Below are 114123 nucleotides of genomic sequence, written 5' to 3' on the forward strand. Positions count from 1 at the left end.
AACGCCTTGCTCGATGCGCTGGACCTGGGCGAACTGGCCTGAAGGCCGAACTTTCCCGACCAAGGAACTGGCCTGAGGCCACGCGCGTTGCTGTCCTGTCCCTGGATTGTCGCCCCCCTTTACAATGAAGGGCGCATTAAGGTTTAATGCGCCCGGAAACATTGGATTGGCACGAAGGTTGCGACAGCCTGCTGGGATCGCAAGCCGCCCCGGGGATGCCAGCCCCGGGGGTGGAGACCACCCGCGAAAGGGGACAAGGACAGGACATGCTCCGCAAGATCGGCCGCCTCTTCATGATCAAGAACCGCTTCGAGGCGTTTGCGGTGATCTATGCCCTGGCGCTGGGCGCCGTGGAGCGCGGACAGGCCTATCTCACGCGGTTTCCCGGCTTTGGTGGCAAGCTGCTGTTCCTGGCGACGACCTGCGCGGTGTTCATGGCAGGGGCCAAGATCCTGGATTGCTTGCGTTTCGAGCAGGAACGCGCCGCGCGCAACGCGGTGGAGGCAGAACCGCCGGCCTGACCGGCACTGCTGCCCCCGCGCGCGTTGCCGCGGGCCTCAAGCGGCGCGGGGCACGGGCACCATCGAACGGCGATCGCCGTCGCAATTTCCCGGCGGATCGAGATCGAGCGCGTAGCCGAGCGTGGGCGCCACGCCTTCACGCGCGGGGCTGGCACCCGGGCGGATTTCCCCGGTGGACCGAAAGCCGAGCTTGGCCAGGACGCGACCCGATGCCGGATTGTCGAGGAAATGGCGCGCAGCCACGCGACGATGGCCGAGCGTGGCGGCAAGGGCCAACACGGCGCGCGCCGCTTCGGTTGCAAACCCCCGGCCCCAATGCGCCCGCGCGATCCAATAGCCCAGCCGGGGTGGTCCGTTGGGGTCATGATCGTCGGGCATCAGGCCGACGCAGCCGATCAGCTGCGCACCTTCCGCACCGGGCAAAGTGACGAAGAAATGCGGGTACAGCCCGCTCTGCGCCCGTGCGGCATAGGCACGGGCATCATCGGGATGATAGGGCCATGGCACGCGCACCAGATGGCGCACGACGGCTTCGTCGTCGATCAGGCCAAACAGTTCGGCCCAGTCTTCCGGCCAGCCGGGCCGCAGGAACAGCCGCTCGCTGCGAATGAACATCGGTAGTCTCCAGTCAACCGCTCCCTTTCGCCGGATGCTTATGCACTTTCCGGTGACAAGGATATTGCGTGGTGCGCCAAGTGCTTCGGTTTTCGAGGCAAATGGCGCGGTTGCGGATGAGGGAGACAAAGAAAAAGGGAGATGGGGCAGGCCCCTCTCCCTCGTTCAGCCGGCGCGAAACCGGCGGGGCCATCCCAACAGGATGGCCCTTGGCATGACCATCCGATTACTCGGCAGCTTGCGCCATCAGGTCCACCGACACGTACTTGCGGCCAAGCTTGCCGGCGTGGAAACGCACGCGGCCGTTAGCAAGCGCAAACAGCGTGTGGTCCTTGCCCAGGCCAACGTTGGCGCCGGGGTACACGCGGGTGCCGCGCTGGCGGATGATGATGTTGCCGCCGACCACTTCCTGGCCGCCGAACTTCTTCACGCCAAGGCGCTTGGACTGCGAGTCGCGACCGTTGCGCGACGAACCGCCTGCTTTCTTATGTGCCATCTCTGCTTACTCCGAACTGGCGCTCAGGCGACCGACACGATGCGCAGCAGGGTCATCTGCTGGCGGTGGCCGTTCTTGCGGCGATAGTTGTGACGGCGGCGCTTCTTGAACACCACGACCTTTTCCGACTTGGCCTGGGCGATGATTTCCGCCGAGACGGTAATGGCCGAAGCATCGGCCAGTTCGCCATCCTTGCCAGCCAGCAGGACGTCACCGAGGGTGATGGTTTCACCGGCTTCACCAGCCAGCTTTTCCACCGCGATCTTGTCTCCGGCGGCCACCCGATACTGCTTGCCGCCCGTGCGCACAATTGCGAACATGGTTCTGCTATCCGTTTCAAATGCCTGGCCCACCAAGCACCCCGATCGGCCAATTCCGAATCGCGGACAGCGGGCAATGTGCCGGTTCCCCGCAATGATGCGAAGCCCGGAAAGAGCGGCGCGGATAGTCCAACCGTGCCAGCATGTCAACGCCACAGCGCCGGGAAATCCGCAATGACGCCCTGCCGGCACTGGCGAATACCGGTGACCATGCTATGGCACCGCCATGGCCTGCCTGTCCAATCGCTTCACCACCCTGCAACGGCTTTGCATGTTCGGGGCGATCGCTGCCCCGGCGCTGTTGCTGGGCGCCTGCTCACCCGATCGGGGGCGCTTTCCCTCGCTGGCGATTCGCCCGGCGGAACGGGCCTTTGGCCAGGCCCAGGTCGCCCCTGCCAATCCGGCCCCGGCCAACCCGGCACCGCTTCCTACCGATGCCAGCCTGCCCCAGCGCCTGGCGGCCATCGAAGGGCGCGCACGCGAGGCCGACAGCCGCTTTGCCGCCCTGGTGCCCGAGGCCACGCGCGCCGTTGCCCGCGCGCAGGGCACGGCAAGCAGCGGCGAAACCTGGAACCTGGCGCAAGTGGCGCTGGCACGGCTCGAATCGGCGCGCAGTGAAACCGCCATCGCGCTGGCCGATCTGGACCAGATGGCCACCAAGGCCGAAATTACCGCGGTGGACCAGCCCGGCCCCGATGTCGCGACGATTGTCGCCGCGCGCGATGCGGTGGCGGCACGGGTGGCGCAGCAGGATGCCGTGCTGACCCGCATCAAGGGTTGAATCACCAGCGGGCGCGGTCGGCAAAGTCCTCGTCGCGCGGTTCGATCCAGCGCCATCCGGCTGCGGTCTTTTCCCGCTTCCAGAACCAGCTGTCGCTTTTGAGGTGATCCATCACGAAATCGGTGGCGGCAAAGGCATCACGGCGATGCCGTGCGGCGGCGGCGACCATCACGATCGGATCACTGGGTGCCATCACCCCGTGGCGGTGGATCACCAGCAGCCCCTCAAGATGCCATCGTGCCAGCGCGGTTTCGGCCAGCGCTTCCATGCCAGGCAAGGTCAGCGGCGCATAATGGCGCAGTTCCAGCGCTTCCACGCCTTCACCGCCGCGTACTTGGCCCAGAAAGCTGACGACCCCGCCCGCGCTGCCAAACCGCCCGGTAAAGGCGGAAAGCAGCGCGGCGGGGTCGAATGCCGCATCGGTCAGACGAACGTCTGCCGTCATGCCATCAGCCGACGAACGCGCGTTCGATAACGAAGTCGCCAGGCTTGGCATTGGAGCCTTCGACAAAGCCCAGGCCTTCGAGCAGGCCGGCGAAATCCTTGATCATTTCCATCGAGCCGCACAGCATGACACGGTCGGTGGCCGGATCGAGCTTCGCGTCGCCCGGAATGCCCTCGAACAGCGCGCCGCTTTCGATCAGCTTGTCGATGCGCACGTTGTTCTTGAACGGCTCACGCGTGACGGTGGGCACATAGTGCAACTGCTGCGCAGCCTGCTCGCCCACCAGCGGATCCTCGGCAAAGCCGCTCGACAGTTCCTCGTGGAACGCCAGTTCGCTGACCTTGCGCACCGAATGCACCACGATCACCTGCTCGTAGTATTCATAGACATCGGGATCGCGCGCCAGCGACAGGAACGGCGCAAGGCCGGTGCCGGTGGACAGCATGAACAGCCGCTTGCCCGGCAGCAGCGCATCGGTAACGAGCGTGCCGGTGGGCTTCTTGCCGAGGTAGATCTGGTCGCCGGGCTGGATCTTCTGGAGGCGCGAGGTCAGCGGGCCATCGGGCACCTTGATCGAGAGGAATTCCAGTTCCTCGGCCCAGGCCGGGCTCGCCACCGAATAGGCGCGCAGCAGCGGGCGGCCATTGTCACCCTGCAGGCCGATCATCACGAATTCGCCCGAGCGGAAGCGGAACGAAGCCGGCGGGTGATGGTGAAGCTGAACAGGCGCTCGTCCCAGTGCCGGACGGTGAGCACGGTTTCCACCGTGGCTGCGGCCGTGGGTTCAAGCGTGGCGACTTCCACCTGGGGCTGAGACATCGAAAGGGCTTTCCTTGGCATGCGGCCGGCAATCCGTCGCGGATCGTGGGCTTAAGGGGCCGGGCAAGCTGGCCCGGCAAGCGCCGCCCCCATACGGATTGGGCGCGGCGCTGTCAAAAACTGGCCCTGCGAAAATAGCTTTCAGGGCCTAAAGCGGGCGGCATGTCACTCGCCGCCGTTCGCCAGGCTCAGCGCAAACGGGCGTGGGGATACGCCGTGAAGTCCGTTCGGGCTGGGCGTGGTCGAGCGGCCAAGCGCTACCCTAGCCGCCGCTTACCGGCGGCAGGAATGCCAGTTCGTCGCCCTCGCCCAGGACCATGGCTTCGCTTTCGCCCACCAGTCTGCCGTTGAGCGCCCAGCGCACGCGCTCACCCAGCAAATCCAGCGCCAGGGCCGAATCGAGCCTGGCGAGAATATCCGCCAGGGGCCCGGCGGGCACAGCCATTTCCGCGCAGCCCGCGCGATCTTCCAGGCGGCCGAGGAATACCAGCTTGGCCATCGCGCTCAGCCGCCGGTCATCGACATATGGCGCGATACCGCCGGCGCTGCCCCGGCACGGTCGATGACGAAGCTGTGGGCTTCCTGCTTTTCCCCCATGGCGCGGGCAAAGGCATCGGCCAGCGCGGCATCGGGATCTTGCGAACGCAAGGCCGCGCGCAGATCGACGCGCCCTTCCCCGCCCAGGCACATGTAAAGCTGGCCCGTGGCAGTAACGCGCACGCGGTTGCACGTGGCGCAGAAATTGCCGGTCAGCGGGGTGATGAAGCCCAGCCGTCCGCCGGTTTCGGCAATGTCGACATAGCGCGCCGGGCCGCCGCTGCTGTGCCCGTTGGGCACCAGCGTCCAGCGCTGCTCCAGATCGCGGCGCACGGCGTCGAGCGGCAGGTAATGATCGATGCGATCCTCGCCCACATCGCCCAGCGGCATGACCTCGATCAGCGTGACATCGTGCCCCTGCCCGTGGGCCCAGGCGACCAGATCGGGCAGTTCATCCTCGTTCACGCCCTTGAGCGCGACGGCATTGAGCTTGACTTTGAGGCCCGCTGCACGCGCGGCCGCCAGCCCTTCGAGCACCTGGGGCAGGCTGTCGCGCCGGGCCAGCGCGGCAAAGCGCGCGCGGTCGAGCGTATCGAGCGAGACGTTGATGCGCCGCACGCCCGCCGCCGCCAGATCGTCGGCGAATTCGGCAAGGCGCGTGCCGTTGGTGGTAAGCGTGAGTTCCTGAAGGCCGCCCTCGCCCAGGTGCCGGCCGAGCGCGCGGACCAGGTCCACCATGTCGCGCCGCACCAGGGCTCCCCACCGGTCAGGCGCAGCTTGGTCACTCCGCGCGCGATGAAGTGCAGGCTGAGCCGATAGAGTTCCTCCAGGCTCAGCACTTCCGCCCGCGGCAGGAAGGTCATGCGCTCAGGCATGCAATAAGTGCAGCGCAAGTCGCAACGGTCGGTCACCGACAGGCGAAGGTAGGTTATGGCCCGCGCGAAGCGGTCAACCAGGGGCGCGGGCGCGTTCATCTTTCCAGATATACGAAGTCACGGGGGTAGGATTCAAGGCTCGCGCCGGCATCCACGAAAAGAGTTTGTCCCGTGACGGCGCGGGCCGTCGCCAGATAGTGCACCGCATCGGCAATTTCGTCGGCGCCGGGCAGCCTTTTCAGGGGCATGATCTCTTCCAGCCGCTGCCACTGCGCCGCGTCATAGTCCTGCGTCGGCAGGATCAGGCCAGGCGCCACGCCGTTGACCCGGATGCCCGGCGCAAGGGCGCGCGCCAGCGTGCGCACCGCCGCATGCAGGGCCTGTTTCGACAGGGTGTAGCTCAACTGGTCGGGCACCGGGTTCTGCACCCGCTGATCGAGAATGTTGACGACCGCGCCCTCGCGCGGCGTCCCAGGTCCGTCCCCGAGCGCCTGGGCAAAGGCGCGGGTCAGCAGCAACGGGGCGAAGAGATTGACGCCAAAGTGCTGGTCGAGCGCTTCGGGCACGAGCGACGCGATCGTGTCGTCCTGGAACAGCGACGCGCAATTGACCAGCAGGCAAGGCGCGCGCCCGGCCCGCGCGATCACGTCAGCCAGCATCACGGCCGGAAAGGCACTGTCGCCCAAGTCTCCGGCCACCGGATAGACCGCGGCGCCCAGCCACTGCAATTGCGCAGTGAATTCGGGATCGAACGTGGCAACGTGGTGCGCGTGCAGCGCCAGGTCCCACCCTTCGCTGGCCAGCTTGCGGGCGATCGCGGCCCCGATTCGGCGCCACCCCCCGGTGACGAGAGCGAGCGGGCGCGCCTCGCTCGTGTCCCCGCTCATCCGCGCCGTGCGCGGGTGAGCGTCATGCCGATGTCTTCGCCAGCCTGGCTGATCGCCAGCTTCACGATCTTCACTTCCACTTGCTTCACGCGCGCATCCTGAACGAACAAGGTTTCACAGATATGGTCTGCAACCGATTCGATCAGTTGGAAATGCACATCTTTGGGCAAACCGTCGCTGGCGGCGTGCTTGAGGTCCATGTAGTTCTTGCTGGCGTTGAGCGGACAATCGGCCGTGTAGCGATCCTGCGGGTTGAGCCAAGCCCGGATGGAAATCCGCAAGGGCTGCGGACGGCCGGTCTCCTCCGAATAGATCCCAGTCAGGACATCGGTTTCGACATTGGCGACTTCGAGGATCAGGCTGTCAGACACGCGCGCGCCCTTGGCACTTGGCGGCGCGAATGTCCAGCATCAGCCGCGCTTATTGGGTATTCCGCCAGCGCGCGAAGATCGCCGTGGGCAGCACGCGCCCGCCCGGCCCTTCCTCGGCCCCCTCTTCGGCAATGCCCAGGTCGCCGTGCTCGATCGTGCCAGGCAGGTGCGCCAGCGCCTCGGCGAGCAGGCCGCCGATCGCCAGGCTCGACATGCGCACGGCATAGACCGTGAGGAACAGGAAGCGGCTGTTTTCATCCAGCAGCTTGGCGCAATCGGCGATCAGGCCGGGCAGGCTTTCTTCCAGCCGCCACACTTCCCCTTCCGGGCCGCGCCCGAACTTGGGGGGATCGAGGATGATCCCGTCATAGCGCCTGCCACGGCGCACTTCGCGTGCGGTGAACTTCGCCGCGTCGTCCACGATCCAGCGCACCGGCCGCGTGTCCATGCCCGAAAGCGCGGCGTTGGCACGGGCCTGCGCGACCGACTTCTTGGATGCGTCGACATGGGTAACCGGCCCGAAGCGCGACAGCGCCAAAGTGCCCACGCCCGTATAGCCGAACAGGTTGAGCGTGGCAGCATCGCTGCGGCCATCAAGCTGCGTGCCCATCCAGTCCCACACCGGGGCCATGTCGGGAAAAAAGCCGAGATGGCGAAACGGCGTGCACGAGGCGGTAAAGCGCACCTCGTTCCAGGCCAGCGGCCAGCCTTCGCGCGAAACCGGCCGGTCGAACTGCCAGCGGCCGCCGCCGTCCTCGTCGGAGCCGGGCACGAATTCGCCATCGGCCTGCCAGTCGGCCAGCGCGGGCGCCCACATGGCCTGCGGCTCCGGACGAATGAAGCGATGCGGGCCATAGCGCTCCAGCTTGCGCCCATGGCCCGAATCGATGAGGGCGAAATCCCCCCAGGGCGATCCCACCATCAGTTGCGGCTGGAGCGTGAGAGCCGCCATCAGCCGTTCTTCTGGCCGGTCTTGAGCCCCGTCTTGGGCGTCGCGCGCGCAGCGACATAGGCGGAAACCGCCTCATAAGTGCCGGGCAGGTGGTCGCAACGCTCCTCGCGGTCGAACAGGTCGCCCACCCGCGCGGGCAACGGCGGGCGCACACCGGTGGCGCGTTCCACCGCATCGACGAACTTGGCCGGATGGGCCGTGGCCAGCGTCACCACGGGTACGTCGGCGGGCAGATCGTCGGCCACGCGCGCGGCATGCAGGCCGATCGCGGTGTGCGGATCGAGCACTTCGCCGGCCGCTTCATAGGCCCAGCGCATCGTCTGGGCCATTTGCGCCGGATCGCAACGCGCGCTGGAAAACAGCGAACCGATCGCCTCGCGCTGGGCATTGGTGAGTTGCAGCGCCTTGGTCGCATCGAACTGTTGCATCTGCGCGGCGAGCACGCCGGCATCGCGGCCGCAGGCGTCGAACAGCAGGCGCTCGAAGTTGGAAGAGACCTGGATGTCCATCGACGGCGCGGCCGTGGGCGTCACGGTGCTGGCCGAATAGTCCCCTGCCGAGAGCGCGCGGTGCAAAATGTCGTTGATGTTGGTGGCCACGATCAGCCGCTCTACCGGCAGGCCCATGCGCGCGGCGACATAGCCGGCGAACACGTCGCCGAAATTGCCGGTGGGCACCGAAAACGCCACCTTGCGGTGCGGGGCGCCCAGTTGCAGCGCGGCGGCAAAGTAATAGACCACCTGCGACATGAGCCGCGCCCAGTTGATCGAATTGACCGCGGCAATGCCGAACGTGCCGGTCATCGCGGCATCGTTGAACATGCGCTTCACCATCGCCTGCGCGTCGTCGAAACTGCCGTCGATGGCGATGTTGTAGACGTTGGGCGCGATCACCGTGGTCATCTGGCGGCGCTGCACATCCGAAACGCGGCCTTCGGGGTGGAGCATGAAGATATCCACCTTGGCGCGGCCGGCCACGGCATCGATCGCGGCAGAGCCGGTATCGCCCGAGGTGGCGCCCACGATGGTCAGGTGATCCTCGCGCCGGCCCAGGAATTCCTCGAACAGCAGGCCCAGCATCTGCAAGGCCACGTCCTTGAACGCCAGGGTGGGGCCATGGAACAGTTCGAGCACCCAGTGGCGTTCGTCCAGCTGCTTGAGCGGGGTGACGCCGGCATGGGCAAAGCGGCCATAGGCGGTGGCCGTCAATTCGCGCAGCCGCTCGGGCGAAAGGCTGTCACCCACGAAAGGCGCCATGATCCGCGCGGCCAGCTCGGCATAGGGCAACCCAGCCATGGCGGCGATTTCTTCGTGACTGAACTGCGGCCAGGCTTCGGGAACGTAGAGGCCACCATCGGACGCAAGGCCCGCCAGCGTGACGCCTTCGAAATCGAGCGAGGCGGCCTGCCCCCGCGTGCTGACATACTTCATCGCCAATCCCCGTGTGCCGCGCGCTGCGTGCCCGCCGCCAGTGTTGGTGGGGCGCCTAGCCTTCCGGGGCGGATGTGACAACCACTCGCGAAGCTTTCACCGGTCCGTCTTTCGCGCGCCGGCGCAGGGCGAGCGGATAGATCACCAGGGCCACGGCGGCGAACAGGAACCATTGCACCGCATAGGCCAGGTGGTTGTTGGGAATGTCAGACGGGTCGGGCTGGGCGTTGGCATCGAGCCCGGCCAGCGGCGGATCGGCGATCAGGCGGGTGATCTTGTGGAACGGCGCGATTCGGCCCGTCACGCGGCCGCCGCCCCATTCCGGCGGGTGCGGATCGCGCGACCAGCCAAGCTGGACCAGCGCCGGCGTGCCATCGGCCGTTTCACAATGCGCGATATGGACATAGCCGCTGTCCCCGCCCGCGTTGCGGCCGGCCACCGAATCCCACAAGCCCGGCTGCACCCGGCAATCGAACCTGGCCCGGCGATAGAGCACCGCGCTGCCATCCCCCGACACCGGAAACGCCACCGGCGCGGGATTCACGAGCGCGGCGGCATAGCGAGCCAGCAGGTGTTCCTTCTGCGCCTTGCGCTGCAATTGCCAGAAACCCAGGCCGATCATCGTGGCAACCGCCAGCAGCACGACGATCGTGGGCAGTACGGGAAGCCGGAACGGCGCGGGCCGGCCGGGCATCAGCGCTGCCCCCGCGGGGCCACGCGCGCCGCCAGCACGGCCGCCCGCGTGGCACGCACGGCAAGGCCCACCAGCAGGGCGCTGGCCGGCCCCCACACCACGGGATAGACCCACAGCGGCAAGCGCCAGATATCGTCCACGCGCAGTGCGGAAAAAACCAGCAGCGCCAAAAGCGGAATGACCACCGGATAGAGCGCGCGGCCGCTGGCCTCGTGCACGGCCAGCGCCTCGCCGCAGGTGCGGCAATGATCGGCGAGCTTGGGGGGCTCCCACACGCGGCCGGCCCAGACCATGCCTGGCGTGCCGCAAGCCGGGCATGTCCCCGCGCGCGCCACCTGCCACCAGCCGGGCCCGTTTGCCGGCCCGCTACCGCTGCTATCGTTCATGGCCGCCGGGATAGCGCCGTGGCGCGGCGGGGTCCAGCGGGCAAAGGCTCAGGCCGCCAGCGGCAGGCGCAGCGTCGCGGTAAGGCCGGTGATGCGGCCAGCCTCCCAGCGATTGGCAAGAACCAGCGAGCCGCCGTGCTGGTCGGCAATCGCACGCGCCAGGGTGAGGCCCAGGCCGGTGCCGCCGGTGGCCGTGTTGCGCGAGGCTTCCAGCCGGGTGAACGGCTCCATCATGCGCAGGATATCGCCTTCGGGAATACCAGGGCCATCATCCTCGATGCGCAGCACCGCCTCGGCCCCTTCGCGCGCCAGCGAGACGCGCGCGCGCTGGCCATAGCGCAGGGCGTTGGACACCAGGTTGCGCATCGCACGGCGCAACCAGGTGGCGCGCAGCGGCAAGACGATGCGCACGGTGTCTTCCAACGTCACGTCCTCGCCCATGTCCTCGTATTCGCCCATCACATCGGCGACGAGGGCGGAAAGCTCGGTGGTTTCAAGCGGGTCGGACGGGCGCCCGACGCGAGCGAGCGAGAGAATGTCGTCGAGCGAACGATTGATGTCCTCGATCGTGGCGGCCATGCGCGCCCGTTCGGTATCATCCTCCACCGCCTCGATCCGCACGCGCAGCGCGGCGAGCGGGGTCTTGAGATCGTGGCCGATCGCGCCCAGCATCACGTCCTTTTCATCGAGCAGGGCAATGATGCGCCCTTCCATGGCGTTGTGCGCCACGATCAGGCGGCGGATGTCATCCGGTCCCTCGGGTTCCAGCTGGCCATCGGCACTGCGTTCGCGGGCAAAGGCTTCTACCCGGCCGGTCAAGGCCTTCAGGGGACGGGCGATGCGCCGCAGGATCAGCGCGACCGCCCCTACCAGCACGAGATAGAGCAGCACCGTCTGCATCAGCAACGACAGGATCACCTGGCGTTCGTTGGCCGGGGCCAGGATGCGCGCGGTCAACCACGTGCCGTCGGGCCGCTGGATCGAGGCGATGATCAGGCGCGCATCGGGGTGATGGTCGCCATAGCTTTCCAGCCGCTTGCTGACATTGCCGAACCACGGCCCGACGATGGCATCGGTGCGGGGATCGCGCTCCACCACCAGCACCTGGCGATGGACAAGCCCCTGGGTGTCGAGCACGTCGTGCAGCGCACCGGCCACGTCGTCGCGCTGCCGGTCCCCAGCCTGTGCGGGAGACTGCGCATCCACCCGCACGCGCAGGGGGCGCGGCAGGCGCCAGATGTCATCGGGCGGTGGCGGACCATGCGGCCGGCCGTCCGGGCCATGGCTGTCGCGAGGGGGCTGGCCGATCAGGCGGAAAGCCGCCTCGTTGACCGTCAACTGCACGCGCCGCTCGTTCTGCTCGCGCCAGATCAGCCCGGCCGAAAGCCCCTGCGCCACCAGCAGCGCCAGGGCGATGGCCAGCAGCATCTGCCCTTGCAAGCTGCGTGGAGTGCGCGAAAGCGTCCAGGCCGGCAAACGCCTCATCAATCGCGGCCCGCCACCTTGCGCACTTCGGCCGCAAGCATGTAGCCACCGCCCCAGACCGTCTGGATCAGTTGCGGATTGCGGCTGTCTTCCTCGATCTTGCGACGCAGGCGGCTGATCTGGTTGTCCACCGCGCGATCGAACAAGTGCGCTTCGCGGCCCTGGACCATATCGAGCAGGCGATCGCGATCGAGCACCTGGCGCGGATGATCGAGAAAGGCCATGAGCAGGCGGAACTCGGCCGAGGAAATCGCCACGACCGCGCCCTCGCGGTCGGTCAGCCGGCGCTTGAGCGGATCGAGCGTCCAGCCTTCGAATTCATAGACCAGGGCTTCGGGCGCCTCGGTCGCCACGCGCGCGCTGCGCCGCAGGACCGACCGGATGCGCGCCACCAGTTCGCGCGGGTCGAACGGCTTGACCACGTAATCGTCGCCGCCAATTTCCAGGCCGACGATGCGATCGGTGGATTCGCCCTTGGCAGTGATGAAGATCACCGGCAGCGCGCGGCTTTCCGCCAGATGGCGGCACAGCGACAGGCCATCTTCGCCCGGCATCATGATGTCGAGCAGAACGAGGTCGAACGTATCGGCTGCGATGCGCGCGCGCGCTTCCACCGCATTGCCGGCCTGGGTCACGGCAAAGCCCTGGCGGACCAGATAGTCCGCCAGCACTTCGCGCAAGGCCGCTTCGTCATCGACCAGCAGGATGCTGGTTGCCGCTGCTTCACTCATGCCCGAATGGCCCGATGGTCAGTTGCCAGCCGGTGGCGGGGGCGGCGGCATGTCGTCGCCGTCACCCGGAGGGGGCGGCGGGCCATCCATGCGTTCGCCATCGCGGCCGCGCGGGCCGCCCTTGTGGGCCCCGTGCGGTCCGCCGTTGCGGCCGAACGCGGCGCGGATTTCATCGCGGGTAAGCTTGCCATCATGGTTGGTGTCGGCCTTGTCGAATTGAGACTTGACCGCCGCATCATACGCAGCGCGGGTGACGGCGCCATCCTTGTCGCGCAACGCATCGTGCAAAACCGGGCCCAACAAGCCCATTCCTGCGGGCCGCGGCGGCATGCCAGGGCGGCCATCGCGCGAGCCCGGCCCGTCGCTGCCGGGCGGCGGTGGGGGCGGCATGGCGCCATCGGGCCCCGCATGCGGGCCGTGGCCCGGCTTCATGGCGCGATGGTGGGCGAGGAATTCGTCGCGGCTGATCACGCCATCATGGTTGGCATCGATGGCATCGAACCGCTCGATCAGGCGCGCATCGCGATCTGCCTGGTCAATCTTGCCATCCTTGTTCACGTCCATCCGCTGCCACAGGGCGTCGGCCTGGGCCTTGGCATCAGCCCAGGTGATCGTGCCATCGCCATTGGGACCGCCGGCAAAGCGGGCCGGATCGGCAGCAGGGCCGGCCGGGGCGGCGGCGCAAAGCACACCGGCACCCGCCACGGCGACAACCGCCGCAGACAGACCGAGCACGAGTTTCTTCATTTCGGCAAGCTCCCGAAGAATTCAGGCCGTTCGCCATCGAGGGCGCGACGGCAGGCGTAAGGGGGGATGAGGAAGCTGCGGCGCCGCCTTGCCGAAAGAGGCTAGGGACTAAGGGGGGAGGGACACCCCTTCCGGCCGTGGGGACTGAGGTGGCGGGCACCGCAGCTTCCATGTCCCAATATATAGTCGGCGGATGTCGCGCGATTATGTCGGCGCAGGGGGTATTTTGTCGCCAATTGTCGCATGGTGTTGCTGGCGCCCCGGGCAGCGGAACGCCCCATCATTTTATATATAAATCAAATCTTTAAAATTATAAAAGCGGCGATATCCGGCCGGTGATGCGGGGTCGCCGGCTGCATTTCCCAGGCTTGGGTGCAATTCGGCTGAAACATGGCCGATACATTCGCGACAGGCCGGGATCGGCCCGGCCTGCGCCCGAACGCTTCGTATGCCCCGCTTATTCCGTGCCCATCACGAAGGCGTTGAGCTTGTTGCCATCGGGATCGCGGAAATAGGCGGCATAGAAACCGCCTTCGCCGCGTGGGCCGGGGGCGCCTTCGCACACGCCACCATTGGCCAAGGCCAAGGCATGCAACCGATCGACCTGCCCGGGGTCCTTGGCCTCGAACGCGACCATCACGCCATTGCCCACGGTGGCAGGCTGGCCGTCGAACGGCGTCATCAGCGCCACGCCGGCCGCGCCGCCCGCCGTCCCCCAGGCAATCGCCCCCGGCCATTCGTACATGCGCCCCGTGCCCAGTTCGGCCGACAGCGCATCATAGAACGGCGCGGCGCGCGCCAGGTCGTTGGTGCCCAGAGTCACATACCCGATCATCGTCGTTCTCCCTGCCGCGACTCGCGACAAAGAGAACGTATCATGAACGATGCGCCCATCAAACTCAGATCGCGGCGCAGGCTCCATCCAGCCATGCCAGGTCTGCCCCATCGAGCAGCGGCGCCAGCAAGGCGTGGGTGCGGGCGTGGTAATCGTTCCACCAGGCGCGTTCGGCCGGCGTCAACAGCGCCACATCGACCAGCGCCCGGTCGATCGGTACGAACGTCAGCGTTTCGAACCCGCAGAACGCGCCTTCGGCCCCGGCGATGTCGCGCGTTTCCACCAGCACGAGATTCTCGATGCGGATGCCGTACTCGCCGGCCTTGTAATAGCCCGGCTCGTTGGACAGGATCATGCCCGGCAGCAGCCCCTGCCCGGTGCCGGCCTGGGCGCCGGTGGCCTTGGCAATGCGCTGCGGCCCTTCGTGCACCGCCAGGAAGCTGCCCACGCCATGGCCGGTGCCATGGGCATAGTCGAGGCCGGCCGCCCACAGGAACTGGCGCGCAAAGCTGTCGAGCGCGCCGCCCGGCGTGCCCAGCGGAAACACCGCCTGGTCGATGGCGATATGGCCCTTGAGCACGCGGGTGAAGCGATCCTTCACTTCGGCCGGCGCCTCGCCCGGGCCGATCCACACCGTGCGGGTGATGTCGGTGGTGCCATCCAGGTATTGCCCACCCGAATCGACCAGATAGACGCTGCCGGGTGCGATGGCGCGGTTGGACTGCTCATCGACATGGTAATGCGGGATCGCCGCGTTCGGCCCGGCGCCGGAAATGGTGTCGAACGACAGGTCCTTGAGCAGGCCGGTCTTCTCGCGCTCGGCCATCAGGCGCGCGGCGGCGGAAAGCTCGGTTTCGGTGCCCTGGGGCGCGGCCTGCGACAGCCAGTGGAGAAAGCGGCTGACGGCGGCGCCATCGCGCGCCTGCGCAGCGCGGTGGCCGGCCTGCTCCACCGGGTTCTTGCACGCCTTGGGCAGCACGGTGGGATCGGTCAGCGTCAGCACGCGCGCGCCTGCCCCTTCCAGCGCGTGGAACACGGCCGCCACCGCGCGTTCGGGATCGACCGCCACGGTCTTGCCGGCCAATGCCTGGAGCGCGGGCACGAAGGCGGCGCGATCCTGCACGCGCACGGCATTTCCCAGGTGCGCGACCAGATCGGCATTGACCTTGTCCGGGTCTATGAACAGGTCGACCGTGCCATCGGCGTGGGCCACCACGAACGAGAGCGCCACCGGCGTGCGATCGACATCGGCGCCGCGCATGTTGAGCAGCCAGGCCACCCCATCGAGCGCGGTTACCACCGCCGCATCGGCGCCTTGGTCCGCCAGCCATTGTGCCAGGACAGCCCGCTTTTCCGCCACGCTTTGTCCGGCATATTGGTCGGCATGCGGCACTGCCAGGGCGGGCGAAGGCGCCGGCTGGTCTTCCCACACGGCGTCGATGGGATTGCTCTCCACCGCCACCAGCGTGGCGCCCTTGGCGGCCAGCGCCTTGGCCACGCCATCGGCCCAGGGCTTGGCATGCAGCCAGGCATCATAGCCGATCCTGGCGCCCGCGGGCGCATTCTGCCCCAGCCAAGCGGCTGGGCTGGTCTGCGGCACGGACTGGTATTCATAGAGCCGCCCATCGATCTGCTCGCGCACCTGGATGGTATAGCGCCCGTCGACGAAGATCGCGGCCCCAGGCCCGTTCACAGCGTCCTTGAGCACCACAGCCGTGCCGGCCGATCCGCCAAAGCCGGTCAGCCAGGCCAGCCGCTGCGCATAGCCACCGACATACTCGCTCATGTGCTCGTCGGAGATCGGGATGACAAAGCCATCCAGCCCCCGGCGCCCCAGTTCGGCGCGCAGCGCTTCCAGGCGGGCTTCGTGGGTTTGCATCAACATGGCAGAACGTCCTTGAGCGGTAATGGCGGGTAACTGGTTCACGTTGTAACCAACCGAGGCGGTAGACGCCAGAGGCGCGCCTTGCAGGCCGGGCACAGGCACCATAGATGGCGGTGATGAACACTGCCGCCAAGCCCCCCGTCGCCGCGAAAAAGCCCCAGAGCTTCACCCACCACGGCGTGACTGTCACCGACGATTACGCCTGGCTGCGCGATCCCGGCTATCCCGAGGTCAAGGACCCGGAAATCCTCGCCCACCTGGAAGCGGAAAACGCCTGGTTCCAGGCACATATGGCGCCGCGCCAGCCGCTGATCGACACGCTGTTTGCCGAAATGCGCGGGCGCATCAAGGAGGCCGACAAGTCCGTGCCGCAAAAGGACGGGGACTGGCTCTACTGGATCGAATACGAGGAAGGCGCCGAATACAAGAAGTGGTGGCGCCGCCCGGTCGATGCCGCCGCCGACGGCAGTGCGGACGAGCTGATTCTCGATGAAGTGGCGCTGGCGCAGGGCCACGACTATTTCCGCCTGGGGGCGATTTCGGTGTCGAACGACGGGCGCCTCCTCGCCTGGTCGGTGGACGACAACGGCTCGGAACGCTTTACCGCGCGGATCAAGGTGATCGCCAGCGGCGAAGTGCTGCCCGACGAAATCTCCGGCACCAATTCCGGCCTGATCTGGGTGAAGGGCGACACCGGCCTGGTCTACAGCTTGGCCAACGAGAACTGGCGGACGGACAACGTGCGGCTGCACTGGCTGGGCCAGCCGCTGGATGCCGACGTTGAACTCTATCACGAGGACGACGAAGGCTTCCGCGCCGGCGCGGCGCTTTCGGCCAACGAGAAATGGCTGCTGCTTTCCACCGGCGACCATGAAACCAGCGAAGTGCGCCTCGTTCCCGCCGACGATCCGCTCGCCGCACCGATCCTGGTGCGACCGCGCGAAAAGGGCGTGGAATACGATGTGGACGTGCGCGACGACACGCTGTTCATCCACGCCAACGACACCCACGAGAATTTCCGCCTCGCCACTGCGCCGCTCGCCGATCCCGCGCAGTGGACCACGCTGATTGCCGGCAGCGACGAATTCTACCTCACCGGCTTCGAGCTGTTCCGCGATTTCTATGTGGTCGAAGGCCGCGTGCGCGGGCTCGATCGCATCGAGGTACGCTATTACGACGATCCCGCGCGGATCGAGCCGATCGCCTTTCCCGAAGCGAGCTATGAAGCGAGCCTGGGCGACAATCCCGAATGGGCGACGCAGACTCTGCGGGTCGGCTACGAATCGATGGTCAGCCCTTCGTCGGTCTATGACTATGATGTGCCCACCCGCACGCTCACGCGGCTCAAGGTCCAGGAAATCCCCTCGGGCTACGACGCCAGCCTCTATGAAACCGCGCGGCTCGACATTCCGGCCCGCGATGGCACGCTGGTGCCGGTCTCGGTGGTGTGGCGCAAGGATCGCGCGGCCGGTGGCCCGCTCCATCTCTATGGCTATGGCGCCTATGGCATTGCCATCGGGCCGGGCTTTTCCACCACGCGGCTTTCGCTGCTCGATCGCGGCATGGCCTATGCCATTGCCCATATCCGCGGCGGGGACGATCTCGGGCGCGGCTGGTACAAGGCCGGCAAGCTGGAGGCACGCACCAACACGTTCAACGACTTCGTGGATGTGGCGCGCGGGCTGATCGGCCATGGTTTCACCACGGCGGGCAAGATTTCCGCTTCGGGCGGCTCGGCCGGGGGCGAGCTGATGGGCGCGGTGATCAACCAGGCACCCGAACTGTTCGGCGCCGTTGTGGCCGATGTGCCGTTCGTCGACGTGCTGGCCACCATGCTCGACGAGAGCCTGCCGTTGACGCCGGGCGAATGGCCCGAGTGGGGCAACCCGCTGGAAGATGAAGCCGCCTTCCACCTGATCCGCTCCTATTCACCCTATGACCAGGTCAAGGCCCAGGCCTACCCGCCGCTGATGGTCACCGCCGGCCTGAACGATCCGCGCGTAACCTATTGGGAGCCGGCCAAGTGGGTGGCGCGCCTGCGCGAATTCAAGACCGACACCAATCCGTTGATCTTCAAGACCAACATGGGCGCAGGGCACGGCGGCAAGTCAGGCCGCTTTGAAAGCCTCAAGGAAGCGGCCGAGGAATTCGCGTTCCTGCTGACCGAGCTGGGCATCGACGGCTGAGCGGCAGAAGGGGGCAAAGCCCCCTTCCCCATCGCGCGCCGGCCCAAACAAAAACCCCCGCTGTCGCCAGCGGAGGTTTTTCATGTCGTCGGGTTGGAAAGCCTCAGGCGGCTTGTTCCTTGCCCTTGTGGACCTGAACCGGTTCCTTGCGGCCATCGACCACGTCCTTGTCCACCACCACTTCGGTCACGCCGTCGAGCGTGGGGAGATCGAACATCGTGTCGAGCAGCAGGCCTTCGACGATCGAGCGCAGGCCACGCGCGCCGGTCTTGCGTTCGATGGCCTTCTTGGCGATCGCTTCCAGCGCGTCGTCGGTGAAGGTCAGCGTGACGTCTTCCAGCTCGAACAGCTTGGCATATTGCTTGACCAGCGCGTTCTTGGGTTCGCGCAGGATCTGCACCAGGGCCGGCACGTCAAGATCGTTGAGCGTGGCGATCACCGGCAGACGGCCGATGAATTCGGGGATCAGGCCGAACTTCTGGAGATCTTCCGGCTCTGCCTTCTGGAGCAGTTCGCCCACGCGGCGCTTGTCAGGATCGGCCACATGCGCGCCGAACCCGATCGAACGCTTCTGCAGGCGATCGGCGATGATCTTTTCCAGGCCGGCAAAGGCGCCGCCGCAGATGAACAGGATGTTGGTCGTGTCCACCTGCAGGAATTCCTGCTGCGGGTGCTTGCGCCCGCCCTGCGGCGGAACCGAGGCAGTGGTGCCTTCCATCAGCTTGAGCAGCGCCTGCTGCACGCCTTCGCCCGAAACGTCGCGCGTGATCGACGGGTTCTCGGCCTTGCGGCTGATCTTGTCGATTTCGTCGATGTAGACGATGCCATGCTGCGCCTTTTCGACGTTGTAGTCGCTGGCCTGGAGCAGCTTGAGGATGATGTTCTCCACGTCCTCGCCCACGTAACCGGCTTCGGTCAGCGTGGTGGCGTCGGCCATGGTGAAGGGCACGTCGAACGTCTTGGCGAGCGTCTGCGCCAGCAGCGTCTTGCCCGAGCCGGTGGGGCCGACAAGCAGGATGTTGGACTTCGACAGTTCGATGTCGCCGCCCTTGCCGCTGTGCTTGAGGCGCTTGTAGTGATTGTGCACCGCCACCGAGAGCACGCGCTTGGCACGGTCCTGGCCGATCACATAATCGTTGAGCGTCTCGAAGATGTCGCGCGGGGCAGGCACCCCGCCGTCCTTCTTGCCGGCGATGCCCTGCTTGGTCTCTTCCCGGATGATGTCGTTGCACAGCTCGACACACTCATCGCAGATGAAGACCGTGGGCCCCGCAATGAGCTTGCGCACCTCATGCTGCGATTTGCCGCAGAAGCTGCAGTAGAGCGTGCTTTTAGAGTCCGATCCGGAAAGCTTTGTCATTCTTCAATCCCAGGCGCCCCTCCACGAGGGGCGGGCCCGGCCATCCTACTACCGCAAGGGTATTAATCAACCGGACACGAAACGAGGTGATGATTCCTGCCACGCGGCTCCTTTCGCAAGGCTTAAGGAGCCGGGACAGAAGGCAAAATCAGGCCGAAGGTGCGCCCCCGCTGCCGCTTTCGAAGCCAACCTGTTCAGATTGGGGACGCGATTCGAACACCTTGTCGACCAGGCCGAAGGCCAGGGCTTCGTCGGCTTCGAGGAAGGTATCGCGGTCCATCGCCTTTTCGACCTCTTCCAGGCTCTTGCCCGTGTACTTCACGTAGAGGTCGTTCATGCGCTTCTTGATGCGCAGGATTTCGCGGGCCTGGATCTCGATATCCGAAGCCATGCCCTGCGCCCCGCCCGAAGGCTGGTGGATCATGATGCGCGCGTGAGGCAGCGCGATACGCATGCCCGGCTCACCAGCGGCGAGCAGGAAGCTGCCCATCGAGCAGGCCTGGCCGATGCACACGGTCGACACGCGCGGGCGGATGTACTGCATGGTGTCGTGGATCGCCATGCCGGCCGTCACCACGCCACCAGGCGAGTTGATGTACATCGAAATGTCCTTCGAGGGGTTTTCCGACTCGAGGAACAGGAGCTGGGCCACGATCAGCGACGCCATGTGGTCTTCGACCTGGCCGGTCACGAAGACGATGCGTTCGCGCAGCAGGCGGCTGAAAATGTCGAAGCTGCGTTCGCCACGGCTGGTCTGCTCGACGACGACCGGGACGAGCGCGCCGGTCACCGGATCAGCGTGGAACTTTCCTTGGGCAGAGCGGCTGCCGAACACGTCGAGCATGGGAATCCTCATCTGGTTACGATGGCCTATGTCGCGTGCCAGCAAAGGATGTTCAAGGGCATTAACCGCGAATGCGCGGGAATGCGTGGATAGTGGAGCAGTTTCTCGCCGCTTTTGGCCGCTGCTTCAGGCCTTCACCCGCTCGCGCAGCGCTTCCAGCGCGGCCAGTTGCGCTTCCATCGCGCGCAACCGGGCCTCGGCGCGGGCAACCCGTTCGCGCAGTTCGCGGCTGCGCTTGCGGCCGGGCAGCAGGCTGGCGAGCAGGCGCCCGGCATCGCCGAGGCTGGCCGCCAGCGCATCGAGCAGCCCCTGGCGCGGCATGGCCGGGGCGCGATGCCGCGGCAACGGACTGCGATCATCGGGCCCCACCCATTGCACGCTGGGCGGCGGCGCGGCGGGCGCAGATGCCGCAGCCATCCCGCTTGCCGGCACCGTTGCCCTTTGCCGCGCCACCGCCGGCGAGGTGCGCTGGCGGCCCGGAGGCGGGGCAGATTCGGCTGCGGCGGGGGCGGCCGCGCGCGCGGCGGCAACGGCCCGGCGGGCCAGTTCCGCCTCGATCATCGCGCGGCGTTGCGCCTTGCGGGCGGTGCGGGTGCCGGGGCGCGGCGGCAGATCGCGGTGCGGGGTCTTGCGCTGGGGGGCCTGGCGGCGGGGATCGCGGCCTGGCGCCTCGCGATCGGGTTGGCCTTGCGGATTGGTTGCCGGCACGCGCGGCATGATGAACGGCGCGCGCAAGGGTGGCGTCGCCGGCAAAGGCGCGGGGATCATGCCTGCCGGCCACGCCGCAGTGGTGATGATGGCGCCCCGATGGGGCGGCAGGATCAGATCGGCGGGAAATGCCGGCGCGGCCGGCTGCCCCAGCAGGAACGGCGGCTTGGCCCCTCCCTTGCTCGCTGGCTTGACATGGGCCTGCACCGTTGCGGTGACCAGCGCCTTGCCCCCGGCATGGCCACCCGCCTTTTCAGCGGCGGCGGCCCGCGGCGCGGGCTTGCCGGCGGATGGAACCGGCGGCTTGGCCGGCGTGGCATTTCCTGGGCGAGCGCCCTTGCGATTGCGCACCGTATGCATCGGCAGGTCCCCCCTTCCGGGTTCCGTTCCTGCCGATTCTCTCATGCCGAGAATCAACGCGCCAATCCGTATGATAGCTAAGGAATAACGCGTAAACGACGAGGGGCGCCACCGTTGCCGGCAGCGCCCCACATTGTCTCGATCAGGCCCTATGGGCGCTGGATCAGGCCTCTTCGCCTTCGGCAGGCGCCTTCTTGGCGGCCTTCTTCTTGGCGGGCTTGGCTTCGCCTTCGGCCACTTCAGCTTCTGCTTCGCCTTCGGCAGCAGCCTTCTTCTTGGCCGGGGCCTTCTTGGCGGGCTTGGCTTCTTCGGTTTCGCCAGCGGTTTCGGCTTCGGCGTCGGCCTTCTTGGCGGCCTTCTTCTTGGCCGGCTTGGCTTCGGCCGGAGCAGCGGTCACGCCTTCCTCGGCTTCGATCGCGGCCTGGAGTTCGTCGCGGGTCACTTCGCGCTCGGTCACTTCGGCCTTGTCGAACAGGAAGTCGACAACCTTGTCTTCATAGAGCGGCGCGCGCAGCTGGGCCGCGGCGAGCGGCTCGGAGCGGACGTAGTCCACAAAGCGCTGACGGTCCTGTTCGCGGTACTGCTGGGCCGCCTGGCGGATCAGCATTTCCATTTCCTGGGCGGTCACCACCACGCCGTTGGCCTGGCCGATTTCCGACAGGAGCAGGCCAAGGCGCACGCGGCGCTCGGCGATCTTGCGGTAATCGTCCTTTTCGGCTTCGATTTCCTTGAGCGCTTCCTCGGGGTTTTCCTCGTTCTGCGCTTCCTGGGTCAGCTGCTGCCAGATCTGCTCGAATTCGGCGTCCACCATCGAGGGCGGCACGGCGAAGTCATGGCCGGCGGCCAGCTGGTCGAGCAGGGCGCGCTTCATCTGGGTGCGGGTGAGGCCGGCGGTTTCCTGTTCGAGCTGGCCCTTGAGCAGGCCGCGCAGCTGTTCCAGGCTTTCCAGGCCGAGCGCCTTGGCGAATTCGTCGTCAGCCACGAACTCGCCCGGGTTCTTCACCGCCTTGACCTTGATGTCGAAGGTGGTTTCCTTGCCCGCCAGGTTGGCGGCCGGATAATCTTCCGGGAACGTCACGGTGATGACCTTTTCGTCACCAGCCTTGGCGCCGACGAGCTGTTCTTCGAAACCGGGGATGAAGCGGCCGGCGCCGATTTCCAGCGCCTGGTCTTCCGCCGCGCCGCCTTCGAACGGTTCGCCGTCAAGCTTGCCGAGGAAGTCGATGATCAGCTGGTCGCCGTCCTTGGCTTCCGCCCCTTCTTCGGCGTCCGAAAACTTCTTCTGGCCAGCAGCGATGCGGTTCACCGCTTCGTCCACCTGGTCTTCGGTCACGGGCACGACCAGCTTGTCGAGCTTGAGGCCATCGAGCGCGGGCGCTTCGACCTTGGGCAGCACTTCCAGGCTGACGGTCAGTTCGGCGTCCTTGCCTTCTTCATAGCCTTCGCCCAGGGCCACGTCGGGCTGCATCGCAGGGCGCAGCTGGTGGTCGGCCACCAGCTTGTCCATGGCTTCGCGAATCGTGGTCTGCAGCGCTTCCTGGTGCAGGGCCGGGCCGTGCATCTTCTTGACCAGGTTGGCGGGCACCTTGCCGGGACGGAAGCCGGGCATGCGCACCTGCGGGGCGATCTTCTTGATTTCACCTTCCACGCGCGCGGCGATGTCTGCCGCCGGGATGGTCACGGCATAGGCGCGCTTCAGGCCCTCGTTGCTGGTTTCGACGATCTGCATCCTGATCCAACTTTCTTGACTGACGCCGCGACAAGGCGCCTGAAAAATCCGTGCACAGCCGGCGGGGGATGATCCCTGGTGCGGGCGAAGGGACTCGAACCCCCACATCTTGCGATACTGGAACCTAAATCCAGCGCGTCTACCAGTTCCGCCACGCCCGCATCCGGCAAAAAGCGAGCGGTGCCCCTATCCCAGCGCGCTCAAAAGCACAAGCCCGGCGCGAAAACGGAGGGAACAAGCCCCCTCGCGCAGCGGTTGATAGGAAAAGCCCGCCCGCCACGGGCCGGCCGCAAGGAGCCTGACGTCATGGCCAGCACGCCCCCGCCCGATCGTATCGACCCGCAATCGCCGCCCGATGTTCCCCCCGCGATCACGCCCGACGAAACGCCGCTCGAAGAACCGCAGGAAACCCCGCCGGTCAGCCCCGACCGGATCGACCCCGTCACCCCCGACGAGGTCCCGGCACCGGATTGATCAGAACAGCTTGCCGACCACGCCCAACCACGAAGCCTGGGCGACGAGGCCCTGGGCCGGGCGCGCCGCGACCGGTCCGAGGCTGCCACATTCCAGGCAATAGACCTGCGCCCCGACAGCACTGTTGAGGCGTGCCAGATCCGACAGGACCCGCCAGCCCAGCGCCTGCTGGCGCAACGCCAGCATCCCCGTCACATCCCCGGCTGCGCGCGATTCGGTGCTGCTGTCGTCATTCATCAGGTCGGCCAGCAATCCCTGCCAGCTTCCCGGGTTGGCCCCGAGGAATTCGGCGTGCCAGCTATCTGCCTTGGCGGCCTTTGCCGCCCAGGCCACGGCATCTTCGAGTTCGCCGAACTGGTCGACCAGGCCAAGCTGGCGCGCGGTGCCGCCATCCCACACCCGCCCTTGCGCGATCTTGTCGATATCCTGCGGGCTCTTGTGCCGGGCATCGGCGACCAGGCGCAGGAAGCGGGCGTAATAGCTTTCAACCGAGGCCTGCGAGAGCGCTTCGAATTCGGGGCTGAGGCCGCCGACGATATCGGGCTGGCCCGAAAGCGGCGTGGTTCGCACGCCGTCGGCCGTCACGCCATAATTGGCGAGGGTGTCTTCAAAGCTCGGGATCACGGCAAAGACCCCGATCGAACCCGTGATCGTGGCCGGCTCGGCAAAGACACGCTGCGCCGGGGTAGAGACCCAATAGCCGCCGCTTGCGGCAAGATTGGCCATCGAAACCGCCACCGGCAGGCCCTTGGCGCGGGCGCGCGCGATCGCGGCGCGAATGCGCTCGGCCGCCGTAACCGATCCACCCGGTGAATCGACCCGCACCACCAGCGCGGCATAATTGCCACTGGTCACCGCTTGGTCGATCAGATCGGCAATGCGCGTGCCGCCTGCCGTGCCCGGCCCCGCCTCGCCGTCGACGATCGTGCCAGCCACGGTGACGACGGCAATCGCCTTGCCGGTCTTGGGCGCGGGCTTGTCGGCCAGGTATTGCGCCAGGGTGGTGCCCTTGTAGCCGCCGTCGCCGGCGGACAGGTCGTGTCCGACCAGATCGCCCACGCGCTTGCCGAAGGCCACCTTGTCGCCCACCTTGTCGACCAGGCCCGCCTTGACCGCGGCCTGGGCCATGTCGCCACCGCTTTGCGCCAGCCACTGCGCCGGATTGCGGGTGACCAGGTCGATATCGGCGCGGGGCCGCGCCTTCTTCACGTCGGCCTTCCATGCGTTCCACAGCGCGCCATAGATCGCCGTCAGGTTTTCCTTCGCCTCGGGCGAAGCATCGCTGCGGGCATAGGGTTCGACTGCGGACTTGTAGGTGCCAACCTTGAAGATATGCGCCTTGATCTTCAGCTTATCCATCAAGGCCTTGTAATAGAGCTGCGATCCGCCCGGCCCGGTCACCACCGCGCCGCCGATCGGATCCACCCAGGCTTCGCTGGAATGGGCGGCCAGTTGCACGGCATCGTCGGTATAGAGCAGCGCGCGAACCAGCACCGGCTTGTGCGCGGCACGCACCTTGTCCATCGCCGCGCCGATGCGGCTGATGTGCACCTGGCGGCCGCCGGTAAACGCCTCCAGATCGAGCACCACGGCCTTGATGCGCGTATCGTCGGCCGCAGCCTCGATTGCGCGGGCCACGTCGCGGGCCTGGAATTCCTTTTCGGGCGCTTCTCCCGACAGCAGGATCTGCGCCGGCTGCAAGCTGCTGCGTTCTTCCACCACGCTGCCATTGAGCGTGATCGTCAAGGCGCCGTCATGCACCTGGCCTGGCACGGGCCGGATGGTGAGCGCAGCATAGAGCACCCAGAAGAACAGCAGGAGGAACAGGAGGACGAGGCCATCCTTGATCGCGACGAGGACTTTCCAGACCGAGCGGGCAAATTTCATGGGGGATATCTAACCACCTGCTTATCGCTGCGCCAGTCGAAAGGCTTGCCCGTTGGCCCGCGCAAGTCTAGGGCGTGGTCTTCGATGCATCCATCGAGCCAATCCCCCTCGTCAGCCAGCCCAGCACGCAGCTATCCTGCGGGCGGCCTTGCCTTTCCTCACCGCGACCTGACCGGAATCGGCCAGCTTGCCCGGCACGAGATTCTCTATCTGCTGGACGAGGCAGAGCAGTGGGTGGAACTCAATCGCCAGCCGCAAAAGCGCGCCGACCTGCTTTCGGGCCTGACCATCATCAATGCCTTTTTCGAGAACAGCACGCGCACGCTGCTGTCGTTCGAAATCGCCGGCAAGCGGCTGGGCGCCGACGTGGTCAACATGCATGCCGCCACCTCCAGCGTGAAGAAGGGCGAAACGCTGATCGACACGGCGATGACGCTCAACGCCATGCGGGCCGATGCCATCGTCATCCGCCATGCCAGTTCAGGCGCGGTGCGGCTGATTGCCGAAAAGGTCGATTGCCCGGTGCTCAATGCCGGGGACGGGCAGCACGAACACCCGACCCAGGCCCTGCTTGATGCCTTGACCATCCGCCATGCCCTGGGCCTGCCCAAGGGCAGCGATCTCAATGGCCTGCGCGTGACGATCTGCGGCGACATCCTGCACAGCCGCGTGGCGCGCTCCAACATCCTGTCGCTGACCGCGCTGGGCTGCGAAGTCGGCGTCTGCGCCCCGCCCGCGCTGATGCCGGCGGAAATCGAAGTGATGGGCGTCAAGGTCTTCCACGATTTCGATGCCGCGCTCAAAGGCGCGCAAGTGGTGATGATGCTGCGCCTGCAGATGGAGCGCATGCAGGGCCAGTTCATCCCGTCCCCGCGCGAATATCGCCATCTCTATGGCCTCTCGCTCGATCGCCTGGCCAAGGCCGATCCTGCTGCGCTGGTCATGCATCCCGGCCCGATGAACCGAGGCATCGAAATCGACAGCCAGGTGGCCGACCATGTCGAACGCAGCCTGATCACCCGGCAGGTGGAAAGCGGCGTTGCCATTCGCATGGCCTGCCTGGAAGTGCTCACCCGCCGTGCCCGCCAGCTTCCCGGCTGGGACCACCTTGGCGGAGAAAACGCATGACGCCCCAACCCCTTGTCATCACCAATGGTCGCCTGGTCCTGCCTTCGGGCGAGCCGGTTGAGACCGATCTGCGCTGCCAGGGCGGCCGCATCGTGGCGATTGGCGCGCAAGCCGCGCCGCAGGACGGCGATGCGGTGTTCGACGCACGCGGCGCGCTGGTTGCGCCCGGCCTGGTGGATCTTGGCGTGTTTGCCATCGACAAGCCGGCTTTCCACTTCGGCGGGATCACCCGCGCCGCGCTGATGCCCGACCAGGGCCCGCCGCTGGATCATCCCGCCCGCGTCCGTTTTGCTGCGCAATCGGGCAAGCCCGATTTCTGGGTGCACCCCCTGGCGGCGGCCACCCGCGCGCTGGAAGGCACCGAACTGGCTGAACTGGCCCTGATGCGCGATGCCGGCGCCCGCGCGGTCAGCACCGGGCGACGCTGGATTGCCGATTCGGGCGTCATGCTGCGCCTGCTCTCCTATTGCGCGATGCTCGACCTTGTCGTCGTCAGCCATGCCGAGGACGCGGGCATCACGGGCCAGGCCGTGGCCACGGCTGGCGAAGTGGCGACGCGGCTGGGCCTGCCCTCTGCCCCGGCCGAGGCGGAAAGCCTCGCCGTGGCACGCGACATTGCCCTTGCTGAAATGACGGGCGCGCGCCTGCACATCCGCCAGGTTACCACGGCCAAGGCGCTCGACCTGGTGCGCGCGGCCAAGCTGCGCGGCGTGCCGGTAACGGCCGGCGTCACCCCGGCGCACTTCATGCTGTCGGACCTCGAACTGGTCGATTTCCGCACGTTCTGCCGCTTTTCACCGCCCTTGCGCGCAGATGCCGATCGCAAGGCGGCGATCGCCGCGATCGCCGATGGCACGATCGACGTGATCGCCTCGGGCCACGATCCGCGCGGCCCGGAAGACAAGCGCCTGCCCTTTGCCGATGCCGAACCGGGCATGGCCGGCGCCGAGACGCTGCTTGCCCTGACCCTGACCCTGGTGCGCGACGAGGTGATCGACCTGGCCCGCGCCTTTGCCCTGCTCGCAGCCAATCCGGCGGCCCTGCTGGGCGTCAACGCCGGCCGCCTGGCCGTGGGGGCAGAGGCGGATATCGCGGTCATCCATCCCACCCGGCCATGGATCGTCAATTCCGACAAGATGGCCGCCAGCGCCGGCAACACTCCGTTCGACCGTCGCCCGGTGGAAGGGCGCGTGCTCGCCCTGTGGAAAGGCGGCGCGCGGATCGATTGATTGCGCCCGCCATCGGGCTGCGCGTCGCGCCGGCTCGTGGTCTGGCGGGTTGATCAGTCCTGCACGTCAGACGGATCGGGCAAGGCCCGGCTGGCCAGCCAGAGGCGCACGGCGCTGGCTAGGCCCGGTGGCGTGGGGCTGGCGATGCGTTCGGCATCGATGCGGGCCACCAGCGCGTTGAGCGGCAGCCCTTCGGCTTTGGCCGCCGCGCGCAGCCAGTCCCAGAACAGCGGTTCGAGGCTGATCGACGTCTTGTGCCCGGCGATTTCGACCGAGCGCTTGACCGGGGGATGATAGGGACTGGTCATCTCGGGTATAAAGGGCGGCAACCGCGCCGCCCTTCATGCCGCTTAGTACATGTGCTGCCCGCCGTTGATCGACATGGTCGATCCGGTGACGAAGCCGCCCTCTTCGGACGTGAGGAACGCCACGCCGCGCGCGATTTCGCTCGCCTGGCCCAGGCGCCCGGTAGGAATGCGCGCCACGATCTTTTCCAGCACCGCCGGCGGCACGGCCGCCACCATGTCGGTGTCGATATAGCCCGGCGCGATGGCGTTGACCGTCACGCCGTACTTTGCGCCTTCCTGGGCGAGGGCCTTGGTAAAGCCGTGGATGCCCGATTTGGCCGCCGCATAGTTGACCTGGCCATATTGCCCGGCCTGGCCGTTGATCGATCCGATGTTGACGATGCGGCCCCAGCCGCGCTCGCGCATACCGGGGAACGTGGCCTTGGCCATGTTGAAGCAACCGCCCAGGTTGATGCGCATGACTTCGTTCCAGTCGTCAAAGCTCATCTTGTGCAGCACGCCGTCACGGGTGATGCCAGCATTGTTGACCACGATGTCGACCGCGCCGACTTCGGCGGCCACGCGCGCGCAGCCCTCCTGGGTCGCTTCGAAATCGCCCACGTCCCAGCGGTAGGCCTTGATTCCGGTTCGCTCCGTAAAGGCCTTGGCCTTTTCCTCGTTGCCCGCATAGTTCGCAACGACGGTGCGCCCCTGCTCTTGCAAGGCAAGGCAGATCGCCTCGCCGATACCCCGCGTCCCGCCCGTTACGATGGCCACTCGCGTCATTCCTGGTACTCCCGTACTCACCAGCTTGGAGAGCGCTAGGCTAGGGTGATGACATGCCCGCGACAAGTCGCGGCAGCACCAAACCGATAAATTTCTTCGACGGATATTGATAAACTTTGCCCGTGCATTGCCCATGCGTTGCCAACCGCCGGCGCAGCATGCGCGCGGGCAGGACGAGGCTGTTTTCCTGCATCAAGACAGAGCCACCAAGGGCCTGCCGGGGCCCGCATCGTGCAACAAAAAGGCCCGCCGAAGCGAGCCTGTTGTTCCACCGAAATGGAGTGGAAAATCAGAAGCGGAACTGGGTTCCGAGATAGACCGCCTGGCTGTCCTGGCGCCCATCGGTGAGCGGACGAAGACGATCGCGATCCGACGAATAGCGGATGCCGGCGGTAACATCGAGATTGCGCGTCAGGCGGTAGCTGCCGCCGAAGTCCACCTGGTAGTCGCCCTGGCTTTCCAGCGTGCGCGGCGCACGGCCCGCGCGCTCCTTCTCGTCCAGCGCAATGCGCGGGGCAATGCGGCTGGTGGAAGCCGAAGCCGCGCTCGCGGAAGGCGAAGCAGCAGCAAAGTGGCTGAGATCGGGCATGTCGATCCGCTGCATGTCGCGGTCGAAACCATTGGACGGGCCAAGGCCGCTGGTGACGGCAAAGCTTTGATAGCCGCGCGCCATGCCCAGGTTGAAGGCATTGGGCACGATGCGCAGCGGCGTGCCGTTGCCGGCCGCGCCACCGATGTTGCCCAGAACGCCGCGCACCGAAATGGCCTGCGCCACGTCGGTATTCACCCGAACCGCTACAGTGATGGCACGGTCGGAACGCGAATCGGAACCGGCCGGGGTGAAGCGGAACAGATGGCTGTTGCTCAGCCCGCGAACAGTGATCGCCGCGGCCAGCTTGGGATCGGCCGAAGCCGGCGTGAACGAACCGATGCCACCGCGCGCCGCCAGGCTCACCTGGGCCAGCGGCTTGAACGAGCCGGTGACCGCGCTACTCACGGTGGGGGCGATGAACAGACCGGCGGCAACGCACGTGGCGGCCAGCAGCGGAGCCTGCAAGGCGCGCGGCAGCGCGGAACGGCGCATGCCGTGCGCGTTCGCTGTTTTGCTGCCCCTGCCGCTCATGTCCTGCCTGCTTCCTGTCGTTATTCGTTGCGAATCACGGTACTTGATCATGCGATCCGTCTTGCGGCCAAAGGGCACGAACATGACATCGGCATGACAACTTCTCCCATCTACTCTCTCACCACGGCGATTTCCAGATTCGAAACGTCCGAACTCGCAAGGATTTCCAATGCTGTGGCCAAGTGGTTACACAAATCGCCACCCTGGCCGCAAACCGCCCGGAAAGCGTGCTTCCCGGGCGCCGTCGCGAAGGGTTTTCCCCGCCCGGTGCGTTCATCGGCCGTTCACCGCTGCAACGGCTTGACCAAGGCCCGCCTTTTGCCTTGTTGCCCGGGCGCATGCTCGCATTGCCACAACAATGCAGATGGCTTGGCAACGCGGCTTGCCGGGCGACGGGCCAGGGTGATAGAGGCGTGCCCATCCAGCCGTGCAGCCGCACGGATTTTTCATTGCTGCGGGGATGACCGCCGCTGCGCCAGACAGGACAGGATTGACGTGACGATCAGCGCCATCGCCCGCCACAACACCACCGCCGCCCAGCCTGCCAAGCAGGCCCCTGCAAAAGCGCGCAGGGATCGATCGGCGGCTGGCCGGCTGATCGGCCGCGCGCTTGCCGCGGGCGTACTGGCCCTGGCGGTTGCCGGCTGCGCCGGCCACGGCGAAAAGAAGCTGTCCAAGCTTTCCAAGCTCCACCCCGACATGGCATCGAGCAAGGTGACCACCATCGGCGTGAACGCCTATCTGTGGCGCGCCAGCCTCGATGCGCTGTCGTTCATGCCCCTGCTGCAGACCGACAGCAACGGCGGCGTGATCGTGACCGACTGGTATGCCAACCCGCGCAATCCGGGCGAGCGGATCAAGGTGACGGTCTCGATCCTCGACCAGGACTTGCGCGCCGACGCCCTGCGCGTGGCGGCCAGCCGCCAGGTGTCGCAGAACGGCAACTGGGTGGATGCCCCGGTCCAGGCGGCCACCGTACAGAAGCTGGAAGACGTGATCCTGACCAAGGCGCGCGACTTGCGCCGCCAGGCCCTCCCCGCCGGCATCAACTGATCGTCTGCGAAAAAGCGGCACGCCTGGAAGCGGCACGCGCTTGCGATAAGGCGTGCCGCTACCTAAAGAGCCGCGCATGACCTCTGCCACGCCTTCTGAACCGACCCGTTTCGATCCCGCATCCGCCGATCTGCGCTGGCAGCAGGCCTGGGACGAGGCGCAATCGTTCCGCGCCGACGATTCGAGCCCCAAGCCCCGCAGCTACGTGCTCGAGATGTTCCCCTATCCTTCGGGGCGCATTCACATCGGCCACGTGCGCAACTACACCATGGGTGACGTGCTGGCGCGCTACAAGCGCATGACCGGCCACGAAGTGCTGCATCCGATGGGCTGGGACGCCTTCGGCATGCCGGCGGAAAATGCCGCCATGGAAAAGGGCGTGCATCCCGGCGGCTGGACGCGCGAGAACATCGCCAACATGAAGGCGCAGTTGAAGCGCCTGGGCTTCGCACTCGACTGGAGCCGCGAGATCGCCACGTGCGAGCCCGAATACTATGGCCACGAACAGGCCCTGTTCCTCGATCTCTATGCCGCGGGCCTGGTCTATCGCAAGGAATCGGCGGTCAACTGGGATCCGGTCGATCACACCGTGCTGGCCAACGAACAGGTGATCGACGGGCGCGGCTGGCGCTCGGGCGCGCTGGTCGAAAAGCGCAAGCTGAACCAGTGGTTCCTCAAGATCACCGACTTTGCCGACGAGCTGCTCGACGGGCTGTCCAGCCTCGACAAGTGGCCGGAGAAGGTGCGGCTGATGCAGGAAAACTGGATCGGCAAGAGCCAGGGCCTGCAATTCGCGTTCGATCTGTCGAACGGCGAAAAGCTGGAGGTCTATACCACCCGCCCCGATACGATCTTTGGCGCCAGCTTCGTGGCCGTGGCCGCCGATCATCCGATCGCGCAGGGCGTGGCTGTGGGCAACCCGGTCGCGCAGGATTTCATCGCGCTGTGCAAGCAGGGCGGCACGACCGCGGCCGAGCTGGAAACCGCCGAGAAGCTGGGCTTCGACACCGGCATCACCGCGCGCCATCCGTTCACCGGCGCGGCGCTGCCTGTGTACATCGCCAATTTCGTGCTGATGGACTATGGCACCGGCGCGATCATGGCCGTGCCCGGCCACGACCAGCGCGACTTCGATTTCGCCACCAAGTATGGCCTGCCGATCCTGCGCGTGGTCGCGTCCGACGCGGCCGATGCCGACAAGCCGTTCGGCACCGAGGCGGAAGCCGGCGATGGCGTGCTGGTCAATTCGCAGTTCCTCGATGGCATGGCCGTGACGGAGGCCAAGCAGGCGGTGATCGATCGCGCGCAAGGCCAAGGTTGGGGCCAGGGCCAAACAGTGTGGCGCCTGCGCGACTGGGGCGTGAGCCGCCAGCGCTATTGGGGCACGCCGATCCCCTTCGTGCACTGCGAAGTGTGCGGCGTGGTGCCGGTGCCCAAGAAGCAGCTGCCCGTCACCCTGCCCAAGGATGTCGACTTCTCGGTGCCGGGCAATCCGCTGGATCGCCATCCCACCTGGAAGCACGTGCCCTGCCCGCAATGCGGCCATGCCGCGCGGCGCGAGACCGACACGCTCGACACTTTCGTCGACAGCTCGTGGTATTTCCTGCGCTTTGCCAGCCAGCCGGCCGACCGGCCGTTCGATCCCGAGGTGATCAAGCAGTGGCTGCCGGTAGAGCAGTACATCGGCGGGATCGAGCATGCGATCCTGCATTTGCTCTATGCCCGGTTCTGGACGCGCGCCCTGGCCCGCATCGGCAAGATCGACGTGGCTGAGCCGTTCGCCAGCCTGTTTACGCAAGGCATGGTCACGCACGAAACCTACAGCCGTGTCGATCCGGCCAATGGCCAGCCGATCTGGTATGCGCCAAGCGATGTCGATCGCGGCGGCGATGGCGCCACGCTTAAGGCCGATGGCCAACCGGTGGAAATCGGCCGCGTGATCAAGATGTCCAAGTCCAAGAAGAACGTGGTGGACCCGGACGACATCGTCGCACGCTATGGCGCCGACGCAATCCGCTGGTTCATGCTGTCCGACAGCCCGCCCGAGCGCGACCTGCCTTGGTCGGAAGCCGGCATCGAAGGCTGCGCGCGCTTTGTCCAGCGGCTGTGGCGCCTGTTCGCCCAGGTCGATGCCGCCGCCACCGGTGAGGACAAGGCGCTCGACCGCAAGGTGCACCAGACCGTGCACGCCGTGGGCCAGGATATCGCCGCGCTGGGCTTCAACAAGGCCGTGGCGCGCATCTATGAACTGACCGGTGCCACCGAAAAGGCCGCGCCTTCGGCGAGCCGCACCCAGGCCATCCGCACCTTGCTTCTACTGGTGGCGCCGATGATGCCGCACCTGGCCGAAGAGGCTTATGCCGCGCAGGGCGCTGGCCTCGTCGCCGATGCCGCCTGGCCGAGCGTCGATCCCGCGCTGCTGGTGGACGACGAAGTGACCGTGGCGGTGCAGGTCAAGGGCAAGCTGCGCGATACGCTCACCGTGGCCAAGGGAACCCCGCGCGAGACCCTCGAAGCCCTTGCGCTGGCTTCGGACAAAGTGCAGCGTGCACTGGACGGGGCAGCTGTGAAGAAGGTGATCGTGGTGCCCGATCGTTTGGTGAACCTTGTTGTCTAAATTGCCCAAATCCGGCCTGTTCGTGGCACTTGCCGCCCCTTCCCTGTTGCTGGCCGGCTGCGGGTTGCAGCCGATGTATGCCGGCGGTGGGTCGGGCGCGGTGGCGCGTTCGGTCGCCAGCGTCGATGTGGCGCCGATCGCCGGCAAGTCGGGCTGGCTGGTGCGCCACGCCCTGTCCGATCGGCTGGGCAGTGGCACGCAGCCACACTACCGGCTCGACGTGCGGTTGGATGAAAAGCTCCAGGGCCTGGGCCAGCTCTCAGACGACACCATCACCCGCGAACGCCGCACCATGCGCGCGCGCTATCAGCTGGTCGATCTTTCCTCCGGCGCAGTGATGCTCGATGCCACCGCCACCGCCGACGCGGGGATGGACGTGGTATCCAGCGAATATGCCGTGATCGCGGCCGAGCAGACGGCGCAGGAAAACCTTTCGCGCGAGATCGCCGACCAGATCGTGACGCGCGTGGCCACCCGCCTGCGCGAATCGACGCAAGGCACGGCGCCCGTGGCAGTGCCGGCGGCCCCCGCTCCTGCTGCCGGGCAATAAGCGCAACTTGTGAAGGCCACGCAGAAAACCTTTGCCGGCATGGCCGCAAGGGCCGCGCAGGACTGTCGTATCTTCTATTTCTGCGGCCCCGATGAAGCCGGCGCGGCCGATGCCGCCGCGCGCATTGCCGCGCTTTTGGGCGAAGCGGAACGCGTGGAACTTTCGGGCGCCGAACTGCGCCGCGATCCCGTCCGCCTGGCCGACGAGGCGCGCTCGGTCTCCCTGTTCGGCGACAAGCGGCAGATCCACGTGCGCACCGCAGGCGACGAGGCATTCGACGCGGTGGAAACGCTGTTGGCCAGCCCGGTGGATGGCTGGCCGGTGCTGATCGTGGCATCGTCGGCCACCGACAAGTCTCGCCTCGCCAAGCTGCTGGGCGATCGGGCCGATGCGCTGGTGGGCATGTTCCACCCGCCCGACCTGCGCTCCGTGGTCGATGCCGTGCGCGACATGGCCGGCGCCGCCGGCCTGCGCATCACCGGTGACCTGGCCGAACGCATTGCCAGGGCGACCGCGCTCGACACGCGAATGGCACGCAGCGAAGTCGAAAAGCTTGCACTCTATCTCGATGCCAGCCAGCAATCGCCGCGCACGGTCGATGCCGCTGCGCTCGATGCCATTGGCGCCTCGACCGAGGATGATGGCATGATGCCGGTGGTCAACGCCGTGCTTTCCGGCGATTCCCGCCGAGTCGGGGCCGAGTTGGCACGCGCGCGCGAAATGGGGATTAACCCGGTCGGTTTGCTGCTGGCATTCGAACGGCGTGTCGCACAATTGGCACAGCTCACCGGACGCATGGGAAGCCGTAGTGATATCAATAGCTTCCTTGAGCAGGAAATGTCTGCTCGGCGCGTCTTCTTTCGGGACAAGCCCGATCTGGCAAATCAGCTCAAACGTTGGCGTGGCCGCCGCCTGGAGCGCCTGCTGGAGCGTCTGATATCGTTGCATCGCAGCCTCTTGGCAGACAGCCGCAATGCCGACCTGGCGCTGTGGCAAGCGCTTGCCGAATTTGCACGTGCCGCTTCACGCTAGATTCGGCGGATTTGCCGCGCGTGGATCGCCCTGCGAAAACATGCTAAGCAGAGATACTTGCCATTACTGCGCAAGCATGTAGATATTGCAGCGCAACAAAGACCTGTTTTGGCGCTTCGGCAGCCGCAGGTCCATCGGGCGGGGCGTGATTCGTCCCTTTTGCGCACCGGTGAACGCGGCCGCTGGCATCGCAACGCCGGCATCGAAGGACAGTGAGAGCGGCAATGACCACGCTAGATCTCCCGGCCCAGACGGCCCAAGCCAAGGCAGGCGAGCAACGCCCGACGGGTGGCGCGCGGCTGAAGCTGCCGCTCGCCTCCTCGCTCGAGCATCGCCGCCTGCAGTGCTATGTGCTGCTCATGGCGGTCGATGTGCTGATGATTACCGCAGCGATGCTGGGCATCAGCCATTTCCAGTTCGGTTCGGTCACGCCGTCGGTGCTGCGCCAACTGGTGCTGCTCCTGCCGTTCTATGTGATCGGCGCGCTCACGTTCAACGCCTACTCGATCACCGCCCTCACCTCGGCCCGGTTCGGCCGCCACAGCGCTTTCTTCTCGCTGCTGGCGGCTTTTTCGATGGTGATCTTCGTCGCCTTCTTCGCCAAGGTTTCCGACCAGATTTCGCGCGCCTCCACCGGGGCAAGCTTCCTGGCCTGTGCACTCCTGCTGACGCTGGCGCGCACGTGGATGCAGCCACTGATCCGCAAACTGTGCGGCCCCACCGCGCAAAACGTGCTGATCCTGGACGACGGCGGTTTGCCGGTGCGCATTCCCCATGCCTGGCACATCGATACGCGCCAGCATCGCCTGGTGCCCAATCGCAACGACCCGCACATGCTCGATCGCCTTGCGATGTTCATGACCAACATGGATCGCGTGCTGGTCAGCTGCCCGCCAGAACGGCACATGGAATGGGCCATGGTCCTCAAGGGCGCCAACATCACCGGCGAACTGATCGACCAGAACGTGGTGGCGATGGGCGTCCTCGGCGCGCGCCGCATCAACGACACCGGTTCGCTGGTGGTTTCGGCCGGACCGCTGGGCATGCGCGGACGCGCCTCGAAGCGCGCGATGGACCTGGCCATTGCCGGCTCGGCAGTGCTGTTCCTTGCGCCCCTGCTGCTGACCGTTGCTGCGCTGGTCTATCTCGAAGATCGCGGCCCGGTCTTCTTCAAGCAGCAGCGCCAGGGCCGCAACAACCGCTTGTTCTGGATCTACAAGTTCCGTTCGATGCGGGTGGCCCAGCTCGATGCTGCCGGCGCGCGCTCGGCCAGCAAGGAAGACGATCGCATTACGCGGATCGGCCGCTTCATCCGCCGCACCAGCATCGACGAGCTGCCGCAGCTGCTCAACGTGCTGCGCGGCGACATGAGCATCGTGGGCCCGCGCCCGCACGCGCTGGGCTCGCTCGCCGGCACCAAGCGCTTCTGGGAAGTCGATCCGCGCTACAACCAGCGCCACTCGCTCAAGCCCGGGCTCACCGGCCTTGCCCAGGTGCGCGGTTTCCGCGGCGCCACCGATACCGAGGCGGATCTGTCCGGCCGGCTCCAGGCAGACCTTGAATATCTCGACGGCTGGACCATCTGGCGCGACGTGCAGATTATGTTCGCCACGTTTACCGTGCTGGTTCACGACCGGGCATTTTAACGCCAGTTTACGACAGGGCCGCTGCCATGCGGCCCTTTGTTGCGTCCAAGCGGATGGCTTGTGCGGCAGGCCGGGCCTCGGCGCCTCATTTTCCATGTTGCATTGCGGCATGACACGCCGCAATCCTTCGCCCCATGGCAAAACACACGCGTCGCACCTTCATTCGGGGCAGTGCCCTCTCCCTGGCCCTGGCCACCCCCGCCGGATCGGCCCTGGCCGCCGTGGTCCAGCCCAAGGGTTTTCGCCTCGGCGTCAACCTGGCCGGCGCGGAATTCAAGGATATCGGCGGGCGATGGAAATGGCCCGCACTCGATAACCTCGCCTATTACCTGGGCAAGGGTTTCAACGTCTATCGCGTGCCGTTCAAATGGCGCCGCTTGCAGCCGCAGCTATCCGGCCCCCTCGATGAAGCCGCCCTTGCCGGGCTGGATCAGATCGTTGCCACCGCCACTGCAGCGGGTGCCGTCGTCCTGCTCGATGCACACGACTATGGCCGCCGTGACAACCAGGTGATCGGCGACGTAGGGTCGAGCGTGACGGCGGAAATATTCGCCGATTTCTGGGGTCGCATGGCGCGGCGCTATAAGAACAACGCGCTGGTCTGGTACAACCTGATGAACGAGCCGCACGACCAATCGGCCGATTCCAACATTCGCGCGCAAAATGCCGCCTGCGCCGCCATTCGCGCCGCCGGGGCTCGCTCGAAAGTGCTGTTTTCCGGCACCGCCTGGACCGGCGCGCACTCCTGGCTGCGAACCGCCAACGCCGCGGCCACGTTGCAGATGGTCGATCCCGGCAACAACTTCGCGTTCGACGCGCACCAGTATCTCGATCGCGGATTTGGCGGCGGCAGCCTCGATGCCATTCCCGGCGTGGGCGCCCGTATACTGCAGGACATCACCGGCTGGGCGCGGCAAAACCGCAAGCAAATCTTCATCGGCGAGTTCGCGTCCGGCCCCACCCCGCCTTCGTTGAAAGAACTCAACGACCTTTTGCAGTTCATGGTTACGCACAAGGACGTCTTCATCGGCGCGACCTATTTCGCCGGCGGCGGCACGTGGGGAAAACGAATGGGTTCGGCCGATCCGGTCGACGGCGTGGACAAGCCGCAGACCCTGCTCATGCAGCGCTATCTCAAGTACTGATTGCGCTGAGAAACAAGCATGCCGGCCAAGCCCGATTGCGGGAATGGCCGGCACGCCTGCATTGGCGGCTGGGGCGCTGTACCTCGCCAATCTGGCCCACCAAGCATACAATATTGTGATTTTACAATATTTTGATCTGGCGAATCGCCGCCAACCTCAAATCCGAATCTGCGCACAAGTCCTTTTGGCACAGATTTGGTGAGATATTGTTGCTGCACCACACACCAAGCCCGTCGCAATCCGCATCAAAATCTTTTCATTCCATGAGATTGTTTGAAATGACACACTGCAAACAACGGCGTTGTCAATTCAGCCGATTTGCAGTAAATAAAACCCTACGATTTATAAAGTGAGGGCAATATGAAACTGCTTGGTATTCTCGGAACGGCAGCACTCGCATCTGTTGCCATCGCTGCCCCTGCACATGCTGCAGCCACCCGCGCCGGCATTGCCGCTCCTGTCCAGGCCGTGCAGGCCAAGATGCTCAAGCGTTCTTCGCAGGCGGTTTCCACGCGCAACAAGAACGTGAGCGAGGAATTGCTCGTGGCCATTCCGGTCGTGGCCACCGGCGTGCTGATCGCCGTGGGCAACAGCAACGACGATTCTCCCGGCGGCTGACCCCTGCCGCAGCGTGCGAGTGCTTCTGGTGCGCTGCGTTGAAGGCCTCAGTTCGTGCCAAACAAGCGGGGTCCGGGCAGTCGCCTTGGGCCCCGTTCGTCGCTCCAGGTTATTTTGCACTGCAAAATGTTCTTGAACGGCAGGGCCAAGTCCTATAAGTATTCTTCTGTAAGCCGATTCTGGAGTTGTGACCATGAACATCATGAAGATCGGCGCCCTCGGCGTCGTTGCCTCCCTGCTGGTTGCAGGGACCGCCCAGGCCGCTGGCACCCGCGCTGGTGTGCCCGTTGCCTCGGTAACCGCAAAGAAGCTGGTGCGTTCGTCCGCTCCGGTCGCCAAGCAGTCCAAGGACGCTGACGGCGTGATCATCGGCGTTGCTGCCGCTGCCGCGTTTGGCGTGGGCGCCTACGAAATCTTCAAGAGCGATTCTTCCGGCAGCTGAGCTGGATCTTGCTCTTGGCAAAAGAAAAGGCCTGCACGCCCCAGCGCGTGCAGGCCTTTTCTTTTGCCTGATGATCCCCGCTAAGCGCACGATTGCGCCGCGGGCAACCCGTCGGTAAAAGACGGGACGACAGCCGGCACAGACCGCCGGCGGCGTGGGGGCGATGCCGCTGTCCATGCCATTTTCCCCTTATCATCGAGCATCATCCCCGTGGAAGAAAGCCCCGCCTCGCAGCCGCAGCGCCGCTCTCGCCGGCGCAGGTCCAGCGCCTCGCCCACGCCACCCAGACCACTGGCCGTTCCCGACAGCACGCAAGGCCAGCGCCGCCGACGCTCGCGCAGCGGCAGCCGTGGCAGCAGCCGCAGCCTGCGCCTGCCCGCTGACATCGCCTTGGCTCCGCCGCAGGTTGGTGTGATCGTCGTGATGGCAGCGCTGGCCGTGGCCCTGGTGCTCGGCGGCGGCGGCACGACCAATCCCGGCACGGAAATGATCCTGCAGCCGCTGGTGGCGCTGATCCTGGCCCTGCCCCTGCTGCATCCTCGCCTGGCGACGGGATTGGGCCCGGTGCCGCGGGCAGCCTGGGTGATTGCGGCGCTGGTCTTGATCGTGCCCGTGCTGCAACTCATTCCGCTGCCCCCTGCGATCTGGCACGCCCTGCCCGATCGGGAAATGGAAGTGGCGTCGCTCGCCCTGATCGGCCAGGCCGATCGGTGGATGCCTTGGTCGATGGCACCGGCGCGCACTTTCATCTCGTTGTTGGCGATGGTGGTGCCCGTGCTGATGCTGCTGGCCGTTTCACGCACCGATCTGATTGGCCGCCTGTGGCTGTGCGCCACGATCGTGGCTGTTGCCGGCGCTTCGGTGATGCTCGGCGCGCTGCAACTGTCGCACGCCGCCGGCCACAACTGGACGCTCTATTCCTATGCCCACTTCGGGGTGATCGTGGGCTTCCAGGCAAACCATAACGCCGAGGCAGACCTTTTGTCGATCGCACTGATGGCGTGTGGCGTGATCGCCACCGCGGTGGTGGGCCTGGTTCCGAACCGATCGCTGTTCTGGGGCGGCGTGGCGTTTACCGGCGCAATCATGTTGGTGGTGGTGTTCCTCACCGGTTCGCGCACCGGCATCGCGCTCCTGCCGATTGCGCTGGCGTTCTGCGCAGCGATGGTCTGGCCCCTGGCGCGCCAGCAGTTTTCCCGCCGTACGCTTTGGCTCGGCGTGGGCGGCGGGGTGGCGGCCGTCGGGCTGCTCCTGGCGGTCGGGTTGCATTCGGTCGATCGCATCATGAACCGCTTTTCCAACCTCAACGATTCGCGCCGTGATATCTGGATCGATACGATCCACGCCCTGGGCCAGGTCTGGCCGGCCGGTGGCGGCGTGGGCAGCTTCCCCCCGATCTTCAACGCGGCTGAACGCCTGGAAGTGGTCCGCAACACCGTGGCCGGCCGTGCGCACAACGACTGGATGGAATGGACGCTGGAAGCGGGCCTGCCAGGCCTGATCGTGCTGGTGGCCGTGCTGGCGATCGTGGGCACCATGGCCTGGCGGCGGCTCGGCTTCGAACTGCGTGAAAAGGGCACGCTGCATTCACGCGCGCAGGCATTGTTTGCCTTGGGCATCATGGCGCAATTGGGCGTCCATGCGCTGGACGACTTCCCCATCCGCGAAATGTCGCTTGCTTCGTTGCTGGCGATGGCGGGAGCCCTGCTGTTCACCCCGCGCGCCATTGCCGCCTTGGCAGACCGCACGCCCGAAACGCCGCCGCTCCCGGCATCCGCCGCGCCGGCAGACAGCGCACCTTTGCCGCAACTGCTGGAAAACGTCTGACCCGCGGCCTGGCGGGCCAGACGGATCAGGGGCGCGGCGGGAAGACCGGCACCAGTTTCCGTCCGGCCAGGATTTGGGCCAGAAACAGCGCGTCACCGGCATAGCGGGGCAACAGGCGGCGCGGTTCGCTCAACATGCGATGGGCCCATTCCAGGCTCAGGGCACGCACCCACGCCGGCGCGCGCGCCTTGAGGCTGGACGAGAAATCCAGAGCGGCGCCAACGCAAAAGATGTGCGCGGCCGGCAGCCCAGCAAAATGGCGGGAAACCCAGATCTCTGACTTGGGCGCGCCAACCCCCATGAACAGGTGCGTGGCATCGAGTGCGGCAATGCGCGCGACGAGGTCGGCGCTATAGGCCGCATCCCGCTCGAACCCATAGGGCGGGCTGTCGTGCCCGATATCGGCAGGGTCGAAACCACGCGCCACCAGCTTGTCGCGCAGGATCTGCGCCGCCTGCGCAGAGCTCGCCACGAAGAACGGGCGATCGATCCCCGGCCGCAGCGCGTCGAGCAGCGCCGGGAACATGTCTGCCCCGGTCACCACCGGCACATCGCGCTTGGCCTGAAGGCGCGCGAGCATGCGGATCGGGCGGCCGTCCACGGTAACCACGGCCGCGCGGGCATAGGCCGCGCGAAAATCGGCATTGCCCTGCAGCTGGCGCAAGTGATTGAGGTTGCACGTGCAATAGAGCTGCGGCGTGGTGGCCGGCAGCAGCGCCCGCGCCACCACATCTTCCAGCGGATGGGAATCAAATTCCAGGCCATAGCGCGCGAACAGATCGCCCTTACCCGTGGTGCCCGCTGCCTCGACCGCCGGCCCCCCGGCCAGGCCCTGCTGATTCGATCCCATGGCGCGCGCCTCAGTCAGAGCCGAAGAGATCGCGGGTGAACACCTTGTCGGCCACATCGGCCAATTGCGGGGACGCGCGGTTGGCCACGATCACGTCGCACTCGCGCTTGAACGTGTCGAGATCGCGGATGACCCTGGACCCGAAGAACTGGTCTTCCTCCAACGCCGGCTCGTAGATCACCACTTCGATGCCCTTGGCCTTGATCCGCTTCATGATCCCCTGGATCGAGGATTGGCGGAAATTGTCCGATCCGGCCTTCATCACCAGGCGGAACACGCCGACCTTGCCGGGGCGCCGCTGGATGATCTGCTCGGCCAGGAAATCCTTGCGGGTGCGGTTGGCATCCACGATCGCGCGGATCAGGTTCTGCGGCACATCGAAATAGTTGGCCAGCAACTGCTTGGTATCCTTGGGCAGGCAATAGCCGCCATAGCCGAAGCTGGGATTGTTGTAGTGCGAGCCGATGCGCGGATCGAGGCCGACGCCGCGGATGATCTGGCGCGTGTCCATGCCGCCGGCGATGGCATAGCTGTCCAGTTCGTTGAAGAAGGCCACCCGCATGGCGAGATAAGTGTTGGCGAAGAGCTTGATCGCCTCGGCCTCGGCCGGGCCGGTGAACAGCACTTCCACGTCCTTTTTCACCGCGCCTTCGCGCAGCAATTCGGCAAAGACGTGGGCCCGTTCGGATTCCTCGCCCACGATGATGCGCGAGGGGTGGAGATTGTCGTAGAGCGCGCGGCCTTCGCGCAGAAACTCGGGGCTGAAGATCACCTGGTCGGTGCCCAGCCGTTGCCGCACGTCGGACACGAAACCCACCGGGATGGTGGACTTGATCACGACCACGGCAGTGGGATTGTGGTCCTTGACCAGCCGGATCACCGCCTCGACCGACGAGGTATCGAACTTGTTGGTTTCGACATCGTAGTTGGTCGGCGTGGCGACGATCACATAGTCTGCCCCTTCGAGCGCGGCCACCGAATCGGTGGTTGCCGAAAGGTCGAGTGGCCGGGTCGCGAGGAAATCCTCCAACTCGGCATCCACGATGGGGGATTGCTGGGCATTCACCTTGGCCACGCGATCGGCCGAGATGTCCACGGCAACGACCTGGTTATGCTGCGCAAGCAGCACGGCATTGGAAAGGCCGACATAGCCAAGCCCGAAAACGGCGATCTTCATTCGTGAATACTCACATCAAGCGTTTTGGCATCAAGCGTTTTGGCATCAAGCGTTGGCGGCGCCGGGCCGGTGCAAGGCGCGGCGATCATTCGCCTCGCTGCGCCTGCCCCCTCGCACGATGATCATGCTGCGCCCGGAAAATTGCTTGTCGTTACCCGATATTCCGCACCCAAGGGCAGGCCGTCAACGCATTTATGCTGCACCTGCACATTTCCCGCCAAAACCGTTCAGGCCGGGGCGGGCAAATGGCGCACCAGATCAAGCGTTGCGGTGTTGAGACCGGCCGCTCGGGCCGCCGTGGCGCTTTCGGTATAGACGCGCAGTTCCGGGGCGTTGCCGCTGGGGCGCAAGTGGATGATATCGCCATCGGCAAACGTCACGCGCAGCCCATCGGTCTTGTCGAAAGCCACCGCCTTGCCCGCCAGCGTGCCGAGCAGGTCGGTCAACCGCCCCAGCACGGCTTCGTCATCGCCCGCTTCCAGCTTGGCGATCAGCGCCTGGCTATGTGCGGTGGGATAGTCCTTGAGGCGGTCGCTATGGGTATAGCGTTCAGGCAACTGCGCCTGGAGTGCCGACAGGGAAAGGCCCTTGGCCCGCGCGTCGGCGAGCACAGCCACCATCGGCAAGACCGCGTCGCGCGTGGGCAGGGCCGCCAGCGTGCGCCCGTTTGCGGTGACCGCGCTGCCCAGCAGGAAGCCGCCGTTGGCTTCATAACCGCAGGCGGCCAGGCCTTGCGCCAGCAATTGGTCCATCGCTTCGATCACGAACGGTGAGCCGATGCGCGTGCGGCGCACTTGGGCAAACCGGCCCGATGCCTCGAGCGCGGTGTTGGAGCTGACCGGCGTGGCAACCGCGGCAAGGTCCAGCGCCTGCGCGCACAGGATACCGAGCACGTCGCCGCGCATCCACGCACCGCTTTCATCGGTCAGCAGCGGCCGATCCGAATCGCCATCGGTGGAAAGGATCGCATCCAGGCCATGTTCGGCTGCCCATTGCTTGCCCAGCGCCACGTCTTCGGGGCGGACCGCTTCGGTATCGACCGGGATGAACTTGTCCGATCGGCCCAGCAAGACCACGTCTGCGCCCAGGCCGGACACGATCTGCGCCACCACATCGCGGCCCACGGCCGAATGCTGATAGACGCCGAGCTTCAACCCCTTGAGCGCCTCGCCCCCGAAAAAGTCGATGTAACGCGCGACATAAGGCGTGGCCGCGTCCACCAGGGCAGGCGCAGTTGCCGCATCGCGGAGCATGCCATCGGCATCGAAGAGATCGGGCAGGTCGACGTGCTGCGCGCGAATCGCGGCTTCGTCGGGCTTGAGCACTTCGCCGTCGGCGCGGTTGAATTTGATGCCGTTGCGATCGTCGGGAATGTGGCTGCCGGTAACCATGAGCGAGGGAATGCCGCGGGCAAAACCGAGTGCCGCCACGGCCGGCGAAGGCACGAAACCGCAATCGACCAATTCCCCGCCCATGTGCGCGATCGCGGCACGGCAGGCCGCCATGATGCGCGGGGTCGAAGGCCGCAGATCACCCGCGATCGCCACGCCGCCACCGGGTGCGAACTGGCCGATCTCGGCCATGTGCTGCAGGAATGCGCAAGTATAAGTGAAGCATACTTGGTCGGTCATCGCCGTCACCAGGCCGCGTGCGCCGCTGGTGCCAAAGGCCACGCCAGAGCGCGCCATAACATCGGTCACCGCCACTGTCTGCGTCATAGATCCTCGCTTTTCCTTAACCATAAGCCGTCTTGCCCCGGCAGGTGGAAACCCCCGCCGCCCGGGCGCTGTGTTAGGCCATAGCGCGTGGTTCGCATATGCAAAATTTACATTGCTGCCACGCGCCGCTGCCCCTTTGGCAGACCAACGGCCCAGCCAGCGAATTGTGCCTTTACAAAACCTATTGCATTGCAACACGCGCATTGTGCATGCACAAGACGCCTGGACCGGCGCAGCGAACAGCGCGCGCCGCGGGGCTGTGTCGAAAGGGTGGACCGACCGTGAAACCGAGCATGATTCTGGTGTGGCACGAAGCCGGCAACAAGCTGTACCATGATCGCTTCCGGGAATTGGGCAAGCTGTTCGATCTCACCGTGTTGGGCCCGCAGGTCTTTGCCGGCAAGGAATACGCCGAGGTGACCGAGCCCGAGTTCACGCTCAAGCTGTTTCCCAGCATCGCGCCCGGCCATTGGCTCACCTATGTCAGCCCGGGCATGCTGTCCTACATCCGGGCCCATCCGCCCCAGGTGCTCTACATCCATGAAGAGCCGCACTCGCTCACGGCGTTCCTGGCTGCCCTGCTCAAGCGCAAGAGCACGTTCGTGCTGGAAAGCAGCGCGATCAACCTTAAAGGCAATTTTTCCGGCGCGAACGTGATGGAGCGCGTGGTTCATGCCCGGGCCGACATCGTGTTTCCCAAGAACACCGAAGTGGCCGGCGTGCTGCGCGCGCGCGGCGCCAAGGCCGAGCGGATCGTGGCACCGCTGGGCAACGGCGTCTCGCTCGAATCGTTCAGCCCCATTCCCAAGGACGAGGCGCGGGCCAAGCTGACCGCGCTGTTCCCCCAGGCCGCTCGTGCGTTCGACGGGCGCGTGCTCGCCGGTTATGCCGGGCGCATCTGGCGGCCCAAGGGGCTGGAATATTTCTCCCGCGCCGCGCACCAGGCCGGCGCCGCCCTGCTCCTTTGCGGGCCGGTGAGCGATCCTGACGTGGCCGAAGCGGTGCAGCAATTCGGCGGTGTGCTGCTCCCGGCGCTCAACAAGGAACAGCTGCCGATCTTCTATTCGGCGCTCGACCTGTTCGTGTTGCCCAGCGTGCCCACGCCCAACTGGCGCGAACAGTTCGGCCGCGTCTGTGCCGAAGCGGTGTTCTGCGGCACGCCCGCGCTCGGCTCCAACGTGGGCGGCATTCCCGGCGTGGTCGGCCCCAACGCAATCTTCGAGCCTGGCGACGAGGCGGGTCTCGCCATCCGCATCGGCGCGTTGCAAGACCCCACCGCGCGGGCGACACTGCTCGCCGCACAGATCGCGCACATCAACGACAACTTTTCGTGGACCTCGATCGCCGCGCGCATCCAGCGGGAGACGGCGCGGTTGTGATCGGCTCGGCGCTTTCCAAGCACGCCTTGGCGTAATAAAAACCGAAACGGTTGTATTTTGTGCGGCGCAGCATAGCAGAGTGCTGGGACCATGACGCCCTGCTATGCCGAGGTGACGATGACGGCCGCCCACCGATACCAGGCCCTGGACAGCTTGCGCGGCATTGCCGCCCTGTCCGTGGCCGTGTTCCACCTGCAAGTGGCCAGCCACATCTACTTTTTTACGCTCACCCGGCATGCCTACATGTTCGTCGATTTCTTCTTCGTGCTGTCGGGCTTCGTCATCTCGCATGCCTATGCCAGCCGGTTGAACACCGCGAGGGACCTCGTGCCTTTCGCGATTCGCCGCTTTGGGCGGATCTATCCGCTGCATTTCGTCATGCTGGCGGTGTTCGTGGCGTTCGAGCTGGCCGTGCTGGTGATTTCCCACCATGCCCCCGGCGCCCTGCCCCGCCCGCCATTTTCCGAAGACCGCACGCCGATGGCCATCCTGGTCAACCTGCTGCTGCTCAATGGGGTGGGCATCTATGAAGGGTCTACCTGGAATGGCCCCTCGTGGAGCATCAGCGCCGAATTCTTCACGTACCTGATATTCGCCATCACTGTCGTCCTTGCGCGACGGCGCTTGCCGCTGGTGGCGCTGGTCTATGTGGTGGCGGCGGGGCTGTCGCTCTATCTGCTGGCGCCCAAGTTCCTGGCAACGAGCAGCCAGTTTGGCCTGGAGCGCTGCGTCTATGGCTTCTTTGCCGGGCACCTGGTGTGGTGCCTGCGCAATCGCCCGCTGCCGATCAAGGGCACCTTGGCCGAAGTCTTGGCCATCGTGCTGGTGCTGGGCTTCGTCTATCTGGCCGAGGTTGGCCCGCTGCAACTGCTGGCACCCGTGGTATTCGGCATCGCCATCCTGGTTTTTTCCCGGCAGGATGGGCACGTGTCCCAGGCGCTATTGCGCCCGTTCCCGCGCAAGCTGGGCGATCTGTCCTATTCGATCTACATGGTCCACTTCTTCGGCGCCTTCCTCACCAACAACGTGCTGCGCGCCGCCGGAAAGCTGCTGCACAAGCCCACGACGCTGCCCGGTACCGACCTGGCGCTGGTGGGCAATGCCTGGGTGATGGATGGGGTGACGCTGGCTTTCCTGGCGGCGGTGGTGCTTGTGGCGACGCAAACCTATCGCTTCATTGAAATGCCCGGCATGAACCAATTCGGCAAATGGGCCAATCGGTTCAAGGTTGGCGGTTCGGACAGATTTCCAGCACGCTCTACCGAAAAAACATTCGTTTCGGACTAATTCGCGCGCTATGCCGGCAATGTTGTCGGGGGCCGATGATGAGGGGGATCACGCCTTGCGCAATTCTGGGATGCATACTGGCGTTGCTGCCAACGCCAACGCCGGCCACGCGCGCCTGCTCTATCTGGATGGCTGGCGCGGCCTGGCCATCCTTCTGGTGCTTATCGGCCATTTCGTTGCGGGCGTTCCCCAACTCGGCGGGTTCGGCGTGGATCTGTTCCTGGTGCTCAGCGGGCGCCTGATGGCGCAGATTCTGATCGACGAACGCTTTCCGCTCAAGGCCTTCTTCCTGCGCCGCTTCTCGCGCATCTATCCGACCCTGCTGGTGTTCTCGTCGCTGATCTTTGCAGTCTCACTGCTGGCGCGGTGGCGGCACATGCACTTCAATTCGCTGGTCTCGCCGCTGGATTACTTCGCCGCGCTGACCATGTGGATGAACTACAAGGTGGCCTTCTTCGGGGAAGCCGGCGCGCTCAACCACATATGGTCGATCAGCGTGGAAGAGCACGCCTATATCTCGCTCGCCGCCCTCGCCGCGCTGCTGTCGCGCAGCCGCAAGGTGGGCCTGCTCGTGGCAGTGCTCGCGGTGCTGGCGCTGATCAACGGCTTTGTCCTCTCCGCCGTGCCCGGCGCCACCGAACACACCGTGTTCTGGCGCAGCGACGTGCGCGTGGCGCCGCTGTTCCTGTCGTTTGCATTGTTCCTGGCGCCAGAGCGCATTCACGCCATGTTGGGCCGGGTCACGCCGGTCCTGCTGCTGGGCGCGGTCGTCGTTCCCTTTTCCGGGCTTTCCGCCGCGTGGCAACTGGTGCTCGACAGCGTGCTGCTGGCCGGTGCTGTCAACGGCCTTGCCCATGCGCCCATGGCGTTGCGGCGCGTGCTGGAAAATCCGGCGATCCGCTATGTCGGCGTCACCAGCTATTCGATCTATCTTTGGCAGCAGCCGTTCTACACCCTGCACGAGCGGGTGACCTCGTTGATCCTGCTCCCGGCGACCTTTGCCGTGGCGCTGATCAGCTTCTACGTGGTTGAACAGCCGGCCCGGCGCGCCATCAATGGCTGGCTGGCGCGCCGGTCGGCCTGATCTCGTTCCGTCCATGGCCTGCGGCGCTTCCGCTGCGGCCATGGGGTCATTCCTTGCCTTATTCGGCATAGCCCTATTCGGCGGGGCCGGCGGCCGTCTCGCGCGCGGGCACGGGAATGCGCACGGGTGACTTGAACAGGTATCGCGCCCCGGCAAAATGCAGCGCCTCGGTGGCAACGATCGACCCCACGAGCGCAAACACGAAGGTGAGGAAGCTGACGGTATCGCCATGGGTGATGTTCAGCTTGCCGGCAAAAATGATCATGCCCACTTTCACGAAGAGCCAGTGGAGCACGTACATTTCGAGCGAGATGTTGCCGGCATAGCGGAAGAACAGCGTGAGCATCGCCGACTTGGCGCAGATCAGCGAGGCCGTGCTGTACAGCCCGATCAGGCCCATCACGCTGATAGGCAAGGTTTCCAACTCGTATTTGGACTTCGTCATGTCCATGAGCAGCAGGACACCTGCAAACGTGGTGCCGATGATCAGCACCTTTTTGAGAACCGAAGCGTTCATCACCACCGATATGATCCGCGCCGGCGCCATCGCGCCAAGCACGAAAAACACCAGCAGATAGAGGAACCGATTATAGTCTGACGTGTCTGCCACTTTGGCGATCACGAATGCCACCAGCGCCGTGCCGAGCAGAAGCGCCTTTTGATTGCTGAACAGCGTCAGGATCAGGAAATAGGCGCACATGTACTGCAGGTACCACAAATGGTTGGTGGGGAAGAACACGCTCTGCCAGAACTCGCCTGGGGTGGAGCCGGTCAGCGGATTGCTTTTCAGCACGCCATAGACGAGCGACCAGATCACCAGTGGGTACAGCAGGCGCTCCTGCTTGTTGGCGATGAACGCGACCTTGGGATATTTTCGCAATCCCACATCGGCCAGCCAGCCCGCCAGGAACACCATCGTCGGCATACGCAGGGGCGCAAGGAACTGCACGAACGTGGAATAGAGGCTCGATACTTCCAGCTTGAAACTGGTAACGCCCTCGCCATCCACGGCCAGCATCCAGCCATGATAGAAAATCACGGCCGTGATGCCGATGCCACGCAGCACGTCGAGCGAAACGTCACGCGCGGTGGAAGAAGATTTCAGCCGAAAGAAATGCGTACTGCGCAGCGCATTGCTCAGCCAGCGCCACAGCGGGCGCGCTTGTCCGATGGATAGTGTCATTGGGAGGATCCGTCCATGGTTGAGGTAGCTGCAATTATACCGAAATGAGTAAATGTTAATAACTAAAGATAATCATCGATAGAAAATTGCAGCCCGTGGGGGATTTAATGCGCGCAGATGCAACCCAAGAGCCGCGCGCACGAACGCCCCTGGTTCATATTCACCCGTATTATAAGGGGAATTTTCAAATATCTGCTTTTCAAAGCACGAATTAATGGCGCCATTAACTTAACGCCGGCCATACGTTTATTTTTGGCACAACATCTCATCGACCACTTTCATGGTCGTTAAGTAAAATTACTTAGAGGATATTAGATAGGCGGCCAGGCGCTTATGCGCGCGAATCAGCCTGGGCAGTAACGGCGTCGGAGCTCCGGCATTCCCTCGGGCACCAAGCGCGCGCGGCGCGCTCTATCCGATAAGCCGATCCGACTGCCTCTATCCATTTGCCTTGGCCCCACAATCGGCAACATGCCGTGCGGGCAACATAGCCTAAGTGCATGGTACATTTGAGATTTTTTTGATTTAAGATCATCGCGAAATTAAATTAAAAATTCCAACAACTTATAGCCCGATGGCAAAATTGATATTGCCGTTATGGTTTAAAATAGCGGCTATATCGTTGAAATACTTTGACACTATCCGTGCCGATTCGCGCTCCACCGGCGCCAGAGCGATGCGGGCGCAGCGGGCACAGGAGAGGCCAAATGCCGTGGCCGCCCTGCCGCATCCGTTGCCCGCGCAGCGCGCCATCAAAACATCGCTGCCACGCTTGCACCGAGCCTGGCGAAAGGCACCGCTGCGTTGCCGCTGGCCATCGAAAACACCACGCGACCTGCGGTCGACCGCCGCAGGCAGGCTGTCCGGCACGCTGCCATCACGGCGCAGCAACGGGGCGCGTAGATGCGCTCGGAAGTTAGCGAGGCTCCGGCATCGGCCCACGGCGGATTGCCGGCCGCCTGGCCTGCACGGCCCGCTTGGGCGCTGCGTGTGGCCACGTTGCCAAGCCCACGAGGAAGCCGGTCAAGCTGGCGGTTTTGATCGAGAACACTGCGCCGCCAAAGATCAGCATCGTGGTGAGGTATACCGCGATCATCACATAAATGGAGGTCGCAGACCCAGGACGACGGGAAAGCATTCCCGAGAAATAGAAGATAGCGGCAAACAAGCCTATGATACCCAGGCAGCTTACCAGATAGAGGATACCACTATCCCCGACACGGTCGGTGTTGACCTTGCCCATCATCAGGTCTGCCACGCTCGAGTCCTTCATGCCGTCGAACGTGAGGCCGATGCGATACAGGGCATCGCCCCCGGCGAGGAACGTTGGCTGAATCCAATAGATTGCCAAAGCCACGCCAAGGATTGCCAGTGGCGCAAGCCAAATGAGAATGGCCGGCAACTGCACGCGATAGATCAAAACCAGGCTGGACAGGACGATGATGCCGGTGGCCGCGCGCGAGTCCGACACCAGCGAGAGAAGCAGGCAGACGCCGATTGCGCCAATGCGCACCCACCACTTCGATTGGTGGATGGCGGCATAGTAGATCGTCATCAGCACCGAGAAATAGCCGAGCGAAAGCGGTTCGAGAAAGGGGCCAGACAAGCGATGGTCTGCCAACGCGAACTTGGAACCACCGCCGCCACGAACGGCGCCAACGTAAAGGCCACCGTCGGGTGCGGAACCCGCGTTCGCGGCAATCCACGCGCGTGTGGCCATGAAAAACCCGCCAGGATTGACCACGCGCGTGAACAGCGAGGGGGCCAGCAGTTCTACCAGCACCACCCCGGTCACTGCCGCCAGCAGCCAATCCATCCATCGCGGCTTGATCGCGCGTGCCGAGCGCCCCAAGGCAATGTAGAGCGGGATAATCAGGCAGTCATACATGGCCTTCATGTTGAAGCCATTGACGGCACTGGCCATCAAGAACAGCAAGACCAGCACGATCAGAAGATATTGCTCTGCCGGGCGAAGCTTGATCGGTTGGCTCAGGATCATGGCGCCACTGCCCAGCGTGACCACGATCTGGATCACCGTCACGAGCTTGTTGTTCATGCCCAAGCCATTGGCATTGGCGATGGCCAACAGCATGTTGAGGAACATCGAAACAACCAGCGCCAGGAAGCAGCGCCAAGCGTGGGAGACCGTTGTCACGGGAGATTCTGCGCCAAGCGCCGCTGCACGGACGCGCTTCGTGCCCCTGACCGGCCGGTTGATCCGTTGTGTGGCGGCGCTGCTCATCGAGAAAGGGTCTTCCGCTGTCGTGAGTGGCGCCTCGGCCGCTCTTGTTGCAGTGCCGACCATACGGGTGCGCCCACAATGAAGGCAACCCCCCTAGCCTTCCGAACAGCCGCATTATGCTGCGTTGGCACGCATATGTTGCGTTGCAACGAAATTGCCGTCAGGAGAATAGGCCTGTTCAGGCGCGGATCCTCGCGCCGCTCTCGATTGCAGCGCTCACGGCGGGGACGACAATGACAATCGCCATAGACCTGGTTCTGGCCACAAGGCCCAACGCATCCACCGGTATCGAACGCTATGCCATCAACCTGTTCCGGGCGATGCGCAGCCAGGCAACCAACGTGGTGGCCTTCGTGGATGATCGATCGACCGTGCTCGATGATCTGCAGGATGGCAGCGTGATCAAGGTGCCGGGCGGCTTTCGCGGCTGGCTCGCCCTGGCGCGTACGGCGGCCTGGCGCCAGGCGCGCCCGCGCGCATTGGTCTGCCCAGCCTTTCCGCCCAGCCCGCTCCTGATCGCGACAACACGCACCCCGGTCTACCGCATCATCCACGATGATTTCCCGTGGACGCGCGGCCAGGCCATGAACTTGCGCGGGCGCATGCTGTTCAAGCACGCCGAAACCCGCATGGCGCCCCGCTATCGCGATATCGTTGCCCCCACCACGCTGATGGCCGAAAGCCTGGCGACGATCCTGCGCCGCCCGGTGGCGACGATCGGCAATGCCCCCGGCATCGATCTCTCCACCGCGCCTGCCGCCGATCGCAGCCAGCCCGGCGTGATCGCCGTTGGCACGATCGAGCCGCGCAAGAACTATGCCGCCGTGGTGGCCATGGCCGATGCCCTGCCTACCCCCTGGGTGGTTCGCGTGGTGGGCCGCAGTGGCTGGGGCCCGGTCGCTGCCGAATGGGAAAGCCAGCTCGCCACCCGCGCCGGCAAGCTGGAATGGCACGGCCATGCCAGCGATACCGCGCTGCTGGCGCTGTACCAGCATGCCACCTGCTTCGTCAGCATGTCGTTGGCCGAAGGGTTCAACATGCCGCTGGTCGAGGCGGGCAGCCTGGGCCTGCCGGCGGTGTGCAGCGACATCGAGATCCACCGCCGTGTGGCGCCGCCCTGGGCGCGCTTCGTGCCGCTGTCGATCGATGCCAACGCCCTGGCGCAGACAGTGGCCGAAGCCGCGGCCACGCCGCCGGCTGCCGATGCGGTGGCGGCCTATCGCCATCAGTTCAGCTGGCATGGAATTGCACAGACCCTGCTGGCGCGGATCGGCTGAAACGAAAAACCCCGCTGCCGGCATGGGCAGCGGGGTTTTTTGCGTTACGCAGGGACCGGAGAGATCAGCGGCCCAGCACGCGGCGGCATGCCGCCGCCAGGCGTGCCCGCGCGGCCTGCGCCTGTTCCTGGATCGATGCCTTCACAATCTCGATCTGGTCGGTTTCGCCCAGCATCTTGGCGGCATAGCGTGCCGCGGCGGGGATCGCCGTCGGGTTCTGGATATGCTCGCGATAGATGTAGAACGGGCTGCCCAAGTATTGGGCGTAAAGGATTTCCTTCTTCTTGTCGCCCAGGGTGTGGCCCACGTGCTGGCTGCCAAAGCCGATGCACACCGCCGGAATGCCCAGGTTCCAGGCATTGACGCAAAGGTGATACGTATCGGTGACCACTGCCTTGCATTCCAGCAGCTTGGCGATGGCATCCTTTGGCAGCGGCGGTTCGCGCGTGGCGGGAAAGCCGAACAGGCGTGCCAGCGGCAATTGGCGCGGCGCCGAACGCAGCCAGGGCACCCACATCGCCTCTGCTCCCATCTGCCGCGCCACGGCCCGGCCCAACGCCAGGGGCTGGGCAATCCATTTCGATCGACCGAAGAACACGCCCAGCTTCTCGCCCGGCTTTTCGGGGAAGCTATCGACCAGCCCGTACTGGAGGAAATCGTCCTTTGACAATTGCAGCGCGCAGTCGCTGCCCAGCGTGGCCTGGTCGCCGCGCAGGGGCGAAGCCTTGACCGAGGAAAGCGCATCGCGGAAATAGATGCCGCCGGCCTTGGTGATCAGGCGGCGCAGCGCCTTGGCATAGCGCGCATCGGCCAGGTCGTTGGCGCCGATGGTGATGATCGTGCCGCCGAACACCACGACTTTGGCCAGCACTTCATCGCTGGCGTCTTCCAGCATCAACGCGCGATAGATCAATTCGCGGGCAGCGTCGCGATCGGGGCTGATCCCGTCACGCACCAGCCAGCCACCAAGGTCTGCTTCCCAATAGCCCTTGGAGTGCAGAAAATCGCCCCAGTAGACGATAAGGTCCGCCTCGCGCACCGCGTCGACATGGTCGCTCAGCTGCTGGTATTCCTGGTGGGTTTCTTCCTTGGAATAGCCCAGCTTGGCCGTGCTGCCGAGGCAGTAGAACGTCACTTCGTCATCGGGAAAGGCCCTGGTGAAATAGGCATAGGCCGACAGATCCACCGTATACATGCCGGTGTTGCGGCTGGGCAGAAAGGCGCAGACGACTGCAATGCGCGCCATGGCGTGGCTCCTTCTTGAGTGCGATGACAAAAAGTGGATACCGGTTTTTGTCAACAAATCGCACGGCAAACAAAACTAGCGCTTCGATTTGACGGCCATCAGGACAGTGCTGATGCGCGCGCGGAAGAACAGGAACGTGATCGCTGCATAAAGCAGCAGCGCCAGGGTGGTGGTGGCCAGCGTGGGCAAGAGCCGCGACAGATCAAGCGAAGCGATCCACGTCAAGGCACCGACCGCGCCCACCACGCCCAGGCCAACCATCGCGGGAAGCGAAGTCACCACATCCTTGGCGATGCGGATATCGGGCGTGACCTTGCGGATAACGAAGATCAGCGCCAGCCCGCCCAGCATGCAACGCAGGCTGAATGCGCCCGCTGCCCAGACGATACCGAAATAGGCACCCGCCGCGATCATCACCACGTTGGCGATGGTCTGGAAAAAGTTGTTCCACAGCGCCAGGCGCGGGCGGCCGGTGGCCACCAGGTAGGTCTGCAACGGCACGATCATCGCCACGAACGGCAGCGAGATCAGCAGCACCGTGATGGTTTCGGCCAGGTGCGGCCATTTGCCCTTGAACACGAGGTCGGCCACGAACGGCCCGGCAAAGGTGGAGGCGACGAACGGCACCGATGCGATCAGGCTGGTAATGCCGCAAGCCTGCCACATCGCCTCGATCGTGCGTTCCCGGTCACCGGCCATGCGCGAGAAGATCGGTAGGAGCGTGTTGTTGACCGGATTGAGGAACAGGCTGGTGGCCAGATCGAGCACGGTGCGCGCCAGGCGGAACACGCCCGTGGCGGTCGGACCGGCGATCATGCCGACGATCACGTCGACCGAGCGGATGTTGATCTGGTTGAGCACCGAGACGCCCAGGACCGCACCCGAAAAGCGGCTGACATCGGCCATGTCACCCAGCCGGGCAACCGCGGTGGGCCGCCAGCGCGCGGCAAACAGGCTGATGACGGTGGAAATGATCGGCGCCAGTGTCACCTGCACCACGATGCTCCATGCGCCAAAGCCATAGACCGCCATCGCGCAGCAAGCCACGCCGGCAATTGCCTGGCCGGCGGTCTTGCGGATTGCCAGCACGCGGTAGTTGAACGTGCGCATCAGCAGGCCTTCGGGCACCACGCCCACCGCCGCAGACAGCGGCGCGGCCACCGTGGGCAGGATCATCAGCCAGATGTTGTCATAGCCAGGCAGGAGGCGAAAGATCAGCGCCAGCGCGGCGATCACCACGCCGGCGGCAATGCCGATCCCGATGAACAGGCCGAACGCGGTATCGAGAAACCGGGCATCCGCCTCTTCGCGTTGCACAATCAACTGGTTGCCAGATTGCAAAGTCGATGCAGCAATGATGGCTGGCGCGGTGGCCATTGCCGCAACGCCAAAATCGTGCGGCCCCAGGAACAGGGCTGCCGTAAGCATGACCACGGTCTGGGTAAAGCGCTCGGCGAGAACCTGGAGCAACGACCAGATTGCGCCTTTCATCGCGAGTTTGGAGTAGCTCATACCGTGTTCAAAACCGTCCCGAAATTGCAGCAAACCATGGTTTACGAAACAGAAACCAGCCTATCCCGCACAATTTGGCGCTTTTTGCCGCATCGCCATGCCGGATCGGGCTACGGCTTGTCCGTCCCTTGTGCACTGCGCAATGGCCGTTCCCCTGGCAAAGGTCTGTCGGGTCAACCTGTTCTTGTCAATGGATCGCCGACTTTGCCAAGCGCTGGTCAGCCATTTTATTTTGCAGCGCGGAAGATTTTACAAGTTCGCGGCATGACCAATTGCCGCAACGCAGCAAATTTCATGTCATGCCCCCTTGGCAAGACCCGGGGGAATCGCGCATGAAGCCAAAGCGGCGCCTGTGCGCGTCGTCGGCCCATCCGGCGCCAAACCACCGCCCGCTTCACCGACGGAAAACGCCATGACCGCTGACGCCCAGACATCTGCCCCCACGCCCACCACGCCATCGATCACGATCATCATCTGCACGGTGGAAAATTCCGGCCGCGAAGAACGCCTGCGCACCGTGCTCGACCATCTGCGCGAACAGTTGCACGTGACGGTGGAGATCATCCTGGTTTGGCAAGGCTGGGACGTGGCCAATGCCCCATCCTTCCCCGGGGTGCGCGTTTTGCCGCTCACCATCTGGAGTTCGTCGCTGGCACGCAACAAGGGTGCGGAACTGGCCAGCCATCCGTTCCTGTGCTTCCTCGATGACGATACCTATCCGGTGGGCGACACGGCGCTGCACGATGCCATTGCCCTGCTCGAGCGCGACAAGCTGGATTTCCTGGCCTGCAACATTCGGTCCGAGGGCGCCGTACAGGCGGCCGACCCCATTGCCGCTGACATCGATTTTTCGCCCAAGACGATCATCGGCAACATGTGGGAGCCAGGCGTGACGATCCGAACCGATGCGTTCCGGGCCACGGGATTCGATCCCACGCTGGGCATCGGCTGCATTCACGGATCGAGCGAGGGTCTCGATTTCGGGCTGCGCCTGCTCGCGGCCGGCTATCGTGGACGCCGCGTGGCCGGGCTACTGGTCGATCATCCACCCCTGCCCGCCAACGATACGATCAAACTGGACCGGTCGTTTTTCTATGCCCTGGGCAATGGCGCCGTGCTGGTCCAGCACAAGCTCTATTCCACTTATGCCTGGCAATTGACCAAGAGCATCGGGCGCTTTTTCGTCTCGCTGTTGAAAGGCGATGCCACGCGGACACGAGCAGCGGCGATCCGTTCGTTCTGCCTGGTGCTGGGGCCGATCGTGCCGCGCGGCACGCCACTGATCGTCCCGCGCCGCAAATAGCCGATAACCGGCTGGCCTGGCTGGCTCAGCCCGTCACGCGCTCCAACCGCACATCGGCGATGTGCACCTGGGTGCCCGGCGCCAGCCAGAATACCAGCGCACGGGCTTGGCAGGCATCGTCCAGCAGGTATTGCGTGGCAACCCGGCCGCCGGCTTGCGGTATCGGCGTCTGGGCGATGCCCTGGTCGAACGTGCAGCCCAGGCCCACTTTCAACGCGCGCAGTTCGGTCGCCGTGGTGCCAGGCATCGCCCACGAGAGGCGATAGCTGCCCGCCGGCAACACCACCACCTGGCGCAGCACCGAAAAGGGGCTGGCCCCGGAAACCCGCAGGTCGAGCTGGTGGGCACCATTGTTGCCAAAGTCGCTGACCAGCAGTTCCACGGTCCCGCTGCTCGGCACCTGCCAGTCGAACACCGAATTGTGCGCCTGTGGATCGGGATTGATGCGCAGGAACTGGCCATCGTGCACCAGAGCGTTGCCCGGTTCGCATTCGCGGCTCCAGATATCCTGCGCCTCGTTGAACAGGCCCACCCGCATCAACCCGGTGGTCAACCCGCTAACCGCCGGGCAGCCCAGGCTGCCGGCGCGCATCTGCCGCACCACGGCATAACGGTTGGCAAAGTCCTGCTGCGCCATGGTGGAGGGCGCGGAGAGGAACATGCGCTGCCACGTAGGCGCCTCGGCCAGCCGGGGCACGATCGCGGCGCGTCCTTCGGGGCTTGCCACCATGTCGTTCAGCATGGTCTGGGTGCGGTCATCGTCCTGCACCTGGCGCAGATAAGCATCCAGGCGCTGGGCGGCGACATCGGCCTGGCCGAGGTCCAGCCCCCGGTTGAACCAATAGATCTGCGTGGGTAGGTCGCGCCAGCCCATGCCGGCGGACAGGCGGAATGCCGCATCGGCATCGTCGGACTGGCCGGCCAGGAAGTGCGCCGCCCCGACCAGGCCCACCACCGAGGCATCGACCGGGTCTGACAGCAAGGCGCGCTGCGCAAGGGGCAGCGCATCCTTGGGCCGGGCTGCCGCGTTGGCATCCCCGGCCAGCGCCCGCGCGCTGAAGGTATCATAGGCCCAACCGGTCGGCGCGCGCACGTTGGGATCGACGATCGAAAGCCGATCCCATCCGCTGAAAGCGGCCACCCCGGCATAGGCGGCCAAGGCAAGCGCCGCAGCATAGCCCGACACCTTGCCAAGCCCCGACACTTTGCCCAACGGCGAGCCCGTCATGGCTTTACCTCAGGCCTCGTTCTCGGGCGTGTAGCGGTAGTAGTTGTAGCCATAGTATTCGGAGTAGCGGTTGCCCGACTTCGACGCGTCGAACATCGTCAGCACCGCCCCCAGGACATTGGGGTGCATCGCACGCAGGCGGCGCAGCGAAGCGCGCAGCGAGCCGCGGCGGCTACGGTCGGACTGGACGACGAGCATCACGCCATCGACAATGGCCGACATCAGCGGCGCGTCGGCCAGGCCCAGCACCGGCGGACTGTCGAGGATGACCACGTCATAGATCTCGTTCAGTTCGCGCAGCAATTGGGTCAGGCGGCCCGAGCTGAGCAGTTCGGTCGGGCTGGGCGGCAGCGGACCCGAAGTGATCACCTGCAGGTTGGGCTCATCCGTTTCACGCACCACGTCGGCCAGCGTATCCTGCGCGGTAAGCAGGCTGGACATGCCGTGTTCGTTGGTCACCCCGATCACCGCATGGAGCGCGGGGCGGCGCATGTCGACGTCGAGCAGCAGCACCTTCTTGCCCAGGCGGGCAAGGCCCGTGGCCACGGCCAGGCTGGTGGTGGACTTGCCTTCCGAAGGCTGCGAGCTGGTGACCAGCAGCGAGCGCGGCAAGCCGGTTGCCGTCGAATAGAGCAGCGAACCACGCAGCGAGTTGTAGCTTTCGCTGACCGCCGACTTCGGATCGGCCAAGGCCGCGGCCGGCGTGGTGTCTTCCGCCTTGGGAATGACGCCAAGCAACGGCATCCCCAGCTTTTCCTCGATGTCTTCCGGCACGCGGACCGCATCGTCGAGCTGGAAGCGGATCAGCACGACCAGCGCCGAGATCGCCAGGGCCGCAAGCAGCGCGATCAACATGTTGTTGACCAGCACCGGCGAACTCGGGATCGACGGCGGCTCGGCCGCATCGATGATCGAGATGTTGCTGGCGCTGATGCCGGCCGCCGCGTTCAGTTCCTTGAAGCGCTGCAGCAGGCCGTCATACAGGCTGCGGTTGGTATCCGCTTCGCGGGCAAGCAGGTTGTATTGAACCGACTTGTCCTGCTCTTCGAGCGAAGTGCCCTTGAGCTGCGAGAGTTGCTGCTTGAGATTGTTCTCGGCTTCGACCGTCGCATCGTACTGTTCCTTGACGGACGTACGGATGCTCTGCGCCACCGAATTGATCTGCTGGTTGATACCAACGATCTGGGCCTTGACCTGCACCACCGACGGAAAATCGTCGAGGTGGCGTGCGCGTTCGCGCTGCAGTTCTGCCTCGGCGCGGGAGCGGTCGGCCAGCAGCGATGTGATCGTGCTGTTGGCCAGCACTTCGGGCGCGCCCAGCAGGTTGCCACCCGACAAGGCCTTCCAGCGCTGCTCGGCGGCCATGCGGTTGACCTGCGCCTGGTTCAACGCGGTGTTGATCTGCAGCAGGCTGGCCGTCGTCACCGAACCGGTGGTCCCGCCGCTGTCGGCGTCGCCGGGCGTGGGCGCGGCATCGCGCGTGCGGATCAGGCCGACCTGGCGGGCATAGGCGTTGAGATCGCGTTCCGACTGCTCGAGCTTGGCCTTGGCTTCGGCGAGCTGGCCCGAGATGAAATCGCGCGCATAGGCCGAGCTGTCATAGCGGCGCTGCAGGTTGGCCTGGATGAATTCGTTGGCCCAGGCATTGGCGATGCGCGCGGAAAGCTGCTGATCGATGCTGGTGAACGTGATCGTTGCCAGGCGCGAAGCCGGCGTCATGTCGGCCAGCTCGTTGTTGTTGAGCAGGTTGAGCGTGTATTCGCGCACCTGCTGCGGGCTGGCCGTGGGCTTGGGCGCGGGCACACCCATGCCGGCATAGAACTGCGGATTGCCGGTCAGGCGCAGGCGCTGGGCCACGCGCTCGGCAATGGCGCGGCTGTTGAGAATGGCGATCTGCGTCTTGAGGAAGCGATCGGTATCCTGCGGCGAGGCAACTTCGCCCTGCGAGGCATCCTGCTGATCGTCACCCAGCACCTGGGCCGACTGGTTGTTGATCTGCACCGTTGCCACTGCGGTGTAGCGCGGTGTCTTGAGCATGGTGAAGACCAGCGCCAGCGCCAGCGAACCTGCAATGATCAAGCCGATGAGCCACAAGTTGGCGCGGATGACGAGCAGGATCTTGCGAACGTCGATCTTGCTGCCCTCGTCGTCGTATTCGGCAAGATCGGCAAAGGCATCCGACATCGCGCGCGGCGCGGCGCTGCCAGCAGGAGCGAAGGAGGGGTTGTTGTGCACGGTACCGCCGATCATTAGAAACGGGTCAGGACGTTGAGGAGCCCGGCCATCGAGATGATGTCGCGGTAGATCGACTTCGACTGCGAGAAGCCGACCACGATCACGTCTCCGGCAAACACCTGCGGATCCGGGTCGATGCCCGCACGAATGCGCTTGATGTCGAACCGCGCCACCATGCGCTGGCCGTTCACGTTGCGGAACAGCATGGTCTCGTCCAGCTTGGCGATGCGCGTCGGGCTCTGCGCCATGGCGATCGCGCCCAGCAGGGTGGTGTTGGGCGTAATGGGATAGGAACCGGCGTGGTTGACCTGGCCTTCCACCGAAACCAGCTTTTCAGCGGCGGTGGTCACGTTCAGCGTCACCTGGGGATCGCGCAGATAGCGTGAGCCCAACCGGTTCTGGATTGCCTTCGTCGCCTCGTCGGGAGACATGCCGGCAACCACCACCGAACCGACCAGCGGCACCTGGATGCGGCCGGCCTCGTCCACGACCAGTTTCGCCGCGCTCAGGTCAGGCTCGCCGAACACCGCGAGCGAAAGCTCGTCGCCCTGGCCGATCTTGTACTGATCGGGCAGCTTGGTTTCCGCCTGGGGCTGTGCCACCTGGTATGCGTCTTGGCCCTGCTTCACGGTGGGGGCAACGGGCGTTGCACAACCCGACACGGCAGCGCTCGCAAGAAGAACCGCAATTCTGGGTGGAAGCTTCACTTGGATACGTGCTCCTGCTTTGGTCATTCGAAGCGATCGTCAGCGATCTGTTGCCGCCATGGAAGACGACAGCACACGCCTTTCTCCCTGCCGAAGAAATCTCCGGAACGGAGCGATGCCAGCTATTGCTGCTTTGCACAATAGCATTCTGCGCAGCTTGTCGTGCTGTGACATGGCGCCCCCCATGATTACCCCGGCGGTGTAACAATGCCATTGCAATGCCAGCAGTTCCAGCCGGCATATGGCAAAGCCCGCCTAAGTGTTTCCCCGCTCATCGCCTTTACGACCCGTTTCGTCGCACAAGTAACGATATACCATTATCTCGCAGTGCAAAATGGATCGCTTCTGCTGCGCGGAATTCCGCACAGTACAAACCAGGCAATCCATCTCGCAGTTGCGTAAGAACCGCCGCGCGGGGACTTGCCCTACACCCCGTGGTAATCGCGATACCAAGCCACGAATCGGCTCACGCCCTCGCGCACCGTGGTGGCTGGCTTGTAGCCCAGGTCCCGCTCCAGATCGGAAACGTCGGCATAAGTATCGGGCACATCGCCAGCCTGCAACGGCAGCAGATTGCGCTGCGCCTTGCGCCCCAGGGCTTCTTCCAGCACTTCGATATAGGCGGTCAGCTTGACCGGCGCGTTGTTGCCGATGTTATAGATCCGATAGGGCGCGTTCGACGTGGCTGGATCGGGCTGGTGTGCATCCCACGCCGGATCGGGCGCCGCCGGACGATCCAGCGCACGGATCACACCGGCCACGATATCATCCACATACGTGAAATCCCGGGTGTGATTCCCGTGGTTGAACACGTTGATCGGCTTGCCTTCCAGGATCGCGCGGGCAAACAGGAACAGCGCCATGTCCGGCCGGCCCCAGGGCCCGTAGACGGTGAAGAAGCGCAGGCCGGTGGTAGGCAGCCGGTAGAGATGGCTATAGCTGTGCGCCATCAATTCGTTCGCCTTCTTGGTGGCGGCATAGAATTGCAGCGGGTGATCCACGCCAACATGCTCGCTGAACGGCATGGCCTTGTTGGCGCCATAGACCGAGCTGGTCGACGCATAGACCAGATGCTCGATTCCCTGATGGCGGCAGGCTTCGAGGATGTTGGTAAAGCCGACGATATTGCTTTCGACGTAAGCGTGCGGATTCTCGATCGAATAACGCACCCCCGCCTGCGCCGCGAGGTTCACCGCGCGGCGCACCTGCCCGTCTTCGAACGCGCGCTCCACCGCCCCGCGATCGGCCAGGTTGGCGCGGAAGAAGCGATACGACGAACCCGTGCGCGCCGCCGTCTCTTCCAGGATTTTCAGCCGGGCTTCCTTGATCGCCGGGTCATAGTAATCGTTGACCACGTCCAGCCCCACGACGGCATCGCCTCGTTCGAGCAAGGTCTTGGCGGTGTGAAAGCCGATGAAGCCGGCATTGCCGGTAACCAGGGTAGCCACGCTGCGTCTCCACTTGCGGCGCACGAGCCTGTCCGCCTTGCCGCTGCCATAACCGGCAGAAGCGAAAAAAGGGTAACGCTTTTGCGCCGTTGGCTGGGTCGCGACCTAAACGCTCAGGTGCTCTTCTTCGCCACGTTGAACGTGCCGGTGACGCGGCCGCTCGGCGCGGTGGTGGTGCCGGTCCCACCCGGTGCCGGCGCGCTGCTGCGTCCGTCCACGCTGGAAAGGCCGGTGTTGAGATCGATCACCAGGCGCCCGCCGTTGAGCGTGTCCTTGCCGCGCCGCAGCGCGACATTGCCCACCATCGTGATGATCCGGCGCGGAATGTCATAGACCGCGCTGTTGCCGCTGGCGCGCTGGTCGCCACGCGTGACCACCACGCCACCGGCCGCATCGATGCGCTGCACCTGAACGGCATTGGTGTCGGTATAGGCCAGCGTGGTGCGCGCCGCCTGAAGCCGCAGGTCTTCCTGCGTGATATCGACATTGCCGGTCAGCACGACGCGCTTTTGCCGATCCTGCAATTCCATGCGGTCTGCGCCAAAATTCACCGGTGCGTTGGAATTGTGCTTGGCAAAGGTCTGGGCATCGAGATGAACCGCGCCCGCCACGATCGCGGCCGACAGGGCAAAGCCCGCAGCCAGCGAGCGCAGCGCCAGAACGCGCGTGGAAACGCGGGGCGAGGAAGGGAGCGGGTCGGTCATCTGCTTTGTCCTCATCGAATCGCGCGTCATGGCTTGCCCGGTGTCAGGGCTTGGCTGGAAGGGGCAACTTGCCTTGGTCCATCCGCATGCGTGCATGCCCTTCCAGCGTTACCACCCGATCGTCAAGGTTGGCCGTGATGCGATCGGCCGAAAACGTGCCGGTCGGCAGGCGCCCTTCGACGTGCCCATCGCTGACCATGCGCCGCTTGTTCAGGTCGATCGAAGCGCCGTCGGTGATCATGCGATAGCCATCGGAACTTTCGAAATTGACCACGCCGGGCACAGTGATGAACTGCTTGCCAAAGTCATAGGCGCCCTGCTGCGTGGTGAGAATGGCTGGGCCATCCTTGAGCATCACCCGCGCGGTCACATCCTTGAGCTGCACCACATCCTGCGCCGCCGAATGCTGCACGGCGGTGCCGGCGGTCACCGAAAAGGTCCGCCCCTTGTTGTCCGCGCCGCGATACATCGCGCTGACCACGCGCAGGCGATCGGCCACGACTGCCACCTTGGTGCGGTCAAGCAGGAAGCTGATTTCCCCACGCGGGGCGAGCGGGCTGAGCACCATGACCGCCAGCATCGCCCCGATCAGGCCCGGCAACACAACCGCCAGCGTGCGCACGACACGATCGTGCCGGCCGCCGGGAGCGGCCTTGTGCTGGCGGCGATTGCGCATGCGATCGGCCTGGACTGTCATGGCGTCACAACGTTCATGGGCGTTACAGCGATCATCAGGGCGGGTTGATTACTCGTGGCTGAAGATATCCCGGTCGGCCCACCCGGCAATGTCGAGCAGGGCCCGCGTCGGCAGGAAGTCGAAACAGGCCTGGGCGATATCGGAACGCTTTTCGCGTGCGAGACGTTCCACCAGGATGGAATGGGCCCCATGCAGATAGCGCACGTCGGATGCGGCATATTCGAGTTGCGCATCGCTCAACACCGCGCCACCCCAGTCGCTAGACTGCTGCTGCTTGGAGATTTCCTTGCCCAGCAATTCGCGCACGAGGTCCTTCAGGCCATGCCGGTCGGTGTAAGTACGCACCAGTTTGGATGCGATCTTGGTGCAGAAAACCGGCGTTGCCATGACACCAAGGTAATGATGAATGGCCGCCAGATCGAACCGTGCGAAATGATAGAGCTTGAGCCGGGCGGGGTCGGCCAGGACGGCGCGCAGATTGGGCGCGGCATAGTCGCTGCCCACCTTGAAACGAACGAGGTGCTCATCGCCCTGCCCGTCGGAAATCTGCACCACGCAAAGCCGGTCGCGCGGCGTGATCAGCCCCATCGTCTCGGTGTCGACGGCAACGATGCCCGGCGCCAGCAAATCGGCGGAAGGCAGGTCTTCTTCATGCAGGTAAACGGCCATGCCCGCGTGCTTAGGCCCGTTCGGCGCAAGCGGCAACCCCAAGGCCCGGCCGATCCCACCACCCGCACGCACCTGCAACCCGGCCAAGCGTTTCTGCGCGGCGCACAATCGCCATGCCGTGGTGCAGCGTATTGGCGGTTGCCGCCCTTGGCGGCGTACACTAGGAATAGGGGGCGGTGCCGTGCCACCCTGCCGGAAGGCGCGGTCGATCCACCGCCCCATGCATTTTGGCAGAAAGAGGCATGTTACTGTAAGAAGGCCAGAAAATGGTACCTGGGACCACGCAATCAGGAACGTCTACTACGATGATCACACCGGTTATTCTGTGCGGCGGCAGCGGCACCCGTCTGTGGCCGCGTTCGCGCAAGATCAAGCCCAAGCCGTTCCTTCCGCTGGTTGGCGACACCACGCTGTTCGAAGCCACCGTGCTGCGGTGCAGCACTGAAGCAGGTTTTTCGCCGCCGGTGGTCGTGACCGGGGCGCATCACCTCGATCACGTGGTCGAACAGTTGCCCGATCCGGCCAGCAGCCAGATCATCGTGGAGCCCGAGGGCAAGAACACGGCTGCGGCCATCGCCCTGGCTGCGCTGCGCCTGCCCGAAGACGCCATCATGCTGGTGTGCCCCAGCGACCATCACATCGGCGATTGCGATGCCTTCCAGGCCGCGGCCACCGCCGCCGCCGCGCTGGCCGCCGATGACTGGCTGGTGTCTTTCGGCATTGCAGCGACGGCGCCCGAAACCGGCTTCGGCTATCTCAAGCAAGGCGATCCGATCGAGGGCAGCGGTGGCCGCCGCGTGGAACGCTTTGTCGAAAAGCCCGATCTGGAACGCGCCAAGAGCTTCCTGGCCGATGGTGGCTATGCCTGGAACGGCGGCATCTTCGCGTTCCGCGCCGGGCATTTCCTGGACGAACTGGAACAGCACCGCCCCGACATCGCCAGCGCCGTGCGCGCAGCGGTGGCCAAGGGCCATGCCGATGGCAACGCCTTCCACCCCGACGCGGCCGAATTTGCCAAGATCGCCGGCGAATCGGTGGACTACGCGGTGATGGAAAAGACCGGCCGCGCCGCCATGGTGCCCGCCACCATGGCCTGGTCCGACATCGGCAACTGGCAAGCCCTGCACGAAGCGCTCGACAAGGACGAAGTGGGCAATGCCACCAAGGGCCGCGTCGAACTCAAGAACTGCAGCAACGTGCTGGTCCACACCGATGGCCCGCGCGTTTCGGTCGTGGGCGCCAGCAACCTGATCGTGGTGGTCGATGGCAACGACATCCTGGTGTGCACGCCCGAAGGCGCGCAACTGGTGGGCAAGCTGGAAGGTGCGGTGAATCAATGAGCAAGCTGCCGATCCGCTCGGTCGAAAAGCCCTGGGGCAAGGATGTACTGCCCGCACCGTTCAGTGCGCCCGAAGGCCAGCGCATCGGCGAAATCTGGTTCGTGCCCCCGCCCGAAGTGCCCAGCCTCCTGGTCAAGTACATCTTCACCAGCGAAGCGCTGTCGGTGCAGGTCCACCCCAGCGACGCGCAGGCCGCCGCCGCCGGTGAGAAGGACCGCGGCAAGGAAGAATGCTGGCTGGTGATCGATGCCGAGCCCGGCGCCACGCTCGGCGTGGGTTTCCACGAGCATGTGGACCACGACACGATGCGCGCCGCCGCGCTCGATGGCAGCATCGAGGACATGCTGGTGTGGCATCCGGTCAAGCCGGGCGATTTCTTCTATATTCCGGGCAACACCGTCCACGCCATCGGCGCCGGCGTCAGTCTGATCGAAATCCAGCAGAACAGCGACATCACCTATCGCCTCTATGACTATGGCCGCCCGCGGGAGTTGCATCTCGATGCTGGCATCGCCGTGTCCAAGGGCGAGCCGCTCGATCCGGCGCTGCACAAGCACATCCCCGATACCGGCACGGTAGAGCTCGCCAGCGGCGCCTACTTCACGGCGCACCGCCTCGATGGGCTGCCCGATGCAGCCCTGGCTGCCGACTATGCCGGCCCGCTGCTGGTGATCCCGCGCATCGGCACCGTGGCGCTTGGCGATGAAATCCTCAAGCCGGGCGATTGCGCCTGGGCGCCGGGGATCGATGCGCTGGCGTTCGACGCGCAGGGCCAGGCGATCGTCGTGCGGCCGGCCGCTGCCTGACGGGGCGACGGGCGTGTCCGCGGTTCCTGAAAGCTGGGCACCCGCCCTCGATCCGGTGCTCGCCAGCCCGCCCTTGCGGGCGCTGGGTGGTTTCCTGCGTGCCGAGGAAGCCGCCGGCAAGACGATCTACCCGCCGCGAGGGCAGCGCCTCGCTGCCCTCGAACTGACGCCACTGCAGGCAGTGAAAGTCGTGATCTTGGGGCAAGACCCCTATCACGGCCCCGGTCAGGCGCATGGCCTGGCCTTTTCGGTGCAGCGCGGCGTCAAAGTGCCGCCCAGCCTGGTCAACATCTACAAGGAACTGGAAACCGACCTCGGTCTGCCGCGCCCGGCGCATGGCAATCTCACCCATTGGGCGGAGCAGGGCGTGCTGCTGCTCAACAACGCGCTGACGGTGGAAGCCGGCCAGGCCGGTTCGCACCAGGGCAAGGGCTGGGAGGAATTCACCGACGCGGCCGTTGCTGCCGTCGCGGCACGGCCCGATCCGATCGTCTTCCTCCTATGGGGCAGCCACGCCCAGAAAAAGGCCGCACGCGTGCCCGGCCTCGCCTCCGGCCCCCATCTCGTGCTCAAGGCACCGCATCCCAGCCCCTTGTCGGCCCACGCCGGCTTCTTCGGCTGCCGCCATTTCAGCAAGGCCAACGCTTTCCTGGAAAGCCACGGGCAGAGCCCGATCGACTGGCGAGTAGACCCGGCATGAATGCGGCGGTCGACTCCGTCGGCCCCGCCTGGTCGCTGCCGGCCATGCGCGCGGCGCAGGCCCAGGCCTGGACCGCCATCGAACGCCTCGCCGCTGCGATCCATCCCGGCCTGCGCGAAAGCGAAGCCAAGGCGCTTGGCGAAGCAATCATGGCGGACCTCGGCATGGGCCAGGCCTGGCACCCGATGGTGGTGCGCTTCGGCGCCAACACCCTGCGCGTGTTCAGCGATCGGGGTGGCGAAGACCTGACCCTGGCCGAAAACGACATTTTCTTCATCGACATCGGCCCGGTACTGCTGGGCCACGAAGCCGATGTCGGCGCCAGCTTCGCGGTGGGCAACGACCCAGGCATGCACGCCTGCGCCGCCGCCGCACGCGAGTTGTGGCACCGCATCGCGGCCATCTGGAACCACGGTGCTGTGCGCGGCACCGCCCTCTACGCCCGCGCGGAGCAGGAAGCTCAAGCCATGGGCTGGCACCTCAACCTCGACGTGCGCGGCCATCGCGTCGCCGATTATCCCCACCCTTCGCGCCAGGCCGGCAAGCTTGGTGATCTCGACGGCTTGCCCACGCCAGGCCTGTGGATCCTGGAAATCCAGCTTCGCCACCCCACCCGCCCGTTCGGGGCGTTCTACGAAGATTTGCTGGCCTGATCCGGCGCGGGCGCCGGCGTGCCCAAGCCGCGCACCAGTGCGCCCAGACCGCCGGCAAAATTGCCTTCAAAATCCATCATTCCCTGCAGGAAGGCCCGCATCGGCCCGTTCGCTTCGAACGTTGCCCATCCCAGCGTGAAGGCGATCACCGCAGCCTGGAACGCCAGCGCCTGGTTCTGATCCAGCCCCAGGTCAACCAGCGGCGCGGCAATATGGCGGGCATGGTCTGCCGGGGCCGTCGGCGCAGTGGGATAGGCCAGCGCGCATAGCCGCGGGCCATCGCGCCGCCCCGCCAGGCTCGCACGCAGGGCCGTGCCAAACGCGATCAACCAGGCCTGCCAATCGGGCGCGTTGGGCACTGCGGAATACGCTGCGGCATAGATTTCGGCCGCCATCATGCCCAGCAATTCGGCCTTGTCCCCAATGTGCCAATAAAGCGCTGGCGCCTGCACGCCCAGCCGCGCCGCCAGGCTGCGCATGCTCAACTTTTCCAGACCCTCGTCCTCCAGCACGGCAAAGGCGGCGGCTACCAGGCGCTGGCGATCAAGAGCGGGTTCGGGGCGGGGCGGCATGGAACCGTCTTGACTCCTTAACACTGTTAAGTCAACCTACCGGACGGAGAGCGATCAGAAGGAGGCAACAGCCCATGACTTATGCCCGCGATGCCTGGTACGTTGCCGGGTGGAGCCACGAACTGGAACCACAGACCCCCTTTGCCATCACCATCCTGGACGAACGCATCGTGCTGTGGCGCACGCCGACGGGGGCACTTCATGCCCTGGAAGACCGCTGTGTCCATCGCCTTGCCCCGCTATCGCTGGGCCGGTGCGAGGGCGAGGCCTTGCGCTGTGGCTATCACGGGCTGCTGTTCGATGGATCGGGCAAGTGCATCGCGATTCCGGGGCAGGAAACCATCCCACCGCAGGCCCGCGTGCGCCGCTATCCCGCGATCGAGCGGCACAGCTGGATCTGGGTGTGGATGGGGGATCCGGCGGGGGCCGACGAAGACCTTGTCCCGCCGGCCGTGGGTCTGGACGATCCCGATTATATTCTCGGGCACGGTCATCTCGACTATGCGGCGCAGGCGCGACTGATCTGTGACAACCTGCTGGATTTCAGCCATCTCACCTTCGTTCATGCGCAAAGCTTTGGTGCCGGGTCGGAATTTGCCGATACGCCGGCGCGCATCACGCCACTGCCACGCGGCATCCGCTATGAACGATGGATCGAGAACAGCCTCGGTTCGTCCTCGCGCGTGTCGGCCACGCCGATGGACAGCTACATGGCCTACGATTTCCTGGTGCCGGGCGTGCTGTTGATGAAGGGTGGCACGTTCGCACCCGGCACCGCCGCACATTGCGGCTACGGTGCGCCCGATTATGCCGGGGCAACCGGCGGTGTCACCTTCACGAGCCAGGCCGTGACGCCGATGACCGGCGATACGGCGCGCTATTTCTTTTCCTGGGGCCCGCACCGCGCCCATGGCGATGCGGCCTTGCGCGATACCCTGATGGACATCGCGGGCCGCGCCTTTGCCGAGGACAAGACGATGATCGAGGCGCAACAGCGCGTGATCGCCGCGACGCCCGATCCCGCGGTCATGCCCACGGTCCATGACAAGGCGGTGATCTTGTACAATCGCCTTGTCGAGCGGCTGGCCCGGCAACCGCAGCCGGCCTGAACCGGCACGAAAAAGGGGCGCTCGCTGCCGAGCGCCCCTTGTCCTGTTTTCTCGGTACGATCGGGCCGCTCAGCGCGGCAGTTCGGTCACACCCATCAGCGCTTCGTCCACCGCGCGGGCGCACTGGCGGCCTTCGCGGATGGCCCAGACCACCAGGCTCTGGCCCCGGCGCATGTCGCCGCAGGCAAAGATGCCGTCCACGCTGGTCTTGTAGTCCACCGTGTTGCCCTTGACGTTGCCACGCGGATCGAGATCCACACCGGCCTGTTCAAGCAGGCCCTGCTTGCGCGGACCGACAAAGCCCATGGCCAGCAGGATGAGATCGGCCTTGAGCACGAATTCGCTGCCCGGCACTTCCTGCATCTTGCCGTCGACCCATTCGACGCGGACGCATTCCAGCCCGGTCACGTCGTTTTCGCCCACCACGCGCTTGGTCAGCACCGCGAATTCGCGGGTCACGCCTTCTTCGTGGCTGGACGAGGTGCGCAGCTTGAGCGGCCAGTTCGGCCAAGTCAGTGCCTTGTCTTCCTTCTCGGGCGGACGCGGCATGATTTCCAGCTGGGTGACGGACAGCGCGCCCTGGCGGTTGGACGTGCCGACGCAGTCCGAACCGGTGTCACCGCCGCCGATCACCACCACGTGCTTGCCCGTGGCAGTGAGCGAACCACGCGGCGCGGCGCGGATTTCATCGTCGCCGGCCACGCGCTTGTTCTGCTGGGTGAGGAATTCCATGGCAAAGCGCACGCCCGGCAGTTCGAAGCCGGGAATACCCAGGGGCCGCGGATCTTCTGCGCCGCCGGACAGGACCACCGCGTCGAAGTTTTCCTTGAGCGAGTCGACCGAGACAGTCACACCCACTTCCACCGACGTGCGGAAATCCACGCCTTCGGCCATCATCTGGATCAGACGACGGTTGATGAGGTGCTTTTCCATCTTGAAGTCGGGAATGCCATAGCGGAGCAGGCCGCCCACGCGATCCGACTTCTCGAACACGGTCACTGAATGGCCCGCACGCGCCAGTTGCTGCGCGGCAGCCATGCCCGCCGGGCCCGACCCGACCACCGCGACCGACTTGCCGGTCTTCTTCGCGGCGACCTGCGGCTCGATCCAGCCTTCCTTCCACCCCTTGTCGACGATCGCGCATTCGATCGACTTGATGGTGACGGGTTGGTCGACGATGTTGAGCGTGCACGCCGCCTCGCACGGGGCGGGACAGACGCGGCCGGTGAATTCCGGGAAGTTGTTGGTCGAATGCAGGTTGTCCAGCGCTTCGCGCCAGTCGCTTTCATAGACCAGGTGGTTCCAGTCCGGGATCTGGTTGTTCACCGGACAGCCATTGTGACAGTAGGGAATGCCACAGTTCATGCAGCGCGAGGCCTGGCCCTTGAGCGAGCCTTCGTCGTGCGGAACGATGAACTCGCGATAGTGCTTCAGGCGCTCGGCCGGGGCATCATAGCCCCGGTCCTTGCGGTCGAGTTCGAGAAAGCCGGTTGCCTTACCCATTGTAGTCTATTCCTTATTCCGCAGCGACCGACGCGGCTTCAAGGCGCTCGGCCTCAAGCTGGCGGAGCGCACGCGCATAGTCGCGCGGCATGACCTTGACGAAACGCGACACTTCCTGATCCCAGTTGTCGAGGATCGCGCGGGCCCGCTTGGACCCGGTGTGCAGCAGGTGACGCTCGATCAGCACGCGCAAGCGTTCGGCGTCATGACGCAGCATGTCGCCCATGCCGAAGTCGTTGACGTCCACCCCGCGCTGCTGCGGTCGGCCGGCACCGTCGTCTTCGTCGCGCGCGGCCGAAACCGGCAGCACGTCGACCATGGCGCCGTTCACCAGCGAACCGAAGTTGCCATCCACGTCATAGACATAGGCCACCCCGCCCGACATCCCGGCGGCAAAGTTGCGCCCGGTCTTGCCCAGCACCACGACCACGCCGCCGGTCATGTATTCGCAGCCATGGTCGCCGGTGCCTTCGACCACCGCCAGGGCACCGGAATTGCGCACGCCGAAACGTTCGCCACCCACGCCGTTGAAGAACGCCTCACCGGCAATCGCGCCATAGAGCACGGTGTTGCCCACGATGATGTTCTCGGCTGCCTCGCGCTCCACATGCGCCGGCTGGCGCACGATCACGCGGCCGCCCGACAGGCCCTTGCCGACATAGTCGTTGGCATCGCCCACCAGGTCGAGCGTGACGCCGTGGGCCAGGAACGCGCCGAACGACTGGCCCGCCACGCCCTTGAACGCCACGTTGATCGTGTTGTCGGGCAGGCCGGCATGACCATAGCGACGTGCCACTTCGCCCGAGAGCATCGCGCCCACGGTGCGGTTGACGTTGATCACCGCACGCTCGATGCGCACCGGCTCGCCCGCTTCAAGAGCAGGCGCCGCCGCCGCGATGAGGTCGTTGTCCAGCGCGGCATCGAGGCCGTGGTCCTGGTGCCCGGTCCAGTTGAGGCCGGTGCCTTCCACCGGTTCCACCTTGTGCAGCAGACGCGACAGGTCGATCCCTTGCGCCTTCCAGTTCGCCACGACCTTGCGCGTGTCAAGACGGTCTACCCGGCCGACCATTTCAGCCACCGTGCGGAAGCCCATCTCGGCCATGATCGCGCGCAGTTCTTCGGCCACGAAGAAGAAGTAGTTGATCACGTGCTCGGGCTGGCCGGTGAAGCGCGCGCGCAGCACCGGGTCCTGCGTCGCCACACCCACCGGGCAGGTGTTGAGGTGGCACTTGCGCATCATGATGCACCCGGCCGCGATCAGCGGCGCGGTGGCAAAGCCGAACTCGTCGGCACCCAGCAGCGCGGCAATCGCCACGTCGCGGCCCGTGCGCAGGCCACCATCGGCCTGCACACAGATACGGCTGCGCAGGTTGTTGAGCAGCAGGGTCTGCTGGGTTTCGGCCAGGCCGATTTCCCAGGGGCTGCCGGCGTGGGTCAGCGAGGTGAGCGGCGAAGCGCCGGTCCCGCCTTCATAGCCCGAGATCGTGACATGGTCGGCACGCGCCTTGGAAACGCCCGCGGCCACGGTGCCCACGCCCACTTCCGACACCAGCTTGACCGAAACGCGCGCCTTGGTGTTCACGTTCTTGAGATCGTGAATGAGCTGGGCAAGGTCTTCGATCGAATAGATGTCGTGGTGCGGCGGCGGCGAGATCAGGCCGACACCCGGGGTCGAGTGGCGGGTCTTGCCGATCACCTTGTCGACCTTGTCACCCGGCAGCTGGCCCCCTTCACCGGGCTTGGCGCCCTGGGCCATCTTGATCTGGATGTCGTCGGCATTGACGAGATATTCAGCCGTGACGCCAAAGCGACCCGAGGCGACCTGCTTGATCGCCGAGCGCATCGAATCGCCGTTGGGCAGCGGCTTGAAGCGATCGGGCTCCTCGCCGCCTTCGCCGGTGTTGGACTTGCCGCCGATGCGGTTCATCGCGATGGCCAGCGTCGTGTGTGCCTCGCGGCTGATCGAGCCGAAGCTCATCGCCCCGGTGGCAAAGCGCCGGACGATCTCGTTCGCCGGCTCCACTTCGCTGATGTCGATCGGCTGGTCGGCCGGCTTCAGCTCCATCAAGCCGCGGATGGTGAGCATCCGTTCGGACTGGTCATTGATGGTCTGGGCAAATTCCTTGTACTTTTCAGGAATGTTGCCGCGCACGGCGTGCTGCAGGCTGGCGATGTTGCCGGCCGTCCAGGCGTGCTCCTCGCCGCGCAGGCGCAGCTGGTACATGCCGCCCACGTCGAGCATCTTCTTGTAGATCGGGTTATCGCCGTAGGCCGTGGCATGACGGCGCACGGTTTCCTCGGCCACTTCCTTGAGGCCGACGCCTTCGATCGAGGTCGCCGTGCCGGTGAAGTACTTGTCAACGAAGGCCGAAGACAGGCCAACCGCGTCGAAGATCTGCGCCCCGCAATAGGACTGGTAGGTCGAAATGCCCATCTTGGACATGACCTTGAGGATGCCCTTGCCGATCGCCTTGATGTAGTTCTTCTGCACGTCATAGGGCGTGAGCGGCAGGCCCTTGTCGATGCGGATGGCTTCGAGCGTCTCGAACGCGAGGTAGGGATTGACCGCTTCGGCGCCATAGCCGGCCAGCACGCAGAAGTGGTGCACTTCGCGCGCTTCGCCGGTTTCCACGACCAGGCCGGTCTGCATGCGCAGGCCCTGGCGCACCAGGTGATGGTGCACCGCGGCTGTCGCCAGCAGTGCAGGCATGGCAATGCGATCTGCGCTTTGCGCACGGTCCGACAGGATCAGGATATTCTTGTCTGCCAGCACCGCTTCGGTGGCGGCCCAGCACATTTCCTTGATCGCCATGGCCAGGCCATCGGCACCGGTGGTCGCGTCCCAGGTCGTGTCGATCGTGGCGGTGCGGAACGCGCCATCGAGCGCGGCCTCGACCGAGCGAATCTTGGCCACGTCCTCGTTCGTGAGGATCGGCTGGTCCACTTCAAGGCGCTTGTGGCTGCCGGCGTCATGGCCGAGCAGGTTCGGGCGCGGGCCGATCATCGACACCAGGCTCATCACCAACTCCTCGCGGATCGGGTCGATCGGCGGGTTGGTGACCTGGGCGAAGTTCTGCTTGAAATAGTCGTAGAGCAGGCGCGAGCGCTTGGAGAGCACGGCAATCGGCGTGTCGGTGCCCATCGAGCCGATCGGGTCTTCCCCGATCGCGGCCATCGGCTCCAGGAACTTGGTCACGTCTTCCTGGGTGTAACCGAAGGCCTGCTGGCGATCGAGCAGGCTGTCGGTCGCGGTAGGCAGCGCCACGACTTCGGGCTCGACCACTTCAAGCTCCTTGAGCTTGTACTGGGCGGCACCGAGCCATTCCTCATAGGGTTCGGCAGCCGAGAGCTGGGCCTTGAGCTCATCGTCTTCCACGATGCGGCCCTGCTCCAGGTCGATCAGCAGCATGCGGCCGGGCTGGAGGCGCCACTTGCGCACGATGTCTTCCTCGCGGAACGGCAGAACGCCGCTTTCCGAGGCCATGCAGACCAGATCGTCGCGCGTGATCGAGAAGCGCGCCGGGCGCAAGCCGTTGCGATCGAGCGTGGCACCGATCTGGCGCCCGTCGGTGAACGCCACGGCGGCCGGGCCATCCCATGGTTCCATCAACGCGGCGTGGTATTCATAAAACGCACGGCGCTTGGGATCCATCAGCGCGTTGCCGGCCCAGGCTTCGGGCATCAGCATCATCATGGCATGGGCAATGCCATAGCCGCCAGCCACCAGCAGTTCGAGCGCGTTGTCGAGGCTGGCGGTGTCGGACTGGCCATGCGGGATCAGCGGCCACATCTTGTCGAGATCCGGGCCGAGCAGCTCGGATTCCATGGTGCGGCGGCGCGCGTTCATCCAGTTGACGTTGCCGCGCACGGTGTTGATTTCACCATTGTGCGCCACGAAACGGAACGGATGCGCCAGCTTCCAGCTGGGGAACGTGTTGGTCGAAAAGCGCTGGTGCACCAAGCCGAGTGCCGAAACGCAGTCCGGATCACGCAGATCGTCATAGAACGAGCCGACCTGGCCGGCCAGCAGCAGCCCCTTGTACACGATCGTGCGCGAGGAGAAGCTGGGCAGGTACAGTTCGGTCACGCCGGGCAGGCCATGCTTTTCGGCCATGGCTTCGAGCGGGTTCTGCGTCTGCTTGCGGATCGCCAGCAGCTTGCGCTCGAACGCGTCCTGGTCGGCGCAGTTCTCGCCGCGCTTGATGAAGCACTGGCGGATCACCGGCATCGATTGGATCACGGTCTTGCCCAGGCCATCGAGCGTCACGGGCACATCGCGCCAGCCGATCAGCTCCTGGCCTTCCTTGGCCACGAACTTTTCGAACTTTTCGATCACGAAGTTCCGCGCGGCTTCGTCCTGCGGCAGGAAGCACATCGCCACGGCATAGTCGCCCGGCTGCGGCAGTTCCTTGCCTTCGCCCGCGGCCCACTTGCGGAACAACTGGTCGGGCAGCTGGATCAGCAGGCCGGCGCCATCGCCCAGCAGGGGATCGGCGCCCACCGCGCCGCGGTGGTCGAGATTGCGCAGAATCTCCAGCGCTTGGCCAATAATCGCGTGGCTTTTGACGCCTTTGATGTGGGCAACAAAGCCCATGCCACATGCGTCATGCTCGTTACGCGGATCATACAGGCCCTGAACCGGCGGAAATCCCATCGCGTTGATCGTCCCTACACCCAAAGAAAGAAAGCTCGCACGAATCACGGCGCCGGAAAGCGTCGAAAGTTGCGCGAGAATCCCCCATGACTGTTGGAAAGTTATTTTGCAACCGGGGAGGGCCGCCCAAATGGGAAACCGTGCCGGGAAATACGGATGCGATGCTTAAATGTCGCACCGCAGCAGGGCGATGCGATCACACCCCCTAGCGGTTCGCCGTCATCCGCTGCAGCGTGGCGAGGGCATCGCGCAAGGCCTGCTCGGTGCTTTCCGCATCGGGTGCCGCTGTGGTCTCGCTGCCATCAAACGCCTGGAATCGGCTGGGAACGGCGGCGAGATAGGGTCGTTCGAACGGCGCCGCCAAAGGGGCGGCCGCGCCCTGTTCATCGATGCGCTGGGCACGCGCCTGACCCGGGAAGATCACAACCGGCTGCGGCGTTGCAGCAGGGCTGCCGGAAAGGGCATGGCGGATCGAATCCGCCCGACGCACGGCGGCGGCCATGTCGAGCAACGACGAATAGCGTTGTTCCAGCACCGCTGCCTCGCCGGTCGGCTCTCCCGCCAGGCCGGTATCAGCCGGGCCAACACGGTGGAGGCGGGGCATGGCCAGGACATCGCCCGGAGCATGGCCACGCGCCGCGTCCACCACAGGCGTACCAGCCTCATCGCCGCTGTCGAAGCCGGTCGGCGCCCGGGACGTCAGGTGATAGGCCGAGGCGCTGTCTTCCACCGCATTGTCAAGGGCACGACGATGATCGGCAATGGCCAGCGCCAGGCGCTCGACCAGTTGCACCAGGCCCAGTCCATCAAGGTCGGCCTGGGCAACGGGGGAGCGGCCGCCTTCGCCAACGGCTTGGCGGGCCATGGCAAACAGCGAGGGTCCCGCCGGAACGGTCACGCGGGCAGGTTCTTCCGCTTCATCCGTCTCTTCGGCGGGCCGGGCGTCGCTGGCTTCGTCCACGGCCTCGGGCAATACCGGTTCCGGCTCCACAGCCGGAGAAACACTGTTGGCCGTGTCGGCCGCTTGCTCAGGCCCAGGCCCAGGCCCAGGCTCGGCTTCAGGCACTGTTTCCGCCACAGTTTCGGGCGCCGCTTTGGGAAGGGGCACGATGTCCTCGCGCGCCGCTTCGCCCAGCGCCTCGGCCAGGAATGCGGGTGGAACGAACGGCTCGGCACTCTCGGCCGTGCCTTCGTAGATGGCAAAGGGGTCAAAGGCGTCGCGCGCGAAATCGCTGCCGCCGGGCAGCAGGTCTTCCACCGGATCGATCGCCTGCGGCGCGCTGGGGCCATTCTGGGTCACCAGCGGGCGCCGGCGTAGCGCCAGCGCCGAATCGTCAGCCACGATCGTGGTCTCGGATTCATCGATCATGTCGGCGCTCACCACCAGCGGGCGGCGGGGCGGCGCATCGGGATGGGCGTCGCGGGCCCGCACGCGCGGCGCGGTGGCCACAACAACAGGCGCTGCGATTTCCAGGTCGCTTTCAGCCGGGTCCGCCATCGGGCGATGGCGCGCGCCCAGGCGCAGCCCGATCAAGAGGCCCAGCATGCCGCCAACGCCGGTCAGCAGCAGCGCGACCAGCGCCCGCGCGGTAAAGCCCAGCGGCGGCGCGGCGGCCGCCACCAGATGGGGCAGGCCGCTGGCCACGACAACGCGCTGCAACAGATCCACCGGCACGGCAAAGCTGGCCAGCCCGAACAGCGCCGCAAACCACAGGGCGGCAAAGGCGGGAAACAGCCGATGCGCGGTGATCGGCTTGTGCCGGGCCCCTGCCTTGCGCTTGGTCTTGGTCACCTGTGCATACCCCCAATCGTGAACCGTCCACCCATCAACCACTTGCCATGGTGCAGGGCGAATCGGTCTTCAGGCAAGCCTGCCGCTGTGCCAATCCCCTGACATTTCAGGCAGCCAGAACGGGCTTGTCCAGTGCATGGGCTATCAGGCCTTGGTAAACGGGAAGATAACGCGCCGCGTTGGCCGCCCAGTCATGGGCCTGCTCGACAAAGGCGCGGGCGACCTGGCGCTGCTGCCCCCATTCGCTGCGCCGTGCGAACAACGCCACCATGGCCGCCGCCAGTGCGGCGGGATCATCGGGTGCAAACAGCGTGCCGGTCTGGCCATCGCGAATCAGTTCACGGTGGCCGCCCACGTCGCTCGCGGCCACGAGCTTGCCCTGGGCCATAGCCTCCAGCGGCTTGAGCGGGGTGACCAAGTCGGTCAGGCGCATGGCCTTGCGCGGATAGCACACCACATCGGCCAGCGCGTAATAGCGGTCCACCTCGTGATGCGGCACGCGGCCGACAAAGCGAATGGCATGCGCGGCCGGGCTGGCCGCCGCCTGGGCGCGCAGCGCCTCGGCCGCCGGCCCGCCACCCACCAGCAGTAGCCGGGCACCGGGCACTTGCGCCACGATCGCCGGCATGGCCGCGATCATGTCGTCCAGCCCCTCATAGGGATAGAAGCTGCCGAGGAAGCCGATCACCGGCCCCTCGCCCAGCCCAAGCTGGTCAGCCAGTGCCGGATCGGGCGCGGGCGGCGTGCCGAACAGGGCCAGGTCCACGCCGTTGGGCATGATCGTGATCTTGCCCGGTGCCACGCCGCGCGCCACCAGATCGTCCTTCAATCCCCGGCAGATCGTCACCACCGCGTCGGCCCCGGCCACGACGCGGTTCTCCAGTTGCCGTGTTAGCCAATAGCGGGGCGATCCTTCGCGGCCCGTGCCGTTGCCCACCGCCGCGTCTTCCCAGAAAGCCCGGATTTCATAGACCACCGGCAGCCCCAGGCGCTTGCCCGCACGCACCGCCGCCAGCCCGCACAGGGCCGGACTGTGGGCGTGCAGCACATCGGGCCGCCATTCGCGCGCCACGGCCACGATCCGATCGGCCAGCAGCCCCGCCTCGCGCCACTCGCGCAAGCCCGGCGGGCCGCCAGCCTCTCCGGCGGTGCGATGGAACAGCAGGCCGTCATGGCTTTCGGGATCGTTCCCCTCGGCCGGCGCGGCATGGCGCAGCCCCGTCACCCCGCGCACCTCAAGCCCATGCCCTTCCTGCGCCTTGAGGATCGCGCGCGTGCGAAAGGTATAGCCGCTGTGCAGCGGCAACGAGTGATCGAGAACGTGGAGAATCCGGGCCATGCCCCAACGCTTGGCACAACAAGCCTTAACGGCCAGCAAATTCTTCGCTTAACGCGCCGTCAACCGTGTCGCACTATGCCCGTGCGAAAGGCATTCGGGCGACGCAAGACGATGATCGACAAGATAACCATCTTCGTGCCCCATATCCTGATGGCACTGATGATCTGGAAACTGGTGCATCGTGCCGATCTCGACGATGACCCCGCCCTGCCCAACCGCCGCCAGCCGCTGATGGGCCGGCGCCCGCCTGCCGCGTCGTCCCCGCGCGACGACAGCCAGGGTGCGGCCGGCGATGCTTGACCTGTTTTTCACCGCGTTCTGCCTGGCCTTCCTGGGCGCAGGGCTCAAGCGGCCGTTCCTGTTCGTGATGGCCTATGCCTATATCGATATCGTGGCGCCGCAGAAGGTGAGCTGGGGCTTCCTCACGCATATCCCGATCTCGCTGATCGCGTTCTCGTGCGCCTTGCTCGGCTGGATCGTGGCGGAAGACAAGAACGGCATCCGCATTTCCCCGCGCCAGTTCGTGCTGCTGCTGCTGCTGGTCTATTGCGGCCTCACCACGCGCACCGCCGATTTCCCGGTGGAAGCGGCGGCGAAATGGTCGTGGGTGTGGAAAGCGCTGGTCTTTGCCCTGTTCCTGCCGCTCACCCTGCGCACGCGGCTGCGGATCGAGGCGCTGACGCTGACCATGGTGCTCTCGGTCGGGGTGATCGTGATCGGCGGCGGCATCAAGACGCTGGGCTCGGGCGGCGGCTATGGCGAATTGCGCCTGCTGGTCAACGACAATACCGGGCTCTACGAAGGCTCGATCATTTCCACCGTGGCCATGGGGATCATCCCGCTTGCGCTGTGGCTCGCCAACCATGGCACGATCTTCAAGCCGGACTGGAAGGCCAAGCTCTTTGCCGCCGGCATCTGCTTTTCCTGCCTGCTCATGCCGGTGGGAACCCAGGCGCGCACCGGGTTGATCTGCGCGGTGGTGCTGGCGGTGATGATGCTGCGCTCCACCCGGCGGCGCATGCTCTATATCAGTATCGTCTGCGCCGGTGCGCTGGTCGCCGTGCCGCTGCTGCCCTCCAGCTTTACCGAGCGCATGGGCACGATCAAGAACCACCAGGCCGACCAGTCCGCCTCCACCCGCGTGGCGGTGTGGAAATGGACCATCGAATTTGCCAAGACTCACCCGTTTGGCGGCGGCTTCGACGCGTTCCGCCAGAACAGCGTGAGCTATGACACGGTCAAGGCCGACTATGCCGGTGACAACAACGCCGCGATCGAGACCGACCATATCGAGGAAAAAGGCCGCGCCTATCACTCCGCCTATTTCGAGATGCTGGGCGAGCAGGGCTATCCCGGCCTCGGGCTATGGCTGCTGCTGCATCTGATGGGCGTGTTCCAGATGGAGCTGATCCGGCGGCGTTATCGCAAGAACCCGCCCGAAGGCTTTGCCTGGGTTTCGCCATTGGCCGATGCGCTGCAACAGGCGCAGATATGCTATCTCGTCGGCTCCACTTTCGTGGGCATCGCGTTCCAGCCGTTCTGCTACATGCTGGTGGGGCTGCAATGCGGGCTTTCGGCCTATATCGGCCGGGTGCGGCGCGCCGCCCCCAAGCCCTTCGTCTCCCGTCGCGCAGTGCCCGCCCCGGTCTGAACCGGGAACGGGCCCAGGCGGCCGGAAACCGCGCCGGCTTCAGCTTACCGCTGTCAGCTTGCGCCCGCGCCGCGGTTTGGCGGCGGCATCGTCGCGCGTGGCAAAGCGGGTCATCCACGCTTCGACCACCGGGGCAATACTCTTGCGCCAGCGCGAGCCATTGAAGATGCCGTAATGCCCCACTTCGGGCGCCAGGAAATACTGCTTCATCTCATCGGGCAGGCCCGGCGTCACCTTGAGCGCGGCACGGGTCTGGCCGATGCCCGAAATATCGTCACGCTCGCCCTCGATGCACAGGATTGCCGTGTCGGTGATCGCGCCCAGGTCCACCGGCTGGCCGCGGTGGATGAATTCGCCTTGGGGCAGGGCATGGCGCTGGAACACCACGTCGACGGTCTGAAGATAGAATTCGGCCGGAAGATCGCAGACCGAGCGATATTCGTCATAGAACCGCTTGGTTGAATCCGCGTTTTCTTCCGCGCCCTGGACCATGTGCTGGAACAGCTTGTAATGGCTCATCATGTGGCTGCCCAGGTTCATCGACATGAAGCTGGTGAGCTGGACGAAGCCGGGATAGACCTGCCGCCCCGCGCCCGGATAGTTTTCCGGCACGCTGGTGATCACGTTGTGCTTGAACCACACATAAGGCTTGGCCACCGCGTGGTCGTTCACCGCAGTCGGGCTTTCGCGCGTGTCGATCGGCCCGCCCATCATGGTCAGCGTCAGCGGGCGGCACGGATGGTCCTGGGCGGCCAGCACCGCCGTTGCGGCAAAGGCCGGCACCGAAGGCTGGCACACCGCCATCATGTGCGCGCCGGGGCCGACATGCTCAAGGAAGCCGATCAGGTAGTCGATGTAGTCATCGAGGTCGAAATGCCCTTCGGCCAACGGCACGTATTTGGCATCGGCCCAATCGGTGATGTAGACCACGGCGCGTTCCAGCAGGCGCTCCACCGTACCGCGCAACAGCGTGGCATAGTGCCCGCTCATCGGCGCCACCAGCAGCATGCGCGGCGCATCGGCGGGCAGGCCTTCGTGGGTAAAGCGCTTGAGATCGCCGAACGGGCGATGCACCACGGTGGTCTCGTGCACGGCGTGGCTCTGCCCGTCCACCTGGATGGTGCGGATGCCAAAGGCCGGCTTGCCCCGCGGCGCGGTGGCGTGGGCAAACACGTCGAGCGCCGAAGCCAGCGTCTGGTTCGGCCCATAAGTGGCAAAGGGGAGCCGCGGATCATTGAGCACGTCGGCCATCATCGAGGCCCAGGCGCTGCTTGCGTTCATCAGCGACCGCTGAATTTCATAAGCCTTGTACAGCACGTCGATACTTGCCTTTCTGTCCGCCGGTCACCACCCGCTCCCGCCGCCAATGGCGTGGCGCATTGCGGCAACCATGCGTTGCTTGGCCCGATTGTGCCTGCGAATCGCGCTGGCCGCAATGCAGCAAGAAGGACAGGGGCGGCGGTAATCGCTCCACAACAGATGGGAACCTGCCAAGTGGCACGCAAGGCCCCTTCCGGTGCAGCCCGCCATCGGCTAGGTCCGCGCCATGGAAGAGGTTCCCCTGGAACGGCCCGCGCCGGACACGCCCGCCCCCGCCGATGCCCCTGCCCGCGGTCCGTCGCGCGCTGATCCAGCCCGCGCTGACGCGGCGGCGGAACCGGCCGGCGTCCCGCCAGGGCCGGTTTCGCGCCGGCTCACGCCGCTGCGCATGATCTGGCGGGAGGCGATCAAGTATCCCGGTCAGGTTGCCGCCGCGCTGCTCGCGCTGGTGACCACGTCCACTGCCACCATCGCCATCCCCGCCCGCTTCAAGGGCATTGTCGACCAGGCCTTTGGCCCCCACGCCCAGCCCGGCGTGATCGACCAGGCCTTCCACGTGCTGCTGCTGATCGTCGTCGTGCTCGGCTTTGCCACGGCGATCCGCTTCTATTACGTGTCGTGGCTGGGCGAACGCGTGGTGGCCGATATCCGCGCCAGGGTGCAGTCCAACCTGCTGCGCCTGCCGCCGGCGTTCTTCGAAAGCAACAGCCCCAAGGAAATCTCCTCGCGCATGACGTCGGACACGGCGATCATCGAGCAGGTGGTGGGCACCACGGTCTCGATCGCCCTGCGCAACACCATCACCGCGCTGGGCGGGCTGATCTACCTGTTCTTCCTCGCCCCCCGTCTCACCGCCGGGCTGGTCATCGGCATTCCGGTCGTGATCTTCCCGATCGCCTGGTTCGGCAGCCGGCTGCGCAAGGTCTCGCGATCGAGCCAGGACCGCGTGGCCGATATCGGTGCGATGACCGCCGAAGTGCTCGGCGCGATCCGCATCGTCCAGGCGTTTGGCCAGGAAGGGCGTGAGCGCGCCCGCTTTGCCGCCGCGGTGGAGCGCACGTTCGACACCGCCCGCCGGCGCATCATGATCCGTGCGGTGATGACCGCCGTGGTCATCTTCCTGGTCATGGGCGGGATCACCGCGCTGATGTGGCAAGGCGCCATGGGCGTGGCCAATGGCTCGCTCACCGGCGGCACGATTGCCGCCTTCGTGCTGACCGGCGGGATCGTCGCCGGATCGTGCGGGGCGCTGACCGAAGTCTATGGCGATCTGCTGCGCGGCGCGGGCGCGGCCGGGCGCCTCAACGAACTGCTGCTCGAACAGCCCGATATCGCGCCGCCAGCCCGCCCGATTGCCCTGCCCAGCCCGCCGCGTGGCGCGCTCGCTTTCCAGAACGTGGCGTTCCGCTATCCCAGCCGCCCCGAGATTTCGGCACTCACCGATTTCTCGCTGACCGTGGAGCCGGGCGAGACCGTCGCCATTGTCGGCCCTTCGGGCGCCGGCAAATCCACCTTGTTCCTGCTGGCACAGCGCTTCTACGATCCGCAGGGCGGCGTGATCCGTATCGACGGGGTGCCCCTGCCCCAGGCCGATCCGGCCGAGATCCGTGCGCGCATGGCGCTGGTGCCGCAAGAGCCCGTGCTGTTTGCCGCCAACGCCCGCGACAACTTGCGCTATGGTGCATGGGACGCCAGCGACGAGGCGATCTGGGCCGCCGCCCGCGCTGCCAATGCCGAGGATTTCCTGCGTGCCCTGCCCGAAGGGCTCGACACCTTCCTGGGCGAAGGCGGCGCACGCCTTTCGGGCGGCCAGCGCCAACGCATGGCGATTGCCCGCGCGGTGCTGCGCGATGCGCCGATCCTGCTGCTCGATGAGGCAACCAGCGCGCTCGACGCGGAAAGCGAACGCCTGGTGCAGGATGCGCTCGATCACCTGATGCAGGGCCGTACCACGCTGGTCATCGCCCATCGCCTCGCCACCGTGCGCGCGGCAGACCGCATCGTGGTGATGGATGGCGGGCGCATCGTCGAACAAGGCACCCATGCCAGCCTGATCGCCGCCGATGGCCTCTATGCCCGCCTGGCCCGCATGCAGTTCGACGGAGCCTGAGCGTCTGTTTGGAATCCGGCGTCGCCGGATTTGCGGCACCGGCCTGGTCCCCCCACCCGGCCTCGCAACCATAGTACCTTGTGGGAGGCCGGGTGGGGGAGCGGGCCGGTGCCGCGGTTCAAAACCCCAAGGTTACCAATTTGCCATGCGGCCATTGCATCGTAGCGCTTGAAAGCCGTGCTGCACTGCGGCAAGTCGGTGGCCCATGGACAGCCACACCCTTACCGCCGTCATTCTCGGCATCGTCGAAGGCCTCACCGAGTTCCTTCCCGTCTCCTCCACCGGGCACCTGATCCTGGCCACCGAGCTCCTGGGCTTCAATGCCAAGGAATGGGAAGTGTTCAACGTGGTGATCCAGCTGCCGGCGATCCTGGCCGTGGTCGTGCTCTATTGGCGCACGTTCGTGGACGTGGCCAAGGGCGCGCTGCGGGGTGAACGCGATTCGCTGCACTTCGTGCGCAACGTGCTGGTGGCGTTCATCCCCTCGGCCATCCTGGGCGTGCTGCTCAAGAAGAAGATCGACGCGCTGATGGAAACCCCCGCCGTGGTGGCCGCCGCGCTGGTGGTGGGCGGCATCCTGATCCTGGTGATCGAGCGCCTGGCCCGCCAGGGAGAGTACGAGCCCGTCAGCAAGCTGCCCCTGCCCAAGGCGCTCGCCGTGGGGGTGATGCAGTGCTTGGCGATGGTGCCGGGCATGTCGCGTTCGGCCTCCACCATCATGGGCGCGCTGACCATGGGCATCAACCGCAAGACCGCCGCCGAATTCAGCTTCTTCCTGGCCGTGCCCACGATGTTCGGCGCCACGGCCAAGCAATTGTGGGACAATCGCCACGAACTGGCCAGCGGTGCAGCCACCGTAGGCTGGGCCGATATCGCCGTTGGCGGCGTGGTGTCGTTCCTCGTCTCGCTCGTGGTGATCAAGTTCTTCGTCACCTACATCGGCCGCCACGGCTTTGCGCCGTTTGCCTGGTACCGCATCGTGGTCGGGGCAGGCGCGCTGGTGTGGCTGCTGGGCGCCTGAACCGCAGCATTCCAGCCCAACAAAAGGCCGTAAGAAAAGGCCCTGCCCACCCCGTGTCACCAGGGTGGGCAGGGCCTTTGTGCAAGGGCAGGTCGCAACGATCCGTCGCATATGCGGAACAATCCCCCGGCTGGAGAATTATCCCCGGCAGACAGCCACCTCGTGGCATCCAATCAAGGGGTTTACCGTCATGGGCCTTATTGTTCTTCTGATCGTTGGCGGCATTCTGGGCTGGCTGGCCAGCATCGTCATGCGCACCGATGCCCAACAGGGCATCTTCCTCAACATCGTGGTCGGCATCGTCGGCGCGCTGCTGGGCGGCTTCCTGCTCGGCCCGCTGCTGGGCGGCGGCAGCATCACGAACGGCATCTCGGCCGGCAGCCTGATTGTTTCATTCCTTGGCGCGCTGATCCTGCTCGCCATCGTCAATCTGGTTCGTCGCGGTTCGGTGCGCTGAGCGCCCGATCCCACGCCTGACCGCATACCTAAACAGGGAGAGCCAGTTATGAAGTTCACCGCCAAGCATGCACTGCTGCTGCCGATTGCCGCTTTGGGCCTGGGCCTTGCCGCCTGCCAGAGCAAGCAGGAAGACGCAGCCGACAAGACCGCCGACGCCATTGCCGAATCGTCTGACGCCGCTGCCGACGCCATCGATTCGCAGGCTGCCGATGCGTCGGGTGCTGCAGCCGACAAGCTGAACAGCAAGGCCGATGCCGTCCGCGCCGAAGGCAAGGACGAATCGACGGCGATCAAGGAAAAGGCGGAGAAGAAGGCCGACCAAGCCAACTGAGCTTCCTTTCAAGGATCGGTTAGCGGGGCGCAGGGCTTAGGTCTTTGCGCCCCGTTTCCTTTCGCCAAGGGTTGACTTTCCCGGCTGCCTCCCGCATGGGCGGCCACCTGTCAGGGCGGCGCGCGCCGCCCCGTTTTGTTTGAGCAGCGGCGCGCAGACGCCTAGAAGGAATTCAGGACAAGCCCATGGCAAAGCCAACTACCGTCAAGATCCGTCTGGTTTCGACCGCAGACACCGGCTTCTTCTATGTCACCAAGAAGAATCCGCGCAACACCACCGAAAAGATGTCGTTCCGCAAGTACGACCCGGTGGTGCGCAAGCACGTGGAATTCAAGGAAGCCAAGATCAAGTAATCTGATCGGCTTGCTTGCCAACGCGTAAAGGCCGGGGCTTGCCCCGGCCTTTCGTGTTTCTGCGGCACGTCCGGCGATGTTGCGATTCGGAACCGAAAGGTTCACGGGCAGTTCAAAGCGCCTGTCCCAAGGAGTGGCAATGAACAGCTTGACCAAGATCCTGAGCGCCGCCGGCCTCGTTGCCGCGCTTTCCGTTTCTCCGGCCTTTGCGCCGGCTCTGGCAGCCCCTGCGCCGGCCGCAGCCCCCTCCAGCGACGTGGAACGTGCCGTGGCGGCGCTGCGCGCGATTTCTTCGCTGCGCGCCGATTTCGTGCAGACCGATCGCAACGGCCAGCGGCTCACCGGCACGCTTACCCTGCAACGGCCGGGCAAGATCCGCTTTCAATACCAGCCCGGCGTCCCGCTGCTGATCGTGTCCGATGGCGCGGCCCTGACCGTGATCGATTATGAAGTGCGCCAGGTGTCGCGCTGGCCGATTCGCAACAGCCCGCTCGGCGCACTGCTCAATCCCGACAAGGACGTGGCCCGCTATGCCCGGCTGCTTCCCACCACCAACCCTGACGTGATCAGCCTGGAAATCAAGGATCCGCGCCATCCCGAATATGGCACGCTCACCCTGATCATGGTCCGCAAGCCCGGCGCGCCCGGCGGCCTGCAACTCGATAGCTGGGTCGCGCTCGATTCGCAGAACCAGCGCACCACGATTCGCCTGTCCAACCAGCAGTACGGCGTGCCGGTCCCGGCCAACATGTTCCGCTACAACGACCCGCGTCCGCAAGTGCGGCACTAATCGCAGCGGGCGAACGGTTCATCTTCCTTACCAGCGGTTGTGCGACACTTTGCGAAGAACCAGAGGCGCCCGTTCATCCACCAGCAAGCGGCCCAGCCCTAGAGAGGTTTCAGACGAGACGGACAAGACGGGTTTCCCCCCTGTTGCCCAGTCTGACTTCATCCTCTCGTCGACCGCGTGACGAACGCACATGGAACCCTCGGACCATTGCCCCCGGTCCGAGGGTTTTCCGTTTTTGTGATGTTGCGGGGATGGCCGGTAGGCTGCGAACGGCACCCGTCTGCGCTTCCGGTGCTCACGACCTTTAAAGGTCGCTGCGCGCCGGTTCTTGCCGGGCACCATTCTCGCTCCACCGGCCATCCCCGCAACACCACAAAAACCACGACTGCGATGTTGCCCACTCGGACGTTACTCGTGATCCGCCTTGCCGGCCATGGCGGGGGCTCGTAAAGCGCATTCCATGGTTTCTATCGCCACCTGGAATATCAATTCCGTTCGCCTGCGCGCCGATCAGGTCGTGCGTTTTCTGCAAGAACAGCAGCCCGATGTGCTGTGCCTGCAAGAGATCAAGGTGGCCGAGCATCTCTTCCCGCATGATGTCTTCGAAGCCTTGGGCTATACCCACCGCGCGATCCATGGGCAGAAGGGCTATCACGGCGTCGCCACGGTCAGCCGGTTGCCGTTCCGCGAGTTCAGCCGCTACGACTGGCAGGACAATGGCGAAGCGCGCCATGTCGGCGTCGAACTGCTCGGCGCCACTGGCCAGGGGTTGATCCTGGAAAATGTTTACATTCCCGCCGGGGGTGACATCGCCGATCGCACGCTCAATCCCAAGTTCGGGCAAAAGCTCGATTTCCTGGAACGGATGACGCGCTGGGCGGACAAGATCGACCGTCCCACCCTGATCGTGGGCGATTTCAACATCGCCCCGCTGCCCGAGGACGTCTACGACCACAAGGCCCTGCTCAAGGTGGTCAGCCACACGCCGGTGGAGGTCGAAACGCTCCAGCGCTTTGCCGATGCGCACGGCTGGGTCGACCTGGGGCGCAAGCACCTGCCCGCGCCGGAACGCAACTTTTCCTGGTGGTCCTATCGCTCCTATTGGCGCCAAAAGGACCAGGGCCGCCGGCTCGACCATATGTGGGCCTCGCCCGAGCTGGCGCCGCAATCGATGGGCCATCGCTTCGTCGAGGAAACGCGCCGCTGGGACCAGCCGTCGGACCACGTGCCCCTGATCACCGAGTTTGCCCTTTGACCACGCCGGCCGCCGCCACGCGCCGCGTGGCGCGCGCGCTTGACGCGCTGCGCCATGGCTGGGCGATCCGTGTCACCGACGCGGCCGGCGCGTTCGATCTGCTGCCGGCGGAAACGGGCTTTGCCCAGCCGGGCCTCTATGCCGCGCAGATGCTGATTTCAGCCGCGCGCGCCGCCACGCTCAAGCTGACCAACCAGCGCGACGCCGCCCTGCCGCACGCGCCGGTGCTGATTCACGCGGCTGAACCGTTCACACTGGCGATGGCGCGCGATCTGGCCGATCCCGCGCACGATCTGGGCAGCCCCTTGCGCGGGCCGTTCCGGGCCACCCCCATCCCGGCGCCAGAGGCGGCCGGGGCCGCAATGGAGCTGGCGCGGCTGGCCGGCATCCTGCCGGCTTTCCTGGTGGCGAGCGGGGTGGATATTGCCGAAACCGTGGCGGTCGAAGACATGGCCGCATTCACCGACCCGCTCAACCTGACGATCCAGGCCCGCGCCCGCTTGCCCGTTGACGCTTGCGAGGAAGCCGAAATCATCGCCTTTCGCGCCCGTGACGATTTGCGCGAGCATGTTGCGCTGATCGTGGGGCAGCAGGACAATGCCGTTCCCCCCCTGGTGCGGCTGCACAGCGAATGCCTGACCGGCGATATCCTGGGCAGCCTGAAATGCGATTGCGGGCCACAGCTGCAAGCCGCCCTCGCCCGGATGGCCGCGCAAGCCAGCCACGGCGGGTGGGGCGTGCTGCTCTACCTGCGACAGGAAGGGCGCGGCATCGGCCTGATCAACAAGTTGCGCGCTTATCAACTGCAAGACCAGGGCTTTGACACTGTCGATGCCAACGAACGGCTGGGGCTGCCATCCGAAGCGCGCGACTTTCCCGTGGCCGCACGCATGCTCGACCTGATCGGCGCGCGCCGAATTCGCCTGATGACCAACAATCCGGCCAAGGTTGCCGCGCTCGAAGCGCTGGGCGTGACCGTGCTGGAACGGGTGGCGCATCAGTTGCCCGCCAACCCGCACAACGCCCGCTATCTCGATACCAAGCGCGATCGCACGGGACATTTGCTGAAGTAGTTTCGGCAACGTCGCGACAGGCTTCGCCCCCTCCTCTGACGAGGAGGGGGCGGGGGTGGTGCGGGCCTGAAACCAGCGTCAAAACGCCCGGAACATCACCAGCCCCACGCACAGCACCAACACGGCAGTGCCAGCCACGCCCTTGGCAAGATCGACCCAGGTAAAGCGGTCGAGATGGTCGGCGCGGAAGCGGGCATAGCCGCGCCCGATCGTGTCGTTGCTGGCAATCATGCCCACGTCGAGCGCATTGGCCTCGCGCTTGAAGTAATGCACGAGCATGCCGTGCTCCTCGGGCGTGACATCGGGATAGGCCGCCAGCAGCGCTTCGACATGGGCACGGCGGGCAAGCGCCGAAGCGCTCTGGGTCTGAATCGTCATGGTCTTGGTATCCTGGCAAAAACGGGTTCGGCCCGCGCCACAGGCGGCGCAGGCAATTCACGGTTTTGTCAGGCGTGCGGAGGGGCGCGGGGGGTTCCCGGTGCCCGCAGCGGCAGGGCGGCCAGCGGCGGCCCGGTCGAACGGGGCAGAATATGTGGAGCCCGCGCCAGCGCCAAAGGGGCCAACACCACGAGCACCAGCGCCACGGCCGGCACCAGCGGCATCGGCGGCAACGCCTCGAGCCGTGCCACTGCCACTTGCGGCCGCGCCGGGGCCACGGCCATTTCCACGGTATCGACCGAGAATGCCGATCCGCTGCGCATGCCGACCGGTGCCGCCCCCGGCGCCAGCGCCGAAAGAGCAACGGTCAGGACCAGCAGCACCGCCCAAAGACGGCCAGCCAGACGCAAAGGCAAACGGCTCAACACGCCAGCAAGGTAGGGGCCCAGGCGCGCAAGGGCAAGCTCAGCGCCGCTCGAACCGGGCAATGCCCGGTCCCAGCGCGTTCTGCCCCAGGTTGATCCGGTCACCCGACCAGTCGGCCACGAACACTGTCGGGCGATTGAGGCCGGGCACCAGCCGCGCGGTGTTGCCGGTAATCGTCAGGCCATCGGCGCTGTGCTCATGCCCTTCGGCCGCGTTGGCGATGAACGTGCTGTAGTTTTCCTTGTCGCGCCCCTGGACGAACCAGTTGCCCGAAATCAGGCCAGTGGCGCCGATCGACAGGTCGATCATGTAGTTGGTGGTGTGGCCACGGCTGTCGTCAAAGCTCGAATCGGTCACTTCGATGCGGCCGGCGTGGCTTTTAACATAGTGGCCGCCGGTGCCCTGTTCAAAGCGGCTGCGGCGAATCACGACGCTCGCCTCGTCCCCGAAATAAAGCGAGTGCGCGCAGGACAGGCCCCGGTCGCAGCGCCCCAGCCGCGTGAAGGTCGATTGCTCGATCACCACGTGCCCGGCCGGAAAGTTGGCGGAAAGGATGCCCTGCTCGCTGTCGCGGAACCAGGCATCGCGCACGGTCAGGTCGCCCCGCTCCAGCCGGATGCCGGCGCCGTTGGCATCGAACGCGCGCATGTTCTGGAATATCAGCCCTTCCACGCGCATCGATTGGCCGCGCATGACCAAGGCCGCCTTTTCCTCGCAGACCTTGCCATCAAAGATCGATTGCCCGGGAATGGCCGCGATATAGGCCACGTTGCCATGGGGTTGCACGCCGCAGTCATGCCAGGTTCCCGGCGCCACGCGGATGGTCCCATCCCCTTCGCCCAGCGAATTGATCGCATCCTGCAGCCGATCGAAGCCTTGGCCCGTCTGCACCACGGTGAACGGCGCGCTGGCCGCCCGCACTGGCGCGTTCTGCGCCAGCAATGCACCGGCAGGGATCGCCGTCAGCACGGCCATGGACAGGAGCATCAGGCGCGCCCGCAAGGTGCGGTGCCGGCTCAGGCGGGTTTCGATCTCGGTCAACATGGTTTGTTCGCTCGGCTCCCCACCTGTTGCAGGCAGCCTAACGAAAAATGGTTGACCGAGCCTTTAGGTTCCAGGGGCGCAAAGCTATGCGCCGCGCCGGCGGTCAGACATGCGCGCGGATCACCGCCAGGAAGCGATCGCCATAGGCATCCCGCTTGCGCGTGCCGACGCCGCCGATCGCGGCCATTTCTGCAAGGCTGGTGGGCTTGGCCGCTGCCATTTCGCGCAGCACGGCATCGTGAAACACCACATAGGGCGGCACATTGGCTTCCTGCGCAATCTCGCGGCGCAGCGCGCGCAGCGCATCGAACAGCGGATCGCCCACGGGATTGAGCGCGGCGCCACTGCCCGCCTTGGCACGCCGACGCCCACCGCGTTCGCGCACCGGCGGCAGGACCACGTCCACCCGCGCCTCGCCCTTGAGAATTGCGCGGGCATCGCCACCCAGCGCCAGGCCGCCATGCTCCGTCGGCACCAGACTGCCCCGGGCCTGGAGCGCGCGCGCCACCGCCTTGAGCAGCGGGGCCTGGTCTGCCGGCACGATTCCGAACACCGAAAGTCCATCGTGGCCACGCGCGGTCACACGTTCGTCCGCCACGCCGGTCAGCACTTTTTCAAGGTGGCCCAGGCCATAGCTTTGGCCCGTGCGATAGACCGCCGAGAGCAGCTTCTGCGCCAGTTCGGTCGCGTCGGTCAGGCCCGGCGGCTCCAGGCAATTGTCGCAGTTGCCGCAAGTGGCAGGCGGGTCCTCGCCAAAGTGGCGCAGCAGCACGGCACGGCGGCAGGTGGCCGTCTCGACCAGCCCGGCCAGGGCATCAAGCCGCTTTCGCTCGCCCTGCTGTCGGCTCTGGTCCACTTCGGAGAGCCGCTGGCGCGCGCGGGCAAAATCGTCCGCACCCCACAGCAACAGCGCCACCGAGGGATCGCCATCGCGCCCGGCGCGGCCGGTTTCCTGGTAATAGCCTTCGATCGACTTGGGCAGGCCGGCATGCGCGACAAAGCGCACGTCGGGCTTGTCGATGCCCATGCCGAACGCCACCGTGGCCACGATCACCATGTCTTCGCTGGTGACGAAGGCTTCCTGGTTGGCGGCGCGCGTTTCGGCCGGCAGGCCGGCGTGGTAGGGCAGCACCCGGCGCCCGGTCTCGCCCAATTGCTCCGCCAGCTTTTCCACTTGCGCGCGGGTGGGCGCATAGACCACGCCGGGCCCTGGATTTTCGGCGATGAAGCGGGTGAGCTGGCGCAGCGGATTGTCGCGCGGGGCGATGCGATACTGGATGTTGGGCCGATCGAACCCGGCCACGATCAACCCGTCGTGGGGAATGCCAAGCTGTTCGAGGATGTCTGCCCGCGTGTGCCGGTCGGCCGTGGCCGTCAGCGCCAGGCGCGGCACATGCGCAAAGGCATCCATCAGCGGGCGCAGCAGGCGATAGTCGGGGCGGAAATCGTGGCCCCATTCCGAAACGCAATGCGCCTCGTCGATGGCGAACAGGGCCAGCGGCGCACGGCTCAACAGTTCGCGGAAATGCGGCTGGCTGGCGCGTTCGGGCGCCACATAGAGCAAGTCCAGCTCGCCATTGCGGAACCGCTCGATCGTCAGTTCACGATCGGTGTCCACGCTGGTCAGCGCGGCGGCGCGGATGCCGTTGGCCGTGGCCGAGCGCAACTGGTCGTGCATCAGGGCAATCAGCGGCGAGACCACCACGCACGTGCCCGGCAGCATCACCGCCGGCAATTGATAGGTGAGCGACTTGCCCGCCCCGGTGGGCATCACCGCCAGGGTGGATCGGCCGGCCAGTACGCGGCCGACCACCTGGTCCTGCACCCCGCGAAAGCCGGAAAAGCCGAAGACTTGCGCCAGACGCTGGCGCGCGGGCTCAAGATCGGGCGAAAGGTCGGGCAAAACGGCAGTCACGCGCCCGCCTATGGCAGATCAGGTGCCGCCCCGCTACCCCAACCAGGCGGCGAGTACCGGCGGCAATCCCACCACTTTGACCGCGTGCAGCGCGATACACAGCAGCAACAGCGACAGCACCGCCCAGGCGCCCCAGGTGAACGGGCCCAACACCGTGGCCCGGGTGGGATCGGCCGGATCATACCACACGGTATAGGCGCCCGATGGCTTCCACCCGCGGTGCACCCAGCGGTGCACCAGCGCGCGCCGCTCGATCCCGTCAGAATCGCGAAAGCGGATTTCATCCTCGATATAGCGGGTATCGTCGCCATCGCGCCAGTTCCACCCGCGCGAGGTGAACATCGTCATGCCAAACGACCAGAAGTCTTCCGACTGCTGCCCTTCGGTATAATCGCTGCGCCAGACCATTGCGGGCGCTGGCTGCCAGGTGCCCAGCAGGCGCAGCGCCTGCCACACGCAGAACACGAAAAGCAGCCAGCACGCCAGCGCCGCAATGATCAGGATATCCGCCATGGCCACCCGCCCTAGCGCGAATCCGTCAAGAATTTGCTGATGCCGAGAACGCGTCAGGCCAGCTTTTTCAACAAGGGCCGCACGATCGGCGTGGTCAGCATGGTGCTCATCACCGCCATCAGCAAAAGCGCGGTGAACGCTTCGGCCGTGATGATCTTCTTGTCGAGCAGCACGTTGACGAAGATGATCATGATCAGCGCCTTGGTCTGCAGCATCCAGCCGATCACGCTGGCCTCACCCTTCTTCCAGCCCAGGATGCGGCCGGCCAGATGCACGCCGGCCAGCTTGCCCGCCACCGAGGCGACGAGCAGCAGCAATGCCGCGCCGATCACGGCGGCAAGGCCCAGGCCGCCAACCTGGCCCCACTGCGTGCGCAGGCCAGTGGACAGGAAGAACACCGGCATCACCGCCAGCAGCAGGAAATTGCGGAACGCATCGCGCCGTCCCTGTTCGAACCAGTGGGCATCGAGCACGGCCCCGGCAAGGAACGCGCCGACCATGAAATGCAGGCCCGACCAATCGGCGGCAAACCCCACGGCCGCCAGCCAGATCAAGGCGATGTGCCAACGATCGTCTTCGCGCACCCAGGCCATCAGGCGCCGCAGGCCCCAGGCGGCCAGGGCGAAGCCCACCAGGAAAAGACCCTGGCGCCCGATACGCTGCCAATCGAGCAGGATCAGCGCCAGCACGCCCCAGATCGCCACGTCATCCATGCTGGCATAGCGCAGCAGGCGCTGGCCCAGCGCGGTGCGGAAAATGTCCAGCTTTTCCATCAGCAGCACCAGGATGGGCAGCGCAGTGACGGCACAGGCCATGCCGATGCCGGCCACGCCCTGGCCCCACGTACCCTTTTCGCCCAGCCAGCCCGGCATGGTAAGCAGAACGGTCGCGGCCAGGCCGCCCAGCACCAGCGGCGTCAGCAGCGCGCATGAGGCGGTCACCAGCGTTTCGCGCGCATTGCCCCAGGCGTCGGCCAGGTCCAGTTCCACCCCGGCGATGAACACGAACAGGCTGACGGCCCACCACGCCACGCCGTTGAGCGCGCCGATCACCTGTGGATTGAACACAAAGGCATAATAGGCCGGAAAGAGCGCGCCCAGCACACCCGGCCCGAGCAGGATGCCACCCACGATCTGCACCACCACCAGCGGGGCATGGTCGTCGCGGCGCAACAGGCGCCAGGCCAGCCACGGCACGGCGAGGATAATCGTCAACGCGATCAGGAAGATTTCACTGGTGCCCATGCCCATACCCCGTCCCTGCCCCCATACTGCCCCGGCGCTGTGGCCGTGGGTCACATCTTGCTATGCATCAAGGCCGGCTCCATCTCTGCTGCTAACGTGCTTGCGCAAGAGGGCCGACCACCATGGCGTTTGATCTGCGAAACGCGCTGTTGCGCAAGGAGGAATACGAATCCGCGCGAATAGCCGCGTATGATTTTGCAACAACGGTGCATGCCCTCAAGGCCGTGGCGGCGCAATGGGGACAGCACCCCGTGCCACTGCTCGATCGCATGGTGGAGCAAGGCCTTGCCGCCGCGCTAACCATGCTGGCCGGCCGCAGTGGGCAGCCCGGCACCGCCGTGGATGCCCAGTTCCTGCGGGCGCAGGCCGATGCACGCACGCGCTGGATCGCCCGCCACGGCGACCCCGCGCCCGTGCGGCTGGTTTAACCCCCTCCGCAATATGCCTATGCCCCGCCTTAAAGCCTCGCCCGTCCTGCAAATGTTAGCCTCTGCCCGGCAACAACGGCAGGAGCGACGGCATGGACATGCACCACAGTTTTTCCCCATCGGCAGAATGGCGCGCGGCGCGCGAAAGCGAGCTGGAATTCATCGAGATGGCCCGCGCGATTCGCGACATGGCGCGCGAACTGGGCATTCCCCCCGAAGTGGCGGTGGATCGCCTGGCCGAACGCGGCCTGCATGCCGCGCTTTCGATCCTGGCCGAACAGGCCGGGCCACAGGTGGAGGCCCGCTTCCTGCGCCGCCGCACCCAAGACGCCACCAGCCCCCGCCCCATCTGACAAGCCCGGGGTCCACGCCGCCCCGGCGCCGCGAAAGGACCCCGGCATGACCCCTACCATCGAAAGCGGCAGCATTGGCCGTATCGAGAGCGACAGCATCGGCACGATCGCCGTGCCGAGCAGCGCCTATTGGGGCGCGCAGACACAGCGCTCCATCGAAAATTTCCCGTTCGGCGCCGGTGAGCGCATGCCGATCGGCATCGTTCACGCCCTTGCCCTGGTCAAGCAGGCTGCGGCCCGCGTCAACCGCGACCATGGCCTGGACACGCGCCTCGCCGATGCGATCGAAACGGCCGCGGCCGAAGTGGTGGCCGGCCGTCATGACGACCAGTTCCCGCTGGTCATCTGGCAGACCGGCAGCGGCACGCAGACCAACATGAACGTCAACGAAGTGATCGCCGGCCGGGCCAACGAACAGCTCGCCGGCGCGCGCGGCGGCAAGAGCCCGGTGCATCCCAACGATCACGTGAACCGCGGGCAATCGTCGAACGACAGCTTTCCCACCGCGCTGCACGTGGCCGCGGTGGTTGCCCTCAACCGTGACCTGCTGCCCGCGCTCGACCTGCTGGCCGGCGCGCTCGACACCGCAGCGCGCGAATGGGCGGGGATCGTCAAGATCGGCCGCACCCACCTGCAGGATGCCACCCCGCTTACGCTCGGGCAGGAATTTTCCGGCTATGTCCAGCAGTTGCGCGATGCGAACGAGCGCCTGCGCGGGGCCGAACAACACCTCTTGCGCCTGGCCCAGGGCGGCACGGCAGTGGGCACCGGCCTCAACGCGCCCGAAGGGTTTGCCCCGGCGATGGCGGCAGAGCTTGCCAGCCTCACCGGCCATGCGTTCGTCCCCGCACCCAACCGCTTCGAAGCGCTGGCCAGCAACGACGCGCTGGTGCAGTTTTCCGCAACCCTCGCCACACTGGCCGTGGCGTTGACCAAGATCGCCAACGACATCCGCCTCCTGGGCTCCGGCCCGCGTTCGGGGCTTGGCGAAATCGATCTACCCGCCAACGAGCCAGGCAGCTCGATCATGCCGGGCAAAGTCAATCCCACGCAGTGCGAGATGCTGACCATGGTGGCCGCGCAAGTGATCGGCAACCACCAGGCGGTGACTTTGGGTGGGATGCAGGGACACCTGGAACTCAACGTGTTCAAGCCGATGATCGGCGCGGCGGTGCTACGCAGCGTCCATCTGCTGGCAGTGGGCATGGAAAGCTTTGCCGAGCGGTGCGTCGAAGGGATCGAGCCCAACACCCGCCGCATCGCAGAGCTGGTCGATCGATCGCTGATGCTGGTGACCGCGCTGGCCCCGGAAATCGGCTATGACAATGCCGCGCGCATCGCCAAGCACGCCCACGCCGCAGGGCTCACCTTGCGCGAAGCCGGCCTGGCACTGGGCCTGGTGGACGAAGCAACCTTCGATCGCCTTGTCCGGCCGCAAGACATGGTGTGAGCTGATCCCATCGGGACAGCCGACAGATCAGCCGTCGAGCGCCTGCGTCGAACTGTCGCGCGGGCGAACGTAAACGCGCGCGACGATGGGAAACTGGTGCGAAACCTGGGTTTCGATCGCCAGCACGATGCGCTCCACGTCGCGCGCGGTGATGGTGTCATCGAAATCGGCGCTGATGATCACGGTGACCATGGTGGGTGCGCTGTGCACGGTCAGCACTTCGTGCACGCACACCACGCCAGGGTGGGCCGCCGCGCTACTGCGGATGGCGGCCACCATCTGCGGATCGGCCGCTTCACCGATCAACAGGCCCTTGGCCTCGTAAAGCAGGATCAGCGCGAGCGCGCCCAGCACGAGGCCGATCAGCACCGAGGCCAGCCCATCCCACAGCGGGCTGCCGGTGATGAGGCTCAAGCCCAGGCCGAGCGCAGCGAGCACGAGGCCGACCAGCGCGCCCGAATCCTCCAGCAGGATGACCAGCGTGGGGGCATCCTTGGTATCGCGGATCGCAGACCACACCGAGCCACGCCGCCCCCGGTTGAAATCGCCCAGCGCGGCCAGGATCGACCAACCTTCCAGGCCGAATGCAACGCCGAGCACGATAAACGCGATCAGCGGGCTTTCCGCCGGCTCAGGGTGCAGGATGTGCAGCACCCCTTCGTACACCGAAACCCCGGCGCCCAGGGCAAAGACCAGGATGGCGACGATGAAGCTCCAGAAATAGAGCTCGCGGCCATAACCGAACGGGTGGAGGGCATCGGCCGGCTTCACCGCGCGCGAACGGCCGTGCAGCAGCAGCAGCTGGTTGGTCGAATCGACCATGCTGTGCACGCCTTCGGTCAGCATCGCCGATGAGCCGGTTATGGCCGCTGCCATGAACTTGGCCGCGGCAATGCCGAGGTTGGCACCCAGTGCGATCAGGATGGTACGTGTCGATCCCCCGGCCATGGCGCGGTATGTTCCCCTAAATGTCATGCGTGACGGTATCGGGGGGCTAACGCGTGAGGGCCGGGAATGTCACCCGAATTGTTAAGCGGCGGGGCAGCCGCCGGGTCAGGCGGCCAGGCGTTGATAGCCTGATGCACCGCCACCGCCGCTCAGGTCGAAGCGGCCGACAAGCTGGCCCAGAGAATTGGCCTCGTTCGACAGGCTGCGCGAGGCAGCGGTGGTCTCTTCCACCAGGGCGGCGTTGGCCTGGGTGATGCGGTCCATGTCGGATACAACCGTATCGACCTGGCGGATCGCGCCGGCCTGCTCCTCGGCCGACCGGGCAATGGCCTCGATCATGTCGGACAGGCGCGAGGTGCGCTCCACGATCTGGCCCAGCGCGCCTTGCGTTTCGCCGATCATCTGCACGCCGTTGCCCACGTCGCGGTCGCTGGTGCGGATGATCGCGGTGATTTCCTTGGCAGCGTCGGACGAACGCTGCGCCAGGCTGCGCACTTCCGATGCCACCACGGCAAAGCCCTTGCCGGCGTCCCCGGCACGCGCCGCTTCCACCCCGGCGTTGAGCGCAAGCAGGTTGGTCTGGAACGCGATGCCTTCGATCAGGGCGACGATTTCCTGCATGCGATTGCTCGACTTGGCGATTTCTTCCATCGCCGCCACGGCCTGGGTCATCGTCTCGCCGCTCGCCCGCGCCTCGTGGCGGGTCTGCCGCGCGGTGTCGCTGGCGTCCTTGGCGGTCTGGGCGGTCTGCGCCACGGTGGTGGTCAGCTCGCGCACGGCGGCAGCGGATTCTTCCAGCGCGGCAGCCTGGTTTTCGGTGCGGCTCGACAGGTCGTGGCTGGCCGAGGCGATCTCGCTCGCCCCCACGCGCACACCCTGTGCCGCCTGGGTCACCTGGCCCAGCGCATCGGCCAGACTGGCCATCGATTGGTTGAAGTCGAGCCGCAGCTGTTCGTAATCGCCGGGGAATGTCTCGTTGATGCGATGGGTCAGGCGGCCGTCGCGCAGGGCAGAAAGCCCGGCACCGAGCGCTCCCACCACCTGCTGCTGCACGGCCGCACGCTCTTCGCCGGCCCGCGCCGCGCGCCGCGCGACAAAGTCCTTGATGCCCTCCAAAGCGCGGGCGATGTCGCCCACTTCATCGGCCAGGTCGTGGCCCGGCACGGTGCGATCGATCTGCCCGGCCGCCATTTCCTGCATCGCGCCCGAAAGCCTGGCCAGCGGCACGGTGACGCGGCTGTGGAAAAGGAACGCCACGCCCAAGCCGACGACGATCGCGGCCACCCCGCTCAGCGTGGCAACAAGCTTGAGCCGATCGGCCTGGGCCATGCCTTCGGCCGAATCGTCCTTGGCGAGGCCCGCGTTGCGCTCGGCCAGGGCCGTGATCCGCTTGCCCAGGTCCAGGCCCAGCGGGTTCATCCGGTCGCGAAACTGGGCATAGGCCTCTGCGTTGCGGTTCTGGAGCGACAGGGCGCGCACCGGCCGCGCTTCCTGCACCCAGGCGTGGAACACGTCCTGCAGTTCGCTCACCTTGGTCACTTCATCCCGGTCGTCGCCTTGCTGCTGGAATGCGCGGTAGTCGGCCAGCGCCTTGTCGAATTCGGCCACGCGCTTCTCGAAATCGGCGTCGAGCTTGTGCGTTTCCGTCAGGTCGTCGGACAGGATGTGCTTGGCGATGGTCAGGCGCAAATCCCCCATCATGCCGCGCAGCTGCGCCAGCGCGGTGAGCGTCGGCACCGTATCCTCGGACAGCGCGGTCAGCCTGCCGCCCAGGCTGCTGGTGGCCGTGATTGCCATCGCCGCGCCGCCGACCGCTGCCAACGCCAGCAGCAGTGTGCCCACCAGGGAAACTGTCCGGATCCGCAATCCACCAAGCACCGACATGCAAACGACCCCTGCAACCATGATCCCGCACGCCATGCGCGGCTTTGCAGGCTAGATGGCGCAGCGCTGGTTAAACCTGCGAGCGGGACGGCATAGGGATATGTCCTAGGGCCTGTGGGGATTTAGCCCATGGCGGGCTGCGAACGGCCGCTTTCCGCGCTTCCGGTGCTCACGTACATAAAAGTACGCTGCGCTCCGGGTCGCAGAAATCAGCCATTCTCGCTCCACCCTGACCTAAATCCCCACAGACCCTAGGCGGCGTGGACGGGCCTAAAGCCAGCCGATCTTGCGGAAGCGCCAATAGAGCCCGCCGCAGACCGTGGCGATCAGGCCGAGCACGAAGAAATAGCCGTAGCGCCACTTGAGTTCGGGCATGAAATCGAAGTTCATCCCATAGATTCCGGCAATTGCCGTGGGCACGGCGAGCAGGCCGGCCCACGCGGCGAGTTGCCGGGTCATTTCGCCCTGGCGATGCTGTTCTAGCAGGCTGGCGGTTTCCACGATCGCGGCCAGCGTCTCTTTCAGCCCGCGCATGCGGGCCATGGCGCGGCGCACGTGGTCGAGCACGTCGCGAAACCAGATCCGCGCCGTGGGATCCACCAGGGCGAGATGCGCCTCGGCCAGGCGCTCGCACACTTCCTCCATCGGCCCGATGATCCGTTCGAACCGGCGCAACTGGCGGCGCAGGCGAAAGATGCGGCGGATCGTCTGCTGTTCGGGAAAGACGTCGATTGCGGCTTCTTCCATGGCATGAGCCACGGCTTCCAGCCGTTCCATGATCGGCAGATAGCCATCGACGATGAAGTCGAGCACCGAATGCAGCACATAGTCGGCGCCTTCGGCCAAGCGCTCGGGATCGGCTTCCAGCGCGGCGCGCAAGTCCAGGTGGGCGCGGCTCGAACCAAAACGCACCGAGATGATGAAGTCTGCGCCCAGGAAAAACGCGGTCTGGCCATAAGTAAGCGTTTCGCCTGGCTCCAGCGTCGCGGTGCGCGCCACCACGAACAGATGCTTCTGGTACTGGTCCAGCTTGGGCATCTGCTGCGGGTTGAGCGCATCCTCGATCGCCAGGGGATGCAGGCCATAGTGCCGGGCCACCCGATCCATTTCCTCGTGCGATGGTTCACACAGCCCGATCCAGTCAAACGCCCCATCTGGCACGGGGCAAAATCCATCATCCAGATCGAGTGGGCCGGGAACACGGGCGGCCGATCGGCCCGTGGGATCCGGCACATAGCGGCGCGCGGCAATGATCGTCATGCGCGCCACTGTGGCAATGCCACGGAGAAAGCGCAATCGGGCTGGCATTTGCCCGGCTTTGCCCTACCTCGGACACTGTCATGACCAACACCCCGCGCCCACCCGATCTCGACGTGGCCATCATCGGCGCCGGCATCAGCGGCATCAGCATGGCCGCACACATCGCCCGCGATTGCCCCGGCCGCAGCTTTGCCCTGCTCGAACGGCGCAGCGCGGTGGGCGGTACCTGGGACCTGTTCCGCTATCCCGGCGTGCGATCCGACAGCGACATGCACACGCTGGGTTTCGGCTTTGCCCCCTGGCGCGGCGCCGATGCCATTGCCGATGGAGCGGCCATCCGCGATTATCTGAACGAGGTCGTTTCATTGCATGGCCTTGCCCGGCACATCCGCACCGGCACGCGGGTGACGGCCGCCGATTGGGACAGCGCGGGCGCCCGCTGGCACCTGACGCTGGTGGACGAAGCCGGCCGGGCCGATCGTCTTTCGGCCCGGTTCCTGGTGCTCGCCGCCGGCTATTACGACCATGACGCCGCGCACGATCCGGCCTTGCCGGGCGAGGCGGACTTTGCCGGCCGCATCGTCCATCCCCAGTTCTGGCCGCAGGATCTGTATGTGGCCGGCAAGCAGGTGGCAGTGATCGGATCGGGCGCAACGGCGGCCACGCTGGTGCCGGCCCTGGCCGCGCGGGGCGCGCAAGTGACCATGCTGCAACGCACACCCACCTGGTTCATTGCCAGCCCCCGGCGGGACCGGCTGGCCCACGCGCTGCATCGCATGCTGCCCGCGCGCCTGGCCGCGGCCCTGGTGCGCGCACGCAACATTCGCCTCAACGCCTGGTTCTACAACCGCGCCCGCCGCGCGCCGGACAAGGTGGGCGCCTGGCTCAAGCGCCGCGCTGCCCTCGCGCTGGGCCCGGCGTGGGACGAGGCCGCCTTTGCCCCACCCTATGGCCCCTGGCAGCAGCGGCTGTGCCTGGTCCCCGATGGCGACTTGTTCGCCGCGATCCGATCGGGCCGGGCCCGCGTGGTGACCGGCACGATCGCCAAGGTTGCACCTGCCGGCCTTGCCCTCGCCGATGGCCAGCACCTCGCCGCCGACGTGATCGTCAAGGCCACCGGCCTCAAGCTGGCCGTGGCGGGCAAGATCGCGCTGAGCAAGGATGGCGCGGCGATAAACCTGGCTGAGCATTTCCATTACAAGGACTGCATGCTGTCCAACCTGCCCAACCTGGTGCAGGTGTTCGGCTATCTCAACGCCTCGTGGACCTTGCGCGCCGATCTGGTCGCCGCGTTCACCGTGCGCATCCTGGACCACATGGCGCGAACCGCCAAGCAAGTGGCCACCCCAGTGCTGCCAGCCGACCATGGCCTGACGATCGACGATACGCTGGCCTTTTCGTCAGGCTACCTGCAGCGCGGCTGGGCAATCATGCCACGCAGCAGCACCGAGCGGCGTTGGCGGCTCAACCACGACTACCTGGCCGATCGCGCGTTCCTGCGCCGCGATCGGCTGGAGGATGGCGTGCTGCGGTTTGACCGGGCGCCCGCCGCGCTTGCACCCGCGCCCGATTGCGTTATCGATACGCCCCGATGAGCGACGCTTCCCGCATATGGACTGCAGCCCTGCTGGTGATTGGTGACGAGATTCTCTCGGGCCGCACCCACGACAAGAACATCGCCCAGGTTGCCACCTGGTTGAATGTCCAGGGCATCCGCCTCAAGGAAGTGCGCGTGGTGGCCGATGACATGGCCGCCATCGTCGAGGCGGTGAACGCCCTGCGCGCGCGCAACGATTACCTGTTCACCACCGGCGGCATCGGCCCCACGCATGATGACATCACGGTCGATGCCGTGGCTGCGGCACTGGGCGTGGACGTGGTGATCCACCCGGCGGCCCGCGCGATGCTGGAGGAATATTACGGCCCGCGCGGCGGCGTGAACGAGGCTCGGCTGCGCATGGCGCGGGTGCCCGCCGGCGCCAGCCTGATCGAAAACGCGCTGTCGGGCGCGCCCGGCATTGCCGTTGCCAATATCCACCTTTTGGCCGGCGTCCCGCACATCGCCGCCGAAATGCTGGCCGCACTGACCGGCACCCTGGAAGGCGGGCTGCCGGTGCTTTCGGACACGATCGGCTGCTGGGTGGCCGAAAGCGAAGTGGCCGACCTGCTGCGCGAGACCGAAAAGGCGCACGCTGGCTGCCAGATCGGGTCCTATCCGTTTTTCCGCGAAGGCCAGGTCGGCGCCAACTTCGTGATCCGCGCCACCGACCAGGCGATCATCGATGCCTGCGCCACCGACTTGATGGCTGGCCTCGCCGCGCTGGGCCGGCAGGGTGTCGCTGGCGGGATCTGACCGAAACCGAGTGGAAATTCCCTCGACACCACGGGCACTTCCGGCATGATCGGCTGGCGCCGGGTATGGCCAAGGGGGAATGATGAACAGCAGGCAGTGGGGACGGGCCGAGGCGGGCTGGCCGGCAAGGGCGGCGGCCACGGTGGCCATGGCGCTTGCCGCACCAGCGGCGTGGGGCGCGCCGGCGCCGGTGCGCACGGTGATCGTGGCCGACCCGGCCAGTTGGGTTCTGCCCCCGCCGCCGATTGCGGCCGCGTCGCCCACCACCGACGCGGCGCTGGCCGCCATCTATAGCGACGCGCAGTACCTGGCGGGGCCAGACGGCATGCAGGCCTATAACGCCGTGCGCTATCGCATCACCAAGCCGCAGGGGCTGGCGGCAGGCAATATCACGCTCACCTGGTCGCCCGATTCGGGCAGCATGGTGCTGCACCACTTGCGCGTGATCCATGGCGGCGCGGTGCGCGACCTGACGCGTACCGCGCAGTTCGCCGTGATGCAGCGCGAACAGAACCTGGAACTGGCCGCCCTGGATGGACGGCTGACCGCCGCCTACCAGATTCCCGGGCTGGAAGTGGGCGACGAGATCGAACTGGCCACCACGCAGACGGTCAAGGACCCGACGCTGCCCGATGCGCGCGGCGATCTCTATCTGTTGCCCCAGGCGAGCGCCACCGGCACGTTTCGCCTGCGCGTGGCCTGGCCGCACGGGCAACCGCTGCGCTGGCAGACCACCCCCGATCTCTCGCTCCAGCCGTTTGCAGGTGGCAAGCTGGATGGAATCGGCGTGGAACTACACGATCCCGCGCCGCCGGCCGACGTGCCGCAGGGCGCACCGCCACGCTATCGCTGGCGCCGGCTGGTGGAATTCACGAACTATCCCAGCTGGCCCGATTTCTCGCGCCGGCTCTTCCCGCTTTACGACAAGGCCGCCCGGCTCGCCCCCGGCAGCCCGGTGCAGGCGGAAGTGGCGCGGATCGCCGCGGCGTCTGCCGATCCCGTGCAACGCGCGGAGGCCGCGCTGCGCCTGGTCGAAGAACAAGTACGCTATGTCTATGTCGGGATGGATGGCGCCAACCTAACTCCGGCCGATGCCGACGTGACATGGCAGCGCCGGTTTGGCGACTGCAAGGGCAAGACCGTGCTCCTGCTGGCACTCCTGCGTGGCCTGGGCATCGAGGCGCAGCCGCTGCTGATCCAGAGCCGCGGCGGCGACGGCCTAGCCGATCGGCTGCCCAATCCGGCGCTGTTCGACCATGTGGTGGTGCGCGCGATCATTGCGGGCAAGCCGGTGTTGCTCGACGGCACGCGGCTGGGCGATCGCTCGCTGGCCATGATCCTGCCGCCACCCTGGCGCCAGGGCCTGCCGATCACGCGCGAAGGCGCCGCCATCCTGAGCCTGCCCTCGCCGCCCCCCACCCTGCCGCGCCTGGTGGCCGTGCTCGACATCGATGACAGCGCGGGCATGAATGCGCGGGCCAAAGTGCGAGCCCGCCACATCGTGCGCGGTGACGAGGCGCTGGCGATCCGCAGCTATCTGAGCGGCCTGCCCGCGGTCGATGCCGAACGCGCGCTGCGCAAGTATTGGCAGGCGCAGGAAAACTGGCTGGTGACCGACAAAGTGGCCTGGGAAACCGACGAGGCCCACGGCGCCCTGGTGCTGAGCGCGCAGGGATTGGGCGACGTGGACTGGGAAGACCTGGGCGATGGGACCCATCGCTATACCCTGCCCGGCGCCGGCTTTGCCCCGCCCGACCGGCTACGCCGGCCCGCCGACCAGGACCAGACCCTGCCCTATGAAACCGACTACCCGGTGTTTCGCTGCTGGGTGACGACGGTGCGCCTGCCGCCCTCCGGGGACACGCGGATGTGGCGCTATCACGCCGCGCCGGTGGACCGTTCATTGGGAGGCGTGGCCTATTGGCGCCAGGTGGGGTTGACCGGCAACGTGATGCGCACGGTGATGAGCCGGCGCGTGCTCTTGCCCGAAATCACCGCGCAGCAGGCCGCCGATCTAAATCGCCAGATACCCGGCTTCGACAACGACATGTCTTCGGTCTACGAGCAGGCCACGTTCAAGGGCGCCGCGCGGCCCAAGGACGATCCCGCGCCGTTTGCCGACGATACCGACTGGCTGGCCGCGAGGACACCATGCAGCGGCCGATGACGCCAAGGTGGGCCGCGCTACCATTGGTGGCGCCCACGCTGGTCATGGTATTGGCGGGCTGCGTGCCCACGCGCCTGCCGGCGCTGGAAGCCACCTTGGCGGCGCAGCCCAGTGCCACGGCGGCGCTGGCACAGTGGTGCAATACTCAAGGCCTGGCCGATCCCGCCACGATTCGCGCCGCTGCCGATCGCACGCCCCGCGCCGCCCCGCCCGCCGTGCGCAGCGCGCTGGGCGTGGCAGTTGGAGAGCCGCTGGGCTTTCGCCATGTGCGGCTTTCCTGCGGGGGCGTGGTGCTGTCGGACGCACAGAACTGGTTCGTGCCGGCGCGGCTGCCCCCGGCGATGAACGACACGCTGGCGCATACCGACACGCCGTTCGGCACGGTGGTGGCGCCCTTGCAGTTTACCCGCCAGCGCCTGGCCGCGCGGCGCGGGCGCATGGCCGAATGCCCGGCGGGCACCGTGCTATCGCACCGTGCGGTGCTGCGCCGGCCCGATGGCGCGGCGATCAGCCTGGTGGTCGAATGCTACACCCGCGCCAGCGTTCAGACGCCGCCAGCCTCGCCGCGCTGATCGACCACGCCGCCTCCGCCACGCTCTCCGCCGCGCAGCTTGGCCAGCGCCGCACCGACCAGCAGGACGGGCTCCAGCACGGCCATGCCAACCAGGATGCCGAGCAGGCGATCGTACCCCGGCGCGATATGCGCCGCTTCCCAGCTGTCGGGCACCAGTACGACCAGGACCGCAAGGGTGAACTGCGTGCCGACATAGCCCCGGCCGTGGTTGCCGTTTTCGAGATGGCGCCCCAGGGCCACGCCCAGCGCGGTGCCGGCCAGCATCAGCCCGGCGCGCGCTGGGCCATGAAGCAGCGCCGCCAGAGCCAGGACCAACGCCGCCAGCAGCCCGCCCGCCAGGCAACCGAGCAGGCGATACCACAGGCGGCGGCTGACCTGGCGCAGCCCGTTGGGGCCGGCAACGGCCGTGACCGGGATCAGCATGACCGCCATGATCGTGATCGCGCCCGACACCAGCGAGGGCAGATCCCACAAGTTGGCCAGGCCCAGCAGCAGCGCCAGTGCCACCCCGCCGCGCGCGCCATGCAGCATGGCATCGGGGCGCCAGCCCACGCCCTGGGGCTTGGGCGCGCGCAGTGCCGGCCAGCGGCGGCGCAGCGTCCAGGCAGATACCAGGCTGACCGCCATGCACGCGGTGGTGCCGGCCAATGTCTCGATCATCCGCATCACGGCAAAGGCCCGCGGATCGGCAAGCGGCATGGCCACGCGATCATAGAGCATCATGGCAAAAGTCAGCCCCATGAACAGCCAGGCATAGGCATGGCGGGCGGTGATTGCGCCATAGAGGCTGATCGTGCCGGCCAGCGCCATGGCCAGGGCCAGGGCAAGCATGTTGCCGCCCAGCGGGCTTTCCAGCAGCAGCAGGCACAGGAGCGCCCCCACCGCCGTGCCGACGATGCGCAGGATCGCGCGGCGCAGGGTTTCCAGCGGATAGCCGCGCATCACCATGTAACCAGTGAACGCGGCCCACGACACGTGCGTGGCGCCGATCAGATGCGCCAGCAGGATCGCGAGCAGGACCGAGGCGACGCATTCCGCCTCGTCCACCAGGCGGGGCGCGAGCGGATCGATGTCTGGCGGAACGGGCGCTGGGGAAGAAGCGGATGAGACGGTCACGACATGATGCCTAGCGCAAACGGAAAGGGGCCGGGAAGGCAAACCTTCCCGGCCCCGTAATCCTGTTCGCCTTGGCGAGCGGCAGCTTAGCTGCCGTGCACCTGGGCAACGTCGATCTTCAGGCCGGGGCCCATCGACGAGGACAGGCCGACCTTGCGGACGTACTTGCCCTTGGCGCCCGACGGCTTGGCCTTGACGATCGCATCGACGAACGCGTCGAAGTTGGCGCGCAGCGCTTCGTTCGAGAACGAGAGCTTGCCGATGCCGCCATGGATAATCCCGGCCTTTTCGACGCGGAATTCGATCTGGCCGCTCTTGGCCGACTTCACGGCGTCAGCCACGTTCGGGGTCACGGTGCCGAGCTTCGGGTTCGGCATCAGGCCCTTGGGGCCCAGCACCTTGCCGAGGCGGCCGACGAGGCCCATCATGTCGGGCGTGGCGATCACGCGGCCGTAATCGAGGTTGCCGGCCTGCATGTCTTCCAGCAGGTCTTCGGCGCCCACGCGGTCAGCGCCAGCGGCCAGGGCCGCTTCGGCCTTGTCGCCACGGGCGAACACGGCAACCTTGACGTCCTTGCCGGTGCCCGAAGGCAGGCTGACCATGCCACGGACCATCTGGTCGGCGTGGCGCGGATCGACGCCGAGGTTCAGCGACACTTCGAGCGATTCGTCGAACTTGGCGCTCTTGAGATCCTTGAGCAGCTGGATGGCTTCATCCACGCCATAGATCTTCTGGTTGTCGCCCAGCTTTTCGACGAGGGCCTTCTGCTTCTTGGTCTGCTTTGCCATGGTCTCAGCCCTCCACAACCTGCAGGCCCATCGAACGGGCAGAGCCCTCGATGATCTTGGCGGCCTGTTCGATGCTGTTCGCGTTCAGGTCCTTCATTTTGGCCTGGGCGATTTCTTCCAGCTGCGAGCGCTTGATGGTGCCGGCCGAAGCCTTGCCCGGAGTCTTCGAGCCCGACTTGATGCCCACGGCCTGCTTGATGAAGAAGGTGGCGGGCGGAGTCTTGGTCACGAAGGTGAACGAGCGGTCCGCATAGACCGTGATCACGGTCGGCAGCGGCGTGCCCTTTTCCACTTCCTGGGTGGCGGCGTTGAATTCCTTGCAGAAACCCATGATGTTGACACCGCGCTGACCCAGCGCGGGGCCGATCGGCGGCGAAGGCTTTGCTTCGCCGGCCTTGATCTGCAGCTTGATATAGCCTTCGATCTTCTTGGCCATGATGGCCTCCTTTCATCCTGTTGGGGCGTCATGCCCCGCAGAGTAAGCGGTGATAGCGAGTGGCCCGAAAGCCGCTCTACCGCGCGGAATCACGGGCAGCGGATGCCGCCCGCGAAGGGAGCGCCCTTAGCAGGCATGGCCGCAATTGCAACCCGAAAGGGCTGCGGCCAGCGCCACGGGCGGTAATTCGGGCAGGCCCGGTTACTTGACCAGTTCGACTTCGTCGAAGCCGAGTTCCACCGGGGTGGCGCGGCCGAAGATCGAGACCGACACCTTGACGCGGTGCTTGTCGAAATCCAGTTCCTCGACCACGCCGTTGAACGACGCGAAGGGACCAGCGTTGACCTTGACCGAATCGCCGATTTCGTAATCGACCGCCACCTGGCGGGCGGGCTGGGCTGCGGCCTGTTCGCGCGCGCCGAAATAGCGAGCGGCTTCCTTTTCGGAAATCGGCTGCGGCTTGCCGTTATGGCCAAGGAAGCCAGTGACCTTGGGCGTGTTCTTGACGAGGTGGTAGATATCGTCGTTCATCGCCAGCTTGGCGAGCACGTAGCCGGGCATGAACTTGCGTTCGACCGCGATCTTCTTGCCGCGCTTCACTTCGGTCACGGTTTCGGTGGGCACTTCCACCGCTTCGACCAGCTGCGACAGGCCGATGCGCTCGGCTTCGGCGATGATCGATTCGCGAACCTTGTTCTCGAAGCCGGAATAGGCGTGGATGATGTACCAGCGGGCCATAATGCGTCTCTTGTGCGAAAGTTTGAAGTTCAGGCCAGCTTGAGCAGCCACTGCACGATCATGCCGAACACGGTGTCGATGCCCAGAAAGAACACCGCCAGGATCAGCATCATGATACCCACGAAAATCGCGGTGGTGGTGGTTTCCTGGCGCGTGGGCCACACCACCTTGCGCGCCTCTGCCTTCACCTGATTGAAGAATTCGCCGGGGCTGGTCTTGGCCATGGCCGTGCTGCCTTCGCTGCCTGAATGAATCACATGCCTTCCGCCTAGGGGCCATCGCCGCCCCGGACAGGTCCGGGAGGGGCAGGTCAAGGCTCCGATGTCGGGAGGTTGGCCGTATCTAAGGCGAAGCGCGGCGCTTGGCAAGGGCAGGCCGTTTGGCAGGCCCTGCCCCGACTGCCGCACGCGCCGGGCAGCATGGCGCAACGATCGGAAACAAGCGGCCGCGCCGACCATTGACTGGGCGAACGGGGCGCAAGCCAAGCGCCCGCACCAGCAACCGAAACACGACACGAGAGGAGCGCCCGATCATGCGCGCAATCGCCGCAACTGCTGCCCTGCTGCTGGGCACTGCGATCAGCCTGCCGGCCATGGGCCAGCAAGCCACCACCCCGCCGCCAAGCGCTGCCACTGCCGCGCGCGGTGCCGCCGCGACCACCGGCACCGGCGGCATCGCTGCCACCACGCAGGCCAGCCCGAATGGCGCCGCGGTTTCGGCAAACGGCACCGGCCGGGCCACCACGGGTGCGCGCACTGGAACCGCCACGACCGTGCCCGGCATGGCCGGATCGACCGCCAGCGCCGCCGGTACCAGCCTGAACGGCGGCAGCCGCGTGGGCGTCCAGGCCAATCGCCGCGGCGTGACCGCACAGGGCGGTGCCACCGGCTCTGCCCAGGGCGCGCTCGATAGCACGACGCGATCGGCCGTCGATCCGATGGGCTCGGCGATGGGCGGCGCCACGGGTTCGACGCTCGGCGGCACGAACCTGGGCGGCACGCTCGGCGCCACGGGCGCTGCGGCGGGCGGCCTGACCGGCGGCCTCTGACCTTTAGCCAAGCACATGAAAAAGGCCGCTACCCGATCGGGGCAGCGGCCTTTTTTCAGCGTTCAGACCATCGCGCGGTTGCGATGGCAGGAGCGGAGGGAGTGCATCAAGTCAATTAAATTAATGGTTTGATATGGCTAACTCACCGTTCGCGTCCCACGCAAACCTGGGGCCTCCCATGCCATCTGTCTAACCAATCCGAAGCCGCTTCCTCGTGCTATCACGCGGTCCAGATACATTATGGATATCCAAAATAGTCCTTGCTGGATTCGTCAATTTTGGATATCCATAATGCATCGAGACGGCGGAGGGCTGGATCGGAGCGGAGCGATAGACATGACCAAGACTTTTACGATCACCGCCGGCACCATCGAAGTTAGCTACGACGCCGTTGATGAAGCTAGCGCGATCAACGCCTACGTTCAGGACGCCGGTTATGCTTCGGTCCAAGCTGCCGCTGACGCCTGCAACCAAACCGTCGAAAATTTCCTGGCCGACATCACCGTGACGGAGGTCTGAAATGCCTCCTCGCAAAGGACGCCCACCACGTGGAGATGGGCAGCGCAAAGTGCTCATTACGCTGAGCGCGCCAGCCTTGGCCTTGATCGACGCGCAGCCAGGCCAACGATCCGCAGCGATCGAGGCGCTCATTCTCAAAGCATATCAATCGGGGGCTTAGGCTCCCGTTTTTCGTTTCTGCCCACACGCAAAGAAACGCAAAGCCAAGCGCCGGCATCAGCGCATCTCCGCGATCGTGGGATTTGCGCGGCAGCCTAGGCCTATAATCGCGATTTCCAGCTTTTCCGGGTAGGGTCCGCAAGTCGGTTATCTCGGTTACATTGGCGGAAATCAGCCATTTTTTCGGCAACATAAAGGGCAACACGGCGGTTATCTGGTAACCTCTATATAAAGGAATATTCCATCTAATTTATATGCAATAACTTCAATGACATAACCTTTCGGGCCAAGAGATATTGCCCATGGATAACCGCCGTGGGGTTACCTAGAAAACGGCAGATTTCCGCCATTTTCTCGGCCATCGCACTGCCATGTAACCGAGATAACCGACTTGCGACGATGGGGGTTGATCCTCAGCCACGGCGAGCGGCGCAGAGCCGGCCCCAAAAATGCAAAATTCGAGACGAAGAAGAGGCAAGCGAGGCGTGGGGGCGAGCGCGGCGCGCGAGGTGACGGGGCGGTGCCCGCCCTCGGCCCACCTCAGGGCCGTTGACTGCTATGTTCCAGTTATGTTCTCACGCGGAGATGCGAATCGCACCTGCCCAGATGGAACGCGTCACCAAGCTCGCGCTGCGCGTGCTGGAGGAGGCGCTCGCCCAGGCCGAGACGGAAATCGTCGAGCCGCACGTGGCGCATCGCCTGGCCCTGCAGTGGCTCGTCGCTGTCGGTGCACTCGAGAACTGGCAGGCCCAAGGGTTCATTGACGCGATGGGTGCTCCCATCCTCACGCCGCATCTCCCCGACGGTGAGCATTACATTCGCCCGACGCTCATGCGCGGCACGCTCCTGGCTGCCTATTATGGATTAGGATATCCTCTGCCGCCGGACGGCCTGCGCGCCTCGCTCGCTCGCCGTTTCGCGACGGAACTGCTTGACCAGGAGACCGGCCAGCCACACCCCTGGATAATGTGCAACCGATACCGCCCAGGCGAGCGCGAGACGATCCGCCAGCACTTTGGTGCCAACCTATGGCGTCAGGTCAATGATGGGCCTACCATCGTCCACCCCAAGGAACCTGGCTGGGTTGTGCGCGCGGTGGACGGCGAGATGGTGCTCGACCAGATGACGTGGGGGTTCCCGGTCGTTCTGCGCGGAAAGCAGGGCCAGCCATTGAAGCCCAAGCCCGTGAACAACGCCCGGTTCGACAAGCTCGCGGGCTTTTGGGCGCGGTGGGCAGGACCGGCGCACCGATGCTTGATCCCGACCTCTGCCTATGCCGAACCGGTCGGAGAATCTGGCTCGATGACAACCGCCTGGCTGACATTGCGCTCCACGTCGACATTCGCGTGGGCAGGCCTGTGGCGCGACAGCGAGGCGTGGGGGCCGGTTTATACCGGCGTGATGACGCGCAACGCTCCCGAGTTGGCTTCGATCCATGATCGGTCACCAGTGATCCTGGCGCGCGAGGACTGGGATACCTGGCTAAACGCCCCGTTGGCCGATCTGCAGCGGTTCGATCGACCTTGGCCTGCAGACGATGTTTTTGTCATGCCCACCAGCATTTCATGGAAAGACGGTGGCCGTGAATCCCTGGTAACTTGGAGCTGGGAGGCAGGGCAGCATCGCGCCCCGCCGCCCACTAGCCCCTTCAGTTCGAAATGATCACTTCTCCCACGACACGGCTCTGCGCCATGCCGCCCACGGTATAGCGCACCGGCACAGCCTCCATCGTGAAGCCGTCGAATATCCGCCGCACCTCGGGCCGGTCATTGAGCGACAGGATGAAGCGGCCCTTGATGCCGCGCAGCTGCTCGGCCATCGCCTCGAACTGGCCTCGTTCGAACAGATCGCGGCCATAGTCTCCCTCGCAGCCAAAATATGGGGGATCGAGATAGAACAGCGTCCCCGGCCGATCATAGCGCGCCAAGAAGTCCGACCAAGGCAACCGCTCGATTACGACGCTGGAAAGCCGCTCGTGCGCCGCCTCGAGAACAGGCCCGATCTTGGCCACGTCAAACCGCGCTGGTCCGTCAGTGGCAACGCCAAACGTCCGCTGCGCCACCTTCCCGCCAAAGGTAAGCTTCTGAAGGTAGAGGAACCGCGCCGCCCGCTCGAGATCGGTCAGCGTCGAAGGATCCTGCCCGCGCAACCGCTCAAACCCCGCGCGCGAAGTCACCTGCCACCGCAGCATGTCCATGAACGCCACATAGTGCCGCTGCAGGATGCGGAAAAACGTGGCGACATCCTCGGACCAATCGTTGATCACCTCGCATTTCGGGCGTTGGTCGCGGCGGAAAAACACCCCGCCCATACCTACAAAAGGCTCGGCATAGAGCCGGTGCGGCACCGCGTTGATGTGGGCAACCAGGCGTTTTGCCAGCATCTTCTTGCCGCCGATGTAGGGCGCAGGCGGGCGCGTGGGGCTGACCGGCTCGAGCTGGTCCAGCACGTTCGACAACATCGCAATTGTTCCTTATATGTTCTCGCCGCCGAGTCGGCAGGCGGGATGGCCTCGGGTGGGCCTGTCTGGGGACATGACGATCTGCGGTCGTCGGAATGGGGCGTTGCACCGCCCCCTTCCCCCGCCTCTGCCGGCGGGCGGAAATCCTATAGCGCTCCTGCCGGCACGCGGGTGCCATCCTGCTTGATCACGCTGCGATCGCTGCACACGTAATCGCGGAAGGCCAGCACCGGCAGACCGGTCCAGTCGTTGAGCCGGAGCATACGCCGCATGATCGGCACGATCTCGGTCTCGAAGAACG

At 65.6% G+C, this 114123-nt stretch carries 108 protein-coding genes, 1 tRNA gene and 2 pseudogenes (2 of these 111 running past the window's edge); 47 read left to right on the forward strand and 64 right to left on the reverse strand.

Going from position 1 to position 114123, the window contains the following annotated elements:
- Both R9J51_RS00815 and R9J51_RS00820 read left to right on the forward strand, forming a co-directional pair.
- Nucleotides 1–42: the end of an N-succinylarginine dihydrolase gene (locus tag R9J51_RS00815; protein ID WP_179505589.1), read on the forward strand. The gene continues 1224 nt to the left of window position 1, outside the view; the window shows 42 of its 1266 coding nt (coding positions 1225–1266); its start codon lies beyond the left edge, outside the window; it ends in the stop codon at nt 40–42.
- Nucleotides 43–266: 224 nt separating this feature from the next.
- Nucleotides 267–521: a hypothetical protein gene (locus R9J51_RS00820; protein ID WP_168556399.1), complete on the forward strand. Its 255-nt coding sequence runs from the start codon at nt 267–269 to the stop codon at nt 519–521.
- Nucleotides 522–557: 36 nt separating this feature from the next.
- On the opposite strand, the gene R9J51_RS00825 is transcribed toward R9J51_RS00820, so the two are convergent.
- From R9J51_RS00825 to rplU, 3 genes are all read right to left on the reverse strand, one after another.
- Nucleotides 558–1136 (reverse strand): GNAT family N-acetyltransferase, encoded by a 579-nt coding sequence (locus tag R9J51_RS00825; protein ID WP_179505590.1) that lies wholly within the window; start codon nt 1134–1136, stop codon nt 558–560.
- A gap of 226 nt (nt 1137–1362) precedes the next feature.
- Complete coding sequence (rpmA, locus tag R9J51_RS00830) at nt 1363–1632, reverse strand: 50S ribosomal protein L27 (RefSeq protein ID WP_110761659.1); 270 nt, start codon at nt 1630–1632, stop codon at nt 1363–1365.
- Between the two features lie 23 nt (nt 1633–1655).
- Nucleotides 1656–1952: a 50S ribosomal protein L21 gene (rplU, locus tag R9J51_RS00835; RefSeq protein ID WP_022678098.1), complete on the reverse strand. Its 297-nt coding sequence runs from the start codon at nt 1950–1952 to the stop codon at nt 1656–1658.
- Nucleotides 1953–2178: 226 nt separating this feature from the next.
- Between rplU and R9J51_RS00840 the strand changes: the two genes are divergently transcribed.
- Nucleotides 2179–2733, forward strand: coding sequence for a hypothetical protein (locus R9J51_RS00840; RefSeq protein WP_179505591.1), 555 nt, complete (start codon nt 2179–2181; stop codon nt 2731–2733).
- Nucleotide 2734: 1 nt separating this feature from the next.
- On the opposite strand, the gene R9J51_RS00845 is transcribed toward R9J51_RS00840, so the two are convergent.
- From R9J51_RS00845 to R9J51_RS00915, 15 genes and pseudogenes are all read right to left on the reverse strand, one after another.
- Complete coding sequence (locus tag R9J51_RS00845; RefSeq protein ID WP_169476669.1) at nt 2735–3178, reverse strand: molybdenum cofactor biosynthesis protein MoaE; 444 nt, start codon at nt 3176–3178, stop codon at nt 2735–2737.
- Nucleotides 3179–3182: 4 nt separating this feature from the next.
- Nucleotides 3183–3997 (reverse strand): annotated as a pseudogene (locus R9J51_RS00850) (ferredoxin--NADP reductase).
- Between the two features lie 262 nt (nt 3998–4259).
- The gene (locus R9J51_RS00855) at nt 4260–4496 is read right to left on the reverse strand and encodes a MoaD/ThiS family protein (protein ID WP_168556394.1); all 237 of its coding nucleotides are present in this window, start codon (nt 4494–4496) and stop codon (nt 4260–4262) included.
- A gap of 5 nt (nt 4497–4501) precedes the next feature.
- A pseudogene (moaA, locus tag R9J51_RS00860) lies at nt 4502–5508 on the reverse strand (GTP 3',8-cyclase MoaA).
- Nucleotides 5505–6296, reverse strand: coding sequence for an SDR family oxidoreductase (locus R9J51_RS00865; protein WP_179505593.1), 792 nt, complete (start codon nt 6294–6296; stop codon nt 5505–5507). Before R9J51_RS00865 ends, moaA begins: the two are co-directional and overlap by 4 nt.
- Nucleotides 6293–6667, reverse strand: coding sequence for a dihydroneopterin aldolase (locus R9J51_RS00870; protein ID WP_168556391.1), 375 nt, complete (start codon nt 6665–6667; stop codon nt 6293–6295). The genes R9J51_RS00865 and R9J51_RS00870 overlap by 4 nt, the downstream gene beginning before the upstream one ends.
- Before the next feature lie 49 nt (nt 6668–6716).
- A complete protein-coding gene (locus R9J51_RS00875) occupies nt 6717–7619 on the reverse strand; it encodes a class I SAM-dependent methyltransferase (protein WP_179505594.1) in 903 nt (300 codons plus the stop codon).
- Nucleotides 7619–9049 carry a threonine synthase gene (gene thrC, locus R9J51_RS00880; protein ID WP_179505595.1) on the reverse strand — a complete coding sequence of 477 codons (1431 nt, stop codon included), beginning with the start codon at nt 9047–9049 and terminating at the stop codon, nt 7619–7621. Before thrC ends, R9J51_RS00875 begins: the two co-directional genes overlap by 1 nt.
- A gap of 55 nt (nt 9050–9104) precedes the next feature.
- On the reverse strand, nt 9105–9743 hold the full coding sequence (locus R9J51_RS00885) for an SURF1 family protein (RefSeq protein WP_179505596.1): 639 nt from the start codon (nt 9741–9743) through the stop codon (nt 9105–9107).
- Nucleotides 9743–10129 (reverse strand): DUF983 domain-containing protein, encoded by a 387-nt coding sequence (locus R9J51_RS00890; protein WP_169476675.1) that lies wholly within the window; start codon nt 10127–10129, stop codon nt 9743–9745. Before R9J51_RS00890 ends, R9J51_RS00885 begins: the two co-directional genes overlap by 1 nt.
- A 48-nt stretch (nt 10130–10177) precedes the next feature.
- Complete coding sequence (locus R9J51_RS00895; protein ID WP_432787758.1) at nt 10178–11614, reverse strand: sensor histidine kinase; 1437 nt, start codon at nt 11612–11614, stop codon at nt 10178–10180.
- Nucleotides 11614–12345 carry a response regulator gene (locus R9J51_RS00900; RefSeq protein WP_168556386.1) on the reverse strand — a complete coding sequence of 244 codons (732 nt, stop codon included), beginning with the start codon at nt 12343–12345 and terminating at the stop codon, nt 11614–11616. Before R9J51_RS00900 ends, R9J51_RS00895 begins: the two co-directional genes overlap by 1 nt.
- An 18-nt stretch (nt 12346–12363) precedes the next feature.
- Entirely contained in the window at nt 12364–13092 is a 729-nt protein-coding gene (locus tag R9J51_RS00905; protein WP_179505597.1) for an EF-hand domain-containing protein, read from the reverse strand.
- Nucleotides 13093–13549: 457 nt separating this feature from the next.
- The gene (locus R9J51_RS00910) at nt 13550–13927 is read right to left on the reverse strand and encodes a VOC family protein (RefSeq protein WP_169476678.1); all 378 of its coding nucleotides are present in this window, start codon (nt 13925–13927) and stop codon (nt 13550–13552) included.
- Nucleotides 13928–13991: 64 nt separating this feature from the next.
- Nucleotides 13992–15806 (reverse strand): aminopeptidase P family protein, encoded by a 1815-nt coding sequence (locus R9J51_RS00915; protein WP_179506598.1) that lies wholly within the window; start codon nt 15804–15806, stop codon nt 13992–13994.
- 122 nt (nt 15807–15928) lie between these two features.
- Between R9J51_RS00915 and R9J51_RS00920 the strand changes: the two genes are divergently transcribed.
- On the forward strand, nt 15929–17998 hold the full coding sequence (locus R9J51_RS00920; protein ID WP_179505598.1) for a S9 family peptidase: 2070 nt from the start codon (nt 15929–15931) through the stop codon (nt 17996–17998).
- 103 nt (nt 17999–18101) lie between these two features.
- Here R9J51_RS00920 and clpX read toward each other — a convergent pair whose 3' ends face one another.
- The 5 genes from clpX to R9J51_RS00945 form a co-directional block, all read right to left on the reverse strand.
- Complete coding sequence (gene clpX / locus R9J51_RS00925) at nt 18102–19358, reverse strand: ATP-dependent Clp protease ATP-binding subunit ClpX (RefSeq protein WP_168556382.1); 1257 nt, start codon at nt 19356–19358, stop codon at nt 18102–18104.
- A 148-nt stretch (nt 19359–19506) separates the two neighbouring features.
- Nucleotides 19507–20202, reverse strand: a complete 696-nt coding sequence (gene clpP / locus R9J51_RS00930; RefSeq protein WP_168556381.1) for an ATP-dependent Clp endopeptidase proteolytic subunit ClpP — start codon at nt 20200–20202, stop codon at nt 19507–19509.
- 126 nt (nt 20203–20328) lie between these two features.
- Nucleotides 20329–21270: a hypothetical protein gene (locus R9J51_RS00935; protein WP_179505599.1), complete on the reverse strand. Its 942-nt coding sequence runs from the start codon at nt 21268–21270 to the stop codon at nt 20329–20331.
- Between the two features lie 163 nt (nt 21271–21433).
- Nucleotides 21434–22999 (reverse strand): trigger factor, encoded by a 1566-nt coding sequence (tig, locus tag R9J51_RS00940; protein WP_168556379.1) that lies wholly within the window; start codon nt 22997–22999, stop codon nt 21434–21436.
- Between the two features lie 76 nt (nt 23000–23075).
- Nucleotides 23076–23160 (reverse strand) — tRNA-Leu (locus R9J51_RS00945).
- A gap of 145 nt (nt 23161–23305) precedes the next feature.
- Between R9J51_RS00945 and R9J51_RS00950 the strand changes: the two genes are divergently transcribed.
- Nucleotides 23306–23473 carry a hypothetical protein gene (locus R9J51_RS00950; protein ID WP_168556378.1) on the forward strand — a complete coding sequence of 56 codons (168 nt, stop codon included), beginning with the start codon at nt 23306–23308 and terminating at the stop codon, nt 23471–23473.
- On the opposite strand, the gene sppA is transcribed toward R9J51_RS00950, so the two are convergent.
- Complete coding sequence (gene sppA, locus R9J51_RS00955; protein ID WP_179505600.1) at nt 23474–25360, reverse strand: signal peptide peptidase SppA; 1887 nt, start codon at nt 25358–25360, stop codon at nt 23474–23476.
- 84 nt (nt 25361–25444) lie between these two features.
- Between sppA and R9J51_RS00960 the strand changes: the two genes are divergently transcribed.
- Together R9J51_RS00960 and R9J51_RS00965 are read left to right on the forward strand one after the other, a co-directional pair.
- Nucleotides 25445–26488 (forward strand): aspartate carbamoyltransferase catalytic subunit, encoded by a 1044-nt coding sequence (locus tag R9J51_RS00960; protein WP_179505601.1) that lies wholly within the window; start codon nt 25445–25447, stop codon nt 26486–26488.
- Nucleotides 26485–27717 carry an amidohydrolase family protein gene (locus R9J51_RS00965; RefSeq protein ID WP_179505602.1) on the forward strand — a complete coding sequence of 411 codons (1233 nt, stop codon included), beginning with the start codon at nt 26485–26487 and terminating at the stop codon, nt 27715–27717. The genes R9J51_RS00960 and R9J51_RS00965 overlap by 4 nt, the downstream gene beginning before the upstream one ends.
- Nucleotides 27718–27770: 53 nt before the next feature.
- Here R9J51_RS00965 and R9J51_RS00970 read toward each other — a convergent pair whose 3' ends face one another.
- From R9J51_RS00970 to R9J51_RS00980, 3 genes are all read right to left on the reverse strand, one after another.
- Entirely contained in the window at nt 27771–28025 is a 255-nt protein-coding gene (locus R9J51_RS00970; RefSeq protein ID WP_179505603.1) for a ribbon-helix-helix domain-containing protein, read from the reverse strand.
- Nucleotides 28026–28067: 42 nt separating this feature from the next.
- Entirely contained in the window at nt 28068–28790 is a 723-nt protein-coding gene (gene phbB / locus R9J51_RS00975) for an acetoacetyl-CoA reductase (RefSeq protein WP_168556374.1), read from the reverse strand.
- Nucleotides 28791–29079: 289 nt separating this feature from the next.
- The gene (locus tag R9J51_RS00980) at nt 29080–29874 is read right to left on the reverse strand and encodes a hypothetical protein (protein ID WP_179505604.1); all 795 of its coding nucleotides are present in this window, start codon (nt 29872–29874) and stop codon (nt 29080–29082) included.
- Between the two features lie 633 nt (nt 29875–30507).
- On the opposite strand from R9J51_RS00980, the gene R9J51_RS00985 reads away from it, so the two are divergent.
- The 9 genes from R9J51_RS00985 (at nt 30508) to R9J51_RS01025 (ending at nt 40843) form a co-directional block, all read left to right on the forward strand.
- Complete coding sequence (locus R9J51_RS00985; protein WP_432787974.1) at nt 30508–30966, forward strand: DUF3576 domain-containing protein; 459 nt, start codon at nt 30508–30510, stop codon at nt 30964–30966.
- Nucleotides 30967–31042: 76 nt separating this feature from the next.
- The gene (leuS, locus tag R9J51_RS00990; RefSeq protein ID WP_179505605.1) at nt 31043–33583 is read left to right on the forward strand and encodes a leucine--tRNA ligase; all 2541 of its coding nucleotides are present in this window, start codon (nt 31043–31045) and stop codon (nt 33581–33583) included.
- A gap of 73 nt (nt 33584–33656) precedes the next feature.
- Nucleotides 33657–34133 (forward strand): LPS assembly lipoprotein LptE, encoded by a 477-nt coding sequence (gene lptE, locus R9J51_RS00995; protein WP_169476852.1) that lies wholly within the window; start codon nt 33657–33659, stop codon nt 34131–34133.
- 9 nt (nt 34134–34142) lie between these two features.
- Nucleotides 34143–35165 carry a DNA polymerase III subunit delta gene (gene holA, locus R9J51_RS01000; protein WP_168556371.1) on the forward strand — a complete coding sequence of 341 codons (1023 nt, stop codon included), beginning with the start codon at nt 34143–34145 and terminating at the stop codon, nt 35163–35165.
- A gap of 224 nt (nt 35166–35389) precedes the next feature.
- Nucleotides 35390–36811 carry a sugar transferase gene (locus R9J51_RS01005; protein ID WP_348981812.1) on the forward strand — a complete coding sequence of 474 codons (1422 nt, stop codon included), beginning with the start codon at nt 35390–35392 and terminating at the stop codon, nt 36809–36811.
- A 134-nt stretch (nt 36812–36945) separates the two neighbouring features.
- Entirely contained in the window at nt 36946–37956 is a 1011-nt protein-coding gene (locus R9J51_RS01010; RefSeq protein ID WP_168556370.1) for a glycoside hydrolase family 5 protein, read from the forward strand.
- 360 nt (nt 37957–38316) lie between these two features.
- Entirely contained in the window at nt 38317–38574 is a 258-nt protein-coding gene (locus R9J51_RS01015) for a hypothetical protein (protein ID WP_168556369.1), read from the forward strand.
- Between the two features lie 193 nt (nt 38575–38767).
- A complete protein-coding gene (locus R9J51_RS01020) occupies nt 38768–39016 on the forward strand; it encodes a hypothetical protein (protein WP_168556368.1) in 249 nt (82 codons plus the stop codon).
- A 210-nt stretch (nt 39017–39226) separates the two neighbouring features.
- Nucleotides 39227–40843: an O-antigen ligase family protein gene (locus R9J51_RS01025; RefSeq protein WP_179505606.1), complete on the forward strand. Its 1617-nt coding sequence runs from the start codon at nt 39227–39229 to the stop codon at nt 40841–40843.
- 25 nt (nt 40844–40868) lie between these two features.
- On the opposite strand, the gene R9J51_RS01030 is transcribed toward R9J51_RS01025, so the two are convergent.
- The 3 genes from R9J51_RS01030 to R9J51_RS01040 all read right to left on the reverse strand — a co-directional run bounded on the left by R9J51_RS01030 (nt 40869) and on the right by R9J51_RS01040 (nt 44588).
- The gene (locus R9J51_RS01030; RefSeq protein WP_179505607.1) at nt 40869–41693 is read right to left on the reverse strand and encodes a WecB/TagA/CpsF family glycosyltransferase; all 825 of its coding nucleotides are present in this window, start codon (nt 41691–41693) and stop codon (nt 40869–40871) included.
- Between the two features lie 10 nt (nt 41694–41703).
- Complete coding sequence (locus R9J51_RS01035; protein WP_179505608.1) at nt 41704–42870, reverse strand: nucleotide sugar dehydrogenase; 1167 nt, start codon at nt 42868–42870, stop codon at nt 41704–41706.
- 227 nt (nt 42871–43097) lie between these two features.
- The gene (locus tag R9J51_RS01040) at nt 43098–44588 is read right to left on the reverse strand and encodes a phosphomannomutase (RefSeq protein ID WP_179505609.1); all 1491 of its coding nucleotides are present in this window, start codon (nt 44586–44588) and stop codon (nt 43098–43100) included.
- 281 nt (nt 44589–44869) lie between these two features.
- On the opposite strand from R9J51_RS01040, the gene R9J51_RS01045 reads away from it, so the two are divergent.
- From R9J51_RS01045 to R9J51_RS01055, 3 genes are all read left to right on the forward strand, one after another.
- A complete protein-coding gene (locus tag R9J51_RS01045; RefSeq protein ID WP_179505610.1) occupies nt 44870–45967 on the forward strand; it encodes a glycosyltransferase family 4 protein in 1098 nt (365 codons plus the stop codon).
- 90 nt (nt 45968–46057) lie between these two features.
- Complete coding sequence (locus R9J51_RS01050; protein ID WP_179505611.1) at nt 46058–47254, forward strand: acyltransferase family protein; 1197 nt, start codon at nt 46058–46060, stop codon at nt 47252–47254.
- A gap of 70 nt (nt 47255–47324) precedes the next feature.
- Nucleotides 47325–48338: an acyltransferase family protein gene (locus R9J51_RS01055; RefSeq protein WP_179505612.1), complete on the forward strand. Its 1014-nt coding sequence runs from the start codon at nt 47325–47327 to the stop codon at nt 48336–48338.
- A gap of 73 nt (nt 48339–48411) precedes the next feature.
- Here the strand turns inward: R9J51_RS01055 and R9J51_RS01060 are convergent, their stop codons facing one another.
- The 3 genes from R9J51_RS01060 to R9J51_RS01070 form a co-directional block, all read right to left on the reverse strand.
- Nucleotides 48412–49521 carry an acyltransferase family protein gene (locus R9J51_RS01060; RefSeq protein ID WP_179505613.1) on the reverse strand — a complete coding sequence of 370 codons (1110 nt, stop codon included), beginning with the start codon at nt 49519–49521 and terminating at the stop codon, nt 48412–48414.
- A 564-nt stretch (nt 49522–50085) separates the two neighbouring features.
- Complete coding sequence (locus tag R9J51_RS01065; protein WP_179505614.1) at nt 50086–50412, reverse strand: hypothetical protein; 327 nt, start codon at nt 50410–50412, stop codon at nt 50086–50088.
- Nucleotides 50413–50437: 25 nt separating this feature from the next.
- Nucleotides 50438–51763 carry a hypothetical protein gene (locus R9J51_RS01070; protein WP_179505615.1) on the reverse strand — a complete coding sequence of 442 codons (1326 nt, stop codon included), beginning with the start codon at nt 51761–51763 and terminating at the stop codon, nt 50438–50440.
- Nucleotides 51764–51996: 233 nt separating this feature from the next.
- Between R9J51_RS01070 and R9J51_RS01075 the strand changes: the two genes are divergently transcribed.
- Nucleotides 51997–53040, forward strand: coding sequence for a glycosyltransferase (locus tag R9J51_RS01075; RefSeq protein ID WP_179505616.1), 1044 nt, complete (start codon nt 51997–51999; stop codon nt 53038–53040).
- A gap of 64 nt (nt 53041–53104) precedes the next feature.
- Here the strand turns inward: R9J51_RS01075 and R9J51_RS01080 are convergent, their stop codons facing one another.
- Nucleotides 53105–54286, reverse strand: coding sequence for a polysaccharide pyruvyl transferase family protein (locus R9J51_RS01080; protein WP_179505617.1), 1182 nt, complete (start codon nt 54284–54286; stop codon nt 53105–53107).
- A 75-nt stretch (nt 54287–54361) separates the two neighbouring features.
- Nucleotides 54362–55798 carry an oligosaccharide flippase family protein gene (locus R9J51_RS01085; protein WP_179505618.1) on the reverse strand — a complete coding sequence of 479 codons (1437 nt, stop codon included), beginning with the start codon at nt 55796–55798 and terminating at the stop codon, nt 54362–54364.
- A gap of 3 nt (nt 55799–55801) precedes the next feature.
- Between R9J51_RS01085 and R9J51_RS01090 the strand changes: the two genes are divergently transcribed.
- Nucleotides 55802–56134, forward strand: a complete 333-nt coding sequence (locus R9J51_RS01090; protein ID WP_168556354.1) for a hypothetical protein — start codon at nt 55802–55804, stop codon at nt 56132–56134.
- A 76-nt stretch (nt 56135–56210) separates the two neighbouring features.
- Complete coding sequence (locus R9J51_RS01095) at nt 56211–57101, forward strand: glycosyltransferase (protein ID WP_179505619.1); 891 nt, start codon at nt 56211–56213, stop codon at nt 57099–57101.
- Nucleotides 57102–57126: 25 nt separating this feature from the next.
- Here the strand turns inward: R9J51_RS01095 and R9J51_RS01100 are convergent, their stop codons facing one another.
- The 7 genes from R9J51_RS01100 to R9J51_RS01130 all read right to left on the reverse strand — a co-directional run bounded on the left by R9J51_RS01100 (nt 57127) and on the right by R9J51_RS01130 (nt 64789).
- The gene (locus tag R9J51_RS01100; protein ID WP_169476712.1) at nt 57127–58329 is read right to left on the reverse strand and encodes a hypothetical protein; all 1203 of its coding nucleotides are present in this window, start codon (nt 58327–58329) and stop codon (nt 57127–57129) included.
- Nucleotides 58330–58338: 9 nt separating this feature from the next.
- A complete protein-coding gene (locus R9J51_RS01105) occupies nt 58339–60579 on the reverse strand; it encodes a GumC family protein (RefSeq protein WP_248290588.1) in 2241 nt (746 codons plus the stop codon).
- On the reverse strand, nt 60579–61166 hold the full coding sequence (locus tag R9J51_RS01110; protein WP_168556351.1) for a polysaccharide biosynthesis/export family protein: 588 nt from the start codon (nt 61164–61166) through the stop codon (nt 60579–60581). The genes R9J51_RS01105 and R9J51_RS01110 overlap by 1 nt, the downstream gene beginning before the upstream one ends.
- Before the next feature lie 530 nt (nt 61167–61696).
- Nucleotides 61697–62719, reverse strand: coding sequence for an NAD-dependent epimerase (locus R9J51_RS01115; protein WP_179505620.1), 1023 nt, complete (start codon nt 62717–62719; stop codon nt 61697–61699).
- 113 nt (nt 62720–62832) lie between these two features.
- The gene (locus R9J51_RS01120; RefSeq protein ID WP_168556349.1) at nt 62833–63423 is read right to left on the reverse strand and encodes an LptA/OstA family protein; all 591 of its coding nucleotides are present in this window, start codon (nt 63421–63423) and stop codon (nt 62833–62835) included.
- Between the two features lie 43 nt (nt 63424–63466).
- Nucleotides 63467–64120 (reverse strand): LPS export ABC transporter periplasmic protein LptC, encoded by a 654-nt coding sequence (gene lptC, locus R9J51_RS01125; RefSeq protein ID WP_168556348.1) that lies wholly within the window; start codon nt 64118–64120, stop codon nt 63467–63469.
- Nucleotides 64121–64168: 48 nt separating this feature from the next.
- A complete protein-coding gene (locus R9J51_RS01130; RefSeq protein WP_179505621.1) occupies nt 64169–64789 on the reverse strand; it encodes a ribonuclease D in 621 nt (206 codons plus the stop codon).
- A 305-nt stretch (nt 64790–65094) separates the two neighbouring features.
- On the opposite strand from R9J51_RS01130, the gene R9J51_RS01135 reads away from it, so the two are divergent.
- The 4 genes from R9J51_RS01135 to R9J51_RS01150 are packed head-to-tail and all read left to right on the forward strand — an operon-like array spanning nt 65095 to nt 68288.
- Nucleotides 65095–66129: a mannose-1-phosphate guanylyltransferase gene (locus R9J51_RS01135; RefSeq protein WP_179505622.1), complete on the forward strand. Its 1035-nt coding sequence runs from the start codon at nt 65095–65097 to the stop codon at nt 66127–66129.
- Nucleotides 66126–66935 carry a class I mannose-6-phosphate isomerase gene (locus R9J51_RS01140; protein ID WP_179505623.1) on the forward strand — a complete coding sequence of 270 codons (810 nt, stop codon included), beginning with the start codon at nt 66126–66128 and terminating at the stop codon, nt 66933–66935. Before R9J51_RS01135 ends, R9J51_RS01140 begins: the two co-directional genes overlap by 4 nt.
- Before the next feature lie 13 nt (nt 66936–66948).
- Nucleotides 66949–67635 carry a uracil-DNA glycosylase gene (gene ung, locus R9J51_RS01145; RefSeq protein WP_432787759.1) on the forward strand — a complete coding sequence of 229 codons (687 nt, stop codon included), beginning with the start codon at nt 66949–66951 and terminating at the stop codon, nt 67633–67635.
- Entirely contained in the window at nt 67632–68288 is a 657-nt protein-coding gene (locus R9J51_RS01150; protein ID WP_179505625.1) for a M24 family metallopeptidase, read from the forward strand. The genes ung and R9J51_RS01150 overlap by 4 nt, the downstream gene beginning before the upstream one ends.
- Here R9J51_RS01150 and R9J51_RS01155 read toward each other — a convergent pair.
- On the reverse strand, nt 68267–68860 hold the full coding sequence (locus R9J51_RS01155) for a TetR family transcriptional regulator (RefSeq protein WP_168556343.1): 594 nt from the start codon (nt 68858–68860) through the stop codon (nt 68267–68269). The two genes, R9J51_RS01150 and R9J51_RS01155, sit on opposite strands and share 22 nt — an antisense overlap.
- 74 nt (nt 68861–68934) lie before the next feature.
- Between R9J51_RS01155 and R9J51_RS01160 the strand changes: the two genes are divergently transcribed.
- Entirely contained in the window at nt 68935–69969 is a 1035-nt protein-coding gene (locus R9J51_RS01160) for an aromatic ring-hydroxylating dioxygenase subunit alpha (RefSeq protein ID WP_179505626.1), read from the forward strand.
- Between the two features lie 69 nt (nt 69970–70038).
- On the opposite strand, the gene R9J51_RS01165 is transcribed toward R9J51_RS01160, so the two are convergent.
- The 4 genes from R9J51_RS01165 to R9J51_RS01180 all read right to left on the reverse strand — a co-directional run bounded on the left by R9J51_RS01165 (nt 70039) and on the right by R9J51_RS01180 (nt 79257).
- The gene (locus tag R9J51_RS01165; protein WP_168556341.1) at nt 70039–71472 is read right to left on the reverse strand and encodes a glutamate synthase subunit beta; all 1434 of its coding nucleotides are present in this window, start codon (nt 71470–71472) and stop codon (nt 70039–70041) included.
- Between the two features lie 13 nt (nt 71473–71485).
- Entirely contained in the window at nt 71486–76126 is a 4641-nt protein-coding gene (gene gltB / locus R9J51_RS01170) for a glutamate synthase large subunit (protein ID WP_168556340.1), read from the reverse strand.
- A gap of 205 nt (nt 76127–76331) precedes the next feature.
- Nucleotides 76332–77918, reverse strand: a complete 1587-nt coding sequence (locus R9J51_RS01175) for a hypothetical protein (RefSeq protein ID WP_179505627.1) — start codon at nt 77916–77918, stop codon at nt 76332–76334.
- A gap of 106 nt (nt 77919–78024) precedes the next feature.
- Entirely contained in the window at nt 78025–79257 is a 1233-nt protein-coding gene (locus R9J51_RS01180; protein WP_179505628.1) for a TIGR04063 family PEP-CTERM/XrtA system glycosyltransferase, read from the reverse strand.
- Nucleotides 79258–79368: 111 nt separating this feature from the next.
- Between R9J51_RS01180 and R9J51_RS01185 the strand changes: the two genes are divergently transcribed.
- Together R9J51_RS01185 and R9J51_RS01190 are read left to right on the forward strand one after the other, a co-directional pair.
- The gene (locus R9J51_RS01185; RefSeq protein ID WP_169476543.1) at nt 79369–79557 is read left to right on the forward strand and encodes a hypothetical protein; all 189 of its coding nucleotides are present in this window, start codon (nt 79369–79371) and stop codon (nt 79555–79557) included.
- Nucleotides 79550–80908: a putative O-glycosylation ligase, exosortase A system-associated gene (locus tag R9J51_RS01190; protein ID WP_168556337.1), complete on the forward strand. Its 1359-nt coding sequence runs from the start codon at nt 79550–79552 to the stop codon at nt 80906–80908. The genes R9J51_RS01185 and R9J51_RS01190 overlap by 8 nt, the downstream gene beginning before the upstream one ends.
- 39 nt (nt 80909–80947) lie before the next feature.
- Here R9J51_RS01190 and R9J51_RS01195 read toward each other — a convergent pair whose 3' ends face one another.
- Entirely contained in the window at nt 80948–82225 is a 1278-nt protein-coding gene (locus R9J51_RS01195) for a polyhydroxyalkanoate depolymerase (RefSeq protein WP_179505629.1), read from the reverse strand.
- Nucleotides 82226–82616: 391 nt separating this feature from the next.
- Here R9J51_RS01195 and R9J51_RS01200 point away from each other — a divergent pair, with 391 nt between their 5' ends.
- From R9J51_RS01200 to ribA, 8 genes are all read left to right on the forward strand, one after another.
- A complete protein-coding gene (locus tag R9J51_RS01200) occupies nt 82617–84338 on the forward strand; it encodes an ABC transporter transmembrane domain-containing protein (protein WP_168556554.1) in 1722 nt (573 codons plus the stop codon).
- A gap of 205 nt (nt 84339–84543) precedes the next feature.
- The gene (locus R9J51_RS01205) at nt 84544–85359 is read left to right on the forward strand and encodes an undecaprenyl-diphosphate phosphatase (protein ID WP_168556336.1); all 816 of its coding nucleotides are present in this window, start codon (nt 84544–84546) and stop codon (nt 85357–85359) included.
- A gap of 190 nt (nt 85360–85549) precedes the next feature.
- Nucleotides 85550–85816 carry a GlsB/YeaQ/YmgE family stress response membrane protein gene (locus tag R9J51_RS01210; RefSeq protein WP_168556335.1) on the forward strand — a complete coding sequence of 89 codons (267 nt, stop codon included), beginning with the start codon at nt 85550–85552 and terminating at the stop codon, nt 85814–85816.
- Between the two features lie 48 nt (nt 85817–85864).
- Nucleotides 85865–86149, forward strand: a complete 285-nt coding sequence (locus R9J51_RS01215; RefSeq protein ID WP_168556334.1) for a hypothetical protein — start codon at nt 85865–85867, stop codon at nt 86147–86149.
- A gap of 185 nt (nt 86150–86334) precedes the next feature.
- A complete protein-coding gene (gene rpmG / locus R9J51_RS01220; protein ID WP_054132393.1) occupies nt 86335–86502 on the forward strand; it encodes a 50S ribosomal protein L33 in 168 nt (55 codons plus the stop codon).
- 139 nt (nt 86503–86641) lie between these two features.
- Entirely contained in the window at nt 86642–87292 is a 651-nt protein-coding gene (locus tag R9J51_RS01225; protein ID WP_179505630.1) for an outer membrane lipoprotein carrier protein LolA, read from the forward strand.
- 460 nt (nt 87293–87752) lie between these two features.
- Nucleotides 87753–88547: an exodeoxyribonuclease III gene (locus tag R9J51_RS01230; RefSeq protein ID WP_179505631.1), complete on the forward strand. Its 795-nt coding sequence runs from the start codon at nt 87753–87755 to the stop codon at nt 88545–88547.
- On the forward strand, nt 88544–89620 hold the full coding sequence (gene ribA / locus R9J51_RS01235; RefSeq protein ID WP_168556331.1) for a GTP cyclohydrolase II: 1077 nt from the start codon (nt 88544–88546) through the stop codon (nt 89618–89620). The genes R9J51_RS01230 and ribA overlap by 4 nt, the downstream gene beginning before the upstream one ends.
- A 78-nt stretch (nt 89621–89698) precedes the next feature.
- Here ribA and R9J51_RS01240 read toward each other — a convergent pair whose 3' ends face one another.
- From R9J51_RS01240 to R9J51_RS01265, 6 genes are all read right to left on the reverse strand, one after another.
- Nucleotides 89699–89998 carry a hypothetical protein gene (locus R9J51_RS01240; RefSeq protein WP_179505632.1) on the reverse strand — a complete coding sequence of 100 codons (300 nt, stop codon included), beginning with the start codon at nt 89996–89998 and terminating at the stop codon, nt 89699–89701.
- Nucleotides 89999–90066: 68 nt separating this feature from the next.
- Entirely contained in the window at nt 90067–90423 is a 357-nt protein-coding gene (locus tag R9J51_RS01245) for a hypothetical protein (RefSeq protein ID WP_179562306.1), read from the reverse strand.
- A 40-nt stretch (nt 90424–90463) separates the two neighbouring features.
- Nucleotides 90464–91468, reverse strand: coding sequence for a right-handed parallel beta-helix repeat-containing protein (locus R9J51_RS01250; protein ID WP_432787760.1), 1005 nt, complete (start codon nt 91466–91468; stop codon nt 90464–90466).
- Between the two features lie 103 nt (nt 91469–91571).
- On the reverse strand, nt 91572–93383 hold the full coding sequence (gene recQ, locus R9J51_RS01255) for a DNA helicase RecQ (protein WP_432787761.1): 1812 nt from the start codon (nt 93381–93383) through the stop codon (nt 91572–91574).
- A 33-nt stretch (nt 93384–93416) separates the two neighbouring features.
- Entirely contained in the window at nt 93417–93896 is a 480-nt protein-coding gene (locus R9J51_RS01260; protein ID WP_168556328.1) for a DUF3592 domain-containing protein, read from the reverse strand.
- Nucleotides 93897–93949: 53 nt separating this feature from the next.
- Entirely contained in the window at nt 93950–95140 is a 1191-nt protein-coding gene (locus tag R9J51_RS01265; RefSeq protein ID WP_179505634.1) for a cation:proton antiporter domain-containing protein, read from the reverse strand.
- A gap of 122 nt (nt 95141–95262) precedes the next feature.
- Here R9J51_RS01265 and R9J51_RS01270 point away from each other — a divergent pair, with 122 nt between their 5' ends.
- The 3 genes from R9J51_RS01270 (at nt 95263) to fumC (ending at nt 97371) form a co-directional block, all read left to right on the forward strand.
- Nucleotides 95263–95568, forward strand: a complete 306-nt coding sequence (locus R9J51_RS01270) for a hypothetical protein (protein ID WP_184117317.1) — start codon at nt 95263–95265, stop codon at nt 95566–95568.
- 92 nt (nt 95569–95660) lie between these two features.
- The gene (locus tag R9J51_RS01275; protein WP_168556325.1) at nt 95661–95921 is read left to right on the forward strand and encodes a hypothetical protein; all 261 of its coding nucleotides are present in this window, start codon (nt 95661–95663) and stop codon (nt 95919–95921) included.
- A gap of 46 nt (nt 95922–95967) precedes the next feature.
- The gene (gene fumC, locus R9J51_RS01280; RefSeq protein ID WP_179505636.1) at nt 95968–97371 is read left to right on the forward strand and encodes a class II fumarate hydratase; all 1404 of its coding nucleotides are present in this window, start codon (nt 95968–95970) and stop codon (nt 97369–97371) included.
- 27 nt (nt 97372–97398) lie between these two features.
- Here fumC and R9J51_RS01285 read toward each other — a convergent pair whose 3' ends face one another.
- The 3 genes from R9J51_RS01285 to R9J51_RS01295 all read right to left on the reverse strand — a co-directional run bounded on the left by R9J51_RS01285 (nt 97399) and on the right by R9J51_RS01295 (nt 101463).
- Entirely contained in the window at nt 97399–98346 is a 948-nt protein-coding gene (locus R9J51_RS01285) for a cation diffusion facilitator family transporter (protein ID WP_432787762.1), read from the reverse strand.
- A gap of 78 nt (nt 98347–98424) precedes the next feature.
- Entirely contained in the window at nt 98425–100161 is a 1737-nt protein-coding gene (locus R9J51_RS01290; protein ID WP_179505637.1) for a HAMP domain-containing methyl-accepting chemotaxis protein, read from the reverse strand.
- A gap of 312 nt (nt 100162–100473) precedes the next feature.
- Nucleotides 100474–101463, reverse strand: a complete 990-nt coding sequence (locus R9J51_RS01295; protein WP_169476730.1) for a magnesium and cobalt transport protein CorA — start codon at nt 101461–101463, stop codon at nt 100474–100476.
- 80 nt (nt 101464–101543) lie between these two features.
- Between R9J51_RS01295 and R9J51_RS01300 the strand changes: the two genes are divergently transcribed.
- The 4 genes from R9J51_RS01300 to R9J51_RS01315 all read left to right on the forward strand — a co-directional run bounded on the left by R9J51_RS01300 (nt 101544) and on the right by R9J51_RS01315 (nt 106555).
- Nucleotides 101544–103058, forward strand: a complete 1515-nt coding sequence (locus tag R9J51_RS01300; protein ID WP_179505638.1) for a flavin-containing monooxygenase — start codon at nt 101544–101546, stop codon at nt 103056–103058.
- A complete protein-coding gene (locus tag R9J51_RS01305) occupies nt 103055–103816 on the forward strand; it encodes a molybdopterin-binding protein (protein ID WP_179505639.1) in 762 nt (253 codons plus the stop codon). Before R9J51_RS01300 ends, R9J51_RS01305 begins: the two co-directional genes overlap by 4 nt.
- Nucleotides 103817–103895: 79 nt before the next feature.
- Nucleotides 103896–105983, forward strand: a complete 2088-nt coding sequence (locus R9J51_RS01310; protein WP_179562303.1) for a DUF3857 domain-containing protein — start codon at nt 103896–103898, stop codon at nt 105981–105983.
- Nucleotides 105980–106555: a hypothetical protein gene (locus R9J51_RS01315; protein ID WP_218847440.1), complete on the forward strand. Its 576-nt coding sequence runs from the start codon at nt 105980–105982 to the stop codon at nt 106553–106555. Before R9J51_RS01310 ends, R9J51_RS01315 begins: the two co-directional genes overlap by 4 nt.
- Here the strand turns inward: R9J51_RS01315 and R9J51_RS01320 are convergent.
- The 5 genes from R9J51_RS01320 to secE form a co-directional block, all read right to left on the reverse strand.
- Complete coding sequence (locus R9J51_RS01320; protein WP_432787763.1) at nt 106528–107673, reverse strand: FUSC family protein; 1146 nt, start codon at nt 107671–107673, stop codon at nt 106528–106530. The two genes, R9J51_RS01315 and R9J51_RS01320, sit on opposite strands and share 28 nt — an antisense overlap.
- Nucleotides 107674–107759: 86 nt before the next feature.
- Nucleotides 107760–108461, reverse strand: a complete 702-nt coding sequence (gene rplA / locus R9J51_RS01325) for a 50S ribosomal protein L1 (RefSeq protein ID WP_022675307.1) — start codon at nt 108459–108461, stop codon at nt 107760–107762.
- 4 nt (nt 108462–108465) lie between these two features.
- Nucleotides 108466–108897 carry a 50S ribosomal protein L11 gene (rplK, locus tag R9J51_RS01330; RefSeq protein ID WP_022675306.1) on the reverse strand — a complete coding sequence of 144 codons (432 nt, stop codon included), beginning with the start codon at nt 108895–108897 and terminating at the stop codon, nt 108466–108468.
- A 201-nt stretch (nt 108898–109098) separates the two neighbouring features.
- Nucleotides 109099–109635 carry a transcription termination/antitermination protein NusG gene (gene nusG / locus R9J51_RS01335; protein WP_168556316.1) on the reverse strand — a complete coding sequence of 179 codons (537 nt, stop codon included), beginning with the start codon at nt 109633–109635 and terminating at the stop codon, nt 109099–109101.
- 29 nt (nt 109636–109664) lie between these two features.
- Entirely contained in the window at nt 109665–109859 is a 195-nt protein-coding gene (secE, locus tag R9J51_RS01340; protein ID WP_168556315.1) for a preprotein translocase subunit SecE, read from the reverse strand.
- 308 nt (nt 109860–110167) lie between these two features.
- Between secE and R9J51_RS01345 the strand changes: the two genes are divergently transcribed.
- The 3 genes from R9J51_RS01345 (at nt 110168) to R9J51_RS01355 (ending at nt 113023) form a co-directional block, all read left to right on the forward strand.
- Nucleotides 110168–110683 (forward strand): hypothetical protein, encoded by a 516-nt coding sequence (locus R9J51_RS01345; RefSeq protein WP_179505642.1) that lies wholly within the window; start codon nt 110168–110170, stop codon nt 110681–110683.
- A gap of 336 nt (nt 110684–111019) precedes the next feature.
- Nucleotides 111020–111202, forward strand: coding sequence for a hypothetical protein (locus tag R9J51_RS01350; protein WP_179505643.1), 183 nt, complete (start codon nt 111020–111022; stop codon nt 111200–111202).
- Nucleotides 111203–111967: 765 nt separating this feature from the next.
- Nucleotides 111968–113023 carry an SOS response-associated peptidase gene (locus tag R9J51_RS01355; protein WP_432787764.1) on the forward strand — a complete coding sequence of 352 codons (1056 nt, stop codon included), beginning with the start codon at nt 111968–111970 and terminating at the stop codon, nt 113021–113023.
- Here the strand turns inward: R9J51_RS01355 and R9J51_RS01360 are convergent.
- Nucleotides 113010–113822 (reverse strand): DNA adenine methylase, encoded by an 813-nt coding sequence (locus tag R9J51_RS01360; protein WP_179505644.1) that lies wholly within the window; start codon nt 113820–113822, stop codon nt 113010–113012. The genes R9J51_RS01355 and R9J51_RS01360 overlap by 14 nt on opposite strands.
- 146 nt (nt 113823–113968) lie before the next feature.
- Nucleotides 113969–114123, reverse strand: the 3' end of a protein-coding gene (locus R9J51_RS01365) for a phage portal protein (protein ID WP_432787766.1). The gene runs 928 nt beyond the window's last position; 155 of the gene's 1083 nt are visible here — the last part of the coding sequence; its start codon lies off the right edge, out of view; it ends in the stop codon at nt 113969–113971.

Origin of the sequence: Novosphingobium rhizosphaerae (genome assembly GCF_050920675.1) — a bacterium.
Taxonomy (GTDB): domain Bacteria; phylum Pseudomonadota; class Alphaproteobacteria; order Sphingomonadales; family Sphingomonadaceae; genus Novosphingobium; species Novosphingobium rhizosphaerae.

Coding starts and splice junctions, on each gene's coding strand:
- R9J51_RS01155 (WP_168556343.1), bottom strand. CDS start 68,860: ATGCCGCCCCGCCCCGAACCCGCTCTTGATCGCCAGCGCCTGGTAGCC.
- R9J51_RS01060 (WP_179505613.1), bottom strand. CDS start 49,521: ATGACACTATCCATCGGACAAGCGCGCCCGCTGTGGCGCTGGCTGAGC.
- R9J51_RS00910 (WP_169476678.1), bottom strand. CDS start 13,927: ATGATCGGGTATGTGACTCTGGGCACCAACGACCTGGCGCGCGCCGCG.
- R9J51_RS01265 (WP_179505634.1), bottom strand. CDS start 95,140: ATGGGCACCAGTGAAATCTTCCTGATCGCGTTGACGATTATCCTCGCC.
- R9J51_RS00915 (WP_179506598.1), bottom strand. CDS start 15,806: ATGCAAACCCACGAAGCCCGCCTGGAAGCGCTGCGCGCCGAACTGGGG.
- R9J51_RS00980 (WP_179505604.1), bottom strand. CDS start 29,874: ATGCGCCGTTCCGCGCTGCCGCGCGCCTTGCAGGCTCCGCTGCTGGCC.
- R9J51_RS01250 (WP_432787760.1), bottom strand. CDS start 91,468: ATGTTGACCGAGATCGAAACCCGCCTGAGCCGGCACCGCACCTTGCGG.
- rplU (WP_022678098.1), bottom strand. CDS start 1,952: ATGTTCGCAATTGTGCGCACGGGCGGCAAGCAGTATCGGGTGGCCGCC.
- R9J51_RS01210 (WP_168556335.1), top strand. CDS start 85,550: ATGGGCCTTATTGTTCTTCTGATCGTTGGCGGCATTCTGGGCTGGCTG.
- R9J51_RS01300 (WP_179505638.1), top strand. CDS start 101,544: ATGACCAACACCCCGCGCCCACCCGATCTCGACGTGGCCATCATCGGC.
- R9J51_RS01200 (WP_168556554.1), top strand. CDS start 82,617: ATGATCTGGCGGGAGGCGATCAAGTATCCCGGTCAGGTTGCCGCCGCG.
- R9J51_RS00820 (WP_168556399.1), top strand. CDS start 267: ATGCTCCGCAAGATCGGCCGCCTCTTCATGATCAAGAACCGCTTCGAG.
- R9J51_RS00865 (WP_179505593.1), bottom strand. CDS start 6,296: ATGAGCGGGGACACGAGCGAGGCGCGCCCGCTCGCTCTCGTCACCGGG.
- R9J51_RS01275 (WP_168556325.1), top strand. CDS start 95,661: ATGGACATGCACCACAGTTTTTCCCCATCGGCAGAATGGCGCGCGGCG.
- R9J51_RS01230 (WP_179505631.1), top strand. CDS start 87,753: ATGGTTTCTATCGCCACCTGGAATATCAATTCCGTTCGCCTGCGCGCC.
- R9J51_RS01160 (WP_179505626.1), top strand. CDS start 68,935: ATGACTTATGCCCGCGATGCCTGGTACGTTGCCGGGTGGAGCCACGAA.
- R9J51_RS01295 (WP_169476730.1), bottom strand. CDS start 101,463: ATGACGATCATTGCCGCGCGCCGCTATGTGCCGGATCCCACGGGCCGA.
- R9J51_RS00890 (WP_169476675.1), bottom strand. CDS start 10,129: ATGAACGATAGCAGCGGTAGCGGGCCGGCAAACGGGCCCGGCTGGTGG.
- R9J51_RS01185 (WP_169476543.1), top strand. CDS start 79,369: ATGATCGACAAGATAACCATCTTCGTGCCCCATATCCTGATGGCACTG.
- gltB (WP_168556340.1), bottom strand. CDS start 76,126: ATGGGATTTCCGCCGGTTCAGGGCCTGTATGATCCGCGTAACGAGCAT.
- R9J51_RS00950 (WP_168556378.1), top strand. CDS start 23,306: ATGGCCAGCACGCCCCCGCCCGATCGTATCGACCCGCAATCGCCGCCC.
- R9J51_RS00900 (WP_168556386.1), bottom strand. CDS start 12,345: ATGAGTGAAGCAGCGGCAACCAGCATCCTGCTGGTCGATGACGAAGCG.
- rplK (WP_022675306.1), bottom strand. CDS start 108,897: ATGGCCAAGAAGATCGAAGGCTATATCAAGCTGCAGATCAAGGCCGGC.
- R9J51_RS00970 (WP_179505603.1), bottom strand. CDS start 28,025: ATGACCAGTCCCTATCATCCCCCGGTCAAGCGCTCGGTCGAAATCGCC.
- R9J51_RS00920 (WP_179505598.1), top strand. CDS start 15,929: ATGAACACTGCCGCCAAGCCCCCCGTCGCCGCGAAAAAGCCCCAGAGC.
- R9J51_RS01205 (WP_168556336.1), top strand. CDS start 84,544: ATGGACAGCCACACCCTTACCGCCGTCATTCTCGGCATCGTCGAAGGC.
- R9J51_RS00905 (WP_179505597.1), bottom strand. CDS start 13,092: ATGAAGAAACTCGTGCTCGGTCTGTCTGCGGCGGTTGTCGCCGTGGCG.
- R9J51_RS01055 (WP_179505612.1), top strand. CDS start 47,325: ATGCATACTGGCGTTGCTGCCAACGCCAACGCCGGCCACGCGCGCCTG.
- R9J51_RS01005 (WP_348981812.1), top strand. CDS start 35,390: ATGACCACGCTAGATCTCCCGGCCCAGACGGCCCAAGCCAAGGCAGGC.
- R9J51_RS00885 (WP_179505596.1), bottom strand. CDS start 9,743: ATGCCCGGCCGGCCCGCGCCGTTCCGGCTTCCCGTACTGCCCACGATC.
- clpP (WP_168556381.1), bottom strand. CDS start 20,202: ATGCTCGACGTGTTCGGCAGCCGCTCTGCCCAAGGAAAGTTCCACGCT.
- R9J51_RS01020 (WP_168556368.1), top strand. CDS start 38,768: ATGAACATCATGAAGATCGGCGCCCTCGGCGTCGTTGCCTCCCTGCTG.
- R9J51_RS01310 (WP_179562303.1), top strand. CDS start 103,896: ATGATGAACAGCAGGCAGTGGGGACGGGCCGAGGCGGGCTGGCCGGCA.
- R9J51_RS01095 (WP_179505619.1), top strand. CDS start 56,211: ATGACCGCTGACGCCCAGACATCTGCCCCCACGCCCACCACGCCATCG.
- leuS (WP_179505605.1), top strand. CDS start 31,043: ATGACCTCTGCCACGCCTTCTGAACCGACCCGTTTCGATCCCGCATCC.
- R9J51_RS01135 (WP_179505622.1), top strand. CDS start 65,095: ATGATCACACCGGTTATTCTGTGCGGCGGCAGCGGCACCCGTCTGTGG.
- lptE (WP_169476852.1), top strand. CDS start 33,657: ATGTATGCCGGCGGTGGGTCGGGCGCGGTGGCGCGTTCGGTCGCCAGC.
- secE (WP_168556315.1), bottom strand. CDS start 109,859: ATGGCCAAGACCAGCCCCGGCGAATTCTTCAATCAGGTGAAGGCAGAG.
- R9J51_RS00825 (WP_179505590.1), bottom strand. CDS start 1,136: ATGTTCATTCGCAGCGAGCGGCTGTTCCTGCGGCCCGGCTGGCCGGAA.
- fumC (WP_179505636.1), top strand. CDS start 95,968: ATGACCCCTACCATCGAAAGCGGCAGCATTGGCCGTATCGAGAGCGAC.
- R9J51_RS01150 (WP_179505625.1), top strand. CDS start 67,632: ATGAATGCGGCGGTCGACTCCGTCGGCCCCGCCTGGTCGCTGCCGGCC.
- R9J51_RS00965 (WP_179505602.1), top strand. CDS start 26,485: ATGACGCCCCAACCCCTTGTCATCACCAATGGTCGCCTGGTCCTGCCT.
- rpmG (WP_054132393.1), top strand. CDS start 86,335: ATGGCAAAGCCAACTACCGTCAAGATCCGTCTGGTTTCGACCGCAGAC.
- R9J51_RS01315 (WP_218847440.1), top strand. CDS start 105,980: ATGACGCCAAGGTGGGCCGCGCTACCATTGGTGGCGCCCACGCTGGTC.
- R9J51_RS01080 (WP_179505617.1), bottom strand. CDS start 54,286: ATGGCGCGCATTGCAGTCGTCTGCGCCTTTCTGCCCAGCCGCAACACC.
- R9J51_RS01270 (WP_184117317.1), top strand. CDS start 95,263: ATGGCGTTTGATCTGCGAAACGCGCTGTTGCGCAAGGAGGAATACGAA.
- tig (WP_168556379.1), bottom strand. CDS start 22,999: ATGCAGATCGTCGAAACCAGCAACGAGGGCCTGAAGCGCGCCTATGCC.
- R9J51_RS01050 (WP_179505611.1), top strand. CDS start 46,058: ATGACGCCCTGCTATGCCGAGGTGACGATGACGGCCGCCCACCGATAC.
- R9J51_RS01010 (WP_168556370.1), top strand. CDS start 36,946: ATGGCAAAACACACGCGTCGCACCTTCATTCGGGGCAGTGCCCTCTCC.
- R9J51_RS00855 (WP_168556394.1), bottom strand. CDS start 4,496: ATGGCCAAGCTGGTATTCCTCGGCCGCCTGGAAGATCGCGCGGGCTGC.
- R9J51_RS01165 (WP_168556341.1), bottom strand. CDS start 71,472: ATGGGTAAGGCAACCGGCTTTCTCGAACTCGACCGCAAGGACCGGGGC.
- R9J51_RS01070 (WP_179505615.1), bottom strand. CDS start 51,763: ATGAGCAGCGCCGCCACACAACGGATCAACCGGCCGGTCAGGGGCACG.
- clpX (WP_168556382.1), bottom strand. CDS start 19,358: ATGACAAAGCTTTCCGGATCGGACTCTAAAAGCACGCTCTACTGCAGC.
- R9J51_RS01035 (WP_179505608.1), bottom strand. CDS start 42,870: ATGAAGATCGCCGTTTTCGGGCTTGGCTATGTCGGCCTTTCCAATGCC.
- R9J51_RS00960 (WP_179505601.1), top strand. CDS start 25,445: ATGCATCCATCGAGCCAATCCCCCTCGTCAGCCAGCCCAGCACGCAGC.
- R9J51_RS01360 (WP_179505644.1), bottom strand. CDS start 113,822: ATGTTGTCGAACGTGCTGGACCAGCTCGAGCCGGTCAGCCCCACGCGC.
- R9J51_RS01030 (WP_179505607.1), bottom strand. CDS start 41,693: ATGGGATCGAATCAGCAGGGCCTGGCCGGGGGGCCGGCGGTCGAGGCA.
- nusG (WP_168556316.1), bottom strand. CDS start 109,635: ATGGCCCGCTGGTACATCATCCACGCCTATTCCGGCTTCGAGAACAAG.
- R9J51_RS01180 (WP_179505628.1), bottom strand. CDS start 79,257: ATGGCCCGGATTCTCCACGTTCTCGATCACTCGTTGCCGCTGCACAGC.
- rplA (WP_022675307.1), bottom strand. CDS start 108,461: ATGGCAAAGCAGACCAAGAAGCAGAAGGCCCTCGTCGAAAAGCTGGGC.
- R9J51_RS01085 (WP_179505618.1), bottom strand. CDS start 55,798: ATGAGCTACTCCAAACTCGCGATGAAAGGCGCAATCTGGTCGTTGCTC.
- R9J51_RS01140 (WP_179505623.1), top strand. CDS start 66,126: ATGAGCAAGCTGCCGATCCGCTCGGTCGAAAAGCCCTGGGGCAAGGAT.
- R9J51_RS01345 (WP_179505642.1), top strand. CDS start 110,168: ATGCGCGCAATCGCCGCAACTGCTGCCCTGCTGCTGGGCACTGCGATC.
- R9J51_RS00845 (WP_169476669.1), bottom strand. CDS start 3,178: ATGACGGCAGACGTTCGTCTGACCGATGCGGCATTCGACCCCGCCGCG.
- R9J51_RS01215 (WP_168556334.1), top strand. CDS start 85,865: ATGAAGTTCACCGCCAAGCATGCACTGCTGCTGCCGATTGCCGCTTTG.
- R9J51_RS01130 (WP_179505621.1), bottom strand. CDS start 64,789: ATGGCCGTTTACCTGCATGAAGAAGACCTGCCTTCCGCCGATTTGCTG.
- lptC (WP_168556348.1), bottom strand. CDS start 64,120: ATGACAGTCCAGGCCGATCGCATGCGCAATCGCCGCCAGCACAAGGCC.
- R9J51_RS01350 (WP_179505643.1), top strand. CDS start 111,020: ATGACCAAGACTTTTACGATCACCGCCGGCACCATCGAAGTTAGCTAC.
- R9J51_RS01225 (WP_179505630.1), top strand. CDS start 86,642: ATGAACAGCTTGACCAAGATCCTGAGCGCCGCCGGCCTCGTTGCCGCG.
- R9J51_RS01040 (WP_179505609.1), bottom strand. CDS start 44,588: ATGACGCAGACAGTGGCGGTGACCGATGTTATGGCGCGCTCTGGCGTG.
- R9J51_RS01260 (WP_168556328.1), bottom strand. CDS start 93,896: ATGGCGGATATCCTGATCATTGCGGCGCTGGCGTGCTGGCTGCTTTTC.
- R9J51_RS01075 (WP_179505616.1), top strand. CDS start 51,997: ATGACAATCGCCATAGACCTGGTTCTGGCCACAAGGCCCAACGCATCC.
- phbB (WP_168556374.1), bottom strand. CDS start 28,790: ATGACGCGAGTGGCCATCGTAACGGGCGGGACGCGGGGTATCGGCGAG.
- R9J51_RS01100 (WP_169476712.1), bottom strand. CDS start 58,329: ATGACGGGCTCGCCGTTGGGCAAAGTGTCGGGGCTTGGCAAGGTGTCG.
- sppA (WP_179505600.1), bottom strand. CDS start 25,360: ATGAAATTTGCCCGCTCGGTCTGGAAAGTCCTCGTCGCGATCAAGGAT.
- R9J51_RS00840 (WP_179505591.1), top strand. CDS start 2,179: ATGGCCTGCCTGTCCAATCGCTTCACCACCCTGCAACGGCTTTGCATG.
- R9J51_RS00875 (WP_179505594.1), bottom strand. CDS start 7,619: ATGGCGGCTCTCACGCTCCAGCCGCAACTGATGGTGGGATCGCCCTGG.
- R9J51_RS01285 (WP_432787762.1), bottom strand. CDS start 98,346: ATGACATTTAGGGGAACATACCGCGCCATGGCCGGGGGATCGACACGT.
- R9J51_RS00895 (WP_432787758.1), bottom strand. CDS start 11,614: ATGAGGCGTTTGCCGGCCTGGACGCTTTCGCGCACTCCACGCAGCTTG.
- thrC (WP_179505595.1), bottom strand. CDS start 9,049: ATGAAGTATGTCAGCACGCGGGGGCAGGCCGCCTCGCTCGATTTCGAA.
- R9J51_RS01105 (WP_248290588.1), bottom strand. CDS start 60,579: ATGATCGGCGGTACCGTGCACAACAACCCCTCCTTCGCTCCTGCTGGC.
- R9J51_RS01120 (WP_168556349.1), bottom strand. CDS start 63,423: ATGACCGACCCGCTCCCTTCCTCGCCCCGCGTTTCCACGCGCGTTCTG.
- R9J51_RS01355 (WP_432787764.1), top strand. CDS start 111,968: ATGGAACGCGTCACCAAGCTCGCGCTGCGCGTGCTGGAGGAGGCGCTC.
- R9J51_RS01015 (WP_168556369.1), top strand. CDS start 38,317: ATGAAACTGCTTGGTATTCTCGGAACGGCAGCACTCGCATCTGTTGCC.
- R9J51_RS01240 (WP_179505632.1), bottom strand. CDS start 89,998: ATGACGATTCAGACCCAGAGCGCTTCGGCGCTTGCCCGCCGTGCCCAT.
- R9J51_RS01190 (WP_168556337.1), top strand. CDS start 79,550: ATGCTTGACCTGTTTTTCACCGCGTTCTGCCTGGCCTTCCTGGGCGCA.
- R9J51_RS01305 (WP_179505639.1), top strand. CDS start 103,055: ATGAGCGACGCTTCCCGCATATGGACTGCAGCCCTGCTGGTGATTGGT.
- R9J51_RS00935 (WP_179505599.1), bottom strand. CDS start 21,270: ATGCATACGGTGCGCAATCGCAAGGGCGCTCGCCCAGGAAATGCCACG.
- rpmA (WP_110761659.1), bottom strand. CDS start 1,632: ATGGCACATAAGAAAGCAGGCGGTTCGTCGCGCAACGGTCGCGACTCG.